At 70.1% G+C, this 114325-nt stretch carries 106 protein-coding genes (2 of these 106 cut by a window edge); 51 read left to right on the forward strand and 55 right to left on the reverse strand.

Annotation, left to right across the window (positions count from 1 at the left end; all coding sequences use genetic code 11):
* On the forward strand, window positions 1–271 hold the final stretch of the coding sequence (locus tag DMC64_RS31070) for a maleylpyruvate isomerase family mycothiol-dependent enzyme (protein WP_125736403.1). 359 nt of this gene lie to the left of the window's left edge; 271 of the gene's 630 nt are visible here — the last part of the coding sequence; its start codon lies off the left edge, out of view; the stop codon is at window positions 269–271.
* Between the two features lie 3 nt (window positions 272–274).
* On the opposite strand, the gene DMC64_RS31075 is transcribed toward DMC64_RS31070, so the two are convergent.
* Window positions 275–1474, reverse strand: a complete 1200-nt coding sequence (locus tag DMC64_RS31075) for an endonuclease/exonuclease/phosphatase family protein (RefSeq protein WP_125736404.1) — start codon at window positions 1472–1474, stop codon at window positions 275–277.
* Window positions 1475–1614: 140 nt separating this feature from the next.
* Here DMC64_RS31075 and DMC64_RS31080 point away from each other — a divergent pair, with 140 nt between their 5' ends.
* The gene (locus DMC64_RS31080) at window positions 1615–2037 is read left to right on the forward strand and encodes a hypothetical protein (protein WP_038515630.1); all 423 of its coding nucleotides are present in this window, start codon (window positions 1615–1617) and stop codon (window positions 2035–2037) included.
* 17 nt (window positions 2038–2054) lie between these two features.
* Entirely contained in the window at window positions 2055–2723 is a 669-nt protein-coding gene (locus DMC64_RS31085; protein WP_037344521.1) for a TetR/AcrR family transcriptional regulator, read from the forward strand.
* Window positions 2724–2788: 65 nt separating this feature from the next.
* Here the strand turns inward: DMC64_RS31085 and DMC64_RS31090 are convergent, their stop codons facing one another.
* The 9 genes from DMC64_RS31090 to DMC64_RS31130 form a co-directional block, all read right to left on the reverse strand.
* Entirely contained in the window at window positions 2789–4042 is a 1254-nt protein-coding gene (locus tag DMC64_RS31090; protein ID WP_125736405.1) for a GrpB family protein, read from the reverse strand.
* A 455-nt stretch (window positions 4043–4497) separates the two neighbouring features.
* Window positions 4498–5328 carry a shikimate dehydrogenase gene (locus DMC64_RS31095; RefSeq protein ID WP_233629890.1) on the reverse strand — a complete coding sequence of 277 codons (831 nt, stop codon included), beginning with the start codon at window positions 5326–5328 and terminating at the stop codon, window positions 4498–4500.
* Between the two features lie 13 nt (window positions 5329–5341).
* Window positions 5342–6787 (reverse strand): endolytic transglycosylase MltG, encoded by a 1446-nt coding sequence (gene mltG / locus DMC64_RS31100; protein ID WP_125736407.1) that lies wholly within the window; start codon window positions 6785–6787, stop codon window positions 5342–5344.
* Between the two features lie 347 nt (window positions 6788–7134).
* A complete protein-coding gene (ruvX, locus tag DMC64_RS31105; protein ID WP_043848020.1) occupies window positions 7135–7638 on the reverse strand; it encodes a Holliday junction resolvase RuvX in 504 nt (167 codons plus the stop codon).
* On the reverse strand, window positions 7631–10294 hold the full coding sequence (gene alaS / locus DMC64_RS31110; RefSeq protein ID WP_125736408.1) for an alanine--tRNA ligase: 2664 nt from the start codon (window positions 10292–10294) through the stop codon (window positions 7631–7633). Before alaS ends, ruvX begins: the two co-directional genes overlap by 8 nt.
* Window positions 10295–10394: 100 nt before the next feature.
* Window positions 10395–10703 carry a hypothetical protein gene (locus DMC64_RS31115; RefSeq protein ID WP_037343894.1) on the reverse strand — a complete coding sequence of 103 codons (309 nt, stop codon included), beginning with the start codon at window positions 10701–10703 and terminating at the stop codon, window positions 10395–10397.
* Entirely contained in the window at window positions 10700–11098 is a 399-nt protein-coding gene (locus DMC64_RS31120; protein WP_037343892.1) for a DUF948 domain-containing protein, read from the reverse strand. Before DMC64_RS31120 ends, DMC64_RS31115 begins: the two co-directional genes overlap by 4 nt.
* A gap of 84 nt (window positions 11099–11182) precedes the next feature.
* Window positions 11183–13282: a bifunctional polysaccharide deacetylase/glycosyltransferase family 2 protein gene (locus DMC64_RS31125; RefSeq protein ID WP_233629882.1), complete on the reverse strand. Its 2100-nt coding sequence runs from the start codon at window positions 13280–13282 to the stop codon at window positions 11183–11185.
* 34 nt (window positions 13283–13316) lie between these two features.
* Window positions 13317–13805: a hypothetical protein gene (locus DMC64_RS31130; RefSeq protein ID WP_125736410.1), complete on the reverse strand. Its 489-nt coding sequence runs from the start codon at window positions 13803–13805 to the stop codon at window positions 13317–13319.
* Window positions 13806–13959: 154 nt separating this feature from the next.
* Between DMC64_RS31130 and DMC64_RS31135 the strand changes: the two genes are divergently transcribed.
* From DMC64_RS31135 to DMC64_RS31145, 3 genes are all read left to right on the forward strand, one after another.
* The gene (locus tag DMC64_RS31135) at window positions 13960–16038 is read left to right on the forward strand and encodes a phosphocholine-specific phospholipase C (protein ID WP_037344518.1); all 2079 of its coding nucleotides are present in this window, start codon (window positions 13960–13962) and stop codon (window positions 16036–16038) included.
* A gap of 102 nt (window positions 16039–16140) precedes the next feature.
* On the forward strand, window positions 16141–16812 hold the full coding sequence (locus DMC64_RS31140) for a VOC family protein (protein WP_125736411.1): 672 nt from the start codon (window positions 16141–16143) through the stop codon (window positions 16810–16812).
* 178 nt (window positions 16813–16990) lie between these two features.
* The gene (locus DMC64_RS31145) at window positions 16991–19375 is read left to right on the forward strand and encodes a glycosyl hydrolase family 18 protein (protein WP_125736412.1); all 2385 of its coding nucleotides are present in this window, start codon (window positions 16991–16993) and stop codon (window positions 19373–19375) included.
* A 97-nt stretch (window positions 19376–19472) separates the two neighbouring features.
* Here DMC64_RS31145 and DMC64_RS31150 read toward each other — a convergent pair whose 3' ends face one another.
* The 11 genes from DMC64_RS31150 to DMC64_RS31200 form a co-directional block, all read right to left on the reverse strand.
* Window positions 19473–20051 (reverse strand): acireductone dioxygenase, encoded by a 579-nt coding sequence (locus tag DMC64_RS31150; RefSeq protein ID WP_125736413.1) that lies wholly within the window; start codon window positions 20049–20051, stop codon window positions 19473–19475.
* On the reverse strand, window positions 20048–20680 hold the full coding sequence (gene mtnB / locus DMC64_RS31155) for a methylthioribulose 1-phosphate dehydratase (RefSeq protein ID WP_125736414.1): 633 nt from the start codon (window positions 20678–20680) through the stop codon (window positions 20048–20050). The genes DMC64_RS31150 and mtnB overlap by 4 nt, the downstream gene beginning before the upstream one ends.
* Window positions 20677–21393, reverse strand: coding sequence for an acireductone synthase (gene mtnC / locus DMC64_RS31160; RefSeq protein WP_125736415.1), 717 nt, complete (start codon window positions 21391–21393; stop codon window positions 20677–20679). Before mtnC ends, mtnB begins: the two co-directional genes overlap by 4 nt.
* Window positions 21390–22400 carry a methylthioribose-1-phosphate isomerase gene (locus DMC64_RS31165; protein ID WP_125736602.1) on the reverse strand — a complete coding sequence of 337 codons (1011 nt, stop codon included), beginning with the start codon at window positions 22398–22400 and terminating at the stop codon, window positions 21390–21392. Before DMC64_RS31165 ends, mtnC begins: the two co-directional genes overlap by 4 nt.
* The gene (locus DMC64_RS31170; RefSeq protein ID WP_125736416.1) at window positions 22400–23530 is read right to left on the reverse strand and encodes an acyl-CoA dehydrogenase family protein; all 1131 of its coding nucleotides are present in this window, start codon (window positions 23528–23530) and stop codon (window positions 22400–22402) included. Before DMC64_RS31170 ends, DMC64_RS31165 begins: the two co-directional genes overlap by 1 nt.
* Entirely contained in the window at window positions 23527–24255 is a 729-nt protein-coding gene (locus DMC64_RS31175; protein ID WP_125736417.1) for a nucleoside phosphorylase, read from the reverse strand. Before DMC64_RS31175 ends, DMC64_RS31170 begins: the two co-directional genes overlap by 4 nt.
* Complete coding sequence (locus DMC64_RS31180) at window positions 24252–25109, reverse strand: ABC transporter permease (protein WP_125736418.1); 858 nt, start codon at window positions 25107–25109, stop codon at window positions 24252–24254. The genes DMC64_RS31175 and DMC64_RS31180 overlap by 4 nt, the downstream gene beginning before the upstream one ends.
* Window positions 25106–26110: an ABC transporter permease gene (locus DMC64_RS31185; RefSeq protein WP_125736419.1), complete on the reverse strand. Its 1005-nt coding sequence runs from the start codon at window positions 26108–26110 to the stop codon at window positions 25106–25108. The genes DMC64_RS31180 and DMC64_RS31185 overlap by 4 nt, the downstream gene beginning before the upstream one ends.
* Window positions 26107–27624, reverse strand: a complete 1518-nt coding sequence (locus DMC64_RS31190; protein ID WP_233629883.1) for an ABC transporter ATP-binding protein — start codon at window positions 27622–27624, stop codon at window positions 26107–26109. The genes DMC64_RS31185 and DMC64_RS31190 overlap by 4 nt, the downstream gene beginning before the upstream one ends.
* Window positions 27605–28642, reverse strand: a complete 1038-nt coding sequence (locus DMC64_RS31195) for a BMP family ABC transporter substrate-binding protein (RefSeq protein WP_233629884.1) — start codon at window positions 28640–28642, stop codon at window positions 27605–27607. The genes DMC64_RS31190 and DMC64_RS31195 overlap by 20 nt, the downstream gene beginning before the upstream one ends.
* Window positions 28643–28710: 68 nt before the next feature.
* The gene (locus DMC64_RS31200; RefSeq protein ID WP_125736420.1) at window positions 28711–30279 is read right to left on the reverse strand and encodes a metallophosphoesterase family protein; all 1569 of its coding nucleotides are present in this window, start codon (window positions 30277–30279) and stop codon (window positions 28711–28713) included.
* A gap of 284 nt (window positions 30280–30563) precedes the next feature.
* Here DMC64_RS31200 and DMC64_RS31205 point away from each other — a divergent pair, with 284 nt between their 5' ends.
* Window positions 30564–31817, forward strand: a complete 1254-nt coding sequence (locus DMC64_RS31205; protein WP_125736421.1) for an HNH endonuclease signature motif containing protein — start codon at window positions 30564–30566, stop codon at window positions 31815–31817.
* A gap of 297 nt (window positions 31818–32114) precedes the next feature.
* Here the strand turns inward: DMC64_RS31205 and DMC64_RS31210 are convergent, their stop codons facing one another.
* The 10 genes from DMC64_RS31210 to DMC64_RS43560 form a co-directional block, all read right to left on the reverse strand.
* Entirely contained in the window at window positions 32115–33524 is a 1410-nt protein-coding gene (locus DMC64_RS31210) for a replication-associated recombination protein A (RefSeq protein WP_125736422.1), read from the reverse strand.
* Between the two features lie 43 nt (window positions 33525–33567).
* Window positions 33568–34416, reverse strand: coding sequence for an SGNH/GDSL hydrolase family protein (locus DMC64_RS31215; protein WP_125736423.1), 849 nt, complete (start codon window positions 34414–34416; stop codon window positions 33568–33570).
* A 75-nt stretch (window positions 34417–34491) separates the two neighbouring features.
* Entirely contained in the window at window positions 34492–35679 is a 1188-nt protein-coding gene (locus DMC64_RS31220) for a phosphotransferase (RefSeq protein ID WP_037343865.1), read from the reverse strand.
* Between the two features lie 79 nt (window positions 35680–35758).
* Window positions 35759–36700, reverse strand: a complete 942-nt coding sequence (locus DMC64_RS31225; RefSeq protein WP_125736424.1) for a DUF389 domain-containing protein — start codon at window positions 36698–36700, stop codon at window positions 35759–35761.
* On the reverse strand, window positions 36700–38472 hold the full coding sequence (gene aspS / locus DMC64_RS31230) for an aspartate--tRNA ligase (protein ID WP_037343862.1): 1773 nt from the start codon (window positions 38470–38472) through the stop codon (window positions 36700–36702). The genes DMC64_RS31225 and aspS overlap by 1 nt, the downstream gene beginning before the upstream one ends.
* A 115-nt stretch (window positions 38473–38587) precedes the next feature.
* Entirely contained in the window at window positions 38588–39163 is a 576-nt protein-coding gene (merB, locus tag DMC64_RS31235; protein ID WP_125736425.1) for an organomercurial lyase, read from the reverse strand.
* A gap of 124 nt (window positions 39164–39287) precedes the next feature.
* Complete coding sequence (locus DMC64_RS31240; protein WP_199755158.1) at window positions 39288–41195, reverse strand: intein-containing Rv2578c family radical SAM protein; 1908 nt, start codon at window positions 41193–41195, stop codon at window positions 39288–39290.
* Between the two features lie 131 nt (window positions 41196–41326).
* Window positions 41327–42274, reverse strand: coding sequence for a sucrase ferredoxin (locus DMC64_RS31245; protein WP_125736426.1), 948 nt, complete (start codon window positions 42272–42274; stop codon window positions 41327–41329).
* Window positions 42275–42359: 85 nt separating this feature from the next.
* Window positions 42360–43541, reverse strand: a complete 1182-nt coding sequence (locus DMC64_RS31250) for a cupin domain-containing protein (protein WP_125736427.1) — start codon at window positions 43539–43541, stop codon at window positions 42360–42362.
* A complete protein-coding gene (locus tag DMC64_RS43560; protein WP_005157133.1) occupies window positions 43542–43673 on the reverse strand; it encodes a hypothetical protein in 132 nt (43 codons plus the stop codon).
* Between the two features lie 172 nt (window positions 43674–43845).
* On the opposite strand from DMC64_RS43560, the gene crcB (DMC64_RS31255) reads away from it, so the two are divergent.
* Together crcB (DMC64_RS31255) and crcB (DMC64_RS31260) are read left to right on the forward strand one after the other, a co-directional pair.
* On the forward strand, window positions 43846–44256 hold the full coding sequence (gene crcB / locus DMC64_RS31255; protein ID WP_073846938.1) for a fluoride efflux transporter CrcB: 411 nt from the start codon (window positions 43846–43848) through the stop codon (window positions 44254–44256).
* Complete coding sequence (gene crcB / locus DMC64_RS31260; protein ID WP_125736428.1) at window positions 44253–44627, forward strand: fluoride efflux transporter CrcB; 375 nt, start codon at window positions 44253–44255, stop codon at window positions 44625–44627. The genes crcB (DMC64_RS31255) and crcB (DMC64_RS31260) overlap by 4 nt, the downstream gene beginning before the upstream one ends.
* Window position 44628: 1 nt before the next feature.
* Here crcB (DMC64_RS31260) and DMC64_RS31265 read toward each other — a convergent pair whose 3' ends face one another.
* A complete protein-coding gene (locus tag DMC64_RS31265) occupies window positions 44629–45054 on the reverse strand; it encodes a MarR family winged helix-turn-helix transcriptional regulator (RefSeq protein ID WP_037343853.1) in 426 nt (141 codons plus the stop codon).
* Between the two features lie 86 nt (window positions 45055–45140).
* On the opposite strand from DMC64_RS31265, the gene DMC64_RS31270 reads away from it, so the two are divergent.
* The gene (locus DMC64_RS31270; RefSeq protein ID WP_125736429.1) at window positions 45141–46217 is read left to right on the forward strand and encodes an NAD(P)/FAD-dependent oxidoreductase; all 1077 of its coding nucleotides are present in this window, start codon (window positions 45141–45143) and stop codon (window positions 46215–46217) included.
* Between the two features lie 71 nt (window positions 46218–46288).
* On the opposite strand, the gene DMC64_RS31275 is transcribed toward DMC64_RS31270, so the two are convergent.
* From DMC64_RS31275 to DMC64_RS31285, 3 genes are read right to left on the reverse strand one after another with little or no spacing between them, the layout of a single operon-like run.
* The gene (locus tag DMC64_RS31275) at window positions 46289–47239 is read right to left on the reverse strand and encodes an LLM class F420-dependent oxidoreductase (protein WP_125736430.1); all 951 of its coding nucleotides are present in this window, start codon (window positions 47237–47239) and stop codon (window positions 46289–46291) included.
* On the reverse strand, window positions 47236–49350 hold the full coding sequence (locus tag DMC64_RS31280) for a prolyl oligopeptidase family serine peptidase (protein ID WP_125736431.1): 2115 nt from the start codon (window positions 49348–49350) through the stop codon (window positions 47236–47238). The genes DMC64_RS31275 and DMC64_RS31280 overlap by 4 nt, the downstream gene beginning before the upstream one ends.
* 21 nt (window positions 49351–49371) lie before the next feature.
* Window positions 49372–50226, reverse strand: a complete 855-nt coding sequence (locus DMC64_RS31285) for a PPK2 family polyphosphate kinase (protein ID WP_125736432.1) — start codon at window positions 50224–50226, stop codon at window positions 49372–49374.
* Window positions 50227–50382: 156 nt separating this feature from the next.
* On the opposite strand from DMC64_RS31285, the gene rocD reads away from it, so the two are divergent.
* Window positions 50383–51585, forward strand: coding sequence for an ornithine--oxo-acid transaminase (gene rocD / locus DMC64_RS31290; protein ID WP_125736433.1), 1203 nt, complete (start codon window positions 50383–50385; stop codon window positions 51583–51585).
* A 31-nt stretch (window positions 51586–51616) separates the two neighbouring features.
* Window positions 51617–52978 carry a DUF2252 domain-containing protein gene (locus DMC64_RS31295; protein WP_125736434.1) on the forward strand — a complete coding sequence of 454 codons (1362 nt, stop codon included), beginning with the start codon at window positions 51617–51619 and terminating at the stop codon, window positions 52976–52978.
* Between the two features lie 359 nt (window positions 52979–53337).
* Here DMC64_RS31295 and DMC64_RS31300 read toward each other — a convergent pair whose 3' ends face one another.
* On the reverse strand, window positions 53338–54213 hold the full coding sequence (locus DMC64_RS31300; protein ID WP_125736435.1) for an FAD-dependent oxidoreductase: 876 nt from the start codon (window positions 54211–54213) through the stop codon (window positions 53338–53340).
* 70 nt (window positions 54214–54283) lie between these two features.
* On the opposite strand from DMC64_RS31300, the gene DMC64_RS31305 reads away from it, so the two are divergent.
* Entirely contained in the window at window positions 54284–54892 is a 609-nt protein-coding gene (locus DMC64_RS31305; protein WP_125736436.1) for a phosphatase PAP2 family protein, read from the forward strand.
* Here DMC64_RS31305 and zapE read toward each other — a convergent pair.
* Window positions 54846–55880, reverse strand: coding sequence for a cell division protein ZapE (zapE, locus tag DMC64_RS31310; protein WP_037343841.1), 1035 nt, complete (start codon window positions 55878–55880; stop codon window positions 54846–54848). The two genes, DMC64_RS31305 and zapE, sit on opposite strands and share 47 nt — an antisense overlap.
* A gap of 98 nt (window positions 55881–55978) precedes the next feature.
* On the opposite strand from zapE, the gene DMC64_RS31315 reads away from it, so the two are divergent.
* From DMC64_RS31315 to DMC64_RS31360, 10 genes are all read left to right on the forward strand, one after another.
* Window positions 55979–56725: a pyrimidine reductase family protein gene (locus DMC64_RS31315; protein ID WP_125736437.1), complete on the forward strand. Its 747-nt coding sequence runs from the start codon at window positions 55979–55981 to the stop codon at window positions 56723–56725.
* Entirely contained in the window at window positions 56722–57279 is a 558-nt protein-coding gene (locus tag DMC64_RS31320) for an RNA polymerase sigma factor (RefSeq protein WP_037343839.1), read from the forward strand. The genes DMC64_RS31315 and DMC64_RS31320 overlap by 4 nt, the downstream gene beginning before the upstream one ends.
* Complete coding sequence (locus DMC64_RS31325) at window positions 57279–57704, forward strand: hypothetical protein (RefSeq protein ID WP_125736438.1); 426 nt, start codon at window positions 57279–57281, stop codon at window positions 57702–57704. Before DMC64_RS31320 ends, DMC64_RS31325 begins: the two co-directional genes overlap by 1 nt.
* 132 nt (window positions 57705–57836) lie before the next feature.
* The gene (locus tag DMC64_RS31330) at window positions 57837–58286 is read left to right on the forward strand and encodes an Asp23/Gls24 family envelope stress response protein (RefSeq protein ID WP_037343835.1); all 450 of its coding nucleotides are present in this window, start codon (window positions 57837–57839) and stop codon (window positions 58284–58286) included.
* Complete coding sequence (locus tag DMC64_RS31335; protein ID WP_005157087.1) at window positions 58286–58462, forward strand: hypothetical protein; 177 nt, start codon at window positions 58286–58288, stop codon at window positions 58460–58462. Before DMC64_RS31330 ends, DMC64_RS31335 begins: the two co-directional genes overlap by 1 nt.
* The gene (locus DMC64_RS31340; protein WP_037343833.1) at window positions 58459–58815 is read left to right on the forward strand and encodes an Asp23/Gls24 family envelope stress response protein; all 357 of its coding nucleotides are present in this window, start codon (window positions 58459–58461) and stop codon (window positions 58813–58815) included. The genes DMC64_RS31335 and DMC64_RS31340 overlap by 4 nt, the downstream gene beginning before the upstream one ends.
* A 13-nt stretch (window positions 58816–58828) precedes the next feature.
* Complete coding sequence (locus DMC64_RS31345; RefSeq protein WP_125736439.1) at window positions 58829–59365, forward strand: DUF6286 domain-containing protein; 537 nt, start codon at window positions 58829–58831, stop codon at window positions 59363–59365.
* Complete coding sequence (locus DMC64_RS31350; RefSeq protein WP_037343828.1) at window positions 59362–59949, forward strand: hypothetical protein; 588 nt, start codon at window positions 59362–59364, stop codon at window positions 59947–59949. Before DMC64_RS31345 ends, DMC64_RS31350 begins: the two co-directional genes overlap by 4 nt.
* 28 nt (window positions 59950–59977) lie before the next feature.
* Window positions 59978–61057, forward strand: a complete 1080-nt coding sequence (locus DMC64_RS31355; RefSeq protein WP_037344505.1) for an ATP-dependent DNA ligase — start codon at window positions 59978–59980, stop codon at window positions 61055–61057.
* A gap of 72 nt (window positions 61058–61129) precedes the next feature.
* Entirely contained in the window at window positions 61130–62686 is a 1557-nt protein-coding gene (locus DMC64_RS31360) for an alpha/beta hydrolase (RefSeq protein WP_199755159.1), read from the forward strand.
* 91 nt (window positions 62687–62777) lie between these two features.
* Here the strand turns inward: DMC64_RS31360 and DMC64_RS31365 are convergent, their stop codons facing one another.
* Window positions 62778–63020: a DUF2630 family protein gene (locus tag DMC64_RS31365; protein WP_037343824.1), complete on the reverse strand. Its 243-nt coding sequence runs from the start codon at window positions 63018–63020 to the stop codon at window positions 62778–62780.
* A gap of 90 nt (window positions 63021–63110) precedes the next feature.
* Here DMC64_RS31365 and DMC64_RS31370 point away from each other — a divergent pair, with 90 nt between their 5' ends.
* Window positions 63111–63467 (forward strand): co-chaperone YbbN, encoded by a 357-nt coding sequence (locus tag DMC64_RS31370; protein WP_038515702.1) that lies wholly within the window; start codon window positions 63111–63113, stop codon window positions 63465–63467.
* Between the two features lie 87 nt (window positions 63468–63554).
* On the opposite strand, the gene DMC64_RS31375 is transcribed toward DMC64_RS31370, so the two are convergent.
* The gene (locus DMC64_RS31375) at window positions 63555–64484 is read right to left on the reverse strand and encodes a proline dehydrogenase family protein (protein WP_125736441.1); all 930 of its coding nucleotides are present in this window, start codon (window positions 64482–64484) and stop codon (window positions 63555–63557) included.
* 16 nt (window positions 64485–64500) lie between these two features.
* Window positions 64501–66129 carry an L-glutamate gamma-semialdehyde dehydrogenase gene (pruA, locus tag DMC64_RS31380; RefSeq protein WP_125736442.1) on the reverse strand — a complete coding sequence of 543 codons (1629 nt, stop codon included), beginning with the start codon at window positions 66127–66129 and terminating at the stop codon, window positions 64501–64503.
* A 206-nt stretch (window positions 66130–66335) separates the two neighbouring features.
* Here pruA and DMC64_RS31385 point away from each other — a divergent pair, with 206 nt between their 5' ends.
* Window positions 66336–67850: a CdaR family transcriptional regulator gene (locus DMC64_RS31385; RefSeq protein ID WP_125736443.1), complete on the forward strand. Its 1515-nt coding sequence runs from the start codon at window positions 66336–66338 to the stop codon at window positions 67848–67850.
* Between the two features lie 82 nt (window positions 67851–67932).
* On the opposite strand, the gene DMC64_RS31390 is transcribed toward DMC64_RS31385, so the two are convergent.
* The 3 genes from DMC64_RS31390 to DMC64_RS31400 all read right to left on the reverse strand — a co-directional run bounded on the left by DMC64_RS31390 (window position 67933) and on the right by DMC64_RS31400 (window position 69762).
* Complete coding sequence (locus DMC64_RS31390) at window positions 67933–68169, reverse strand: S1 RNA-binding domain-containing protein (protein ID WP_037343811.1); 237 nt, start codon at window positions 68167–68169, stop codon at window positions 67933–67935.
* Between the two features lie 152 nt (window positions 68170–68321).
* Window positions 68322–69362 (reverse strand): LLM class flavin-dependent oxidoreductase, encoded by a 1041-nt coding sequence (locus tag DMC64_RS31395; RefSeq protein WP_199755160.1) that lies wholly within the window; start codon window positions 69360–69362, stop codon window positions 68322–68324.
* Window positions 69363–69369: 7 nt separating this feature from the next.
* Window positions 69370–69762 (reverse strand): DUF6221 family protein, encoded by a 393-nt coding sequence (locus DMC64_RS31400; RefSeq protein WP_037343808.1) that lies wholly within the window; start codon window positions 69760–69762, stop codon window positions 69370–69372.
* Window positions 69763–70004: 242 nt separating this feature from the next.
* Between DMC64_RS31400 and DMC64_RS31405 the strand changes: the two genes are divergently transcribed.
* Window positions 70005–70427: a hypothetical protein gene (locus DMC64_RS31405; RefSeq protein ID WP_125736445.1), complete on the forward strand. Its 423-nt coding sequence runs from the start codon at window positions 70005–70007 to the stop codon at window positions 70425–70427.
* Here the strand turns inward: DMC64_RS31405 and DMC64_RS31410 are convergent.
* The gene (locus DMC64_RS31410; protein ID WP_125736446.1) at window positions 70424–71443 is read right to left on the reverse strand and encodes a DNA polymerase domain-containing protein; all 1020 of its coding nucleotides are present in this window, start codon (window positions 71441–71443) and stop codon (window positions 70424–70426) included. The genes DMC64_RS31405 and DMC64_RS31410 overlap by 4 nt on opposite strands.
* 19 nt (window positions 71444–71462) lie before the next feature.
* Window positions 71463–72020 (reverse strand): GNAT family N-acetyltransferase, encoded by a 558-nt coding sequence (locus DMC64_RS31415; RefSeq protein ID WP_125736447.1) that lies wholly within the window; start codon window positions 72018–72020, stop codon window positions 71463–71465.
* A 24-nt stretch (window positions 72021–72044) separates the two neighbouring features.
* Between DMC64_RS31415 and DMC64_RS31420 the strand changes: the two genes are divergently transcribed.
* The 8 genes from DMC64_RS31420 (at window position 72045) to DMC64_RS31455 (ending at window position 78460) form a co-directional block, all read left to right on the forward strand.
* Window positions 72045–72731 (forward strand): TVP38/TMEM64 family protein, encoded by a 687-nt coding sequence (locus tag DMC64_RS31420; RefSeq protein WP_037344502.1) that lies wholly within the window; start codon window positions 72045–72047, stop codon window positions 72729–72731.
* Window positions 72732–72897: 166 nt separating this feature from the next.
* Window positions 72898–74499, forward strand: a complete 1602-nt coding sequence (locus tag DMC64_RS31425; RefSeq protein ID WP_233629891.1) for a serine/threonine-protein kinase — start codon at window positions 72898–72900, stop codon at window positions 74497–74499.
* 73 nt (window positions 74500–74572) lie between these two features.
* Window positions 74573–74878, forward strand: a complete 306-nt coding sequence (locus DMC64_RS31430) for a hypothetical protein (protein ID WP_038515722.1) — start codon at window positions 74573–74575, stop codon at window positions 74876–74878.
* A 19-nt stretch (window positions 74879–74897) separates the two neighbouring features.
* Window positions 74898–75320 (forward strand): peptide-methionine (R)-S-oxide reductase MsrB, encoded by a 423-nt coding sequence (gene msrB, locus DMC64_RS31435; protein ID WP_034318341.1) that lies wholly within the window; start codon window positions 74898–74900, stop codon window positions 75318–75320.
* Window positions 75321–75395: 75 nt separating this feature from the next.
* A complete protein-coding gene (locus tag DMC64_RS31440) occupies window positions 75396–76262 on the forward strand; it encodes a TIGR04222 domain-containing membrane protein (protein WP_125736449.1) in 867 nt (288 codons plus the stop codon).
* Window positions 76263–76375: 113 nt separating this feature from the next.
* On the forward strand, window positions 76376–77314 hold the full coding sequence (locus DMC64_RS31445; protein ID WP_125736450.1) for a TIGR04222 domain-containing membrane protein: 939 nt from the start codon (window positions 76376–76378) through the stop codon (window positions 77312–77314).
* Window positions 77304–78119, forward strand: a complete 816-nt coding sequence (locus tag DMC64_RS31450; protein WP_038515728.1) for a DUF692 domain-containing protein — start codon at window positions 77304–77306, stop codon at window positions 78117–78119. Before DMC64_RS31445 ends, DMC64_RS31450 begins: the two co-directional genes overlap by 11 nt.
* Window positions 78116–78460 carry a hypothetical protein gene (locus DMC64_RS31455; protein WP_125736451.1) on the forward strand — a complete coding sequence of 115 codons (345 nt, stop codon included), beginning with the start codon at window positions 78116–78118 and terminating at the stop codon, window positions 78458–78460. The genes DMC64_RS31450 and DMC64_RS31455 overlap by 4 nt, the downstream gene beginning before the upstream one ends.
* A gap of 18 nt (window positions 78461–78478) precedes the next feature.
* Here the strand turns inward: DMC64_RS31455 and DMC64_RS31460 are convergent, their stop codons facing one another.
* From DMC64_RS31460 to hemE, 4 genes are read right to left on the reverse strand one after another with little or no spacing between them, the layout of a single operon-like run.
* The gene (locus DMC64_RS31460; RefSeq protein WP_125736452.1) at window positions 78479–79825 is read right to left on the reverse strand and encodes a CoA transferase; all 1347 of its coding nucleotides are present in this window, start codon (window positions 79823–79825) and stop codon (window positions 78479–78481) included.
* Between the two features lie 11 nt (window positions 79826–79836).
* Complete coding sequence (hemQ, locus tag DMC64_RS31465; RefSeq protein WP_063274479.1) at window positions 79837–80529, reverse strand: hydrogen peroxide-dependent heme synthase; 693 nt, start codon at window positions 80527–80529, stop codon at window positions 79837–79839.
* A 25-nt stretch (window positions 80530–80554) separates the two neighbouring features.
* Window positions 80555–81934 carry a protoporphyrinogen oxidase gene (gene hemG, locus DMC64_RS31470; RefSeq protein WP_125736453.1) on the reverse strand — a complete coding sequence of 460 codons (1380 nt, stop codon included), beginning with the start codon at window positions 81932–81934 and terminating at the stop codon, window positions 80555–80557.
* Window positions 81931–83004: a uroporphyrinogen decarboxylase gene (gene hemE, locus DMC64_RS31475; RefSeq protein ID WP_125736454.1), complete on the reverse strand. Its 1074-nt coding sequence runs from the start codon at window positions 83002–83004 to the stop codon at window positions 81931–81933. Before hemE ends, hemG begins: the two co-directional genes overlap by 4 nt.
* Before the next feature lie 88 nt (window positions 83005–83092).
* Between hemE and DMC64_RS31480 the strand changes: the two genes are divergently transcribed.
* From DMC64_RS31480 to DMC64_RS31490, 3 genes are all read left to right on the forward strand, one after another.
* A complete protein-coding gene (locus DMC64_RS31480; protein WP_037343785.1) occupies window positions 83093–83656 on the forward strand; it encodes a DUF3000 domain-containing protein in 564 nt (187 codons plus the stop codon).
* Window positions 83657–84559: 903 nt separating this feature from the next.
* Window positions 84560–85276: a response regulator transcription factor gene (locus DMC64_RS31485; RefSeq protein WP_034318331.1), complete on the forward strand. Its 717-nt coding sequence runs from the start codon at window positions 84560–84562 to the stop codon at window positions 85274–85276.
* Between the two features lie 68 nt (window positions 85277–85344).
* On the forward strand, window positions 85345–86610 hold the full coding sequence (locus tag DMC64_RS31490) for a ribonuclease D (protein WP_125736456.1): 1266 nt from the start codon (window positions 85345–85347) through the stop codon (window positions 86608–86610).
* 7 nt (window positions 86611–86617) lie between these two features.
* Here DMC64_RS31490 and DMC64_RS31495 read toward each other — a convergent pair whose 3' ends face one another.
* Entirely contained in the window at window positions 86618–87274 is a 657-nt protein-coding gene (locus DMC64_RS31495; RefSeq protein WP_125736457.1) for a TetR/AcrR family transcriptional regulator, read from the reverse strand.
* A 177-nt stretch (window positions 87275–87451) separates the two neighbouring features.
* On the opposite strand from DMC64_RS31495, the gene DMC64_RS31500 reads away from it, so the two are divergent.
* The 6 genes from DMC64_RS31500 to DMC64_RS31525 all read left to right on the forward strand — a co-directional run bounded on the left by DMC64_RS31500 (window position 87452) and on the right by DMC64_RS31525 (window position 96659).
* Entirely contained in the window at window positions 87452–88918 is a 1467-nt protein-coding gene (locus DMC64_RS31500; RefSeq protein WP_125736458.1) for an amino acid permease, read from the forward strand.
* A gap of 11 nt (window positions 88919–88929) precedes the next feature.
* The gene (locus DMC64_RS31505) at window positions 88930–89712 is read left to right on the forward strand and encodes a DUF1989 domain-containing protein (protein WP_125736459.1); all 783 of its coding nucleotides are present in this window, start codon (window positions 88930–88932) and stop codon (window positions 89710–89712) included.
* A complete protein-coding gene (locus DMC64_RS31510) occupies window positions 89709–90323 on the forward strand; it encodes an urea amidolyase associated protein UAAP2 (RefSeq protein ID WP_038515746.1) in 615 nt (204 codons plus the stop codon). Before DMC64_RS31505 ends, DMC64_RS31510 begins: the two co-directional genes overlap by 4 nt.
* Window positions 90320–93886: an urea carboxylase gene (gene uca, locus DMC64_RS31515; protein ID WP_125736460.1), complete on the forward strand. Its 3567-nt coding sequence runs from the start codon at window positions 90320–90322 to the stop codon at window positions 93884–93886. Before DMC64_RS31510 ends, uca begins: the two co-directional genes overlap by 4 nt.
* Window positions 93883–95496 carry an allophanate hydrolase gene (gene atzF / locus DMC64_RS31520; protein WP_125736461.1) on the forward strand — a complete coding sequence of 538 codons (1614 nt, stop codon included), beginning with the start codon at window positions 93883–93885 and terminating at the stop codon, window positions 95494–95496. The genes uca and atzF overlap by 4 nt, the downstream gene beginning before the upstream one ends.
* Before the next feature lie 575 nt (window positions 95497–96071).
* Complete coding sequence (locus DMC64_RS31525; RefSeq protein WP_125736462.1) at window positions 96072–96659, forward strand: D-alanyl-D-alanine carboxypeptidase family protein; 588 nt, start codon at window positions 96072–96074, stop codon at window positions 96657–96659.
* A gap of 100 nt (window positions 96660–96759) precedes the next feature.
* Here DMC64_RS31525 and bla read toward each other — a convergent pair whose 3' ends face one another.
* The gene (gene bla, locus DMC64_RS31530) at window positions 96760–97671 is read right to left on the reverse strand and encodes a class A beta-lactamase (RefSeq protein ID WP_125736463.1); all 912 of its coding nucleotides are present in this window, start codon (window positions 97669–97671) and stop codon (window positions 96760–96762) included.
* A 185-nt stretch (window positions 97672–97856) separates the two neighbouring features.
* Between bla and DMC64_RS31535 the strand changes: the two genes are divergently transcribed.
* From DMC64_RS31535 to DMC64_RS31545, 3 genes are all read left to right on the forward strand, one after another.
* Entirely contained in the window at window positions 97857–99089 is a 1233-nt protein-coding gene (locus tag DMC64_RS31535) for a thiolase family protein (protein WP_005156956.1), read from the forward strand.
* Between the two features lies 1 nt (window position 99090).
* On the forward strand, window positions 99091–101202 hold the full coding sequence (locus tag DMC64_RS31540) for a 3-hydroxyacyl-CoA dehydrogenase NAD-binding domain-containing protein (protein WP_037343771.1): 2112 nt from the start codon (window positions 99091–99093) through the stop codon (window positions 101200–101202).
* A 223-nt stretch (window positions 101203–101425) separates the two neighbouring features.
* The gene (locus DMC64_RS31545) at window positions 101426–103027 is read left to right on the forward strand and encodes a PHP domain-containing protein (protein WP_125736464.1); all 1602 of its coding nucleotides are present in this window, start codon (window positions 101426–101428) and stop codon (window positions 103025–103027) included.
* A gap of 78 nt (window positions 103028–103105) precedes the next feature.
* Here the strand turns inward: DMC64_RS31545 and DMC64_RS31550 are convergent, their stop codons facing one another.
* The 4 genes from DMC64_RS31550 to DMC64_RS31565 are packed head-to-tail and all read right to left on the reverse strand — an operon-like array spanning window position 103106 to window position 107276.
* The gene (locus DMC64_RS31550) at window positions 103106–103930 is read right to left on the reverse strand and encodes an aldo/keto reductase (RefSeq protein WP_125736465.1); all 825 of its coding nucleotides are present in this window, start codon (window positions 103928–103930) and stop codon (window positions 103106–103108) included.
* 26 nt (window positions 103931–103956) lie between these two features.
* On the reverse strand, window positions 103957–105084 hold the full coding sequence (locus DMC64_RS31555; protein ID WP_037343763.1) for a cell wall metabolism sensor histidine kinase WalK: 1128 nt from the start codon (window positions 105082–105084) through the stop codon (window positions 103957–103959).
* Window positions 105081–105758, reverse strand: a complete 678-nt coding sequence (locus DMC64_RS31560) for a response regulator transcription factor (RefSeq protein WP_007033550.1) — start codon at window positions 105756–105758, stop codon at window positions 105081–105083. The genes DMC64_RS31555 and DMC64_RS31560 overlap by 4 nt, the downstream gene beginning before the upstream one ends.
* 18 nt (window positions 105759–105776) lie before the next feature.
* Window positions 105777–107276, reverse strand: coding sequence for a PucR family transcriptional regulator (locus DMC64_RS31565; RefSeq protein WP_125736466.1), 1500 nt, complete (start codon window positions 107274–107276; stop codon window positions 105777–105779).
* 111 nt (window positions 107277–107387) lie between these two features.
* Here DMC64_RS31565 and DMC64_RS31570 point away from each other — a divergent pair, with 111 nt between their 5' ends.
* From DMC64_RS31570 to DMC64_RS31590, 5 genes are all read left to right on the forward strand, one after another.
* Complete coding sequence (locus tag DMC64_RS31570; protein ID WP_125736467.1) at window positions 107388–108839, forward strand: sodium:solute symporter; 1452 nt, start codon at window positions 107388–107390, stop codon at window positions 108837–108839.
* A gap of 19 nt (window positions 108840–108858) precedes the next feature.
* Complete coding sequence (speB, locus tag DMC64_RS31575) at window positions 108859–109812, forward strand: agmatinase (protein ID WP_038515765.1); 954 nt, start codon at window positions 108859–108861, stop codon at window positions 109810–109812.
* On the forward strand, window positions 109809–111458 hold the full coding sequence (locus DMC64_RS31580; protein ID WP_125736468.1) for a thiamine pyrophosphate-binding protein: 1650 nt from the start codon (window positions 109809–109811) through the stop codon (window positions 111456–111458). The genes speB and DMC64_RS31580 overlap by 4 nt, the downstream gene beginning before the upstream one ends.
* Complete coding sequence (locus DMC64_RS31585) at window positions 111455–112861, forward strand: aminobutyraldehyde dehydrogenase (RefSeq protein ID WP_125736469.1); 1407 nt, start codon at window positions 111455–111457, stop codon at window positions 112859–112861. Before DMC64_RS31580 ends, DMC64_RS31585 begins: the two co-directional genes overlap by 4 nt.
* 80 nt (window positions 112862–112941) lie before the next feature.
* A protein-coding gene (locus tag DMC64_RS31590) for a cytosine permease (RefSeq protein ID WP_125736470.1) crosses the window boundary here: on the forward strand, window positions 112942–114325 show its 5' portion. It continues 59 nt past the right edge of the window; only the first 1384 of its 1443 coding nucleotides appear in the window; it begins with the start codon at window positions 112942–112944; its stop codon lies beyond the right edge, outside the window.

A 114325-nucleotide genomic window follows, 5' to 3' on the forward strand; every position in this document is an offset into this window, starting at 1 on the left:
GGACGTCGCCCGCCCGCTCGGTATCGCGCGGCCGATGCCGGAGAAGCCCGCCATCGCGGCGCTGGAGCACCTGCTCGTCAGCCCGTTCTGGGGCGCGAAGAAACGCTGCAAGAGTCTCCGGCTGATCGCCACGGACGCCGACTGGACCGGCGGAACGGGCCCCGAGGAAGTCCGGGGCCCGCTCGTCGACCTGCTCCTGTCCGTGAGCGGCCGGAGCACCGGGCTGGCCACCTTGACCGGCCCGGGCGCGGCGCTGCTCGGCGCCCGCTGAGTCCTACCAGCGCGGGACGAACACGTCGACGCGCACCAGGTGGTGGTCCGAGGCGTCGTTGAGCCGGGCCAGCGGTGAATCGGGCAGCGGCCAGAAGACCTCGGCACGCCAGGGGAACAGGCCCTTCGACGGCAGGACGTAGTCGATCCGCAGGTTCCCCGGCGCCTTGTCGTTGAAGTCGCCGGTGTCGAAGTACGGGTCGCCCTTCTGGCCGATGTTGGCGCCCGCCTGGTCCTGAGCGGCCCGTACGCCGCCTTCGCTCCCCGGCCGGGTCTCGATGACGCGCGGCGCGTTCAGCAGGCGTGAGATGGCGCCTGGGACGCTGTCGCCGTCGAGCGGGTCGGAGTTGTGGTCGCCGGCGATGACGAACTTCTCGTGCGCGCCCAGCCCGCCGCGGCGGCCGCGGTCGTCGTGGATGTAGCGGCCCTTGCCCGGGGTCACGTAGTCCGCCCAGAAGCGGATTTCGTCGTTGTTGCGGGTGCCGTTGCGGTCTTCGGGACCGTCGAAGGTGGGCGGCGTCGGATGCGCGGCCAGGAAGTGCACGGTCGAACGGCCGACCCGGATCGGAACGTCCCAATGGGACTTCGACGACAGGCGCAGCACGTCGAGCGCCTGCGGCGAGTACCAGTCGTTCGGCGCGGGGGTGGCCGGGTCGTCGGGCAGCAGCGCGCCCGGCATGTCCTTCCAGAGGAACTTCTGGAACGTCCGCACACTCTTGGTGTCGATCGGGTACTTCGACAGCACGAGCATGCCGTACTGGCCCTCGAAGAGACCGAAGCCGTGCGCGTCGTTGCCGCCGCCGACCTTGCCGTCGCGGTCGAGGTCGAAACCGGTCGCGACGCCGGTGTTCGAGGGCGCGGTGAAGGCGTACGGGTAGTCGATCGGGGCGGCGCCGTTCTGGCCGCGCATCAGGTAGTTCTCGCGGAACAGGTCCGCGGCGCGGTTGCCGGGCACGTAGTCGAATTCGTTGATCAGCAGCACGTCGGGCCGGTTGCGCTGGATCACCTCGGCGACCTCGTTCGCCTGCGCGTTGCCCGGCTGCGACAGGTCGGTCACGAGCTGACCGGCGGCCCCGCGGTTGAGCGAAGCGTTGTACGTCGCGAAGCGGACGTTCTGCCCGGCGGCGGCTTCCGCCGGTGTGGCGGCCAGCAGCGTCCCGGCGAGCAAGGCGCCCGAGGTGAGCACGGCGGCGATGCGTTTCACGTTCCTTACCTCCCAGAGTTCGAGGCGACCTTACGCATCCGTCGTGACCGGTGGGGGGTGGTTCAGGTGAACAGCGTCTCTTGAACACGTTCAAAATCTGGGCTACGGTTCTTCTTGAACACGTTCAAAAGGAGGTCCCCATGCAACCCGTAGTCATGGCCTACGCGCTCTACCTGGTCATCACCGTGCCGTTGACCGTGCTGGTCGCGCGCACGCTGAGCAGGCACGGCAAGACGTTCCTGGAAGACGTCTTCCAGGACAAACAAGCGCTGGCGCATTCGGTGAACCAGCTGCTCGTCGTCGGGTTCTACCTGGTCAGTCTGGGTTTCGTGACCCTGTTCCTGACCAGCGACGACACCGTCCTCGACGCACGCGACGTCTTCGAGATGCTGTCGGTCAAGGTCGGCACCGTGGCGCTCGTGCTCGGCGTGATGCACGTCGGGAACGTGCTGGTGTTCAACGGGATCCGGCGCAAGCACCTCAGCCACGCGACCGAACGGCCCGCGCCGGTGCCGCCGCCCTACCCCGGCTACCCGGCGCCCGCTCCGCACCCCGCGCCCTGACCGGATAACGTGCAGTGGTGGCGAAGAGTGAGGAAACCAGGTCACTGATCGTGGCGACCGCGTTGCGGCTGTTCGCGGAGAACGGCTACGACCGCACGACCATGCGGGCCATCGCCGCCGAAGCGGGCGTGTCGGTCGGGAACGCCTACTACTACTTCGCCTCGAAAGACCAGCTGATCCAGGGTTTCTACGACGAGATCGCCAAGGCGCACCTCACGGCCGCGCGTCAGGCGATCGAAGGTGAGCGGGACTTCAGCGCCCGGCTCAAGACGGTCCTGCTCACCTGGCTCGACGTCGCCGAGCCGTACCACCGCTTCGGCACCCAGTTCTTCGTCAACGCCGCCGACCCGGACTCGCCGCTGAGCCCGTTCAGCGAGGAGTCTTCGCCGGCGCGGGACGCCTCCGTCGGCCTGATGCGCGACGTCATCGCCGACTCCGACGTCAAACTCGACCCGGATCTGCGCGACGACCTGCCCGATCTGCTGTGGCTGTACCAGATGGGGGTCGTGCTGTTCTGGGTCCACGACCGGTCCGCCGGGCAGAAACGCAGCCGGATCCTGGTGGAACGGACGGTGCCGCTGATCGCGCGGCTGGTGGGGCTTTCGCGGTTGCGGGTGCTGCGCCCGGTCAGCCGGGAGATCGTTTCGCTGATCCGGGACCTGTCGAAGCGGGACGACGTCGCCTGACACGCGTTTAGTCCTCTGAATGCGATAGGGGAAAACCGCATCCAGAGGACTAAACGCGGCGTGGGTCAGGACTCCCGGACGGTCCGGAAGTACAGGAACCGCGGTTCGGTCCGCAGTTTCGCGTACCACCGCGGATCCGATTCGGCGATCGCCTCGTCCGGCATCGGCTCGACCAGCCTGTCGACGGCGAACCCGGCGTCCCGCACCGCGCCGAACGTCCAGCTCAACGGCCGCCGGTAGAAACGGACCTGCTGCCCCGGCGGGAACTCGTCCTCCAGGAGTTCGAGCTGGAAGTAGTTCCGCTTTTCGAACCACCGCCAGTCCTCACCCGGATGATGCACCGAGAACACCAGGAGCCCGCCCGGTTTGAGCACCCGCCGGAACTCCGCCAGCGCCGGCGCCCACTCCTTCAGGTAGTGCAGCACCAGCGACGCCGTGATGACGTCGATCGAGGCGTCCTCCACGAAGGGCATCGGCCGCGACACGTCCGCCGTCTCGAATTTCGCGACGTGCCCGAACTTCTCCCTGGCGACGGCGACCATGCCCGAGCTGGCGTCGACACCGAGGACGTCCGCGCCCTTCTCCGCGAGCAGGGCGCTCAGGTGTCCCGCCGCGCTGCCGACGTCCAGCACCCGTTTGCCCGCCACGTCCCCGGCCAGCTCCACGATGGCGGGACGGTCGTAGTGGGCGTTGGTGCTGCTGGTCTCGGCGTGCGCCGCGTAGAGCCGCGCGAACCCGTCGTACTGGGCCGCGCGCGCCCGCTCGATGATCTCGTCGACCACGTCGTTCTTGGCGTCGGCGTAGTGCTGGATGTACTTCCAGGTGCGCGACGCCAGTTCGCGTTTCTTGGCCTCGTAGAGCTTCCGCTCGTCCTCGTGCGCGATGAGACGGTCGCGGAAGAGGCGGTAGCGCTCGGTCTGGCCGTTGTCCGGCGAATAGACGTGCAGGTTGATGTTCGTGTCCGGACCTTTGAAGCAGCGGTGTTTCTCCCAGTCCGGCTCGCGGATGACGAGTTTGTAGCCCTCGGCCTCCAGCTGCGGCACGTAGGTTTCCTCGTCGTCCGAATCCGCGACGATCAGCATGATGTCGATGATCGGTTTCGCGCACAGTCCCGGCACCGACGTGGAGCCGACATGCTCCAGGACCAGCGCGCGTTCCCCCAGGATCCCCCTGATGCGCTTGACTTCCCGGTCGAACAGCTCAGGCCACTCCGGGTCGTACTCGGCCAGGGTGACGGTGGAATTCATGACCGGAGCCTCATCGACCCAGGAGTTGTTGATGTCTTCTTCGGTGTAGTGGTCTCGATCGGGTTTAGGCATCGACCCCTTGTTCCTTCCTCAAGGCAGTCGGCCAGATTATCGAACCCAGGCGATCTTGTCAGGCGCTTTCACCGAAGAAGGTTCCGCCCACCGGTCCGTGAAGGCCTCCACCCTGAAGGTCAATGCAAGAAACTTGAGCGATGTCGCTTGGGTGTCCACAGAGGACGGTTGCTCGGTGGAATTGTCCGATTGGTGACCTTTTGACGCTGTTCTGGGGTACACGAAGGTCCCCTTCCTTGCGTCTAGCGCAAGGAAGGGGACCTTCATGTACCCCAGCCGCCCGACGGGCCGACACCTCACCCGCTACCTGCGCAAACGTGACCCGCTCGGGTGGAGCGTTGTCGATGAAGGATTGGGGACGTTCACTGTCCCAAATCCTTCATCAACGAATCCAAGTCCCTCAAGGAGGCCTTCACCACCCGCCGAGCCGTGCGACCTGGCCTCCCGTGGTCCGCTCAGCCGATCGGCAGGGACAGGATCCCGCCGGTCGCCTCACGCAGCGCGTCCCGCATCTCCGCCCGCGGCGCCGGCTGCCCGGTGAAGTACTCCGACTGCCCGAAAGCCTGATGCAGCAACATGTCCAGCCCGGTCGCGAGCCGCCCGCCCCGCTCGGCGACGGCTTCGGCGAGCGCGGTCGGCCAGGGGTGGTAGATGACGTCGAGGACGCATCCGATCCCGGACAGCTCCGCGAGATGCGGCCGCACGGCGTCCGGGGGCACGGTGTTCACCAGCACCGCCGAATCGGCCGCGAGCTTCCCGAAGTCGGCTTCGGCCCAGCGCAGGACCTCGACGTCGAGCCCGGCCCGCTGGGCCGCCTCGACCGTTTCCGCCGCCCGTGCCGGATCCCGCACGACGAGCCGGACCGTCCGCACGCCGAGCGAGGCCAGCCCGACGACGGCCGCGGCGGCCGTCCCGCCCGCACCGAGGACGACGGCGGCGTCGTCCGGGCCGGGCGAGTACTCCCCCGCGATCCGCAACGCCTCGGTGACGCCGTCGACGTCGGTGCAGTCCGCCAGCCAGCCGGATTCCCGGCGCACCAGCGTGTTCGCCGCGCCGACCGCCGCCGCGCGTGGCGTGACCTCGTCGGCGTAGTCCAGCGCGGCCCGTTTCCCGGGCATCGTCACCGAGAGCCCGGTCCACTCCGGACCGAGACCGTCGACGAACGCGGGCAGCCCCGGACCGTCCATCTCGACCCGCTCGTAGGTCCAGCCGTCCAGGCCCAGCGCGCGGAACGCGGCACCGTGCAGGACGGGCGAGAGCGAGTGTTCGACCGGTTTCCCGAGGATCGCGGCCTTGCGGTCAGATGACACCGCGCCTCACCGCGTCATCCCGGTTCTTCCGGTGATCCTCGAAGGTCACCGCGAAGCAGGAAAGCCCGTTCTTCTCGCATTTGACGAAGAACAGCCACTCCCCTGCCGTCGGCTTCAGCGCGGCCTGGATCGCCTCCGCGCTCGGGACCGCGATCGGTGTCGGAGTCAGGCCGACCGACTTGTAGGTGTTGTAGGCGCCCGCTTTTTCCCGTTCTTCGGGTTTGGTGAGCAGGGTCGGCCGGTCGAGGACGTAGTTGATCGTCGAGTCCATCTCGAGCCGCATCTTCTCGTCGATCCGGTTGTAGATGACCCGCGAGATCTTCCCGAAGTCGGCCTTCACCGCCTCGCGTTCGATGATCGACGCGATGACGAGCGTCTCGTACGGCGTTTTGCCCTCGCCCTTCGACTGCTCGCTCAGCCCGGCGTTGAGGATGCGCTCCGCCGACGTCTTCACGACGTAGGTGAGCAGTTCTTCGGCCGTCCAGCCGGGTTTGATGTTGTAGATACCCGGGGCGATCAGTCCTTCGAGGCGCCGGTCCTTGTGCTCGGCGTTCGTCGCGGGCTCGATGGCCCACGCCGGGACGCCCAGTTTCGCCAGATCCGCGGTCTCGATCGTCTTGCGCAGTTCCTCGACCGGCACACAGGTGCTCGTGCCGTTCAGGTCGGCGCAAGAAGCCTTGGACAGCAACGTGTACACCCCGGGCGTCACCTTGCCGTCGGGCTGGGTGATGTCGTGGAACTGGGTGTACGGCCGGATTTCGACCTGGCCGACCTTCGACGCGGGCGCGATCATCTTCTCGACCGCGCTGGCCCCGGACATCTTCGTCTTCATGACGTAGTAGCCCTGCTGGAGCCGCGAGACGGCGGTGTTGTCCTCGCCCGCCTTCACGAACGCCTTGCCGCTGGCGACCACCCCGGCCGCCTGCAGCCGGTTACCGATCGCCGACGTCGAGTCGCCCTTCTCCACCTGGACGAGGACGTCGCTCTCGCCGGTGCCCTCGTAGTCGTCGTAGCCGAAGATCTCGGTGAAACCGTAGTAGGCGCCGCCGGCGAGCAGGACGAGCACCGTCAGCGCGGCGATCCAGCCCAGCGCGCGCTTCTTCTTGCGCTTCTTGGGTGGCGGCCCCTGACGTTCCGGGCGCTCGTCCTCGATGCGTTCCGGTTCGGCACGGTCCTCGTCGTCGTAGTCCTCGTAATCCTCGTAGTCGTCGTACTCGTCATAGTCGTCGTACGCGTCGTCGCCGAAGATCTCGTTGTATTCCTCTTCGCTGCCCTGAGGCGGCGAAGAAGGAGCCGCGCCGGGGCGCCGGGCCAGCGGCGCCTCCTGGATCGCGGGGAGGATGTCGGTCGGCCGCTCGTCCGGGAGCGGGCCGTCGTCCTCGCGGCGCCTGCGGCGGCCGGGACGGGGGGTCTCGTCCTGGGCGTAGGCGGGCATGCCGATACCCCGGTCACCCGGCTGGAGGGACCGCCGCTGCGGCGCGGGGGGCGGCGGAGGGACCGCCTGTTCCGGGGCCCGCCTGGCCGGGGCCGGACGCGGTGCCCGGGGCGGCGGCTCGTCGGCGGCGCGCCGGGCCCGCGGTGGTGGCTCTTCCGGTGACCGGCGGGCCCTCGGCGGTTCTTCCGACGGACGCCGTACGGGCGGTTCCTCCCGGATGTGCCGTCGTCCCGTCGGCTGGGGCTCGGGCCGTCGACGTGGCGGGGCCGGTGGCTGGATGGCCTCTTCAGGCTCCCGCAACCGTCGTCTTCCGCCCTGACGGCGTTCGGGCCGGCCGTGGGGCTCGGTCATGTGTCGCCCTTCCGTGCGCGATGTGCCGCTACCGCGTCGATCCACGCCTGCAGGATCTCGACCGCGGCCGCCTGATCGACGACGGCACGTTGCTTACGTCCCTTCACCCCACGCTGCGACAGCATCCTGGATGCCGTCACCGTGGTCAACCGCTCGTCGGCCAGTCGCACCGGTACCGGCGCGATCCTGGCGGCGAGCTTCCCGGCGTAGTCGAGTGCCGCTTCGGCCGCGGGGCCGTGACGGTCCTTGAGCGTCCTCGGCAAGCCGACGACGACTTCGACCACGTCGTGTTCCGTGACGAGTTCGACGAGCTGGTCGACGTCCTTGTCGCCCGCCGCGTCGCGAGTGAGGGTAACGAGCGGGCTCGCGAGGATGGGGTCGGGATCGCTGAGCGCGATCCCGACCCGGACGGATCCGACATCCACCCCGAGCCGCCTGCCGCGCCCCGGATCGGACTCCCCAGGCCGATCCGGGCGCCGCTGAGGGGCGTCGTCAGCCAACTTGGGCGACCGCCGCGCGCAGGGAGGCGATGGCCTGGTCGGCCCCGGCCGGGTTGGTGCCCCCGCCTTGGGCCATGTCCGGCTTGCCGCCGCCACGGCCGCCGATCGCCTCGGCGAACGACGGGACGAGCTTGCCCGCCGCGACGCCCTTCTCCTGCGCCGCCTTCGTGGTGGCGACGACGAAGGCGACCTTCTCGCCCTGCGGGGCGAACAGCGCGACGACGCCGGGCCGGTTGCCGAGCCTGCCGCGGATGTCCGAAGCCAGCGCGCGCAGACCGTTCGAGTCGACGCCTTCGCCGAGCTTCTCCGCGACGACCGCGATCCCGCCGATGTCCTCGGCCTTGTCCGCGAGCGAGCCCGCCGAGCCGAGCACCTGCTGGGTGCGCAGCTGCTCGATCTCCTTCTCGGCGTTCTTGAGCCGGGTGAGCACGTCGTCGATGCGCGACGGCAGCTGCTCCGAAGGCACCTTGAAGGTGTTCGCGAGCTGCGAGACGAGCAGCTGCTCCTTGCGGACGTACTTGAGCGCGTCCGTGCCGACGAGCGCCTCGACACGGTGCACGCCGGAACCGATGGACGAGTCGCCCACGAGCTTCACCAGGCCGAGCTGGCCGATGCGGTCGACGTGGGTGCCACCGCAGAGTTCGCGGGAGTACTCGCCCATGTCGACGACGCGGACGTCGTTGCCGTACTTCTCGCCGAACAGCGCGACCGCGCCCAGTTCGAGGGCCTTGTCCTTCGTGGTGACGAAGGTGTTCACCTCGACGTTGGTCTGGAGATAGTCGTTGACCTCCTCCTCGACCTCGGTGAGCACGTCGGCCGACACCCCGCCGGAGGTGGTGAAGTCGAAGCGCATCCGGCCCGGCGAGTTCAGCGAACCGGCCTGCGCCGCGCGCTTGCCGTACGCGCCGCGGACGGCGGCGTGCACCAGGTGCGTCGCGGAGTGCGACCGCTCGATCGACAGGCGGCGGTGCTGGTCGACCGAACCGGTCAGCGCACTGCCGATGCCGATCTCGCCCTCGGTCACCTCGACCCGGTGCACGAACAGGCCCGGCACGATCTTCTGCACGTCGTGGACCTTGAGCTCGACGCCGTCGCCGAGCAGCACGCCGGTGTCGGCGACCTGGCCGCCGCTCTCGGCGTAGAACGGCGTGCGGTCCAGGACCAGCTCCGCCTTCTTGCCCGCGCCGACGCGGGAGACCGGCACGCCGTCTTCCAGCAGCGCGACGACCTTCGCCTCGGCCTGCAGGTCGGTGTAGCCGAGGAACTCGGTCTCGCCGTGCTGCTCCAGCACCTTGCGGTACTCGGACAGATCGCCGTGACCGGTCTTGCGCGACGCCGCGTCGGCCTTCGCGCGCTGCCGCTGCTCGTTCATGAGCGTGCGGAAGCCCTCTTCGTCGACGGTCAGGCCCTGCTCGGACGCCATCTCCAGGGTCAGGTCGATCGGGAAGCCGTAGGTGTCGTGCAGCTGGAACGCCTTGTCGCCGGCCAGCAGCGAGCCACCGGAGCGCTTGGTCTCCTCGGCCGCGAGGTCGAAGATGCGCGAACCGCTGGTGAGCGTGGAGAGGAAGGCCTCTTCCTCGACGCGCACGACGTCCTCGATGCGGTCGAACCCGGAGACCAGCTCGGGGTACGTCGGGCCCATCGTGTCGCGGACGACCGCGGCGAAGGCGGGCAGCACCGGCTCGTGCACGCCCAGCAGGCGCGCGGAGCGGATGATGCGGCGCAGCAGGCGGCGCAGCACGTAACCGCGGCCGTCGTTGCCCGGGGTGACGCCGTCGCCGATGAGCAGCACACCGGTGCGCGCGTGGTCGGCGATGACGCGGAAACGGACGTCGTCGGTGTGGTCGGAGCCGTAGCGGCGGCCGGAAAACTTCTCGGCGCGGCCGATCACCGGGCGGACGAGGTCGGTCTCGTAGACGTTCTCGACGCCCTGCAGGATCGTCGCCACGCGCTCGACGCCCATGCCGGTGTCGATGTTCTTCTTCGGCAGTTCACCGATCGGCTTGTGGCCGTGCTTCGGGCTCTTGTCGCCCCGCACGTCCTGCATGAAGACGAGGTTCCAGATCTCGATGTAGCGGTCCTCGTCGGCGACCGGGCCGCCCTCGCGGCCGTAGTCGGGGCCGCGGTCGTAGTAGATCTCCGAGCACGGGCCGCCGGGACCGGGCACGCCCATGTCCCAGTAGTTGTCCTTGCCGTCACGGGACTGGATGCGCTCGCCGGGCAGGCCGGTGAGCTTCTTCCACAGACCCGCCGCCTCGGCGTCGTCCTCGTAGACGGTCGCCCAGATGCGCGCCGGGTCGAGGCCGTAGCCGCCTTCGCTCTGGGGCTTGGTGATCAGCTCCCAGGCCGCCTCGATGGCGCCTTCCTTGAAGTAGTCGCCGAAGGAGAAGTTCCCGGCCATCTGGAAGAAGGTGTTGTGCCGGGTCGTCTTGCCGACCTCGTCGATGTCCGGCGTGCGGACGCATTTCTGGACGCTGGTCGCGCGCGGGTACGGCGGCGGGGCCTCGCCGAGGAAGTACGGCTTGAACTGGACCATGCCGGCGTTGACGAAGAGCAGGTTCGGGTCGTCGAGGATCAGCGGCGCGCTCGGGACGCGCGTATGTCCCTTGTTCTCGAAATGGCTCAGAAAACGCTTGGTGATTTCGTGTGTTTCCACGGGATCGTCCTTGTATACGGGCTCGCGCGAAGGCGCTGGGAATGCGGACAGGCGGGAACGGCGAAGGGCTGGGGATCTTCCGGTCGCGGACGCGACCCGATCAGCCCTCCGCCCGGCGAGCTCGCCGGACCGGGCGCCGCGACTGCGCCGCGTGCCTGCCCTCGGTCACGGGGGCCGTGCTCAAGCCGGTCCGTTCGGACACCATGTCGTGCAACTCCTGTTCCCGCTCGCTCATCCCGGCGCGGACCTCCGCGCCGAACGAACCGACGGCGCCCGCGAGTTCCCGCACGGCGTCGCCCAGGTTCGAGGCTAACCCCGCGGGCGTGGCCTGGCGAGCGGTTTCCGTCGCTTTGCGTGACAGGGCGACGCCGGCGACCACGCCGACGCCGAGCCAGAACAGGCGCTTCATTTGCGGCCCCGCTTCCTCGCCGGACGGGAGGCTTTCGCTTCCGCCTTCTTCCGGCGGGCCTTGATGGCCTTGCTGAGGCCGTAGGACAGCGCGGCCGTCTTCACCAGCGGACCGCCGAGCGTCGCGGTGAACACCGACGACAGCGCGGACACGTTGCCGGAGACGGCCTGCGCGTTGGCCGTGATGCCGTCGACCCGCTCCAGCTGCGTGTTGACGTGCGTGATCGTCTCGTTCGCGCCGATCAGCAGCGGGTCGGTGTTCTCGTGCGCCTTGCGGATGGCGATCGTGGCCTCGTCCAGGGTCCGGCCGAGCTTGAACAGCACGATCGCCAGCAGCACGACGAGTACGACGAATGCTCCTGCGGCGATCAGCGCGGCGATCTGCCCTGCCGACACGGGCCCTCCTCAAGGGTCTGCGGTCTTGGTGCTCGTGAGGTTACCGCGCAGGCGGCCTTCCGGCGGTGCCACCCCGCCGGACGGTCACTCAGCGTCCACAAGTGACCTCGGCGGAGCGCTCTGGCCGAGGCGATCGAGTTTGTGCCAGGGCAGCCGGGCGCCCGCCAGCGCCGTCATCACCGACTGGATCACCACGAGGTACATCAGCTGGCGGTAGACGAACTGTTGCAGCGGAAGGAAAAGCAGCGGGCGCAGCGATTCCCGGTCGAGCCGGAAGGCGATCACGCCCGGGACGAGCTGCAGCAGCAGGAACACCGACCAGTACAGCAAGGCCGTCTTCCAGTCCCCGGTCAGCACGCCGAAAAGGGCGGCCACGTCGACGAACGGCGCGAGCACGGGCAAGGCCACCTGGAACAGCAGCAGATACGGGATGCCACGGCGGCCGAGCCTGCCCGCCGCGCCCTTGGCGACGACCGCGCCCCGGTGCTTCCAGATCGCCTGCAGCGTGCCGTAGCACCAGCGGTAGCGCTGTTTCCACAGCTGCCCCAGCGTCGCGGGCGCCTCGGTCCAGGCGCGGGCCTCCTGTTCGTAGACCACGCGCCAGCCGTCGCGTTCCAGCGCCATCGTGAGGTCGGTGTCCTCGGCGAGGGTGTCCTCGGGGACACCGCCGAGCGCGAGCACCGCCGACCGGCGGAAGGCCCCGACCGCGCCGGGCACCGTCGGCATGCACTCGCCGACGTCGTACATCCGCCGGTCGAGGTTGAAACCGATGACGTATTCGATGTGCTGCCAGCGGCCCAGCAGACCGCCGCGGTTGGCGACCTTGGCGTTGCCGGAGACCGCCCCGACGGAGGGGTCCGCGAACGGCTGGATCACCGCGCCCACGGTGCCGGGTTCGAGCACGGTGTCGCCGTCGACCATGACCACCAGTTCGGTGCGGGCGGCGGCGAGACCGGTGTTGAGCGCGGCCGGTTTGCCCGCGTTTTGTTGCCGGATCAGCGTGACGCGGCGCAGGGCGAGCCGCTCGACGACGTCGGCGGTGCCGTCGGTGGACCCGTCGTCGACCACGATCACCCAGGTCGGATGGTGGTCGGAGGCGAGGATCGAGCGGATGGTCGCCTCGATCCCGGCCTCCTCGTTGTAGGCGGGGACGATCACGGTCACCGGCTCCCGCACTGGCGGGCGCGAGGGCGCGGCCCTGCCCCGTCTGACGTGGATCGCCGTGGTGACCAGCACCAGGACGGTGCGCAGGAGGGCGAGCGCACTCGCCGCGACGAGCAGCCAGCCCAGCACCGTCGAGAGGGCTTCGCCCGTCTGGACGGCGGCGATCAGGAGCCAGCCGCCGAAGCGGGTCAGCCCGTCCACTCCGGCCGTGGTCCCGGTGAGCCCGGCAGCCCCGCTGACGGTGTCGAACCGCCAGCCCTTGGCCTTGAGCTCGGGGATCACGCGGTCGAGCGCGGCGAGGGTCTCCGAACGGTCGCCGCCCGCGTCGTGCAGGAGGACGACGGCGCCGTCGTCCGTCCGAGGGGTGATCGCGGCGGCGACGGCGTCGACGCCGGGCCGCCGCCAGTCCTGGGAGTCGAGTTCGGACAGCACGACCAGCCTGCCCTCGCCGCCGAGGCGGGTCGCCGCGCGCCAGCCCGCGTCGTCCACCGCGTCGGCGGTCGAGGAATACGGCGGCCGGACCAGTGAGGTCCCCGTCCCGGCGGCACCGGCGATGGCGAGGTCGGTGGCCCGGAGTTCGATCTGCGCCCGGACGTCGCCCGCCGCGCCGAGGTCGGTGTGGGTGGCGGTGTGGTTCCCGAGTTCGTGACCGCGGTGGACGATGTCCGCCGTCAGCCCGGGATGACGCGTCACCTGCCCGCCCGTCACGAAGAACGTGGCGTGGATCCCGTGCCGCGCGAGGACGTCGAGGACCCGCGGCGTCCATTCCGGATCGGGACCGTCGTCGAAGGTGAGCGCCACGGTCTTGGGCTGTAGCCGGGATGTGACGGGCTCGGCCCCGCGCGGGTCGATGATCGGGCCGCCGTCGCGTACCGCGGCCGGGACCTGCGTCGCGGCCACGGTCCTGGGTGTCCCGTCGGCGGCGAATCCGCCGCCGACCAGGGCGGTCAATCCCAGCAGGACGGTGACGGCGAACAGCAGGGTCGCCAGCAGCGCCCAATGCGCTTTGGGCGGCGGCAATCGCCGATGGTGGGACAAGGGGGTTTCCTCGGGGTCAGTGCCCGTTGCCGGGAGGCGCGGTCTTCGTCTGTCCCGGCGGGACGTCGGGGGCGCGGCTGTTGCGGCGGTCGATCCCCGGCGAGGAGGTGCTCGTGAGCCCCGGCGGCGTCGCCCCGGTCGGGACCGGGTTCACCGGCGGGGTCCGGCCGGCGCTCGTGTCCACCGGCGCGCGCCCGGTGGCGGGCGAATCGGTCGATCCGGGCCGTGAAGACGTGGGCCTGGGGGCGGACGAAGTCGTCTCGGACGGCGCACCAGTGGTCGCCGACGGCGCGGGAGGCGGAGCGGGGATCAACGCGGAAGGCAGGGTCGGCGCCCCGAAAAGCGCCGCCGTGAGAAGGATCCCATAGCCGACGACGACCGCGCAGGCACCGATCGCGATCCGCCGGACGACGGTGCGGCGACGGCCGCTGGGGTCGAGGAACACCGGTCTGGCGGGGTCTCCCCCACTCTCGTTTTCGTTGTGATGATCAGGAAACACGGCCATCCAGGGGTTCGTACGGGCGGCATACTCTAAACACAGTGACGGCCAGGGACCAAGCCCGGAACGGCGGATCGACGCGGTGTCACCGCCCGGCTACGACGCCGAGTCGACCTGTTCGGTTCTTGTGACGTTCATGTTCCTGGGACAAGGTTCCGGCATGCCTGAACTGTCACGCCGTACGTTGCTGGGCGCCACCGGCGCCGCGGCCGCCACCACGCTTCTCCCGCCGTCCGTGCACGCCGCCATGGCCGAACCCATGCGGCGGGGCGGACTCGACGCCATCGAGCACGTGATCGTGCTCATGCAGGAGAACCGGTCGTTCGATCACTACTACGGCAGCCTGCGCGGTGTCCGTGGTTTCTCCGACCCGCGCCCGCTCGAACTGCCGTCGGGCAGATCGGTGTTCGAGCAGCCGAATCCCGCCGGTGGCACGGTGCTGCCGTTCTCGGTGCGCAAGGCGGCCGAGCTCGCTGGCCGGAACGCGGACGACATCCAGTACCTCGGCGACCTCGACCACAGCTGGAACGGCAGCGGCAAGGCGTGGGCGCGCGGCTGGAACAACGGCTGGATCGCGGCGAAGACGCCCGCCACGATGACCTACTACGAGCGCCGCGACATCGCGCTGCAGTACGAACTCGCGGACACGTTCACCATCTGCGACGCCTATCACTGCTCGATCTTCGGCTCCACGAACCCGAACCGGAACTTCCTGTGGACCGGGACGACGGGCTTCGAACCGGGCAGCACGACGAACCGCGCGGTGACGAACGCGGCGTACTCCTACGACCACAAGGGCTACGACTGGACGACGTACCCGGAGCGTCTCGAAGCCGCCGGGGTGCCGTGGCAGATCTACCAGGAATGGGACAACTTCACCGACAACGCGGTCGAGTACTTCGTGCCGTTCAAGAAGGTCGGCACGAAGATCCTGGCGTCGGTCGAGGAGAAGTTCCGCACCACCGAGGAGTTCTACGACGCGCTGCCCAAGAAGACCGCCGAGGAGCGCGCGAAACTGCTGGCGCAGTTCGACGCCGGGGTCGCCAAGCTGACGCCCGCCGAGCGGAATCTGTTCGAGAAGGCGATGTACCGCAGCGAGCCGGAGACACTGGTGACCCGGCTCAAGGCGGACATCCAGGCGCGGCGCCTGCCCGCGGTGAGCTGGCTGGTGCCGTCCGCGAAGGACTCCGAACACCCCGGCGCGTCCACTCCGGTCGGCAGCGCGAACCTGATCTACCGCGTGCTCGACGCGCTGGCGTCCGACCGCGAGACCTGGTCGAAAACAGTGCTGCTGATCAACTTCGACGAGAACGACGGGTATTTCGACCACGTCCCGCCGCCGATGCCGCCCGGGAACGCGGCGAACGACGCGGACCACTTCAACGGCCAGCCGCTCGGCTTCGGCCCGCGTGTGCCGATGACGGTCGTCTCGCCGTGGTCGATCGGCGGCCACGTCGATTCCACCGTGTACGACCACACCTCGGTGCTGCGGTTCCTCGAACGCTGGACCGGGATCGCCGAGCCGAACATCAGCAAGTGGCGGCGGACCGTCGCGGGCGACCTCACCGGCGCCTTCGACTTCTCGCGCGCCGGGCGTCAGCCGCGGGTGAACCGGCCCGGCCCGGTGCCCGCGCCGATCAGCCGCTGGCGGCCGTCCGCCCCGGCGGAGCAGAGCCTGCCCGTGGCCGAACCCGGCAACAGGCCGTCCCGTCCGCTGCCGTACCAGGTGTCGGTGTCCGGCGCGGTGGACAAGTCGGGGAATCTGGCGCTCTCGCTGGCGAACAGCGGCTCGTCATCGGCGCATTTCGCGCTGTACCCGTACAAGGGCGAGTTCGCCGAGCCCGCGCACCGCGACGTGCGCGGCGAGGCGCCGGAACTCGTGAAGCTGGCCGGTGACGAGTACCGCGTCGTCGTCCAGGGACCGAACCGGTCGTGGTGGGAACTGCGCGGGAGCCGGTCCGGGGCCGCCGCCGGCGTCGATGTCCGGACACGCTTCCTGACGTGGCGTTCGGGCGTCGAGTTCAAGCTGTCCAACTCGGGCACTTCGGCGCTGACGCTGCGGCTGTCGTCTTCGCGCTTCACGCGGGTCGTGCGGGTCGGGGCAGGGCGTTCGGTCACGGTGGACTGGCCGGTTTCCGGCGGCTGGTACGACGTTCGCGTGACGGCGGACGGGGATCCGTCGTTCCTGCGGACGCTGACCGCGCGGGTGGAGAACGGGCGGCCCGGCGTCTCCTGCTGACCGTTCCGTGAAGGCCTCCTTCCCTACCCTGAGAGTAGGGAAGGATGCCTTCACGGACCTAAATCGGTTGCGTGCCGGTCGTCGTCGCTCTTAGCGTCGCTTATGGCCGCCACCCTGCACGCGCTCCGGATCGCCGCGCACGATCCGCACGCCCTCGAACGGTTCTGGACCGGACTGCTCGGCCGGGCGATCGAGGACACCGGTTTCCGGCTGAGTTTCGTACGCAGCGACGAACCGAAGACCCGCCAGAACCAGATGCATTTCGACCTGACGAGCGAGTCGCTGGACGACCAGCGCAGGACGGTCGCGAGGGCGCTCGAACTCGGCGGACGGCATATCGACGTCGGCCAGCTTCCCGAAGAGGAGCACGTCGTGCTCGCCGACCCCGAGGGCAACGAGTTCTGCGTCATCGAGCCGGGCAACGACTTTCTCGCCGAATGCGGTTTCGTCGGCGCCATCGCGAGCGACGGTTCGCAGGAGGTCGGGTACTTCTGGAGCAAGGCACTCGGCTGGCCGCTGGTGTGGGACCAGGACCAGGAGACCGCGATCCGCTCGCCGCACGGTGGCCCGAAGATCACGTGGGGCGGTCCGCCGTTCACCCCGAAGACCGGACCGAACCGGCTGCGTTTCGTTTTGACCGGAACGCTTTCCGAAGTGGAGCGGCTGGTTTCGCTCGGCGCTGCCCGGCTCGGCTCCGGGGATGACGGGCAGGTGGAGATGGCGGATCCCGACGGGAACGAGTTTTCCTTCCTGATACGGGAAACGGCGGCATAACACGATCCTGATGCAGCCGGCAGTATGGCCCGTCTCGGCAAAGCCGGACCTGACGAACCACAGGTACGCTCCGCCGTACGGCACAGGATGGAAATTGGTCTACACCTATTGACGCGCGCCAGGTCGGCGGCTCAAGCTGCTGTGACCGAGGGCCATCTTCCACTGTCGGAGGTTCGGCGTGCCAAGGAGAACCAGGAAACTACTCCCCCTGCTGGCGTCGCTCATCACGCTGGCCGGACTCATGATCGTCGTCATCACCCCGTCCACGTCGAGCGCGGCAGGCCACGAGGACTGTCGTCCCGACGGGCTGTACCGGACACCCGGCGTCGACACCCCCTACTGCACCGTCTACGACACGAACGGCCGGGAATCCCTGGGAGAAGGGCATTCCCGCCGCGTGATCGGTTACTTCACCAGCTGGCGCACCGGGAAGAACGGCGCGCCCGCGTATCTGGCGAACAACATCCCGTGGACCAAGGTCACCCACCTCAACTACGCGTTCGCGCATGTCGACGCGCAGAACAAGGTATCGGTCGGCGCCCCGGGCCCGAACAACGAGTCCATCGGCATGGAATGGCCGGGCGTACCCGGCGCCGAGATGGATCCCTCGTTGCCCTACAAGGGACATTTCAATCTGCTGAACAAGTACAAGAAGCAGTACCCGAACGTGAAGACGCTCGTTTCGATCGGCGGCTGGGCCGAGACCGGCGGCTTCCTGAACCCGGACGGCACGCGTAACGCGTCGGGCGGGTTCTACAAGATGACGCAAAGCCAGGCGAGTATCGACACCTTCGCGGATTCCGTCGTGAAGTTCTTGCGCGACTACGGATTCAACGGCGCGGACATCGACTACGAGTACGCGACGTCGGCGAACTACGCCGGCAACCCGGACGACTACTGGATCGCGCAGTCCAACCGGGGCACCCTCTGGGCGGGCTACGAGAACCTGATGCGCACGTTGCGCCAGAAGATCGACCAGGCCGGCGCCGCCGACGGCAAGCACTACCTGCTGACCGCGGCCGTCCCCGCGTCCGGCTGGCTGCTGCGCGGCCAGGAGGTCTACGGCGTCACGCAGTACCTCGACTACGCCAACATGATGAGCTACGACCTGCACGGCGCGTGGAACCAGTTCGCCGGGCCGAACGCCGCGCTCTACGACAACGGCAAGGACGCGGAACTCGCGCACTGGCAGGTGTACACGACCCCGCAATACGACGGGCAGGGCTATCTCAACACCGACTGGGCGTATCACTACTTCCGCGGCGCCATGCAGGCCGGCCGGATCAACATCGGCGTCGGGTTCTACACCCGCGGCTGGCAAGGCGTTTCCGGCGGGACGAACGGTTTGTGGGGCACCGCTCCACTGCCGGACCAGAAGCAGTGCCCACCGGGAACCGGATCCCAGGTCGGCTCGACCGTGCCGTGCGGCAACGGCGCGATCGGCATCGACAACCTCTGGCACGACATGAGCCTGACGGGCGCCGAGGTACCGGCGGGCGCGAACCCCATGTGGCACGCGAAGAACCTCGAGAACGAGATCACCCCGGACTACCTGGAGAAGTACGGGCTGGACCCGAAGAACAACCCGAAGGACCGGCTCTCCGGCTCCTACAACAGGTTCTACGACAACACGATGGTGACGCCGTGGCTGTGGAACAACGACAAGAAGGTGTTCCTGTCCACTGAGGACGAAGAGTCGCTCGCCACGAAGGCCAAGTACGTGGCCGACAAGGGCATCGGCGGCATCATGATCTGGGAGCTGGCGGGCGACTACGCCTTCGACAGCGCCAAGGGTCAGTACTTCATGGGCGACACGCTGATCACCAAGATCAACGACGGCTTGCGCGGCGCCGCCCCGTACGGCAACGCCAAGTCGCCGCGTCCCGCGCCTTCGTCGGTGCTGAACGCGCACATCAACCTGACCGGTTTCGCCCTGGGCGACGCGAACTACCCGATCACCCCGCGGATGCGCATCACCAACAATTCGACCACCACCATCCCCGGTGGGACGAAGATCGAGTTCGACTACGGCACGAGCGCGCCCGGCAGCATGTCCGACCAGTCCGGCTTCGGCCTGACGGTCACCAGCAAGGGCCACAGCGGGCCCAACGTCGGCGGCATGAAGGGAGACTTCCAGCACGTCGCGGTGACCGTGCCCAGCTGGCAGACCATCGCCCCGGGCGCCACGATCGAGATCCGGCTGAACTACTACATGCCGATCGCGTCGCCGTCGAACTTCACCTTCACCTTCGGCGGGACGACGTACGCTATCGCGTCGGACAACCCGCGTGGTGGCGGCACCCCGCCGACGACCACGACCACACCGACGACGGGAACCACGACCACGACCACGACCACCAGTCCGACCACCACGACCCGGACGACCACCACCACGCCGACGACGACCACCTCGGTGCCGTCGGATGCCTGGAAGCCGGGTGTCGACTACGCCACCGGCGCCAGGGTGACCTACAACGGCACGGCGTACGTGTGCCGTCAGGGCCACCGGTCGCTGGCCGGCTGGGAGCCGCCGAACGTGCCCGCCCTCTGGGCACCTGCCTGATCGACCCCGGCAGCGCGTCCGGATATGTCATGAAAGGGTCGTTCAGGACAGGAAACGTCCTGAACGACCCTTTCATGACACCCGAGAGAAGCGATCCTCAGTAACGCCCGGCGGTCAACTCGTCGAACCCCGGGAAGTCCCCCGCCAGCGTCGCGCCGGTGAAGTCACCGACCCACCCGCCGTCGTCGTGGAAGAACCGGATGGACACGTAGTCGGGCCGCGTCCCCATGTCGAACCAGTGCGTGGTGTTCGCGGGCACGCTCAGCAGGTCCCCCGCCTCGCACAGCACCGCGTACACCTTGCCCCCGACGTGCAGATAGAACACGCCGGCCCCCCGCGCGAAGAAGCGGTCTTCGTCGTCGCCGTGGGTGTGTTCGGCGAGGAACTTCTGCCGGGCTTCGGCGGCCGTGGCCGCCCAGCCGGGTTCGTCGGACGGGGTCATGCGGACGGCGTCCACGAACGTGTAGCCCTCGGCCGCCGAGACCTTCGCGATCGGCTCCTCGTAGGCGGCCAGCACCTGCTCGGGCGTCACTTCGCGCGGCAGGTCCTCGACGAGGTCCCACCGTTCGAACCGGACGCCGAGCCGCCCCAGTTCCCCGGTGATCACGGCCGGATCCTCGGTCCTGAGCGCGATCTCGCCGGGCCGGTCGTCCGGCCATACGGTCAGCAGGGTCATCGCACTCCCCTTTCCTCTCCCACGAGTCTTGTCTCTACCCGGAACCGGAGCAACCACTCCAAACATTCCAGGCGATGACGCGCGTGGCGCAGGTCATCGCCCCAGACGTAGATCCCGTGCCGCGCGACGATCACCGCCGGCGTGTCCGCCCGGAACCCGGCCTCGAACGCGTCGCCGAGGACACGCATGTCCTGACCGTTGGCGATCACCGGGATGGTCACCAGATCGTCGTGCGCGGCGCGGCCGAAACCCTTGAGCATCTCCAGGTCGCGCAGTTCGACGCCGTCCGGCCAGTGCTCGGCGGCCACCACCGGCGCGAGCGCGTGCACGTGGATCACCGCGCCGGCGCCCGACACCGCCGCGATCCGGGCGTGCAGTCCCGCCTCGGCCGACGGCACCTTGTCCGGATGCGGCTGGTCCGCGACGGCCTGCCCGTCCTCGCCGACCACCACGACGTCGTCGCTGGTCAGCTCGCCTTTGTCCCGGCCGCTGACGGTGACCGCGACCCGCAGCGGGTCACGGCCGAGCACCACCGAGAGGTTGCCGGACGTGCCCCGCATCCAGCCCAGCCCGGCGAACCGGGCCGACTCCTCGGCGAGCGCGCGTCCCGCGAGTTCCAGCACACTCATCGAGGGACGACCTTGACCTCGTCGAACGTCCGGATCGTCCGGTGCGTCCCGAAATCCGCGTCGCCGAACGGTTCACCCTCGCGGGCGAGCCCGACGGTCTGCCAGCCGTCGGCGGCGGCCCCGTCGAGTTCGGCCGGGACGTCGGAGAAGAACACGATGTCACCCGGCTCGGCCTCCAGCGCGGAGGCGATCGCGCGGTACGACGGCGCCTCGCGTTTCGGCCCGGCGTTGACGGTGTCGAAATGCTGCTCGAATAGGCCGGTGACGTCGCCGTCGGTGGTCCGTGAGAACGACGCGATCTGCCCCGCGACCGAACCGGACGAGAACACCGCGAGCCGCAGCCCGGACTCGTGCCACGACCGCAGGGCCGGGGCGACGTCGCCGAAGAACTCCGTCGTGAGGTCGCCCTCGGCGTACCCGCGCTGCCAGATGAGGCCCTGCAACGTCTTCAGCGGCGCGATCTTCTGATCCGCGTCCATCCAGCCGTGCAACACCCGCACGACGTCCACAGTGGACGCGTCCGCCGGGAGCCCGCCGAGTTCCTTGATCTCGGCGACGGCGGCGGCGACCTCCGGATCCTCCGGGTGCTCGTCGATCCACGGGCCCAGCCGCGGCCGCGCGTAGTCGTAGAGGGTCACGTGCACGTAGCTGGTGGCGGTCAGCGTGCCCTCGATGTCGAGGACCACCCATCGGGCGGTCAGCGTTGCGGTCACTGGTTCGCTTCCCCTTCTGCGTAGTACTCGCGGAGCCGTCCGGGTTCGAAGGCTCCGCGGTCGGTCACCACCGTGGTCACGAAACGCGGTGGTGTCACGTCGAAAGCCGGATAATGCCCACGGGCGCGTTCACTGGCGACGCGGTGGCCGAGCGCGCTCAGCACCTCGTCGCCGTCGCGGTATTCGATCGGCACGTCGGCGCCGGTCGGCGCGGCCTGGTCGGGCGCCTGGACCATGGCGTGGAACGGCACGCCGAACGCCTCCGCCGCCACCGCGAGCCCCAGGGTGCCGATCTTGTTGACGACGTGACCGTCCATCGTGACGCGGTCGGCCGCGGTCACCAGCGCGCCGACCTCGCCCGAGGCCAGCACCGCGGCACCCATGCCGTCGGTGATCAGCCGGGTGTCGGCGCCCATCTCGGCGAGCGTCTCGGCGGTCAGCCGCGCGCCCTGCAGGTACGGCCGGGTTTCCGTGCAGAAGAAGGAGAACTCCTTGCCGTGGCGTCGCGCGGCGAGCACGAATTCGACGAGGTACAGGTCCGCCCAGCAATGGGTCAGCACGGTCGCCCCGTCCGGCACCAACGCAGCGGTGTGTTCGCCGAGCTCGCGGCTGCGCGACCGGTACAACTCGTCACCCGCTCGTGCGCCGGCCGTCGCGGCCTCGACGAGGTCGCCCGTCGCTTTGTCCACTTCGGACAGTACGGCGGCCACGGCCTTGCGCAGATGGTTGTTGGTCTTGCGGGTAGCGACGATCCGCTCCCCCGCCCGCCGCAGGTACGCCCGGGGGTCCGGGAGCCCGGACGCCTCGCGCGCGGCGAGCACCATCGCGCCCAGCGCGGCGAAATACGGCCCGGACGACTGCGTGACCATGTCTTCGATGGCGACCGCGACCTCTTCCGAGGTCCGGCAGAGCACCCATTCCCGCTCGAACGGGAAGACCCGGCGGTCGAGGATGTGCACGCCTTCGTCGTCGAGACGAACACTGTCGGCGAGGATCGGCAGCGTCATCAGCTGTACCCCGAGAGACACGGCGGGATCCCGTTGAGGAAGTGGTCGCCGACCTCGCGTGCCTTGTACGTCACGGGATCGTGCAGCGTCAGCGTGCGGGCGTTGCGCCAAAAGCGGTCGAAGCCGTACTTCGTCGCCGTGGCCCGCGCGCCGGTGAACTCGAAGACCTTGCTCGTGGTTTCGACGGCCACCCGGCTCGCCACGATCTTCGCCGACGAGATGGCGATCGCCGCTTCGGCACGCTCCGCCGGGGTCAGGTCGAAGCCGCGTTCGTCGGCATCGCCGAGCGCGGAAACCGCCGCGTCGACGGCGAATCCGGCCGCTCGCGCCGTCGCGACCAGCTCGCCGTAGCCCGCCAGCGTGTACGGATCCTGCGTCGCCTTGTCCACATCGGACAGTGTCCACGGCCGGGCACTCTCCCGTGTGTAGACGGCCGCGGCGTCGAGCGCGCCGAACGCGAGGCCGACGTACACCTGCGCCAGCATGAGCTGGAACCCGATCGCCGCCAGGGAGATCCGGGGCACCTTCGGATCGGACTGGTCCTCCGGCTGGGCACCGAGCACGTCGTCGTGCGCGACGCGGACGGCCTCGAACCGCACCGCGCCGCTCGCGGTGAGCCGCTGGCCGATGTTGTCCCAGTCGCCGGGGAAGGTGATCCCGTCGGTCCGCGCGTCGACGACGAAGGTCAGCTTCTCGCCGTTGTCGGTCCTGGTCGCGCTGACCACGAGGCGATCGGCGACGGCCGCGCCGGTCGCGAAGGTCTTGGTGCCCTCGACGGTGAACCCGCCGTCGGCCGGGGTCAGGAGCAGGGCGGCGTCGAGCGGATTGCTCACGCCCGCCCAGAACCAGCCGGGCTCGCTCGCCGCACGAGGCCCGAACAGGCCGGTGCGCCACAGTTGCAGGTAGTGGTAGCCGAGCAGATGGCCGACCGAGGCGTCCGCAGCGGACACGATACGGGTGGCCTCGTTCGCGGCCGCCCAGCCGGCGGTGTCGAGCAAGGACAGCAGTCCGGACTCGCGCAGCAGACCGACCTCGTGGACGGGGAGCTGTCCGGCCAGATCACGCTCGGCGGCGTCCGCCGCCAGCGTGCTCGCCAGCTCGTGAGCCGCCTTTCGCCACACTTCGGTCATTCCGCCCCTTCCACGTCGATGAGCGCGTCCAGCGCCACGCGCGTAGCCCTCGCCACCCCCTCGGCCACGACGTCGCGATGCGGGTCGTAGGCCGACGGGTCGGGGTGGTCGGGCCGCGCGTCGCCGTCGATCACGAGCACACCACCGGCCCGCAGGCCGCGCAATGCCGCGAACACCAGCAACGTGGAGAGTTCCATCTCAATGGCGATCACCCGCGCGGCCAGGTATTCGGCCATCGGGAGGGTGAGCACCAGCGGGCTGAACGCGGCTCGCGTCCACACCACGCCCCGGCGTGCCTCCGGTGCCACGCGGCTCAGCGCCACGACGAGCTCCGGAGTGGCGAACGCCGGGTACTCCGGATGGATGAGCTGCTGGGTGACGCCGTCGTCGCGGACCGCCGCCTCGGCGATGACGAGGTCGCCGTCGGTGACGCCGTCGGCCAATGAACCGGCGGTGCCGAGCCGCAGGAACGTACGGACACCCGCCTCGGCCAGCTCGCCGAACTGACACAACGCTCCGGGCCCGCCGACGCCGTGCGACGACACGACGACCGGAACGCCCTTCCACGTGCCGGTGTAGCTGCGGTACTCGCGGTTCTGCCCGACGAGGACGGCGTCGGTCAGCGACCCGGCCACCGCGGTCGCACGGTCGGGATCGCCCACGACGAGAGCGCGCGGCGGCAGTCCGTGCCGGGGGATCTTGGTGATGGGCAGGACATCGCTCACGCGGGCTGTCCCTTCTTACGCTTGAGATTGGACAAGAACAACGCCACGAGCGTGACGACATAGGGGGCGGCGTCGGTGGCCTGCTGCGGCAACCCGATGCCCTGGAGCCGGAAGCCGAACGCCTCGGCCAGGCCGAACAACAACGCAGCGAGCAGCACGCCGAGCGGATGCGCGCGGCCCAGCATCACGGCCACGACGGCGATCCAGCCGCGACCGGCGGTCATGTTCTCGGCGAAGAGCGTCACCGAGCCCAGCGCCAGTTGCGCGCCGCCCAGACCGCACAGCGCTCCCCCGGCGAGGATCACCCCGTAGCGGTATTTGGTCACGTTGACACCGAGGCTGGACGCGGCCTCCGGGCGCTCCCCGACCCCGCGCAGCCGCAGTCCCCATGGATGCCGGTAGAGCAGCACCGCGAGCGCGGGCACGGCCAGCCAGGACAGGTAGACCAGCAGCGACTGTCCCGGAATCGGGCCGAACTGGCCCAGCCCTCGCAGCGACGGGTCGCTGAACGAGCCTTCGGTACCGAAGACGGTGCGGATGAGGAAGCTCGTCAGGCCGACCGCGAGCAGGTTGCTCGCGACGCCCAGCACGATCGGGTCGCCGTCGAAGGTGATCGAGCCGATCGCGAGGATCAGCGAATACGCCGTCGCCGCGAGTACCGCCACGACGACGCCGAGCCACGCGCTGCCGGTGTACCAGCTGCCCGCGACCGCGCCGAAGCAGCCGACCAGCAGCGAGCCTTCGAGGGAGATGTTGAAGACCCCGGCCCGCTGGCACAACGCGCCCGCGAGCGCGGCGAACAGGATCGGCGTCAACGCGGTGAGCGCCGACGAGAACAGGCTCGCGTCGATCATGCGCGCTTCGCCTTCCGCTTGAAGACGCCCGACGTCGCCGCCAGGAAGATGATCAGCACCGCCTGCAGGACCGCGGTGAGTTCGCGCGGGACCTGGGTGGCGCGTTCCATCGCGAACCCGCCGCTGGTCAGCGCCGCGAAGAAGACCGCCGCGAGCAGCGTCCCGAGTGGGCTGGCCCCGGCGAGCAGCGCCGCGAGCAGGCCGATCCAGGTGTACTGCGGCGTGATCAGCGCGCCGTCGATGAACCGGTACGGGAAGCCGAGGACGGCGATCGCGCCGACCAATCCCGCCGTCCCGCCCGAGGCGGCCAGCAGTCGCAGCGTGAGTTTCGGCCGGTCGATCCCGGCGTAGGCGGCGAACCGCGGCGCCCAGCCGGTCACCTTGGTCTCGAAACCGGCGGGAGTACGGGCGTCGATCACCGCGTAGACCGCGATCACCGCCACCACCAGGAAGATCCCGGTCGTCACGCCGTCGATTTCGGGCAACCGCGCGCCTTCGGTCAGTTGCGGGCTCTGCGGCAGGCTGGAACCCGCGTCCTTCAACGGGAACCGCACCAGGTACCCGGCGAGCGACATCGCCGGATAGCTCAACAGCAGCGTGCTGATCAGCAACGGGACACCGAGCCGGTTCTCGCAGACCGCGGCCAGCGCGGCGTACGCGGCTCCGGCGACGATGCCCGCGAGCAGCGCGAGGATCACCTTCACCGGTCCGGGCCCGGGTACGTACAGGCCGACGGCGAGCGCGCTGATCGCGCCGAGCACCAGCTGGCCCTCACCGCCGAGGTTCACCATGCCCGCGCGCAGCGGGATCGCGAGCGCCGTGGCCATCCCCGCGACGGGGACGGCGTAGGCGAGGGTGTCGCCGATACCGTCGGGCCCGAAGGCGCCGGAGACGATCGCGCCGTAGGCCGCCAGCGGATCGGTTCCGGTGGCGAGCAACAGGATCGCGCCGAGGACGAGCGCCGCGGCGACCGGGACGGCGATGAGACGGACGCGGCTCATCCGGCGCCTCCCGCCATCGCGAGACCCACGGTGTGCTGATCGGCCTCGTCCTTGGTGAACTCCGCGACGATCCGGCCTTCGAACAGCACCAGCACCCGGTCCGACAACGCGAGGATCTCGCTGAGCTCAGCGGAGATCAGCAGGACGGCGTGCCCGGCGTCGCGATGGGCGACGAGCCTCGCGTGGATGTTCTCGATCGCGCCGACGTCGACGCCGCGGGTGGGCTGTTCGACCAGCAGGAACGGCGCGTCGTGGGTGAGTTCACGGCCGAAGATCGCCTTCTGCTGGTTGCCGCCGGACAAGGTGCCCATCGCGGCGGAAGGGCCGGACGCGCGGACGTCGTAGTCCTCGATGATCGCCGACGCGTGGTCGTCGATCGCCTTGCGGCGCAGGAATCCCCTGCGCACCAACGGTCGTTTGCGGTGGAAGCCGACGGCCAGGTTCTCCCGGAGCCCCGCCGTGGGCGCCGAGCCGACCTCGGCGCGGTCTTCCGGGACGTGGGCGAGTCCGATATCCCTTCGCGCACGTACTGACAGTCCATCGAGCTTCTGTCCATTGAGGACGATGGTGCCATCGGTCTTCAGGAGGCCGGTGATGGCGCCGGAGAGCTCGGCCTGCCCGTTGCCCGCGACCCCGGCGACGCCGACGATCTCCCCGGCGCGCACGGTCAGGGACACGTCGTCCAGCAACGGTTTTCCTTCCACGCCGGGAACGGTCAGGGAACGGGCTTCGAGGACGGTGTCGCCCGGCGTCCCGGGCGGGTGGACGCGATCGAGGTCGACCTCGCGTCCGGTCATCGCCGCGGCGAGCCCGGCGGCGGTCTGGTCCGCCGTACGCCCACGGGCGCTCACGCGGCCGTCGCGCAGCACCGTGACGTGGTCGCTGACGGCGAGAACCTCCTGGAGCTTGTGCGACACCAGCAGGATCGTGCGATCCTCGGCGGCGAGGGCGCGCAGCACGCCGAACAGCCGCTCGGTCTCGGGCGGGGTCAGCACGGCGGTGGGTTCGTCGAGGATCAGCACAACGGCGTCGCGGTACAGCAGCTTGAGGATCTCGACGCGCTGCCGGAGCCCGACCGGCAGGTCACGGACCCGGTCGCCGGGCCGCAGCCGCAGTTCGTGACGTTCGATCAGTTCGGTGACGCGGGCCGTCGCCGCCTTGCGGTCCAGCAGGCCCCGGCGGGTCGGTTCGCTGCCGAACACGACGTTCTCGGTGACGGTGAGTTCGCCGAACAACGCGAATCCCTGCTGCACCATGCCGACACCGGCGTCGATGGCCTGCGCGGGCGAACCGAAGGAGACCTCCTTGCCGTGCAAGGAGATCGTGCCCTCGTCGGGCCTGTGCAGCCCGTAGAGCACGGACATGAGCGTCGATTTGCCCGCGCCGTTCTCCCCCATCAGGGCGTGGATTTCGCCTCTGCCGACGTCGAGGTCCACGTGGTCGTTCGCGAGCACTCCGGGGAACCGCTTGACGATCCCCCGGAGTGAGACGGCGTCAGGATTTGGCGGGGTCATCGACGACGATCGCGCCCGAGATGATCTGGTCCCGCAGTTCGCCGACCTTGGCCAGCACGTCGGGGTGGGTCGCGACGACGCACTGCGAGGTCGCGGCGTCGGGCTCCAGCCCGGTCAGGGAGATGCCCTTCTCCTTGACACCGTAGGACTTCGTCTCGCCGGTCTTGCCGCCGAGGATCGCGTCGACACCGTCGCCGATGACGACGTTGGTGCGTTTGATGACGTTGTCCACGACCTGACCGGGGCTGGCCGGGCACTGGTTGGCGTCGACGCCGAACGCGAAGAAACCGCCCTGTTTGGCCGCCTCGAACACGCCGAGGTTGCCCGCCGCGGAGGCCGCGCCCATGACGTGGTCGACGCCCTGACCGGCGAGCGTGGTGGCCAGCGCCTTCGCGCGGGCCGGGTCGTTGAACGGGTTCGCGCCGCCGATGAACAGCGGGGCGAGCGTGGTGCCGGGCTTGGCCTTTTCGGCCCCCTGCCCGAACGGGATCGAGTACCGGCGGAACTGGGGCGCGTCGAGGACGACGACCGCGCCGACCTTGCCGCTCTTGCTCAGCAGCCCGGCTTCGGCGCCGGCGAGGTAGCTGCCCTCGTGCTCGCGGAACACCGCGCAGGTGACGTTCGGGAACGGTTTGGTCGTGCAGGAGTCCACGAACAGGAACTTCTGCTCGGGGTTGCGTTCGGCCTCGGCCGCGATCGCGTCGGCGAAGTTGAAGCCGACGGCGACGATCACGGCGGGCTTCTCCCGCACCGCGGCCGCGAGGTTCTGCTGGATCGAGGCCGGATCGGTGCTCTGGTAGACCTTCTGCGTCCCGTTGTGCTTCTTGGCCGAGTCCTCGATGCCCTGGACGGCGAGCTTGAGGAAGTCGTTGACGCCGACCGGGCTCGGCGTGATCAGGACCAGCGCGGGTCCGGCGGCGTTCTGCGCGGCCGGGTCCTTGGCCGAGGCGTTGCACGCGGCGAGGAGCGTGACGGCGGAAACGGCCATGACGGCCCGCAGGAGGGTTCTCGGCGACATGTCCCGGACTGTATGTCTCCGGTCCACGATATGGCACCGAGTCCCACCATGCGGAACCGTGTAGGACGTTATACATCTCCCGGATCAGCGCCGAGAACGGCGTGCCGCGACCGATGGAGACCGGCGGTGCGGCGCAAGGTGAACCGGTCGATCTCGGCGCCGTCGTTGCGGAGGGTCCGCACCGTCAGTGTCGTCCGGCGGCCGGGCCAGGCGGGCTCGACGTCGATCGCGAGGAACGAGTAACCGGTGTAGCGCACACGGGACCACGAGACGGTTTCGGTCACCTTCTCACGCCCCTTGACCCAGTGATACGACTGGAACTCGCCCGCGAACGTGTCGGGCACCGGGAAGCTGTAGAGACTTTTCCCGCCGCCGCCACAGGTCGCGTACACGGTGCCGTCGCGATCCGGCTCGACGGTGTCGCCGATCTTGACCTCGCGGGTCACCTTGCCGCCGCGCAGGGCGTCGGTGCGTTCGTAGATGTGGTTGTGCCCGTTGATGACGAGGTCGACCCGGTACTCGTCGAACAACGGGACCCACTGCTCGCGGACGCCGCCCTCCGACGCGTGCTGATTGGTCGTCGAATAGGCGCAATGGTGGAAGAAGACCACGATGAAGTCGACGTCCGGCTGCGACCGCAGGTAGCGGAGGCGACGCTTGAGCCACGCCGTCTGGGAGCCGTGCGAATAGCCGAGGTTCGCGGGGATCTCGTAGGAGACGTCGTTGGCGTCGAGCGAGATCACGCCGACGTTGCCGTAGATGAAGGAGTAGACGCTGGGGCAGTCGTGCGGGCCGGTGCCGGGGAAATCCCAGCGTTTGACCTGGCCGCCGTAGCCGTCGGGCGAGTAGAGGGCCTCCATGTCGTGATTGCCGGTGGTGACCATCCACGGCACCGAGGCCGCGACGCCCTCGATCTGGCGGTAATAGGCGTCCCAGACCTTGGGGTCGAAGAGATCGTGGTCCGCGTCGGGCTTCGACCCGGGCGGCTTGCCCGCGCCGCTCGGGTCGGCATACGCGATGTCGCCTGCCAGCAGGTGGAAACGCGGGTTCTGCCGCGCGACGGCACCGTCCTGCGCGAGCGCCGTCGTCGAGACGCCTTGGTCACCGAAAGCGGTGAAGGTGAACTTGCCCGCCGGGATCCCCCGCGCGGGCGCGGTGGTGAACGTCGAGATCGCCGCGGGCCCGCCGTCCCCCGAAGCCGGGTCGAAACCCTCGTGCCCGACGGCGTACCGGTAAGTGTGGCCAGGCCAGAGATGGTCGGCCTCGGCGTGGAGGTAATACTGGTCGTACGGCGCGATGACCCCCGCGACCTCGGAATGCAGCGCGCGGACCTCGGCCGGGATGCGGTGACTCCAGCCGCCGTGGCCGTCGGCGATACGCAGGAACGGCTTGCGCACCGGCGCCGGCACCTGCCACGCGACCCGCATCGACGTCCGCGGATTCCGGCCGAACGCGAGATGCCGCCCCGCCGGGACGACCTTGTCGCCGTCGGCGTACGCGGTGCCCTGCAGGAGAAGCGGACCGGCCGCGAGGACGGCGCCCTTCAGAATCGTGCGGCGGCTGAGGAATTCGTGCTGTTCGGCCATCGTGAGGCGCGAGGCCAGCGCGTCGGGAACACCGACCCTGGGGATTTCCATGCGCGGATACTCGCCGACGGACATGTTCGGCTCGCGACGTCGAGACCAACGGGAGTGGTCCAGCTGCCCAGGGTGGGATCAAGGGGTTTTCAAGCGGCCTTTACCTTTGCTCCGCATTTAGTCGACTAAATGCGTGGACCTCTTCGCATTTAGTCGACTAAATGCGAGTCGCTCAGGGTGATGCGGCGTTGGCAACTGTTTCACCCTTCCGTGTTGTCGGCGCGAGTTGGCTTGTTGCTTAAAATTACGAACACATGTTCGATTTCTTCGGGTATTATGGAGGTGTGTCCGAGACCTTCCTCCCCGAACTGCCGCAGGAACTGTGGCGCGCCGGCAAGCTGGAACTTGCCCATGGCGTGCAACAGTCGTTGCAGGTGATCCGGATAGCGACCGCCTGTCTAGGGCGGTTTCTGGCGGAGATCGAATCTCGGGGCGTCAAAGACTTGTATGGGCATGTCAGTACGGCCAACTGGTTCGCGGAGATTGCGGGGCTGTCTCGGGGTGAAGCGGGCGCGGTGGTGAAGCGGGCCATCGCGTTGAACCCGACCCGGGCTTTGGATGGCACGGAGGTTCCGCCGGTCGCACCGGCGACTGCCGTGGTAGCGGCTCAGGGGTTGGTCGGGGATGAGCGGATCGATCAGATCCTGGAGATCTTGAAACGGCTCCCTGCCGATACTTCCGCCGAGGATCGGGAGAGCGCGGAGAAGATCCTCGCAGAGCTTGCCCCGAACGCCGGTCCCCGCCAACTCGCCGGCGCCGAAGCGAAACTGCAGGACTGGCTCAACCCCGACGGCAACGAACCCAAAGACCCCGAACCCAAAGAACCACGCCGCGAAATCACCCTCGAACGCCGCAAAGACGGCTTCTGGAAACTCACCGGCCTCCTCGACGACGAGACCGGCGCCCGCACCGCCGCAGCGTTGGAGGCGCATGCGCAGCCGCGGCCGGTGGATGAGTTCGGGCAGGCGGATCTGCGGATGAAGTGCGAACGCCTGGGAGACGCCTGGGCTGAGCTTCTCGATCTGGCCATCGCGTGCCCTGATCAGCCGGGGACCAGCGGCTACCGGACCCTCGTTCACGTGACCATCGGACTCGAGGAACTCAAATCCGGTCTCGGGACCGCCTGCCTGGACTTTGTGGGGACGATGACCGCGCGGGAAGCCAGGCTCGCCGCCTGCGACTGCCTGATGCTGCCGGTCGTGATGAGCGCCTCAGGTGAACCCTTGGATATGGGACGCCTCCGAAGATTCGTCACCCCCGGGCAGCGGCGTGCGTTGAACATCCGAGACGGAGGCTGCGCCTTCCCAGGATGTCACCGGAAACCCAAGAATTGCCACGCTCATCATATTGAGCACTGGGCAGACGGCGGACCGACGGATCTCCGGAATCTCGTGTTGCTCTGCGGGTTCCATCATCGGCTGATTCACCACGGTGACTGGCAAGTCCGGATGGCCGCCGATGGGTTACCGGAGTTCATCCCACCCCAGTACCGAGATCCGCTCCGACAACCTAGGCGCAACACCCTGCATCACGTCTGACCACCGAGGAGCCCGTCGGCCACACCGGCGACGGGCCCCTCGGCATGCCCAGCGCCGATGACCGTGTGGATTTCGGGACATCTGACGTCCCAAAACACACACAGTCCATCGCGACCGAAGCGCTCCCTAGCGGACGACCATCGTGACCGGTCCGATCACGCACGACTGTGTGGATTTCGGGTCATCCAACGCCCCAAAATCCACACAGTCCGTCGTCACCGGACCGATCACAACCGCTCCCAGCGCATACCCTGGCCCACGGCACTCCTCACCGCCGACAACCCCGCCGAACGCGGGCTAACGCTCCCCCCGAATGGTCCTCCGCAGCTTCGGCACCCGCTCGTGCAACGTCCGCTCCGCCCCGCGCTGCGTCGGCTCGTAGTAATCCCGCCCCACCAGCTCGTCCGGCGGATACTGTTGCGCCAGAACACCTTCCGGCACATTGTGCGGATACCGGTAGCCCTTCGCGTTGCCGAGTTTCTCCGCGCCCGCGTAATGCCCGTCGCGCAGATGCGGCGGCACCGTCCCGATCCGCCCCGACCGGACGTCGCTCAGCGCTGCGTCGATCCCGGTGATGACGGCGTTCGACTTCGGCGCCGTCGCCAGGTGCACGGTCGCCTGCGCCAGCGCGAGACGGCCTTCCGGCATGCCGATGAACTGCACGGCGTGCGCCGCCGCGACGGCCGATTGCAGTGCCGTCGGGTCGGCCATGCCGATGTCCTCGCTCGCGTGCACGACCAGGCGCCGGGCCAGGAACCGCGGGTCCTCCCCCGCCTCGATCATCCGCGCCAGGTAGTGCAGCGCGGCGTCCACGTCCGAACCTCGGATCGATTTGATGAACGCGCTGATGACGTCGTAGTGCTGGTCGCCGTCGCGGTCGTAACGCACCGCCGCCTTGTCCACTGTGGACTCGACGATGGCGAGATCGATCGTCTTGGCCTCGGTCGCGCTCGCCGCGTCGGCGGCCGCTTCCAGCGCGGTGAGCGCGCGCCGCGCGTCGCCGGAGGCCAGCCGCACCAGATGGTCCCGCGCGTCCTCGGTCAGGGTGAGCTCACCGCCGAGACCGCGTTCGTCGGCCAGCGCGCGCTCGATCAGCGCGACGATGTCGGCGTCGGTCAGCGGCCGCAGCTGCAGCACCAGCGACCGCGACAGCAGCGGCGAGACCACCGAGAACGACGGGTTCTCCGTGGTGGCGGCCACCAGCAGCACCGTCCGGTCCTCCACCGCGCCGAGCAGGGCGTCCTGCTGGGTCTTGGAGAACCGGTGGACCTCGTCGATGAACAGCACCGTGTTCTCGGCGTTGTAGTTCCGGCGGCGGCGCGCTTCCTCGATGACCCCGCGCACCTCCTTCACCCCGGCCGACAGCGCCGACATCGCCACGAACCGGCGGCCGGTCGCCGCGGAGACGAGGTTCGCCAGTGTGGTCTTGCCGGTGCCCGGCGGGCCGTAGAGCAGCACGGAAGCGGGGGCCGCGCCTTCGACGAGCCGCCGCAGCGGCGCTCCCTCACGCAACAGGTGCTGCTGGCCGACGACCTCGTCGAGCGACCGCGGCCGCATCCGCACCGCCAGCGGCGAGCCCGCCGGTACGGCGGTGTTCTTCCCGCCCCCCTCTCCGAGGGACCCACCCCCCTTGTTCTCCCTCGGCTCGGCCGGCTCCGGCGGCGGACCGAGGTCGGGGTTCACGGTGAAGAGTTCGTCCTGTGCCACGGTGTCGACGGTAGCCGTACCCACCGACGGTTCCGGCCACAGGTCAGCGCAGCCGCTCCCGGAACGCCTGCCACATGATCACGGCCGCGTACGGCACGAACTCACGCCCCCGCCGCCACACCCACGGGATGCCCTTGAGCACCAGCCAGCCGACGTGCCCGGCGGTACTCGGCTCCACGCCTCCCGAGCAGGTCAGGCTCACCGGCCGCGGCACCGCGAACCCGGCCTCGGCGAGCCGTTCGGTGAACCCGGTCGCCAGCATCCGGTGCCCGAGTTCCGACGGGTGCAGCCGGTCGACGCTCCACGCGGTGAGGTCGTAGGCGCCGGGCAGCAGTTCGAGGTCCAGACACGGCACGCCCTCGCGTTCGACGACCCCGTCGATCGCGGCGTTCAGCTCGGCCACCCGCTCGCTCAGCGCGCGCCGCAGCGACTGCGGGAGGCGAAACACCTTCCCGTGGTCGTGATAGCGCACCGGGATCACGACGGTGCCGACGGCGGCCAGCGAACGGATCACCTCGGTGAGGTCCGCGGCGATCTTCTCGGCGCTGAAATCGGGGCGCAGCGTGTCGTTCATACCCGCCACCACCAGCGCGACGTCCGGCCGATGCGCCACGGCCTCCGGCAGCTGCTTGGTCCGCACGCAGCCCATGCGTGCCCCGGTGAACGACGGGTTCAGGTAGCCGTCCGGCTCGACACCGAGCGCGTCGGCGACGAGCGGGCCGACCCCGCGCCAGCCACCTCGGCCCGGCAGCGGGTCGCCCAGGCCCACGGCCGTCGAATCGCCGAGCACGACCAGTCTGCGAGCGGACCGCGGGACCGCCGGTGCGGGAGGAAGAAGGGGTTCGGGACTCGGAGTGACTTCGACACTGATCACGGTCACGGTAGCCACCATCGGCCACGCAGACTCACCCGTGGTGATGCCTGGGTAACGCGGCGAGGACGGTCGAGCGAAAAGTCCGTGCGGCGGTCACCGGAACGCGGGATAGAACGCGAGATCGGCGTGCGGCCCGAGCCGGGCGCCGAGGGCCGCGGCGACCCTGGTGGCGTGCTCGGAGATATGCGTCAGCCGCGCGCGCAGCGAGTGTTTGGCCAGCTCCCGCCACCAGGTGACGAGCGCGGCCTCCCGGCTGATCGGCGTCGCGTGCCGGTCCAGGTCCAGCTCCGGGAGGATCTCCCAGGTGAGGACCCACAGCAGGAGCAGCTGACCGTCCATCAGATGCTCGGCCAGCGCGTCCTCGTCCGCGAGCCCGGGCCAGACCGAGACGACCTCGGACCGCCAGGCCGCGATCATCGCCTCGCTCATGCCCGGCGGCAGGGCCAGCGCGTCCGCGCTCGACGCGAACGGGAGCCGCAGGTACGCCACGTCCATCAGGGTGCTGCGCACCCGCCCGCGTTCGAAATCGAGGAACCGCACTCCGCCGCTGGTCACGAGGTTGTTGTCCGGGCTGAGATCGACGGGGCTGAACGCGCGGTACGACGGCGCGCCCGCTCGTTCGGCGACCTCCATGACCCGCTGTTGCACCGGCTCCGGCGTCTCGACGTCGAGCAGTTCCTCCAGCAGGCCCGGCAGTTGCGCGCAGACCGCGGGCAGCGGCGCGTCCTCGTTCTTGACCGGACCGCCCAGACGGCGCAGCAGCGCGTTGAAATCGGGCTCACGGCTCGCCGTGGTCGCGTGCAGCCTGCCCAGCGACCGCGCCCAGGACAGCAAGGCGCGTTCGGCACCGCGGGCGTCACGGGCGTGGAGCTTGTCGTGCAACGTCGGGACGCCGCCGAGGTCTTCGATCACCAGGACCCGGTCCCGGCCGTCGTGCGCCAGCAGTTCCGGGCACATCCGGTCCTCCGGCGCGAGCGCGGTGAACAGCTGGTAGCTGACCGCCTCCTGCGCGAACGGATCGGGCCGTCCCGGTTCGGGTGGATCGGGGTAGTGCTTGATGACCAGCGTGCGCGGCAGCGCGAACGGCGACGACGCCACCCGCGCCCGCACGACCGTCGCCGGGCCACTGCCGGCGAGGTCTTCGGGGGCGACGAGGGTGATCGCGCTGCCGAATCGGCGCGTGAGGACCGACTCGCCGGCGGCGACCGCGGCCGCCACGGCGAGGGTTTCGGCTCCAGCTCCGACGGTCGAATCGTCGGCAGAGGAGGTATCGACTGTCATTGCCACCGACCCTACTCGTGACTGAGCAACCATGACCACTGAGATCCGGGCAACCGCGCGCACTGGCGCGATCGAGGACTCATCCGCGTGAAAGCGGACGTTCCGTCACCCTCGATCGTTGCCCACGACGGCGCAATGTCAGCACAATGGCCGCAGCTGCAACGATTCCGATGAGATTGACCAGCAGCTGGCCCGCCGAATAGAGGCACCGTTCCCACTGACCGGCAACGGCCGCGACCACCGCGTAACCGGCGGCGGGCACGGTCGTCACCGAGATGAAGACGCCCACGAGTGCGGCGGATTTGGCCGACGTCATGGAAAGCATGCCCGCGGCGCCGGCGAGGAGCGCGACGATCAGCGACGCGATTCCCACCTGGTAAACGAAATCGACCTCGTGGTTGTCCGCGAGCTTGCTGACCTCGAGCACCCCGGTGGCGTTGCCGGCCAGCACCACGCCGAGGGTGATCACCATGGCGATCGGGAAACCGCCGAGCAGCGCGACACCGCCCTGCTTCACGAGATCTCCCCGGCGGAGCACCAGCCCGACGGCGATGGCCGCCAGCGGCCCGAATTCCGGCCCCACGACCATGGCGCCGACGATGGTGACGGCCGAGTTCGTGACGACGCCGACCGACGCCAGCAGGCACGCGATGGTCAGGAATGCCTGAAATGTCCAGGTGAGCCGGGACTCCTCGCCGGAGCGGCCGACGAGTTCCTGCCACACCACCGCGTCGGCGCCTTCGCCCGGCGCGGCCTCCTCGGCCTTGTCGGCGGCGTCGGACACCGCGGTGTCCAGCGCTTCCAACGTGATGCCGCCGGTGTGGTCGAGGTCGAGCCCGCACAGCGACTCGATGATCTCGTCGGCCGCCTCACGGGCGATGTCCGCTTCGATCAGGTCGCCCTCGGGCGCGACCGCCACCCCGCGATGCACGACGAGGTGCGCGGTCCCGGTGTGTGCCCGCAGGATCCGGATCGCTTCGCCGGTCCGGTCCGGCGGGCACACGGCCCTGAGATGGAGCATCAGTTCTTGACGGGCGGCGCGGGCTTGGCGTCGATGCCCGCCTCCTTGCGCTGCTCCGCGGTGATCGGCGCGGGAGCGGCGGTCAGCGGGTCGAACCCGCCACCGGTCTTCGGGAACGCGATCACGTCACGCAGCGACTCGGCCTTGGCCAGCAGCATGACGATCCGGTCCCAGCCGAACGCGATCCCGCCGTGCGGCGGCGGGCCGAAGGCGAAGGCGTCGAGCAGGAAGCCGAACTTCTCCTGCGCCTCCTCCTCGGACAGGCCCATCAGCTCGAAGACCTGCTTCTGCAGCTCCTGCTGGTGGATACGGATCGAGCCGCCGCCGATCTCGTTGCCGTTGCAGACGATGTCGTAGGCGTAGGCCAGCGCGTTGCCGGGGTCGTCGGCGAGTTTGCCGATCCACTCCGGGGTCGGCGAGGTGAAGGCGTGGTGCAGAGCCTTCCACTTGCCGCCGCCGACGGCGACGTCGTCGGACTCCTCGGCCGAGATGAACATCGGGAAGTCCACGACCCAGACGAACGACCAGGCGTTCTCGTCGATCAGGCCGAGACGGCTGCCGATCTCCAGCCGGGTGGCGCCCAGCAGCGCACGCGCGTCGGCGGGCTTGCCGGCGGCGAAGAAGACGCAGTCGCCGGGCTTGGCGCCGACGGCCTCGGCGACCGTCTCGCGCTCCTTCTCCGACAGGTTCTTCGCGACCGGCCCGCCGAGCGTGCCGTCCTCGTTGACCAGGATGTAGGCGAGCCCGCGGTGGCCGCGCTGCTTGGCGAAGTCCTGCCAGGCGTCGAGGGTGCGGCGCGGCTGGTCGGCCCCGCCCGCCATCACGACGGCGCCGACGTACGGCGCCTGGAACACGCGGAACGGGGTGTCGGCGAAGAACGCCGTCATGTCGGTGAGTTCGAGGTCGAAGCGCAGGTCCGGCTTGTCCGAACCGTACTTCTCCATCGCCTCGGCGTAGGTGATGCGGCGGAAGGGCTTCGGGATCTCGGCGCCGATCAGCTTCCACAGCGCCGTCACGATGTCCTCGCCGAGCGCGATGACGTCGTCCTGCTCGACGAAGCTCATCTCGATGTCGAGCTGGGTGAACTCCGGCTGCCGGTCGGCGCGGAAGTCCTCGTCCCGGTAGCAGCGCGCGATCTGGTAGTACCGCTCGAGGCCGCCGACCATGAGCAGCTGCTTGAACAGCTGCGGCGACTGCGGGAGCGCGTACCAGGAGCCGGGCTTGAGGCGGGCCGGGACGACGAAGTCGCGGGCGCCCTCGGGGGTGGAGCGGGTCATGGTCGGGGTCTCGACCTCGACGAACTCCTGGGCGTGCAGCACCTCGCGGGCGGCGCGGTTGACCTCGCTGCGCAGGCGCATCGCGGCCGCGGGGCCGCTGCGGCGCAGGTCGAGGTAGCGGTGCTTGAGGCGCACCTCTTCGCCGACGTCGACGCGGTCGTCGATCGGGAACGGCAGCACGGCGGCCTCGGACAGCACCTCGAGCTCGGTGACCAGCACCTCGATCTCGCCGGTGGGGATCTCGGCGTTGGCGTTGCCCTCCGGGCGCTTCGAGACCTCGCCGACGATGCGGACGCAGTACTCGGAGCGCAGCTGGTGGGCGCGCTCGGCCATCTCGCCCTCGCGGAAGACGACCTGGCTCACGCCGCTGGCGTCGCGCAGATCGATGAAGATGACGCCGCCGTGATCGCGCCGCCGGGCCACCCATCCGGTGAGGGTGACCGTCTGACCGGCGTGCTCGGCACGCAAGGTGCCGGCTTTGTGGGTGCGAAGCACTGCGGGTGCTCTCCTTCGGCATCACGATTCTGCGATTCGACGGCGCTGCGGTTCGATTTCCGCGCCGACGTCAAAGGCTAACGAATCGCCCGTGATGCCTCGCGACCAGGTGTTCTCAGATCGTCGGCCAGGCCTCCAGCGCGGCGACCATCCGGCGCGTGTGCGCCAGATAGTCCGGCACGGACAGGACCCGGCCGTCGATGTTCTCCAGCAGCCAGCCCGAGGCCGCTTCCTTCGACGCGAAGAACTCCGTGCAGACCAGCGCCTCGACGTAGTCCTGGCCGAGGGCGAGGTCGATCCCGGACAGCCGTGACGCGGCGACCACGGCGTGCGGCGGGTCGACGCTCAAGACCCTCTCGCGGGTGAAGTGGACACGGACACGCGCACCGGTCGCCGGGCAGACCGCGTCCGCGTGCACGGGTTCACCGGTGGCGACGGCCAGGAGGAACAGGTCGACCCGGTACCGGTCGGAGCCCGCCCGTCCGGCCGGGCGCGAACCTCGGTCCATCACGACCAGCCCGTCACGGATGACGAAGCCCATCAGGTCCATCAAACGGTGGGCTTCGGCCGGGTCCATGCCGACGGTGGCGGCGAGTCTTCCGATGGCGATGGGGTGTCTGCCCGCTCTGGTCAGCTTGGTCGCGGCCCAGGCGATGCGGACAGCGGCGGTGCGATCCGTACGGGTGGTCAACAGGCACCTCCTCGCCTTCGTCCCCTTGAGATTAGGCACGAAAAGGTTTTCCGCCAAGCCACTGCGCCGAACGGCCGAACCCGTTGTGCGGTAAGACTTTCGGACACTCGAGGCGAAAGTGCGCCTACAGCAGTTTCAGTTGCTCCGCCGCCGGTACCACCGCCTCCCCGGAACGCTGCACGGGCATCGTCACCTGCATCCGTTCCCCGTCGTCCGCACGGGAACCGAAACCGTGGCGGCGCAACAACGGACCGACCCTGGCGCCGAGCCGCTCCCGATAGGACTTCGGGAGATACGCGCCGCGCGAGTACAGCTCGCGGTATTTCGGCACCAGCTCCGGATGTTCCCGGCCGAGCCAGCGCGCGAACCATTCCCGCGCGCCCGGCCGCAGATGCAACGGAAGGACGGTGACCCGGGTGGCGCCCGCCTCGGCCAGCCGCGAGAACAGGGCGTCGAGCGCGGCCACCGAGTCGGTCAGGTACGGGAGCACGGGGGCGACCAGCACCGAACACGGCAGCCCGGCGTCGCGTGCCTTGCGGATCAGGTCGAGCCTCGCCCGCGGGCTCGGCGTCCCCGGCTCCAGACGGTGCTGGAGCTCCTCGTCCAGCAGCGCGAGCGAGATCGCCAGCCCGGCGGGCACGTCCTTCGACACCGATTCCAGCAACGGGAGATCCCTCGCCAGCACGGTCCCCTTGGTCAGGATCGACAGCGGCGTTCCCGAATCGGCCAGCGCGGTGATGATGCGCGGCATCAGCTTGTACCGGCCTTCGGCGCGTTGGTAGGGATCGGTGTTCGTGCCCATCGCGACGTGCTCGCGTGTCCAGCTCGGCCGCCGCAGCTGCGCGGCCAGCACCTCGGGCGCGTTGACCTTCACGATCACCTGCGTGTCGAAATCGCGTCCGGCGTCGAAGTCGAGGTACGTGTGGGTGTTCCTGGCGAAACAGTTGTGCGTGACCATGCCGTCGGCGATGAAGTCGCCGGTGCCGGTGGTGATGTCGAACAACGGCAGCTCGATGCCCAGCGGCTCGATGGACGTCACCTTCCGTCTCGTCCGGCCGATGGGCAGGCCGTCGAGCGATCGTTTCCAGCCGACGGCGGGGTCGGCGAGATGGAAGAACCGCACCTCCTCCGAGGGCCCGCCGAGGATCTGCACCGTCCACAGCGGACGGAACTTGGCGTTTTCGCTTCTGACGTAACGGAAGCCGAAGTTCCCCAGTGCGGAACAGAAGGTCGAGACGATGTCCTGTTCGTCATGGGTGACGCGCAACGCGCCGTGCCGGTAGCTCCCGGCGAGATCGAACAACCCGGCCAGGAATCCGCGCAGCCAATGGGAATCCGGCGATGGCGGCACCTGCACGAAACCGACCGACGCCCCGAAATCCGGCAGGTAGCGAAGCGCGCGGTCCGCGGCGTCCTTCTCGGCGGAGAACCCGCCGGAGCGCAACATCCCGCACAGGTATCCGGCGCGATAGCCGAGGGTGTCGTCCGGGGTGCGCGCGAGCCGCCCGACGCCGACGAGTTCGGTGCCGCCGACCAGATGCGGCCGCTGGGCCGCGCCGAACCGGGTGCCGGTGACGTGTTTCCAGCCGCGACCGGTCAGGAACCGGTGATCACCACTGGCCACGATGGACGTTCCGTCGTCGAGGGACAGGCGGTACGCCGGTTTCAGCGTCGACCAGTGCGCGAGGACCTTCGTCGGCACCAGACGGCGCCCCGCGCCCCGCCCGCGCGTCCCATAGATCGCGTCACCGGGCGCCAGTTCCGCGAGCGGCTTCGTGCGGCCGTCGGCCATCAGGACCGGCGTGCCGCCCTCGAGGCAGTACGTACACGCGTGAGAACAACCGCGGTACGGGTTCACCGTCCATCCGAACGGGACACCCGAGTCCTCGGGCACCTTGTTCAGCACGGATTTGGCGTGCACCTCGTGAAAGGTGACGCCGTCGAACTCGGGCGTGCGCACCGAACGCAGCAGCCCGTCCAATCCGGGCAGTACCGGCTCGCCGCCGTCCGCCCGCTGTCGATCCCATCGCACCCGGCCAGTCGAACACATGTTCTAGACAGGTGTCAAACGTATGTTCGAACGAGGGTGATCTTCGCAGCATTTAGTCCTCTGGATGCGGTAGTTGCGCGCGCAAGGACCGCATCCAGAGGACTAAACGCGAGCTAGAGCTTCGTGATCTCGTCCGCCACGTACCCGGCGGGCTGGATCAGCCCCGCGCACCGGCTCTCCCCGCGCGGCGCCGCCGAACGCCGCCGCACCGTCACCGAGTAGAAGTCCTCGCCGCCGCGCACGGTGACGACCCGCGCGTCGGATTCGAGCAGCGGCTCCTCCTGGACGGCGAGCACGTCGTCCAGCCCGGGGAGGTCCAGCCGCCGCCGGAGCGCGATCTCCGCGAATTGCGCCCACGCCGTCCGGGCGGACGTCCGGCCGCGAAGCTGCTCCGGCTCGACCTGGCCGCGCAACGCGGCCTTGGCGACCAGCCCCGCTTCGGCCGGGTTCAGCTGGCCGTGCAGGAAACCGTCGGGGACCACCAGCAGGTTGCCCGCCCAGCGATCGCCGCCGACGTGGCTGACCTCCCAGGACCGGCCGGGATGGTTCGTGTTGAGCGCCGAGGCCAGCGGACGGCCGAGCACCGCGCAGCACATGTCCTTGGTGCCGTGGGTGCAGACCAGGAACAGCGGCCCGTCCACGCGGGTGCCGAGCCCGCCGTCGCCTTCCGCGACGGCTTCGAGGTCCAGCGTGGCCAGTTCACCCAGGTCGTGGATTTCGAGGCGTTCCAGCCAGCGGTTGCCCGGCTCGCCTCCGCCCACGTACACGGAACGAGGGCGATCCGGGTCGCGCTGGTGTTTGCCGGGACGGCGGATGAGCAGCGGGCGCAGCCCGTGCGACCGTCTCAAGTTTTCGAGCAGCTCACGGCGCTCGGCGGGAAAGGCCTCGTCGAGGACGTTTTCCAGCGCGTCCGCGGGCCAGGGGCCCGGCTGCTCGATGAGCAGCCAGCACCGCATGTCCGCCGCGGTGCCGGCGGGGCTCGCCCCGAGCATGCGCGCGACGGTGGCGCAGCCCGGCAACGCGGCGGGCGGCGCTTGCGTGTCCGAGAGCTGAGCGGTCATCGGCCGACCACTCCGGACCTCACCTTAGGCATGCCTTAGCTTACCCCGTCCGGGCTCCCTCCACACTTCTCGCCTCCTGTGACTTTCAACCGATCGAGAGCAGTCCCTGCGTGGTGAGCTCACCGAGGAAGGCCCGCACCGTCCCTCGATCGAGTTCGGACAGCTCGGCGAGTCGCTTGACCGCCTGCGGCGAGCCGTCGAGCAGCGCCTTCAGCAGCGGGGTCGCGGCACTCGCGAAGACGAACCGTTTCCCGTCCGCGAGCAGGGTCACCCGGCCGTCCCCTTCTTCGAGCACCGCCCTCGGGACGAGGAACCGGACCTCGGTCTCGTCGCCGTCCGGCAGCAGGCCGGGGGTCGCCGCCCAGGGCAGGCCGACGCGCGGATGCGCCGGGGCCGCCGAGTCGCGTTCGGCGAGGAACCTGTCGACGACGTCGGTGGTCAGCGTGGCTTCCAGCTCCGCGCGCAGGGCCGCGGCGCGGGCCGCGCGTTCCTCGGCCGTCCCGAACCGCGGGAGGTCCTGCCGGAACGCGGTGCTCGCCCGCAGTTTGTCCGCGAGCCAGGAGACGAGGTCGATCCCCGTCGCCGGGCTGAAGCCGAGCGTGAGGTGCAGCGACATCTCCCCCACGGCGGTGACGTCGTGCCAGTGCCCGCGCGGGACGTAGAGGACGTCGCCGTCTTCGAGGACGAAGTCGTCGATCGGCTCCCCGGGCCGCTCGGGCTGCTCGACGTCGCGATGCAGCGGGGCGGGCCTGGTCGGGCCGTGCATCCGCCAGCGTTTGCGGCCGGCGACCTGGATGATGAACGCGTCGTGGTCGTCCCAGTGCACGTCGAAACCGTGGGTCACGCCCCAGCCCGCGTACAGGTTGACCTGGACGCTCTCGCGGAGGTCGTGTTCGAGACTCCTGGCGAGATCGCCGATCGGGTCGCTGAGTTCCTGGATGGCGTCGAGCACCATCGTCGCGCCGCCGCGGAGATGCTCCGTGAAGGGAGCGGCCTGCAGGCGGGGGACGGTGCCACTGCGGCGGGTGGGGACGAGATCGGTGTAGCTCTCCATGGGCACCGGGGTGCCATCGAGCGCGAGGCGCAGCCGCGGGAACTCCAGGCGGTGCTGCCGGAGGATCGCGTTCAGCGCCGGCCACGGCAGCAGGTCGGCGAACCGGCCCGCGCGGCCTTCGAAACGGCGGTAGGTCTCGCCCTGGACGTCTTGGAAGAACTGGCTGACCCCGAGCGGAGCCACGAGGTCAGCCAGCGTCGGCGTTTCGGGCACTCAGCCGTCGTTGCCGTCGTTGTCGGCGGCCGCGCCGTTGGCCTTCCCGCGGTCGACCGCGGTCGGGATCTTCTCGACCTCCAGCAGCAAACCGCTGTCGGGAGCCTGCGTACCTGACTGTTCCTGTGCCATCCTGCCACCTTTTTCTCGGACGAGCGGACGGACCGAAAATCGGCCTGGAGCGCCGCCAAGCCTACGACACGTTTCGAGAAAATTCACTGCCCAGCAGGGAAAAACGGCCTTGTGAGCGATCTTCGACACCGTGGCGCCGGTTCACCCGGACAGCGGTTCTAAGCTGCCATCCATGGCTGAACCGGCATCCGTCCCCCGCCCGCGATGGGACGCGTTCGCGGCCATCGGAGCGGGTGGCGCGCTGGGCAGTCTCGCCCGCTACGGCCTCTCCGTCGCGATCCCCCACTCCCCCGGCCGGTTCCCGCTTTCCACCTTTGCCACCAACGTTTCCGGCTGTCTGCTGATCGGTGTCCTGATGGCGCTGCTGACCGCGGCGAAGAAACCGCACAGACTGCTGCGGCCGTTCCTCGGGGTCGGGATCCTGGGCGGCTACACCACGTTTTCGACCTATGCGACGGACACACTCGATCTTGTGACGGCGGGACGTCCGTTCACCGGGTTGGCGTACGCGTTCGCCACGGTGGCCGCCGCACTGGTAGCCGTCTACGCCGGGCACGAGATCACCCGCGCGGTGCGGAAATGACCGTTCTGTTCGTCGCGCTCGGCGGCGGCCTCGGCGCGATCCTGCGATTCCTGACCGACCGGCGCGTCCAGGCCTGGCGGAAATCCGGGTTCCCGTGGGGCACGCTCACGGTGAACGTCGTCGGCTCGGCGATCCTCGGCGTGCTGACCGGCTGGGCCCTGCACGGTGGGCCGCCGGACACCGTCCGAGCACTGCTGGCCGTCGGTTTCTGCGGCGGGCTCACGACGTTCTCGACGTTCGGGTACGAAACCCTGCTGCTGTTCACCGGAAAGCGGCGAGCACGCGCAGCGCTGTACGTCGGCGTCACGATGGCCGCCGGGATCGGCGCCGCGGCGATCGGGCTCCTGATCGCGTCCGCGATCTGGCGCTGACTCAGTCTTCGGGGGCCATCCGCCACGCGGCCGCGGCGATCGCCTCGCGCTGCTCGGCCGGAAGGCCTGCCGCCATCTCCTCCAGCTTCTCGACGACACCTTCGTGGGCGGCGTTCGCGAGCCGGAGCCCTTCTTCGGTCAGCGTGATCTTCAGCGCGCGGCGGTCACAGGAATCCGCGACCCGCTCGACGAGCGCGCGCCGCTGCACGCGGTCCACCAGGCCGGTGACGCTGGACTTCTCGAGGTTCAGCATCTTGCCGAGGTCGGTCATCCCGACCCCCGTCTCCCCCTGTGCCAGTACGCAGAGCAGCTGCGCCTGCTGCGGCGTGAGGTCGTACGACCGGCCGACGTCGATGAAAGCCCGCTGCACGAGATGCGAAAGCCGCACCAGCGCGGTCGCGAATCCGAGGTCTTCGGCCGTGGTCATGACCGAAGTCTACTTGACGATCGTTCGGAGTACGAACTACTGTAGTTCGTAGTACCAACATTACGCACTACGAACTAGGGGATCTCATGACCACGACCGTGGCCGTCATCGGCGGGGGATACGGCGGCACGACCGTCGCCAAGGAGCTGGACTCGTTCGCCGACGTCGTGCTCGTCGAGCCGCGCGAGGACTTCGTCCACCACGTCGCCGCGTTGCGCGGACTCGTCGATCCCGAGTGGACGGATCGGCTCTTCTACCCGTACTCCGGGCTTCTCGAACGGGGACGGGTGCTGCGCGACCGCGCGGTGAGCGTGGACCAGGGCGGCGTCACGCTCGCGTCGGGTGAGCGGCTCGCGCCGGACTACGTCGTGCTGGCGACCGGTTCGGCGTACCCGTTCCCGGCGAAGATCGATTTCCATGACAGCGCTTCGGCGAAGGCGAAGATCCGCGCCACCCGGGAGGAACTCGCGGGAGCGGAGAAGGTGCTGCTGCTCGGCGCGGGCCCGGTGGGCCTCGAACTGGCGGGTGAGATCAAGGCGGTGTGGCCGGAGAAGACCGTGACGATCGTCGACCCGGCGAAGGAGATCCTGGCCGGTTTCCCGGACGAGTTCCGCGCCGAGATCCGCCGTCAGCTCGACGACCTGGGCGTCGAACTCCTGCTCGGCACTTCACTGGCCGAGGCGCCCGTCTCGGAACCGGGGCAGGCCAAGACGTTCACCTCGGGGCTCACCGGTGGCGGCGAGGTGACCGCCGACCTGTGGTTCCAGTGCTACGGCGGCGCGCCGCACACCGCGTACCTCGACGGCGAACTGGCCGCCGCGCGGCAGGCGAACGGGCAGGTCGAGGTGACGCCCGAACTGCGTCTGCCGGGGCAGCCGCGCGTGTTCGCGCTCGGCGACATCACGGCGCTGCCGGAGGGGAAGCTGGCGAAGGTGGCCGGTGACCACGCGGAGGTCGTCGTGGCCAACATCCGGGCGCTGATCGAAGGCGGCGAGCTGCGCACGCACACCCCGGGCGGGCCGATGATCTCGTTGCCGCTCGGGCCTTCCGGGGGCGCGACCTACGCCGAGGAGGTCGGGGTCCTGGACGCGGCGACGACGTCGGAGATCAAGGGGTCGCACATGATGGCTTCGCGGTACGACGAGCTGTTCAACGTCGCCTGAGCCGCCCCCGGATGTCATGAAAGGGCCGTTCAGGACAAAAGATGTCCTGAACGGCCCTTTCATGACACGCGTCAGCGGGGAGCGAGGCCCCGCACGTGCGCGAAGGGGTCCTCCCCCGTCGGCAGCAACGCGATGATCGGCGTCGTCAGCCCGTTGTCCACATAGGACTGCACCTGCTCGCGGCAGGATTCGAGGCTGCCGTGCACGATCAGGTCGTCGACGACCTCGTCCGGGATGACCTGGTTCGCCTTCTGCCGGTCGCCCGCCGCCCACGCCTCGTGCATCGGCGCGAGCGCCTCACCGCGGCCGAGCCATTCGTGGAACGCCGCGTACACCGGCACGGTCAGGTAGCTCGAAATGAGCATCCGGCCGAGTCCCCGCGCGGCGTTCTTGTCCTCGGTGGGGCACACGAAGATCCGCGCCGCCAGTTCGACGTCCGGTCCGATCTCCGCCCGCACCTTCGGCACGTCGGAGGCGGCGAGCCAGTTGGTGATGGCGCCGTCGGCCTCCTTCGCCGCCAGCCGCAGCATGCCCGGCCGCAGCGCGGCGAGCATGATCGACGGCGGCGGGTCGGTGGGCCGCTCCAGCCGGAACTTGCTGACCGAGAACGACTCGTAGTCCTCGGTGACCTTCTCCCCCGCCAGCGCGGAGCGCAGGAACCGCAGGGTGTCCCGCGAGCGCGCGAACGGCGCCTCGAACTCGGCGGCGTTCCAGTTCTTCACGATCACCGGCGACGACGCGCCGATGCCGAGCACGAACCGGCCGGGCGCCAGTTCCGCGACGGTCGCCGCACTCATCGCCAGCAGCCCGGGCCCGCGCGTGTACACCGGCACGATCGCGGTGCCCAGCCGCAACTGCGGCGCCCACTGCGAAGCCAGCACCAGCGGCGTGAAGGCGTCGTGGCCCGCCGTCTCGGCCGACCACGCGTCGGTGTAGCCGAGATCCGGCAGTCCCCGCACCATCTCCTCGTGCGCCGCGAGCGGCACCCCGGTCAGCGGAATGGTGATGCCCCACCGTTTCATGCGTTCTCCTCGCTCTTGACCGCGGCACCGGACAGCTCACGCACGATCCAGTCCACCTGCGTGCGCATCAGGTTCTCCGCGACCTCTTCGGCCTGCGGCGTCATATGCGTCGCGCCGGCCAGCGGCAGGAACACGTGCGCGCGTCCCTTGGCCAGCAAGGCCGACGACAGGCGCAACGAGTGGGCGACGAAAACGTTGTCGTCGGCCAGTCCGTGCACGATCAGCAGCGCCCGCGAGAGGTCACCGGCGCCGGCGATCAGCGAGTTGTGCTCGTATGAAGCCGGTTCTTCCTGCGGCAGCCCGAGATAACGCTCGGTGTAGTGCGTGTCGTACAGCGACCAGTCGGTCACCGGGGCACCCGCGACACCGGCGTGGAAGACGTCGGGACGCCGCAGCACGGCCAGCGCGGACAGGTAGCCGCCGTAGGACCAGCCGCGGATGGCGACCCGTTCCAGATCCAGTTCCGGATGGAGCGCGGCCGCCGCGTGCAGCGCGTCGACCTGGTCGGCGAGGGTGACGTCGGCGAGTTTTCCCGCGATCTCCTTCTCCCAGGCCGAACCCCGGCCGGGTGTCCCGCGCCCGTCGGCGACCAGCACCGCGAAACCCTGGTCCGCCAGCCACTGCGGCGTCAGGAAGGCGTTCCGGGTCTGCAGGACACGCTGGGCGTGCGGGCCGCCGTACGGGTCGAGCAGCACCGGGAGTTTGCCCTCGCTCTCCTCGTACCCGGTCGGCAGCACCAGCGCGGCACGCAGGCCCCGCTCCCCCAGCGTCAGCCAGGTCAGGTTCGGCACGACGTCGGGGTCGACGGTGAAGGAACCGATGCGCGCCACCGTCTCCTCGCCGGACACGACGGTCACGACCGGGCCGCTGCGCTCCAGGCTCCACGACGAGAGCACGGTCAGCGAAGCGTTGCCGGAGCCGACGTGCACACCGTCCTCAGTGGACAGACGACGGAGCTCGCCGCCCTCGGTGCGGAAGACGTGGATCTGCGTCGGGTCGGCCTCCGAGGCGCTGAACAGCACCTCGTCGCCGACGTGCAGGATCGAGCGCACCTGCAGTCCCGGCGGGGTGACGGCCACGCCGTCGACGACCAGCCGGTGGTCGCCGTCGGCGGCGCTCTCGCGCACCAGACGGCCGTCGGCGGTCCACGCCGGGACACCCGCGGCGAGCTCGACCCAGTGCTCGTCGGTCTCGGTGTGCAGCACCTCGACCGAACCGGTCGCCGGGTCGACCGCCTGGATCTCCAGCTTCCGCTGGTCACGCGACTGGACCGACAGCAGCGGCTTGCCCGCGGCGGACCAGTGCACCGCGGCCAGGTACTCCCAGCCGGTCTTCGTGACGTCGACGCGGGAGCCGTCGAGGCCGAGGATCGCCAGCGTCACGTCCGCGTTCGTGGTGCCCGCGGCGGGATACGCGACGACGTTGGCGGCCGACTGCGGGTTGGCCGGGTCGGCGATCGTCCAGCGCGGCACGGCCGCCCGGTCGGACCGCTCGACGAGCAGGCTCTTCCCGTCCGGCGACCACCAGTAGCCGCGGGTGCGGCCCATCTCCTCGGCCGCGATGAACTCCGCGAGCCCCCAGGCGATGTCGTCGCCCGCCTCGTCGACGAGCACGCGGTCCTCGCCGGTCGCCCGGTCGATCACCCGCAGGCGCCGGTCGCGGACGTAGGCGACGTGAGTGCCGTCCGGGCTGGGCCGCGGGTCGACGACCGAACCGTCGACCAGCACCGCGACCTCGCCGGTGGCCAGGTCGAGGGTGTGAAGCTTGCCCGAGAGCGAGAACGCGGCGACGGTGAAGGCGTCGTCGACCGCGTAGCCGACCACGCCGCCGCCGGTCTCCCGGCTGCGCTCGCGGCGGGCACGCTCCTCCGGCGGCAGGTCCTCTTCACCGGGCAGCAGCTCGGCCGCGTCGACCAGCTTCTTCTCCTCGCCCGACGCGACGTCGAACGACCACAGGCTGTGCCGCGGGTCCGTCCCGGACCCGGACCGCAAGAACAGGATGCGGGAGCCGTCCGGGGAGACCTTGAACTCTTTGGGCGCGCCGAGGGTGAAGCGCTGGGTGCGGGCCTGACGGCGGAGGAACGGGAGATCTTCGAGGCTGTTGTCGGTCACGTCCCGCACTCTTTCAGACGATCAACCGGGGACGCCAACGCCTTCCAGCTTCTTCAGCTCCGTCTCGGGGTCGAAGTCGGCGGGCGGGAACTTCGGGTCCATCTCCTCGATCGTCTCGATCAGCAGCCGCGCGACCAGCCAGTTGCGGTACCACTTGCGGTCGGCCGGTACGGCGTACCAGGGCGCGGCCGCCGTGGACGTCTTGGCGAAGATGTCGGAGTAGGCCTTCTGGTAGTCGTTCCACTGGGCACGCGCGTCGAGATCGGCCGGGTTGTACTTCCACCACTTCGCCGGGGTCTCCAGCCTCGCCTTGAGCCGCTTCAGCTGCTCCTCCGGCGAGATGTCGAGGAAGACCTTGACGATGGTCGTCCCGGCCTCGGTCAGCTCCTTCTCGAACGCGTTGATCTCGGCGTAGCGCTTGCGCCATTCCGCCGCGGGGACGAGCTTCTGGACGCGCGGCACCAGGATGTCCTCGTAGTGCGAACGGTCGAAGACGCCGACCTGTCCCGGCACGGGGAGCTGTTTGCGGATCCGCCACAGGTAGTGGTGGCGAGCCTCGGCCGTGGTCGGCTTCTTGAACCCGGCGTACCGCACGCCCATCGGGTTGACCAGGCCGAGGACGTGGCCGACGGTGCCGCCCTTGCCGGAGGTGTCCATCCCCTGCAGGACCAGCAGGAGGCTGCGGTGCCCGCCGCCGACGCCCTCCGCGTACAACGCCTCCTGCAGCTCGGCGAGCCTGTCCCCGGCCTCGGCGAGATCTTTGAGTCCCTTGGGCTTCTTGGTCGGCCCGATCGGGAACGAGCCCGGATGGTGCCGCTCGCCGCCCTTGCCGATCCTCAGCGTGTCCCGGACGGAGACGGTGTCCTTTTTCGCCATCCGGCGACGATAACCGCGGTCCGGGTCCCGCGCCTCCGGTGATCGAGTACGGCCCTGCACGATTTCGCCACTCGATGGAGTCGATACGCAACGAACAACGGGTCAAAGCAACGTTTCCCGGATGAAAGCAGCCGGATGGGCATCTAACCTGAACGCATGACGACCGCCGACTTCATCGCGCTCGACGAGCAGTGGAGCACGCACAACTACCACCCCCTGCCCGTGGTGATCGCCACCGCCGAAGGCGCCTCGGTCACCGACGTCGAGGGCAAGACCTACCTCGACTTCCTCTCCGGCTACTCGGCGCTGAACTTCGGGCACCGCCACCCCGGGCTCATCGCCGCCGCGGTCGAGCAGTTCGGCCGGGTGACGCTGACCTCGCGTGCCTTCCACCACGACCAGCTCGGGCTGTTCTGCCGGGAGCTCGCCGAGCTGACCGGTACCGAGATGACCCTGCCGATGAACTCCGGCGCCGAAGCCGTCGAATCCGCGGTGAAGATCGCCCGGAAATGGGCGTACCGGGTCAAGGGCGTCCCCGACGGGACCGCGGAGATCGTCGTCGCGGGCTCCAACTTCCACGGCCGCACGACGACCATCGTGTCCTTCTCCACCGACGAGACCGCGCGCACCGACTTCGGCCCGTTCACGCCGGGCTTCGTCACGGTGAAGTACGGCGACGCCGAAGCGCTCCGCGACGCCATCACCGAGCGCACCGCCGCGGTCCTGCTGGAGCCGGTGCAGGGCGAGGCTGGCGTGATCGTGCCGCCCGCCGGCTACTTCGCCGAGGCGCGGCGGCTGTGCGACGAGCACAATGTCCTGCTGATCGCCGATGAGATCCAGTCCGGTCTCGCCCGCACCGGCACCGTCCTCGCGCTCGACCACGAGGGCGTCCGTGCCGACGTCTACACGCTGGGCAAGGCGCTCGGCGGCGGCATCATGCCGGTCTCGGCCGTCGTCGGGAGCAAGGACGTGCTCGGCGTGCTGCGGCCGGGTGAACACGGCTCCACCTTCGGCGGGAACCCGGTCGCGTGCGCGATCGGCCGCGCCGTGGTCAGCCTGCTGAAGACCGGCGAGTTCCAGGAGCGGTCGCGGGAACTGGGCGCCCACCTGCACTCGCGGCTCGGCGAACTGGTCGGGAACGGGCTCGCCGAGGTCCGCGGGCGCGGGCTCTGGGCGGGCATCGACATCGCGCCCGGCGGGCCGACCGGCCGCGAGGCGTCGACGGCGCTCGCCGAACGCGGCGTGCTGTGCAAGGAGACGCACGATCACACGCTGCGGATCGCGCCGCCGCTGGTGATCTCCCGCGAGGAACTCGACCGCGGTATCGACGCGATCACGGAGGTCGTCAAGACGCGGTGAACCTTTCGGACGGGTTGTACGTTGCCTGTCCATGGGAGCAGAGCGGGAGTGGGTGGAGCGGCCGCTGGTCGGCACCGAGACGGTGTCGCCGGAGGACTGGTCCGCGAGGGGTAAGGCGCTGCGGGCCGAGGCGCCGACGTCCGCGCACGATCACGCGGCGGCGGGCGAAGGACGGCCGAGTGTGGCGGAGTTCTTCGCGCGGAGCAACGAAGGCCGCCTGCCGGAGCTGGTGGAACTGCGGCGTGAGCGCATGCTCGCGTCGCCGTTCACCTTCTACCGCGGGGCCGCCGGGCTGATGGCCGCCGATCTGGCGGGTTCGCCGGCGTCCGGGCTGACGGCGCAGCTCTGCGGCGACGCGCACGCCGCGAACTTCGGTCTCTACGGCACGCCCGAAGGCCAGATCGTCATGGACATCAACGACTTCGACGAATCGGTGCCGGGCCCGTGGGAGTGGGACCTCAAACGGCTCGCCGCGAGTCTCGTCCTGGCCGGTCGCGAGGGCGGCATCGGCGAATCGGGCTGTCGTGAAGCCGCCGAAGACGCGGTGAAGTCGTACCGGCGCACCATCCGGGGGCTGGCGGAGCTGCCGTTCCTGCGGTCGTGGAACGCGTTGCCGGACGCGTCGGTGCTGAGCAAGGTGCGCGCCCACGACTTGATCGACGACTTCGAGGAAGCGGCCGAGAAGGCGCGGAAGAACACCAGCGCCAAGGTCACCGCGAAATGGACTCGGCGGATCGACGACCACGAGACCGGCCTCGAACGGCACCGTTTCGTCGAAGACCCGCCGGTGCTCACGCACGTCGACGACGCGACCGCCGAAGCCGTCGTGACCGGCCTGGTGTCCTATGTGGACACGCTGCGCGAGTCGCGGCGGACGCTGATCTCGCGGTACCGGGTGTCCGATGTGGCCTTCCGGGTGGTCGGCACCGGCAGTGTCGGGTTGCGCAGCTACGTCGCGCTGTTGCACGGGAACTCCGGCGAAGACCTTGTGCTGCAGGTGAAACAGGCCAACCCGTCGGCGCTCGCGCCGTTCCTCGGCCTGCCCGCTCCTGAGCACGAAGGCCGCCGGATCGTCGAAGGCGCGCGGCTCGTGCAGGCCGAAACGGATATCCTGCTCGGCTGGACGACCATCGACGGCGTGCCGTACATCGTGCGGCAGTTCCGGAACCTCAAGGGCGACATCGATCCTGCGGAGCTGAAGAAGGACCACCTCGACGACTACGGCCGCCTTGCCGGCGCGTTGCTGGCACGGGCGCACGCGCGGTCCCTGCATCCGCGGATGCTGGCCGGGTACTTCGAGGACGACGAAGACCTCGATGAGGCCATCGGCGCCTACGCCATGCGGTACGCGGATCAGACCGAAGCGGACTTCGAGACCTTCCGCGCCCTCTGACCCCCTGCCCGCATTTAGTCCTCTAAATGCGGGCAGGGGCAACCCGATCCGGCACCTTCGCGCAGCTCCTCGCGGTGGTCGTGAGTGGCGTTTCGGGTTATTGAGGCCACCGAGGCCTGGCACGCTCACCCGACCGTCCAAAAAGGACACTTTTCGAGACCAAGTCGTCCAATTTGGGCACTTTGCGCAGTATCGCCCGGGGGTCGTGAGTGGCGATGGTCGTTCTAACCCTCTTTACCACTCACGACCCGCGCGGGAACCGGGCATCATGACATCAATCGGGCGCGCAGTCCACGCACGGTGTCCGTTGTGGACACGTCGCGCCGGGGTCCACCGCATTCAGAGGACTAAATGCGGTTTCAGACCAGGGCCAGGACGTCGTCGGCGCAGCCCCAGGCGACGGTGATCCCCGCACCGCCATGTCCGTAGCAGTGCACGACGCGGCCGTCCCGCTCCAGCCGCACCTCGGGCCGGAAGGGCCGCAAGCCGACCTTCGCGCCCAGCACGGGCGCGTCGGCCAGCGCGGGCACGAGTTCCCGGCACCGGCGCACGATGTCGGCGGTCACGCCGGGGTCCGGTTCGACCGAATCGCGGCCGGGCTCCTGCGTGCCGCCGCAGACGACGTGGCGGCCGTGCGGGATCACGTGCCGCAGCACCGGCGTCGAGCCGTCGACGATCCATTCGGTCAGCCCCGGATCGGCGAGGTGGACGACCTGGCCGCCGACCGGCACGACCGTGCCGTCCCCGGCCAGCCGTCCCCCGCCGAGCCCGGCGGCGTTCACCACGAGATCCGCGTCGAGGTCGGCCAACCGCGACACGGTGCGGTACTCGGTCCGCACGCCCAGCGCGGCGACCTCCCCGGCGAGCCAGTCGAGGTACACCGGGGTGTCGACGAGCGCGGTGGTGAAGGTGAGCCGTCCGGGTTCGTGATCGAGGCCGGGCATCGACAGCGCCCACGACGGCAGCGCCGCCTCACGCGGGACGACGTACGTCCCCCGGAGCATGCGGACGCCGGGGGCGCCGAGGGTGCGGTACTCCTCGACGCTCGTCGTGGTCCAGCGGTCGACCCGGTCGGAGTCCGCCGCCAGCGGCGGGAACAGCACGCCACCCGCGACCGCCGACGTCGTCTCCCCCGGACCGGCGTCGGTGACCACCGTGACGTCGTGCCCGGCCCCCGCCAGCCGGTGCGCGCAGCTCAGCCCGATCACCCCGCCGCCGACCACACTGATCCGCATCGAAAGCCCCCTTCGTCTTCGCGAGCCGTCCTTGCATGGTGACTGATCGCCCGTCACGTAATCTCGCCGGATGAGCGGAAGAGCGCCGTACGGGCTGGTCGCGGTGACGTGTGCCGTGATCATGGTCGTGCTCGGGGTGCTGGTCTCCGGCGGAGGTGTCGCCGGTCCGGACGAACTAGCCGTGCGCTGGGTGGAGCGCGCCTTCGGCCCCGACACCGACCTGCTGCGGCTACTCGTGCTGCCGACCGAGGCCTACGTGCTGATCCCGGTCGCGGTGCTCGCCGCCGTCCTGTGCCTGATCGGCGGGCGCAGGCTCGAAGCGGTGCTGACCATCGTGGGCCCGCTCGTCGCGATCCTCGCGAACACCTGGGTGCTCAAACCGCTCTTCGACCGCTGGAAGTACACCTATCTCGCCTACCCCAGCGGGCATACCGTCGCGCTGGTCGCGGTGCTGACCGTGCTCGTCCTGCTCGCCCGTCCCGGCGTCGCCAGGGCGGTCATCGCGACGGTGGGCGCGGTGGTGCTCTGCGGCGTGACGATCGGCATGATCGGCCTCGGCTACCACTACCTGACCGACGTCGTGGGCGGCACGCTGTTCGCCGTCGCGACCGTGTGCGCGACGTGGGTCCTGCTCACCTGGGCTGCACGGCGTCGCGCGCCAGTGCCGTCAGACGGCTGACGGCGCGCAGGTACTTCTTGCGGTAGCCGCCGTTCACCATCTCCTCGGTGAACAGCTCCGGCACCGGCTCGCCCGAGACCACCAGCGGGATCGCGCGGTCGTAGAGCCGGTCGGCGAAGGCGACCAGCCGCAGTCCGACGTTCTGGTCGGGCACCGGGTGGATGTCGCGCAGGTGCACCCGGGTCACGCCGTCGAGAAGCCTGCCGTAGCGCGAAGGGTGCAGCTTGCCGAGGTGGTCGCACAGCGCGTCGAAATCGTCCACTGTGGACTCGGGATGCGCGGCGGCGGAGGCTTCCAGCTCCTCGGCGCTCGCGGGCGGCGGCGCGTCCGGGAGCCCGCGGTGGCGGTAGTCGGGACCGTCCACGCGGCAGACGCCGAACCGCGCGGACAGCGACTGGATCTCGCGCAGGAAGTCCGCGGCGGCGAACCGGCCCTCGCCGAGTTTGTCCGGCAGTGTGTTGGAGGTCGCCGCGACGAACACCCCGGCCGAGATCAGTTCCTGCAGCAGCCGCGTGACGAGCATGGTGTCGCCGGGGTCGTCGAGTTCGAACTCGTCGATCGCCAGGAACCGGTGCTCCGACAGCCGCCGCACCGCCTCGGCGAACCCCAGCGCGCCGACGAGGTGGGTCAGCTCCACGAACGTCCCGTACGCCTTGGGCGACGGCGTCTCGTGCCACGTCGAGGCGAGCAGGTGCGTCTTGCCGACGCCGAACCCGCCGTCGAGGTAGAGCCCCATCGGCCCGGACGGCGCCTCGTCCCCGCCGCCGAACAACGCGCGCAGCTTCGATTTCGGCTTCCGGTTCGAGGCCTCCGCCACGCGCTTCGCGAACGCGCCGCAGTCGACGACGGCCTGTGCCTGGCTCGGCTCGTCCGGATTGGGCACGTAGGTGGAGAACCGGACCGCGTCGAACCTCGGCGGCGGGACGAGCGCGGTGATCAGCTCGTCGGCGGACAGCTCCGGACGGCGATCGATCAGGCGGGCGGGCATTCGCCGAGGGTAACGGCACCGTCGTCGCGGGTTCACTCTCCCTGACCGGGCGTATCCCCCGCTCAGCGGTGCCGTGGGGCGCGTGTTGGGATGGCGGTGTGCAGCTTTTGTGGCCAACGACACCGGCGGAACCCGTCTCCGACGGCGACCTCGAACGGCTCTACGGGTATCCGGAAGACCTGGCCCGTCCCTGGGTCCAGGTCAACTTCGTCAGCTCCGCGGACGGCGCGGTGGCGGTCGACGAGCTGTCCGAGGGGCTCTCCTCCCCCGCCGACAAGCGGATCTTCCTGATGGGACGGCTGCTTTCCGACGTGATCCTGGTCGGCGCCGGCACCGCGCGCGCCGAGGGCTACCGCGGCGCGCGGATCACTCCCGGACGCGCCGCCCGCCGAGTCGCCCTCGGGCTGTCCGAGGTGCCGCCGATCGCCGTGGTGACCCGTTCGGGTGAGCTCGACCCCGAAGGCCCGTTGTTCACCGACACGAAGGTCCCGCCGATCGTCATCACCACCGAGAAGGCGCCCCGGGCGGCGCTGGAACGCGCGGGCGCCGAGGTGCTCGTCGCGGGGACCGAAGACGTCGACCTGCATCGCGCGCTCGCGCTGCTGGACGACCGCGGGCTGCGCCGGATCGACTGCGAGGGCGGGCCGGCGCTGTTCGCCGACCTGATCGCGGCCGACCTCGTCGACCAGCTGTGCCTGACCGTCGCCCCGCTGCTGGCGGGCGCGGGCGAACGCCGGATCGCCGACGGCCGCCCGTCCCCGGAACCACGGCGGATGGACCTCGCGTCCGTGCTCTTCGAAGACGGTTTCACCATGTTGCGTTATCGCCGCCGGGAGAGCGGGTGAGCGAGGCCGCGCCGGTTCCGGACGAGGAACTGGCGGCCCGGGCCGCCGCCGGGGACCACGGTGCCTTCGACATCCTGGTCCGGCGGCACACGGCCAGGATGTACCGGGTGGCGCTGCGGATCACCGGCAGTTCGTCGGAGGCCGAGGACGTCGTCCAGGAGGCATGGCTCTCCGCCTGGCGCGCCTTGCCCGGTTTCCGGTTCGAATCCGCGGTGTCGACCTGGCTCTACCGGGTGACGACGAACGGCGCGCTCGGCGTGGTCCGGCGACGGAAACCGACGGTGCCGCTCGACGAGGGCGACGCGGGCGTCGTGCCTGGTCCGGAGGGGTACGTGGTGAGCGCCGAACAGGTCGGCAGGGTGCTGCGCGCGATCGCCGAACTCGACGTCGGCCAGCGGATCCCGCTGATTCTGCGAGAATTCGAAGGGTTGACCTACGACGAGGTGGCCGAGGTGCTGGAAGTCAGCGTGCCCGCTCTGCGCGCCCGCCTGCACCGCGCGCGGGTGGCGCTGCTGGCGAAACTCGGCGACAACTTCCGACCCGGGGAACGGTGATGAGCGAGGATCCGCGCGACGACCCCCGGTGGCAGCAGGTCCGCGCCGCCGCGAGCCGTCCGGTACCGACACCGCCGGGACTCGTCGAACGGGTGCTCCGCTCGGTCGGCGGCGTCCGCGGCGGGCACACCACCGCGCCGCTCGATCTGCCGTCGTCGGGCGGCAAGACCCAGGTTTCGGAACGAGCGCTGGTGCTGATGACCAGAAGCCTCGCCGCCGAGATCGGCCGCGAGCTCGGCGGGGTCCACGTCTCGGCCGTCGCGCTCGAAGAGGACGTGCTCCAGGTGCTGGTGACGATCCGGTTCGGCGTCGAGGCCGGCGTCGCGGAACTGTTGCGGCACCGGCTCGGCGCGGCGCTGTCCGGCCAGCTCGGTTCGGCCCCGCCCACGATCAACGTCCACGTCGTCGACGTCCACCCGGACTGAACCGCAACTGATTACCCCATCCGGGGGACATCGCGTGACGGCTCGGCGTGCGCGTGTGTCCAGGTCGGTGAGAGCGTAGGGATCGCCGCGCGCGCAGGTCGCGCGGCACCGGTGCGAGAAGGAGCGAACTTCATGGCGCAGCCGAGCGCGAGCAAGCCCGACACCCCGGTCGCGGGGTCGTCGCTCAACGAGGAAGGAGCCGCCGGCAAGACCACGATCTCGTCGGTGGTGGTGCAGAAGGTGGCCGGTCTCGCCACCCGCGAGGTGACCGGGATCCACGCCCTGGGCGGCGGCGTCTCGCGGGCCTTCGGCGCGATCCGCGAGCGCATCCCCGGCTCCGGCACCGTCACCACGTCCGGTGTCTCGGTCGAGGTCGGCGAGAAGCAGGCCGCGATCGACCTCGACGTGGTCGTCGAATACGGCGCCCGCATCGTCGACGTCGCGCGCGCGGTGCGCCGCAACGTGATCGGCCAGGTCGAGCAGATCACCGGCCTCGAGGTGATCGAGGTCAACATCGCGGTCAACGACATCCACCTGCCCGACGAGAACGGCGGCGAGACCGAGACCTCGCGGGTGGAGTGATGAACGGGACCCAGACCGGCCTGCTCGCCGGCCTCATCCTCGGCCTCGCCGCGACCCAGGGCTTCACCGCGTTCCTGGTGACGCTGGCCGTCGGCGTCATCGGCCTCGTCCTCGGCCGCGTGCTCGACGGCGAACTCGACCTCGGCGACCTGTTCGGCCGGGGCCGCGACAAATGACCCTCCCGGCCGAACCGGAGGACCGCGGCACCCTCACCATCGCGCCGTCCGTGGTCCGCAAGATCGCGCAGCACGCCGCGGACCAGGTCGACGGGACCACGCGCGCCGAGCGGCGGATCGCCGGGCTCGGGCTGGGGACACACGGCGCGAGCGCGAAGGTCGGCGGCGAGGGCAACGACGTCGATCTCGTGCTCGACGTCGCGCTGAACTACCCGGCGCCGGTGCGGCGGATCGTCGGCGACCTGCGCTCCAGGGTCACCGAGGAGGTCGAACGGATCACCTCGTACCAGGTCCGCGACATCTCGGTGACGGTCTCCGCGCTCCTGCCCGACATCGCGCCCCGCGTCCGCTAGAAGGAGCACCCGCATGCGTTTGTTCGTCCGCCTGCTGTCGGCCCTGCTCGGGCTGGCGCTGGCCGCCGCCGGGGTCCTGCTGGCGCTGGAGGTCGGCTGGGGCTGGTGGCGGCCGGGACGCGGCCCGCTGTTCGTCCCCTGGGACGACTGGCGCGACAGGCTCGCGGAGCTGTCCTGGAACACCGCCGAAGTCCGGTATTTGGCGATCGCCGTCGCGGTCGTCGGGCTGCTGCTGATCCTGGCGGCCGCCTCGGCCGGGCGGCGCGCCATCCGGCTGACCGATCCGGCGAACGAGGTCAGCGTGACCACGTCGCCGCGTTCGCTGGCGAGGCTGGTCGGGGTGACGGTGCGCGCGCAGGACAACGTCGTGGGCGCGAAGGTCACGGCCACCGCCAAGAAGATCCGCGTCCGCGCGACGAGCAGGCTGGAAACCGAAGGCGCGCTGCGGCCGCGGCTGCTGGAGACGGTCTCCGGTCTGCTCGACGACGTCCCGTTGGTGCGACGGCCGAAGGTGTCGGTCGTCGTCGACTCCCCGAAGGACCGCCGATGACCCGTTCGGTCTCCGCCAAGGCACTCGGCCGGTCCACCGGCACGGAACGGACGCTGACCGTCCTCATCGGACTCCTCGCGCTGCTCGGCGGGGCCGCGGCGCTGGTGGTCGGGGCGGGCTGGCTCGGCACGTACCGCGCCGACCGGCCACTCGTGGACCCGATCGCCCTCGATTGGTTGTCGGGGCACGCGCTCGCCGGCCGCGTCGGCGCGATCGTGCTCGGCGTCCTCCTGTTGTGGCTGGGCCTGTGGTGGTTCTTCCGGTCGCTGCGCCCTGAAGGCCGCCCGGACCTAGAACTCGACGACGACCTCGTGGTCACTTCCTCGGCCATCTCCGAGGCCGTCCGCCTCGACGCCGAGACGGTCGACGGGGTCGGGCGCGCCCGGGTCCGCGCGGTCGGCGACAAGGAGAACCCGGCGCTGCGCATCACGCTCTGGCTCGTCGAGGGCACCGACCTGAAACGGGTCTGGGAGCAGCTCGACCACACCGTGCTGGCCCGCGCGCGGGAATCGCTCGGGGTGGACGTCCTGCCGACCGCCGTCCGGATCGAACTCGACACGACGGCACCGCAACGGGTGCGCTGACCGCGCCGGTGCGGCAAGAATGGCCGTCATGTCGCTTCCCTTGACGCCGCCGGTCAAACCGATGCTCGCCAAACCGGCGAAGGCGATCCCCGATTCCGGCGGGCTGCTGTTCGAGCCCAAATGGGACGGATACCGCTGCCTGGTGTTCCGCGACGGCGACGAGCTGACCCTGCAGTCGCGGTCGGAGAAGCCGCTGAACCGGTACTTCCCCGAGGTCGTCGAGCGGTTGAAGGCGGCGCTGCCCGAACGCATCGTGCTGGACGGCGAACTGGTGGTCGCCCGGGGCGGGAAACTGGACTTTGACGCGCTCACCGACCGCGTCCACCCCGCCGAAAGCCGCATCAAGCTGCTGGCGGAGCAGACCCCGGCCGAGTTCGTCGCGTTCGACCTGCTGGCGCTCGGCGACGAGTCCTTTCTGGACGAACCGACGTCGAAACGGCGGGAACGGCTGGAGAAGCTGGCCTCCGACGGCATCCATCTCACCCCGGCCACCGCGGATCCCGCGGTGGCGCGGCACTGGTTCGAGCTGTTCGAGGGCGCCGGGCTCGACGGCGTCATCGGCAAACCGCTCGACGAGCCGTACACGCCCGGTAAACGCGTGCTCCTGAAGTACAAGCACTCGCGCACCGCCGACTGCGTGCTCGCGGGGCTGCGCTGGCACGTCGACGGAGAACCGGGCGAGCTGGTCGGTTCGTTCCTACTCGGGCTCTACGACGAGAACGGCGTGCTGCACCATCCCGGTGTCGTCGGCTCGTTCCCGGTCACCCGGCGGCGTGAACTGGCCGAGGAGCTGGCGCCCCTGATCACCGACGGGGCGGATCACCCTTGGCTGGGCGACAACGTGCGGGAGCACCAGCGGATCCCCGGCGGGATCACCCGATGGAAGGCCAAAGAAGCCCCGTGGGTGCCGCTGAAGCTGGAGAAGGTGGTCGAGGTCGGCTACGAACACACGGAAGGCGGATATCCGTCGCGGTTCCGCCACACCGCGCAGTTCAAACGCTGGCGCCCCGACCGCGAACCGGACTCCTGCACCTACGCCCAGCTCGACGAGGTCGCCCGCTACGACCTGGACGCCGTGTTCCGCGGCGAGGTGAAACGCACCCGCTAACCGTGTCCTGACATCCGACCTGCGAAGCTCTGTTCCGAGCTTTTGTCATGCCCTGGAAGTGAGGACCAGCCCGTGAGCACCGCCCGCCGCACGCCACGGCTGATCCTGACGACCACCGTGGTGACGGCCGTGCTCGCGGGCTGCACCGCCGGGCCGTCGGTCCGGCCCGCGGTGATCGACAACGACGGCAAGCCGGCTCCCGGCGGCCAGACGACGGCGCAGCAGGTGCCGCTGCCGCCGCTCGCGGAACCCCGGTCGCCGTCGATCAAATGGGAGGACTGCGACGAGGCGACCCGGCAGCGGCTGGGTCAGCCGTCCGTGCCGGACACGCTGAAGTTCTCCTGCGCCAGGGTGCCCACCACGCTCGACGCGCCGGATCTGCCCGGTCGCGGGCTCTCGCGGCTGTCGGTGGTCAAGACCGGCGGCGGGCCCATCCCGCTCGTCGTGGTCAACGACGTCGACGGCGAGCCGGGGTCGCTGTACGCCGCGCGGCTGGCCGCGACGCTGCCGCCCGAGTTCCTGCAGAAGTTCTCCCTGATCGGGGTCGACCGGCGCGGGACCGGGGCGTCCGCGCCGGTGCAGTGCATCCCGGCGGAGATCCGCACCGATCTCCTGGGCGGCGATCCGGCGGCCGCCGACCTCGAAGGCGTCGTCGACGCGGCGCGCAAGGCGGGTCAGCAGTGCGCCATCGAACTGGACGACTCGCAGGTCGCGATGGACAGCTGGCGGGCCGCGGGCGACCTCGAAGAACTCCGTGAGCAACTGGGCATGGACAAGCTGCACGCGCTCGGACGCGGCGACGGTTCGAAGGTCCTCGCCGAATACGCCGTGCGGTTCCCGGCGCAGGTCGGCCGGGTGATGCTCGACGGACTGCCCGACCCCGCCCCCGACGCGGCGGCCGTGCAGGAGTCGGTCGCCGCGAGCGCGCAGGCGACCCTCGACGCTTTCGGCGCCGACTGCATCGCGAGGGGCTGCCCGCTCGGCGACGCCCGCTCGGCCGTGTCCGCCGTCGCGGACCGGCTCCGCTCCGCTTCCGCGACGACCACCGACGGTGCGGAGATCACGCCGGGGATCGCGCTGTACGCCATCTACTCCGGGCTCGCGCAGCGCTCGCGCTGGGTGGAACTCGCCGAGGCGCTCAAGACCGCGCAGACCGGCGACGTCACCCCGCTGGCCGCGTTCGCCGAACCGGTGCTGAAGGACTCCCGGGCGCGGCCTTCGCGGCTGGACGGCACGCTGGCGACCAAGTGCAACGACAGCGCGACCCGGCTCTCGGCCGAGGAACTCACGCGCGTGACCACGACACTGCGCGACAAGTACCCGCAGTTCGGCGTCTTCGCCGCGCAGCAACTGGCCTGGTGCAGCCCGTGGCCCGTGCGCCGCGAACCGCTCCCGCCCGCGGGCGCGCCGGGTGCTCCGCCGATGCTCGTCGCGGGCACCGCGACCGACCCGGTCACCCCGGAACAGGGCACCGGCCGGGCCGCCGACCAGATGCCGAGCGCGGTCACGATCACCTGGCAGGGTGCCGGGCACGGCGCGCTGAGCCTCTCGCCGTGCGTGGCGGACGCGACGCGGGGGTTCCTGATCGACGGGAAGGTGCCCGTCGACGGGACCCTCTGCCCGGCCTGACTCCCCACCCGCGTCGCCTCGTGAAATGTCATGAAAGGGCCGTTCAGGACGTTTTTCGTCCTGAACGGCCCTTTCATGACATCGGCCTGAGCTACTGCCGGTACGACTCCACCTCGGAAACCGGCCGCGCCGAAGCCTGATCCGGGTCCTCGTCGAACTCGACCCGCGCCCGCCGCTGCCGCAGCAGGTCCCAGCACTGGTCCAGCTGCTGCTCCACGCTCGCCAGGCGGGACCGGTCGTCCGAGCTGAGCCCGGTGCCGATCGCCCGCGAACGGAGTTCGTGCTCCTCGCTGACCAGTTCGTCGATCCGGCTGAGGATGTCCCCGTCGGCCATACGCACCTCCCGCGAAACGTGGGTTGCTCCATCCGAGACGCTACGCGCAATCCCGGGAATGCGCGTCCCGCCCGATTCGTTACGCCGGGCATGAGCACTGTGGAGCTGACCGCCGCCAACTTCGACCAGGTCGTGTCCGACAACGACTTCGTCATCATCGACTTCTGGGCGGGCTGGTGCATGCCGTGCCGTCAGTTCGCGCCGACCTACGAGAAGGTGTCGGAGAACCACGACGACATCGTGTTCGCGAGCGTCGACACCGAGGCCGAGCAGCAGCTGGCCGCCGCCTTCGACGTGCGCTCGATCCCCACCCTCGCGGTCATCCGCGACAAGACGGTGATCTACGCCCAGCCGGGCGCGCTGCCGGAGAAGACGCTCGAAGACCTCATCCAGCAGGCGCGCGACATCGACATGGACAAGCTCAAGGAAGAGGCCCAGGAGGCCTGACGAGCACGAAGAAGGGGCCTTGCCCGGCGGATTTCGCCGGGCAAGGCCCCTTTGTACTTCAGCGGAACAGTGCCACCCGGGACCGGGTCAGCCCTTGGTGGCGAGTCCGCGCAGGAAGAACGCCAGGTTCGCCGGGCGTTCCGCCAGCCTGCGCATGAAATAGCCGTACCATTCGTCGCCGTAGGGGACGTAGACGCGCATCGTCTTGCCGTCGCCCGCGATCCGGCGCTGCTCTTCGGGACGGATCCCGTACAGCATCTGGAATTCGTGGTCGTCCGCCTTGCGGCCCGCGTCCGCCGCGAGCTTCTCGGCGATCGCGATCATCCTCGGGTCGTGCGAGGCGACCATCGGATAACCCTTGCCCTGCATGAGGATCTTCAGGCAGCGCACGTAGGACTTGTCCACTTCGGACTTGTCCTGGAACGCGACCTCCTCGGGTTCGGCGTACGCGCCCTTGCACAGCCGGACACGGGATCCTTCGACAGCCAGGTCCCGGCAGTCCTGCTCGGTGCGCCGCAGGTATGCCTGCAGCACCGCGCCCACCCACGGGTACTCGGTGCGCAGTTCCTTGAGGATGCCCAGCGTCGAGTCGGTGGTGGTGTGGTCCTCCATGTCGAGGGTCACCGTGGCACCGACCGCTTCGGCCGCCGCGCAGATCTTGCGGGCGTTCTCCAGCGCGACCTTCTCGCCGTCGGCGGGCAGGAACTGGCCGACCGCAGACAGCTTCACCGAGACATCCGCACCGAACGCGAGGCCGTCGGCCGCCAGCGCGGTCAGCAGTTCCTCGTAGGCGCAGACGGTCGTCGCGGCCTGCTCGGCGTCGGTGGTGTCCTCGCCGAGGTGGTCGAGGGTGACCCGGAGGCCGTCGTCGGCCAGTTCGCGGACCACCCGGGCGGCGTCGGGCGTCTTCGCGCCGGCGACGAACCGGCTCACCACCGATCGGGTGGCGGGGACGACCTCGACCAGCTTGCGCATCCGCTGGGATCGAGCGGCGGCGAGCAACGGGGCACGCAACATCACGAACTCCTGGTTCTCAGCCCTGGTGGGGGTAACGGACGCTGGTGGGCGGGACGAAGGTCTCCTTGACCGAGCGCGGGCTCGTCCAGCGGAGCAGGTTGAACACCGAACCGGCCTTGTCGTTCGTGCCGGACGCGCGGCCGCCGCCGAAGGGCTGCTGGCCGACGACCGCACCGGTCGGCTTGTCGTTCACGTAGAAGTTGCCGGCGGCGAAGCGCAGCGCCTCGGACGCCTTCGCGACGGCGGTGCGGTCGTTCGCGATGACCGCGCCGGTCAGCGCGTAGTCGGCGGTCTCGTCGACCAGCTTGAGCACCTTGTCGAAGTCCTCGTCCTCGTACACGTGGAGCGCGAGGATCGGGCCGAAGTACTCGGTGCGGAAGATCTCGTGCTCCGGGTTGTCCGACACCAGGATCGTCGGGCGCACGAAGTAGCCGACGCTGTCGTCGGCGGTGCCACCGGCGATGACCTCGATCTCGGGGTCCTCGGCCGCGCTGGCCAGCACGGCGGCGTGCTTGTCGAAGGCGCGGCGGTCGATCACGGCGCCACCGAAGTTGCTCAGGTCGTTGACGTCGCCGTAGGTGATGGCCTCGGTCTCGGAGACCAGCTCGTCCTTCAGGCTCGCCCAGAGCGACCGCGGGACGTAGGCGCGGGACGCGGCCGAGCACTTCTGGCCCTGGTACTCGAAGGCGCCGCGGATCAGCGCGGTGCGCAGGATGTCGACGTCGGCGGAGGCGTGCGCGAGCACGAAGTCCTTGCCGCCGGTCTCGCCGACCAGGCGCGGGTACGTGCGGTAGCCGGAGATGTTGGCGCCGACGGTGGCCCACAGGTGCTGGAAGGTCGCGGTCGAACCGGTGAAGTGGATCCCGGCCAGGTCGCGGTGGGTCAGGGCGACCTCGGAGACGGCCTTGCCGTCACCCGGCAGCAGGTTGATCACGCCCGGCGGCATGCCAGCCTCTTCGAGTAGCCGCATCAGCATGTGCGCGGCGTAGCTCTGCGTCGGCGACGGCTTCCACAGCACGACGTTGCCCATCAGCGCGGGCGCGGTCGGCAGGTTGCCGGAGATCGCGGTGAAGTTGAACGGGGTGATGGCGTACACGAAGCCCTCGAGCGGGCGGTGCTCCATCCGGTTCCAGATGCCGGGCGAGCTGACCGGCTGCTCGGCGAGGATCTGACGGCCGAACGCGACGTTGAAGCGCCAGAAGTCGATGAGCTCGCAGGCGGAGTCGATCTCGGCCTGGAAGGCGGTCTTCGACTGGCCGAGCATGGTGGCGGCGTTCAGCTTGGCGCGCCACGGGCCGGCGAGCAGGTCGGCGGCGCGCAGGATGATGGCGGCGCGGTCGTCGAAGGACAGCGCGCGCCAGCCGGGAGCGGCGGCCTTGGCGGCGGCGATCGCGTCATGGGTGTCCTGCGCGGTCGCGCTGTGGATGACGCCCAGCACCGCCTTGTGGTTGTGCGGCTGGACGACCTCGATCTTCTCGCCGCCGCCCTTGCGCTGCTCACCACCGATCGTCGCGGTGATGTCGATGGGGTCGGCGTTGCCCAGCAACTTGAGCGCGCCCTCGAGTTCAGCGCGCTCAGCGCTGCCCGGCGCGTAGTTCAGCACCGGCTCGTTCTTCGGGGCGGGGGTCTGGGTCACGGCGTCCACTGACTGCTCCTGACTTCACTTCGCCGGATAGAGGTCTCACCCCGAACGGTAGACCGGACGGCGTCGCCACGGCTTGTTCGACTGGCTAGAATCGGGGTGACCATCTTGTCCGATCGGCTTAATTCGGTGATGACCTGACCACGGATACGACCACAGGCGCCTCGCTCCGGCATGTCCTCGCCACGCTCGGGGAACCGCTGGTCAGGGTGCTCGCGGCCCCTGGCGGGCTCGGCGTCGGAGTGGAGGACGTCGTCATCCACGATCCGGAGGATCCGCCCGACGCCCATCCGGGTGACCTCGTTCTGGTGATCGGCGCACGCGGACGCTCCGCCGCGGGCGCGATCCGGGCGGCGGGGCGGTCCGGCGCGGCCGCCGTCGCGGTCAAGACCGGCTCGGCCGTCGTCGACGTCGCGGCCGACGCGGGGATCGCGCTGATCGAGGTCGGCCACGAGGCGCGCTGGGAGCAGGTCGAAGCACTGGCCAGGGGCGTGGTCGACGCGGCGCGCGCCGGTGGCGAGGCGGACAGCGGCGAGGTGCTGGGCGATCTGTTCTCGCTCGCGCAGACCATCGCGACGCTCACCGGTGGCCTGGTCAGCATCGAGGACACCGCGAGCCGTGTGCTGGCCTATTCGCGGGCCGGTGACGAGGTGGACGAACTGCGCCGGCTTTCGATCCTCGGTCGCGAAGGCCCGGAACGGTATCTCGCGATGTTGCGTGAATGGGGCGTTTACCAGCGGCTTCGCGCCGGTGAAGGCATCGTCCGCATCGACGAGCGGCCCGATCTCGGCATCCGGCGGCGGATCGCGGCCGGGATCCACGCCGGATCGCAGCCGCTGGGCACGATCTGGGTCCAGGAGGGCGCGCATCCGCTCACCGAAAGCGCGGAGGTCGCGTTGCTCGGCGCGAGCCGGGCGCTGGCGCCGCAGCTGATCCGCCACCGGACGCTGCCCAGCCCCGAACTCCGGCTGCGCGAGGATCTGCTGGCGGGCCTGCTCGACGGCCGCGTCGACGCCGAGTCCGTCGCCGACGACATCGGCGCGGATCCCGGGAAACCCGCCATGGTGCTGGCGTTCTCGCTCCCCCGCGACCGGGCCGCCACCGATCGGCAGCTGCGGCGCGCCGAGCTGGTGCACCTGATCACCGTGCACACCGCCGCGTACCGGCGGAGCGCGCTGGTGAGCGTGATCGGCGGCCGGGTCTACGCGCTCCTTCCCGACCTCCCCGAGCATGCGGAAGCGCGGATCCTGGCGCTGGCCAAGGAAATCGTCGGTACCGCGCAACGGCATCTCGACGTCCGGGTGCGCGCGGCGCTCGGCGGTGCCGTGCCCCGGCTCTCGGACGCGGCGGCCTCACGCGGCGACGCGGACCGCGTGCTGGCGACGATGGCGCGCGGGCACGAGACCGCGGACGTCGCCTCGCTGGCCGACGTCCGCGCCGAAGTCCTGCTCTCGGAGGTGCTCGCCTTCCTCGGCGAGCAGCCGAGGATCCGCGACCCCCGGCTGACCGAACTGGTCGCGCACGACGCGGAGCACGGCGGGATCCTGGTGCCCGCCGTGCTCGCGTACCTCGACGCGTTCGGGGACGTCCGGCGCGCGGCGCGCGAGCTGAACATCCATCCGAACACGGTCCGGTACCGGGTGCGCCGCGCCGGCGAAGTGTCCGGGATCGACCTGGACGACCCCGCTCAGCGCATGCTCACCCAACTCCTCTTACGCCTCTAGGGTTTTCCCTGCCCGCAATTAGTCCTCTGGATGCGGTCCTTGCGTGTGCAAGTACCGCATCCAGAGGACGAAACGCGTGGGGTCAGGCCAGGGTCAAGCTGAACCGGCGGTTCTGGACGTCCAGTTTGTCCAGCCGCACCGCGACGGCCGCCCCGGCGGCGAACGGGCCGGTTCCGCCGACGGTCGGCAGCAGCCCCTCCATCCCGGGGGCCACTTCGACGAACGCGCCGAACGGGAGCACCCGGGTAACGACTCCGTCCAGAACGCCGCCCTCGGCGTGCGCGACGACGAACTCGCGCCAATTCTCGGTGGGAGACATGCGATTCACCTCCTTTCCGCGCATGGTCCACAGGAGGACACCTACGCGGAGGCGGGCTGCGGGCCCGCGCGGAGATCAAGCGGCGGCCGGGGAACCCGTCCGCTCACGGCACGAGGCCGACCCGGCAGTCATGGCCGTGACCCTAGCAAAGGTCACGACACGGCCGCCAGGCTGCGAAGTTCGGCGACCTCGGCCAGCGCGCGATAGGACTCCAGCCGCTCCGCCTGGTCGAAAGTGCTGGTGGTCACCAGGATCTCGTCGGCGCCGGTCTTGGCGACGAGATCCGCCAGCCGGTCGCCCACCTCGTCCGGGGTGCCGGCGAGCTGACCGTCGAGCGCCCGGTCCAGCCGCTCCCGGTCGCGGTCCGACAGCGGCCCGGCGAGGATCTCCTCCACCGGCGACAGCGGCGGGAAGACACCGTGCGTGCGCGAATAGACGGTCGACCACGCTTCGGGGATCAGCAGCCGCCGGGCCCGTTCGGCCGTCTCGGCGACCGCGATGGCCGTGGACACCACGACGTACGGCCGCGAAGCCTGCGAGGAAGGCCGGAACCCGGACCGATACCCCTCGATCGCTTCGAGCAGCGGACCCTCGCCCCGGACGGGCGCGATCACCAGCGGCAGCCCCAGTTCCGCGGCCAGCCGCGCCCCGGCGCCGGTGGCCAGCAGGAACGCGGGCACGCGCAGACCTTCCGCCGGAATGGCGTGCACGCCCGGATACGTCGTCTGATCGCCCGCGAGGAAGCCCAGCAGTTCGCGGACCTGCTCGCCGAAGCGATCTGCGTCGTCCTTCTCGTGCCCGAGCGCCTGCCGCACCCCGCCGGTGAACCCGACCGAACGCCCCAGCCCCATGTCGATCCGGCCGGGGAAGAGCGATTCGAGCACGCCGAACTGTTCCGCGACGACGAGCGGCCGGTGGTTGGGCAGCATCACGCCGCCGGTGCCGACGCGGATCCGCTCGGTCGCCGAGGCGACCGCCGCGGCCAGGACGGTGGGCGCCGAACCGGCGACACCGGGCACGCTGTGGTGTTCCGACACCCAGAACCGGTGATACCCCAAGGCTTCGATGTCCCGCGCGAAGGCGACCGTGTCCCGCAAGGCGCGGGGCGCGTCGCCGCCGCGGCGGGTCGGGGACCGGTCCAGTACCGAAAGCGTGATCACCCTCGGGTCAACGCGTCCGGGCCCGGTGGGCATTCCCCGCTCAGGGGCGCCAGCGCTCGCTGTAGTCCGGGTGGTCGGCGTGCGGCAGGGCCAGCAACCGCAGGGTCAGGCACCAGTTCGTGCCGGCCTCGTCGGCGGGCACATGGCACGTCTCGCACCAGTACTCGTTGCCGTACAAGGGGAATCCCGGGACCTTCTCCGAAACCGTGGTGCGATGCGCCTGCAGGAGCCGCCGGGTCGCCTCGATCTCGTTGATCATCTGATTGATCGCGTCGAGTTCGATGTCGTTGAGCGAGCGGATCTTCTTTTCGATGACGACCTTGGTCTCACCACGATTGAGCGATTCGTTGATCTCGGTTTTCTTGACCGCCTGCATGATCAACGCCTGGCGTTGCCCCACACGCGCGGCGAGGAAGGCGATCAGGTCGTCCACGGGTACTCCTTCGTCTCCCCCAGCCTAGTGTTCGGAGGGAAATGTCGCTGGCAGGAAGCCCTGCGTTACGGCTGAGTCCCACGCGTCACACAGTCTCGTATCGGTCACGGGTGGAGCGGTAACAGGTTTCTAGATCGACACGAAAGCGCAATCACTCCGCGAGCAAAACGAAGAAGAGACCGATGCCGGGCGCGAATTCGTCACCGATACCGCACACCTCGTCACGAAATGCGTTCCCCGTCGTGGCGGGTCTCGCCGTCGCGCTCACTTTGGGCGCCGGCGCCGGTGTGGTGGCGGCCACCCGGCCGGGTGAGCCCGTCGCCGCACCGCTCACTCCGGCGACGGTGACCGTCACGGCGGAGGCCGCGCCCGCGCCGACCGTGACCGTCCCGGCACCACCGGTCACCTCGGGACGCACGGCGGTCGCGTCCTCAGTGGACCGCTTCGCCGACGGGACCTATCTGGTCGGCACGGACATCCGAGCGGGCTCGTACCGCTCCCCCGGACCGGCGCCGGGCGGAAACGGGCACTGCTACTGGGCGCGGCTCCGGCCCGAAGGCGCGTCGAAGATCGTGGCCGACCAGCTGACCACGGGCGCCGCGCGGTTCACCGCCCGCAAAGGCGAGTTCGTCCAGGTCGCCGGGTGTGAGTTCACCTTGTCTTAGGTGTCGTCGCGCGCTTTGCTCGGCTGGACGCGTTTCGGCTCACCGGGCATCTTCGGATAGTCCGGCGGGTACGGCATCTCGCCGAGGCCGTGGTCGCGTTCGTCGCGCGCGTACCAGTCCAGCAGCGTCTCGATGCCGAACGCCTGCTCGTCCATCGGCGCGTGGAGGTCGCCGCGCTCGGCATAGAAGGCGCCCGCGGTGAGGACGTCGAAGTCGTCCGGGTCGACCTCGGTCAGCAGATCCCAGGTCAGCGGCGTCGACACCGTCGCCCGCGGGGTGCCGCGGACCGACCAGGACGACGCCACCGTGCGATCGCGGGCCGCCTGGTTGTAGTCGATGAAGACCCGGCCGCCGCGTTCTTCCTTCCACCACGCGATGGTGGCCTTTTCCGGGATCCGGCGCTCGACCTCGCGGCCCAGCGCGATCACCGCGTGCCGGACGTCGATGAAATCCCAGTCCGGCCGGATCCGCACCAGCACGTGCACCCCGCGCCCGCCCGAGGTCTTCGGGTAGCCGGTCAGGCCCGCCGAATCGAGGACGTCGCGGACCACGCCCGCGACCTCGACCGCGTCGGCGAAACCGGCCTCGTCCGGCGGATCCACATCGATGCGGAGTTCGTCGGGATGGTCGACGTCGGGCCGACGCACCGGCCACGGGTGGAAGTCGAAGGTGCCCAGGTTCGCCGCCCACGCGAACACGGCGGGCTCGGTCGGGCAGACCTCCTCGGCCGTCCGGCCCGAGGGGAAGGTGATCTTCGCGGTCTCCACCCAGTCCGGGGCGCCCTTCGGCACGCGCTTGGCGTAGAACCACTCGCCCTCGACGCCGTCGACGTAGCGCTTCAGCGTGGTCGGCCGCTCCCCGATCGCGCGCAGCAACGGCACGCCGACCGCGACGTAGTGCTCCACGACCTGGCGCTTCGTGATCCCCCGGGCCGGGAAGTACACCTTGTCCGGGCTGGACACCCGGACCTTGCGCTCGCCTGCCTCGACCTCGATCGGCTCACCGTTCTTGGGCATGCGCCCACCGTATCGCCGATCAGGGCCGGGGATCGGTCTCCAGGACCGCCATGCTGATCGCGTCGTGCCATTCGCCGTCCCACCACAGCGCGTCGCGCTGGAGACCCTCGCGGACGAACCCGGCTTTCTCGTAGACCCGCTGCGCGCGAGGGTTGAAGTCGAAGACCTCGAGCGAGACGCGATGGAGGCCGACGACGTCGAACGCGAAGTCCAGGATGAGCTTCGTCGCCTCGGTGCCGTACCCCTTGCCGAACACGTCGGGCCCGGTCAGGGCGATCCGGAACGAGGCCGAGCGGTTGTCCGCGTCGACCTCGTTGAGCACGACGTCGCCCAGATAGACGCGGTCGTCCTTGCGCAGGATCGCGTAGTCCGCCCGGTCGTCGAGGCCCGGCCGGGACGAGAGCCAGGTGCGGATCTGCTCCTCGGTGAACGTCGCGTGCGTCCCGGTGAACCGGGTGCCCTCCGGTTCGTGCAGCGCCTGCCACGCGGGTTCGAAGTAGGTCTCGTCGAGCTGCGTGAGCACGACGTTCTCGCCGGTGAGTTCGGGCTGTGCCCCCAGCGCCTCGGTGTCGATCACGGCGGACACGGTACGGTGGACGCGGTGTCCGGGCGTACCAAATTAATCCTCGCGCTCGCCGTACTCGCCCTGTTCGTGGCGGCGGCGGTGCTGCTGCCGATCCCGAGTCCGGCCGGGCTGCGGGCCTGGGCCGCCGAGACCGGTCCGGCCACCCCGCTGGTGTTTTTCCTGGTCTATTCGGTGCTGACGGTGGCGCCGATCCCGCGCACCGTGTTCAACCTGGCGGGCGGCCTGCTGCTCGGTGCCACGACGGGGATCGTCGTCGGCATCCTGGCGACCACGGTCGCCTCGGGGCTCTCGTTCGCTCTTTCGCGGGCACTCGGCCGCGATCTGGTCACCCGGCACCTGCACCGGGCGAAGGTCCGCGCGGTCAACGACCGGCTTTCGGACGGCGGGGTACTGGCGATCACCTCCTTACGGCTGATCCCGATGGTGCCGTTCGCTCCGTTCAGTTACCTGTGCGGAGTGTCATCGGTCCGTTTCGCCCCGTATCTGATCGGGACCGCGCTCGGCAGCCTGCCGGGTACGGTCGCCGTCGTCGTCCTCGGCGACGCGCTGACCGGGGAAACACCTCCCGCCCTGCTGATCTGTTACGCCGTCTTCGCCGCCGCGGGGGCCATCGGGCTGGTCAAGGTCTTCCGGCGCAAGGCCCCTCCGACGCCCGAACCGAGCGGCGAGGAAGAATTGCCCGCCTCCGCACCGGCGAGCTGACGGGGAGCCGAAACCGCCGCCCGCTACACTCGATCGGGTGCGCGGGACCTGTCAGGCCGCGTAACGCCACCATCACCCGGAGAATGTGTCAGGAGCAGTCGCCATCGACACCGGTCAGCTGATCGCTGGGCACTATCGCCTGGTCGAGCAAATTGGTAGCGGTGCCATGGGGGTGGTCTGGCGTGCCATCGATGTCCGCCTCGAGCGCTCGGTGGCGGTCAAGCAGATCCTCCCGCAGCCAGGTGTCTCCGAAGCCGAACGCGACAACATGCGCCAGCGCGCCATGCGCGAGGCGAAGAACGCGGCCCGGTTCCAGCATCCGAACGCGATCGTGGTGTTCGACATCGCCGAGCACGGCGGCGACCCCTGCCTGGTGATGGAGTACCTGAACGGCCCGAGCCTCTCGGCGATCATCGCCGACGAAGGCACGCTGCCGCTGGGGCGCGTCGCGAAGATCGGCGAGCAGGTCGCGTCGGCGCTGGTCGCCGCGCACCGCGCCGGGATCGTGCACCGCGACGTCAAACCGGGCAACATCCTGATCGACGAGTCCGGCACCGCGAAGATCACCGACTTCGGCATCTCCCGCGCGGCCGGCGACATGACGCTCACCCAGACCGGGCTGATCGGCGGCACCCCGGCGTATCTCGCGCCCGAGCTGGCGCGCGGCTCGGATCCGGTGCCCAGCTCCGACGTCTTCGCGCTCGGCGCGACGCTCTACCAGGCGATCGAGGGCCAGACCCCGTACGGGAACAGCTCCAACCAGCTCGCGCTGCTGTACGCGGCCGCGAACGGCCAGATCAACCCGCCGCAGCAGGCGGGTGCCGCGACGGCGCTGCTGATGAGCCTGCTGCGCACCGAGCCGACCGAGCGCCCGACCATGGCCGAGGCCAGGGAGCGCCTCGCCGCGCTGGCGGCGAACGAATCCGGCGCGGGCACGGCCGCCTCGCCGCGGCTTTTCGGAGCGGGCGGCGGTAGACAGCCCGCCGTGCCCGAGACCCCCGGGCACGGCATCCCCGGCGGAGACCGCCCGCCGTGGCAGCGGACCGACAAGCCGGCCGCCTCCACCGCGGCTCCTCCGCAACCCACCAAGACGCACACGCCGACGGCCGCGTTCATCCCGATGCGCTCGCCGTCCGCGCCGCCGAACACCCCGCCGCGTCCGGTCGCCGCGATGAGCCCGCCGCCGTCCGCGGCCGCCCCGATGCGCCCGTCGCCCGCCAAGCCGACCGACGCGAAGCGCAAGGCCGTCCTGTTCGCGGGCGCCGGTGCCGCGGTCGTGGTGATCGCCGTGATCGTGTTCCTGATCCTGAACTCGAGCAACGGGGGCAACACCCCGGGCGGGAACAACGCCGGGGCGAACCCGCAGCCGGGCACCTCGGCGCCCAAATCGAGCGCCCCGTCTTCGTCGAGTCCCGCGCCCGCGGGCCTGGGAAAGACGCCCAGCGAAAAGATCACGAGCTACTCCAGCGTGGGCGGTTTCCTCCTGGACTTCTTCGACACCGGCAAGATCGGCACGTCCGCGAGCTGGAACAAGCTCACTGACGCAGCGAAGGCGGTGTACGGCTCCGAGCAGGCTTTCGCCGAATACTGGGCCGCGCACAAGGTCACCGGCTCCGAAAAGGCACGAGCCGACAGCGGCGGCGGAAACCCCGACGGGTCGATCGACATGAACATCACGATCAACGGCGGCCCGCGGCCGGCGCTGCGCGTGGTCCAGGTCGGCGGGCAGTACCTCATCGACGCCGACACGCGAGTACTCGGCAACTGACGCAGCGTGGCGGGGGTGAGACCCGCCTCGCTGGTGGTAGGCCAATCGCCGATCGTGGCTTACTGTTGCCGGTATGGCCGATAGCGGACCTTTCGGACCTCGCCAGAATCCTCGCTTCCAGGAAGACCTGGTAGGCCTCGACCCGCACGACCCCGAGGCCCGGGCCTTCGCCGAGCATCTGGACCGCATCGAGCGCTGCGGCCCGAACTTCACCGTGGAGGCCTGCCTCGACGGTGTCTCCGATTTCGCCGACTCCAGCAACCGGCTCGGCGGGTTGCGCTGGTGGGTTTCGGCACTGGTCGTGGTCCTCATCGTGCTCGGCGTGATGGTCACCGCATGGGACATCATCGGCCGGGCCATCGCGTGGCTCGCGGGGTAACGTGGAACCGGTGAAAGGCATGAAACCCGTTGTCGGAGCCACGCCACGCGTGGTCAAGTCCGAGCAGGAATGGCGGGAGCAGCTCAGCCCCGACGAGTACGCCGTCCTTCGCCAGGCGGGCACCGAGCGCCCCTTCACCGGTGAGTACACCGATGAGAAGACCACCGGTGTCTACCAGTGCCGAGCCTGTGGCGCCGAGCTGTTCCGCAGCGACACGAAATTCGAGAGCCACTGCGGCTGGCCGTCGTTCTACGACCCGGCCGACACCGACGCCGTCCTCCTCCGCGAGGACACCACCATGGGGATGCGCCGGATCGAGGTGCTGTGCAAGTCGTGCCACAGCCACCTCGGGCACGTCTTCGAAGGCGAGGGTTACGCCACGCCGACGGATCAGCGGTACTGCATCAACTCGATCTCGCTGAAGCTCGTTCCCGAGTCGTAACCGAACGAAGCGAACCACCGCCCTTCCCGGCGCGTTCCCGGAGGACAGGAACAGCGTCGGGGAGGGCGGTGTCGTATGAACGAACCCTGGGGGATCTCCGGACCGGCTTTCGCGTGGCTGTACGGAGTCTGTGCCGTACTGCCGGTCGCGCTCGCCGTGGCGAACGAGTGGTGGCTGCGCCGTGACACCGGAGCCAGGACGGTACCCGGCCTCTACCACCTGGCCGCGCTGGCGGACGGCGCGGACCGGGTCACCGACACCGCCGTCGCGGGCCTGATCGCGAGACACTCCCTGCGGCCGGACGGACGCGGCCTCCTGCACCCGGTCAACACGGCCCCCGCCGATCCCTTCGAGCGCGCGGTCGTCTCGCTCGTGCACGGCAACGGGATCGGCCTGCGCGAGCTGCGTTCGAAGATGGCCCGGCACGAGGTCGTCCGGGCCCTGCGCGCGGATCTCGAACAGCGTGGCCTGCTGGTCTCCGAGAAACACCGCCGGATGGGCTGGCGGTACGCGATCGCGTTGTCCGTGGCCGTCTTGACGTTGGGGATCGTGCGGCTGGCGAACGCCGTACCGCTGCACCGGCCGGTCGGCGCCCTCGTGGTCCTGATCGTCGGGGTGATCGGCGCGATCGGCCTGGCCGCGTGGCGGCAATGGCCGGACGGCTCCGGCCGGGCGACCGCCGCGGGCACGCTGGCGCTCCGGTACGGCGACTGGGACCGCGGACTGGCCCACAGCGCGGCCGGGCAGGTGGCGCTCAACGGCTGGCAGGCCTTCCCGGACCAGGTCGTCGCGGTGACGCTGATCAGGACCGGCGGCACGAAGGCCCGGCTCTTCGCCGGTACGGCGAGCACGTGCGGCGGAGGCGGCATGTACGTCGCCGGTTCCTCGTGCGGTGGCGGAGGTTCTTCCTGCGGCGGCGGTGGAGGCGGCTGCGGCGGCTGACGGCCCAACTGCCGTCGCCGGACTCCGCGTCGGATGCTCGAATCACGGAACCACGATCGGACCGCGCGGCGTCCGACTACGGTAAGTGCACCTGCTCGTGAAAGGCCCGTGCGATGGAATACACCTGGGGCATCCCCGGACCCACGTTCCTGGCGATCTACGCCATCCTGCTGGTGTTCCCGCTGATCGCCGGTCTCGTGTGGACGATCGCGGCCAAACTGGGCACCAGAGCCCCGAGCGCCGAAGTGAGCGGCCCGCAGCCGACGGTGTACGAGTTCGCCTATCTCGCCGGCGGCTCGGACCGGGTGGTCGACACGGCCATCGCGGCGCTGGTCGACCGCGGGACCTTGCGGGTCAGCAGTTCGAAGCAGCTCCAGCTCACCGGTCCCGAGCCGGCCGACCCGATCGAGAAGGCCGTCGCCAAGAGCGCGCGGCCGGGGCACAACGCCACGACCCGCGGCATCCGTGACCGGCTGCGGCTGTCGGGGCCGATGCAGGCGCTCGCCAAGGATCTGGAGGCACGCGGGCTGGTCGTCGTCGATCAGGGGCCACGGATCCGCCGGGTCGTGTACTTCCTGTACCTCGCCGTACTGGTCTTCGGTGTGGTGCGCCTGATCGCCGGGCTCGCCGGCGACCGCCCGGTCGGCTTCCTGATCCCGATGCTGCTCGCGGCCGGGGCCGCGACCCTGATCGCCCGTGCGCTCAAGAACAGGCAGCCTGGCCCTCGTCCGACCGCCGAAGGCAACCGGGTCCTCCACAAGGCCAGGTCCGCGCACGGACGGGAGCGCAAACGCGGCATCCCGAACGGACCGGGCTACGTCGGCGGCGCCGTGCTGGGTGGCGCCGCGGCGGCGGTCGCGTTCGGCGGCCTCGCCTCCTACCCCGACGAGGAGCTGAGCGCGGCCCTGATCCCGCCGCCGGTCTCCAGCGGTTTCGGCGGCGGTTCGTCCGGCGGCTCTTCGTGCAGCGGCGGCTCTTCGTGCAGCAGTGGCGGAAGCTCGTGCAGCAGCGGCGGCAGCTCCTGCGGTGGAGGCGGCGGCTGTGGCGGCTGACGGACCCGGCAGGCTCGGGATCGGCATCGGCTGGCGGCACGAGCTCGACCTTTCGATCGCGCGGCTGCCGGGCGTCGACTGGGTCGAGGTCGTCGCCGAGAATCTGCACGCCGGGCATCTGCCGGAGACGCTGGTCGCCTTGCGCGACAAGGGGATGCCGGTCCTTCCGCACGCGGTCTCGCTGTCGCTCGGCGGGGCCGAACCGCTGGACACCGCGCGCGTCGAGCATCTCGCGGAGGTCACCCGCGAGCTCGGCGCGCCGCTGGCCAGCGACCACGTGTGCTTCGTGCGCGCGGGCGGCCTCGACTCGGGCCATCTGATGCCGCTCCCCCGCACCCGCGAAGCCCTCGACGTCCTGGTGGACAACGTCAAACTGACGCAGTCCATCGTGGAGGTCCCGTTCGCGCTGGAGAACATCGCGGCGGTGCTGGAATGGCCGGACGCGGAGTTCACCGAATCGGAGTTCCTGCGGGAGCTCACCGACCGGACCGGCTGCCTGCTGATCGTCGACGTGGCCAACCTGTACGCCAACGCCCGCAACCTCGGCACCGATCCCGAGCGGTTCCTCGACGAGATCCCGTGGGAGCGCCTGGCGTACACCCATATGGCGGGCGGTGTCGAACGCGACGGCGTCTATCACGACACGCACGCCCATCCGGTGGTGCCGGAAGTCCTGGATCTGCTGCGCGAACTGCGGCGCCGTACCGAACCGCCCGGCGTCCTGCTGGAACGCGACGACGACTACCCGTCCGACACCGAACTGGCGGCGGAGCTGGCCGCGCTGCGGGAAGCGGTCTCGCCGTGACGTCGCCCAGGGAGCGGCTCGCCGGGCAGCAGGCGGAGCTGCTCAAGGCGCTTCTCGCCGGAGGCGACGCCCCGGCGGGCTTCGACGCGGACAGGCTCCGCATCGAGGCGGACGTCCTGCGGAACAAGCAAAGCAGGCTGGCCGCCTACCTCCGCCCGGACCTCGCCGAAGCCCTCGGTGACCGGTTCGCCGCGCTCTTCCGCGAGTACGCGACGAGCCACCCGAAGACCGACGCGATCCGCGCGCGGGCCTATGCCGACGCTTTCGGCACGTGGCTCGTGGAGCGCGGTGAGGTCCCGAAGCCCCGAGGCCGGTTCACACGCTGGCTCCGCCGCATTTAGTCCTCTGAATGCGTGCGGTCACCAGACCGGGCGGTCGCTCCCCGGTACGTGCGTCGCTTCCGTCCACTGTGGATTCGAGCCCGGCAGGGTGCCCGCCATCTTGACCCGGGTGACGCGGCCGAGCTGGCCGTCGACGTCTTCGAGCCACTCGCCGCCGTCGAATCCGGTGGGCCCGGCTTCCTTGCGCCCCAAGGAGTTCAGCCACTCCCCCGTCCCGGCGAGCGAGGTGCGGACGTGCTGGCTGCCGCCCTCGGTGGCCGCCCGGCGGACGGCGGTCATGATCGCCGCCGCGGTGAGCCAGCCGGTCGCGTGGTCGAGTGCCTGTACCGGAAGCGGGCCCGGACCGTCGAGCCCGGCCGCCTTGCCGCCCTCGTCGGCGATCCCCGACGCCATCTGCACCAGGCTGTCGAACCCGCGCCTGCGTGCCCACGGCCCTTCCCAGCCGTAGGCGGACAGGTCCGCGACCACGATGCCCGGGCGCAGTTCGGCGATCGCTTCCGGGGAGAAACCCTTGGCGGTCAACGAACCCGGCCGGAAACCCTGCAGCACGACGTCGGCGCGGGCGATCAGCTTGCGCAGCCGCGAGCGCCCGGCTTCGGTCTCCAGGTCGACGTACGCCGAGAGCTTCCCCATCCCGGTGTCGACGGCCAGCGGCGGCACGGTCGGCAGCTGCGCCGAACCGATGTGCATGACGGTCGCCCCGTGCGCGGCGAGCACGCGGCCCGCGACCGGCCCGGCGATGACGTGGGTCAGGTCCAGGATCCGCACCCCGCCCAGCGGCCGGTCGGATTCGAAGAGCCGCACGGGTTCCGACGTCCCGAGCGGCCGGATGTCGGCGACCGGCAACGCGCTCGACGCCTGTCCCTGCTTGTGCGCCAGCCACTCTTCACGGGTGCGCAGCGCGGCCGCGGCACCGCCCGCGCCGACCACGGCCGATTCGACCTCGTACTTCGACTTGGCCGCCACGACCTTCTCGAACGCCGCCCGCGTCGCGGGAACGCCGAGCCCCCAGCACACGGCGGACACGTGGCGCGGATAGTTGCAGTGCAGCCGCACCCAGCCGTCGTTCGCGCGGTAGTCGCCGGACAGCGGTGCGCTGAACGGCACCGGCTCGCCGTCGACGCGGACGTACTGCTCGCTGTGGAACGACGCGGCGGCGTGCCGGGTGTCGACCGAGACCTTGCCCGGCTCGATTCCCCGCAGCCGCAACAGCTCCCCGGCCGCGAGCGTCGCCGCGGCGATACTCGTCGTGGCCGCCTCCTCGACCCGGAAGGTCCCGGGCAGCACCGACTCGGGGCCGGTGATCTCGACGGCGTCTTCGGCGAGGGTGTCGCCGGTGAGCGTGGTCCAGACGCGGGTGTCCACGGAGGCCTTCACTAGGGCAGGAGCCCGATCAGCTCGGCGGGCGCCACCTTCGTCCCGGTGTAGAACGGGATCTCCTCACGCACGTGCAGGCGGGCCTCGGTGCCGCGCAGGTGACGCATCAGGTCGACGATGCGGTGCAGTTCGTCGGCCTCGAAGGCCAGGATCCACTCGTAGTCGCCCAGCGCGAACGACGCGACCGTGTTGGCGCGGACGTCCGGGTAGTCGCGGGCCTCCTTGCCGTGGTCGGCGAGCATCTTGCGGCGCTCGTCGTCCGGCAGCAGGTACCACTCGTAGGAGCGCACGAACGGGTAGACGCAGATGAACTTGCGGGCCTCTTCACCGGCGAGGAACGCCGGGATGTGGCTCTTGTTGAACTCCGCCGGGCGGTGCAGCGCGACCTGGCTCCACACCGGCGCCGACGCGCGGCCGAGCGGGGTGTGCCGGAAACCGCTGTACGCCGCCTGGACCTGCTCGATCTCCTCGGCGTGCCACCAGATCATGTAGTCGGCGTCGGCGCGCAGCCCGGAGAGGTCGTAGACACCGCGGACGACGACGCCCTTGGCCTCCAGCGCGTCGAGGTACTCGGTGGTCTCCGCGGTCGCCTTCGCCCGGTCTTCGCCGAGCTTGCCCTGCTCGGCCCGGAAGACCGACCAGGCGGTGTAGCGGATGGTGTCATTGAGCTCGTTGTAGTTCAGCCGCGCCATACCGCCATCTTGGCACTGCCGGTGCTCAGGAGCCTTCGTGGGGCGGTGTGATCCCGGCGATGCGCCGGGCGGCGGCGTCGGCGGTGGCGATGCAGGCCGGAAGCCCGACGCCGTGCAGTGTCGCGCCCGCCACGGCGAGCCCCGGGACACCGGCGACGGCACGTTCGATCCGCTCGACGAGTTCGAGGTGCCCGGTGCCGTACTGCGGCAGCCCGCCACCCCATCGGGTCACCAGGGTGTCGATCGGCTCGGCGGTGACGCCGCTCAGCCGGGCGAGGTCTTCGCGGACCACGCGCACGAGTTCGTCGTCGTCGGCGTGCAGCGCGCCCGGTTCGCCGAAACGGCCGACCGAGCCGCGCACCAGCACCGGACCTTCGCCGTACTGCGCCCATTTGCGGGACGAGAAGGTGAACGCCTTGGCGGCGAACGGTTTCCCGGCGGCGTCCCGCTCGCCGGCACCGATCAGCACGCCGGACGACTCCGGCAGCGCGGTGCCCGGCGGGAGCGCGAGCGCGACGACGGCCATCGACGCGAGTTCGACCTCGGCGAACGCCGACGACGCCACGCCCGCGACGCCGTCGAGCAGCCGCCGTGCCGAAGGCGCAGGGACCGCAAGGAGAACGGAGTCGGCGTCGAGGTCGTCGACCTTCCAGCCGTCGGCGGTGCGCTCGAGCGCCGTCACCGTGGTCCCGGTGCGGATCTCGGCGCGGGACAGCTCCGCGAGCCGGGCGATCAGCGTCCCGAGGCCGCCCAGCAGGGTGCCGAAGACCGGCGCCGTACTCGGCGACGCGGGCATGAGCGACGCCGCGCCTTCGGTGAGCGAACGCGCGCCGCGGTCGACCGCGGAGGCGAGCCCGGGCATGGTCGCGCGCAGGCCGAGCCCGTCCGCTCCCCCGGCGTACACCCCGCCGAGCAGCGGATCGACGAGCCGGTCGACCAGTTCGTCACCGAACCGCTCGCGCAGCAGCGGGCCGAGCGGCACATCGCCGGCGGGCAGTTCCAGCGGAGACAACGACGCCTCGGCCTCGACCAGGGCGCGGCCCTTCTCCGACAGCACCCCGGCGACCGCGTCGGCCGAGGCGGGAACGCCCATGACCGTGCCCGGCGGCAGACCGAGCACGGAACCACCCGCGTGGATCTTGGCGCGGGCCTTGGTGGGATGGACGAGGCTTTCGCCCAGCCCGATCTCGCGGACCAGGGCGAGCGCTTCGGGACGGCGGGCGAGGAAGGCCTCGGCGCCGACGTCGTAGCGTTCACCGGCGAGTTCGACCGTGCGGAGTTTCCCGCCGAGCGACCCGGTCGCCTCGAAGACGACGATCCTGGCGTCCTCGCCGAGGAGGGTCCGCAGCCGGTACGCCGCGGTCAGTCCCGAGATACCGCCACCGACGACGGCGACGGTGGTCACGGCTGAAGCTCGTGCACCAGCCCGACCACGCGCGTCAGAACGTCCGGGTCGACACCGGGCAGCACGCCGTGGCCGAGGTTGAAGATGTGGCCGTCGGCCGCGCGGCCCTCGGCGAGGATGCGCCGCACCTCGGCCTCGATGACCGGCCAGGACGCGTGCAGCAGCGCCGGGTCGAGGTTGCCCTGGACCACGCCGCCGCCGAGCCGCCGCACGGCTTCGTCGAGCGGGATGCGCCAGTCGACGCCGACCACGTCGGCGCCCGCGTCGCGCATGGCCACCAGCAGCTCGCCGGTTCCGACGCCGAAGTGGATCCGGGGCACGCCGTAGCCCGCGACCGCGGACAGCACCTTCGCCGAATGCGGCAGCACGAACTCGCGGTAGTCCCGCTCCGAGAGCGCGCCCGCCCACGAGTCGAACAGCTGGATCGCGTCGGCCCCGGCGTCGAGCTGCGCGGAGAGGAACGTGACCGCCATGTCGGCCAGGCGCCCCGCCAGCTCGTGCCACAGCCCGGGCTCGGAGTGCATGAGCGCCTTGGTGTGCTCGTGGTTGCGGCTCGGCCCGCCCTCGATGAGGTACGAGGCCAGGGTGAACGGCGCGCCGGCGAACCCGATCAGCGGCGTCTCGCCCAGCGAGCCGACCAGCAGCCGGACACCCTCGGCGACCCGCTCCACCTGCTCGGGCTCCAGCACCGGCAGCGCGCGCACGCCCGCGGCGTCGCGGATCGGCTCGGCGACGACCGGCCCGGTACCCGCGACGATGTCGATGTCGAGACCCGCCGCCTTGAGCGGGACGACGATGTCACTGAAGAGGATGGCCGCGTCGACGCCGTGACGGCGGATCGGCTGGAGCGTGATCTCGGCGAGCATCTCGGGGTCGAAGCACGCCTCGAACATCGAGGTGCCCTCGCGCAGGGCCCGGTACTCGGGCAACGACCGGCCCGCCTGGCGCATGAACCACACGGGGGTGTGAGCCGGGCGTTCGCCGCGCGCGGCGGCCAGGAACGGCGCCCCGGGCAGGGCGCGTCGGGCCGCCGGGACGGTCTGCGCGGGAGAAGCAACTGAAGGAGACATCACGGTTCATGGTGCCATGTGCGCTCCGAGGCCTTACTCTCGGCGCGTCTGCGCCCCGAACCGGACGATCGCGTCTTACAGTCGGTTGGTGACCGCGATGACGTCAGTACCCGATCTCTTCCGTGAAGCCGTCGCGGCGTTGCAATCGGTCCGGCCCCGTCCCGAAGTGCGGCTGGAGAAGATGCGCCCGCCGCAGCGGCTGGCGCCGTGGTCCTACGCGGTGAGCTGTGAGGTGGAAGGGCCGGCGGACGTCCTGGCGTCGGGGCGGCTGGTGCTGCTGCACGATCCCGACGGCCAGGAAGGCTGGGACGGGGTCCTGCGGCTGGTCATGTACGTCCGCGCGGAACTCGACCGGGAACTGGCGACCGATCCCTTCCTGCCCGCCGTGGGCTGGTCGTGGCTGACCGACGCGCTGGAGACCTCCGGCGCGGAGTGGACGGCGCTGGGCGGCACGGTCACCGAAACCTCGTCGGCCCGCTTCGGCGACATCTCCGGGCCCGCGCGCACCGACGATCTGGAACTTCGGGCGTCTTGGACGCCGACGGACGCGGCGTTGCGGTCGCACGGGCAGGCGTTCTGCCAGGTGATGGCGAGCGTCGTGGGGCTGCCGCCGGTCGGCGTGACGCTGTTCGAGCAGCGCCAGTCCTCCTGAGCCGCTTCTTCTCAAGTCCGTGAAGGCATCCTTGAGGGACTCTGGGTCCCTCAAGGATGCCTTCACGGACTAGGGCAGCCACCCTCCCCACGGTCCCGACACGCCGGATTCCCATCAATCGAGACATGGCATTTGGGTTATATTGCGAACACCGGCCATCTAGCGCCGCTAGGAAAACTAGCGCGGTAGCAAAGGTCCCTTGCTCCCCTCCGCGGCTCCGTGAAGGCCTCCTTCACTACCCTCAAGGTAGGCAAGGAGGCCTTCACGGACAGCCGCGAGCCGCGAAGGGCCCCGAAGCGCCTCGCCTACCCCATTCGCGAGCCCCTCAGGCCGTCTGCACGACGCCGAAAGTCGCCTCAGGGCCATCTGGACTAGACCAGCCCCTACCTGCGCGAAGCCGGTCGCTCAGAGGTCTGGACCACCCCGTTCGTGCTAACCCGGCTGTCACCGTCCGCAACAAGATCGAATCCGCCCCCGAACACGCCACGACGCTTCCGGAGCGTTACCATCGCGGTCACCGAGCGGAGCGATCATGACTCTCCGCGAAGTTGATCAAGCCGCATGCCGAAGGCACATTCCGACGGCCCCGCGAAGGTCCCGGGCAGAGGCACCGGCAGGTGCACGGCTCATCTGCACAGTCGGTTGGACCCTGGTAACCCCAGTGCATCGTGTTCTTTCGGCGATGTGTTAGCCACCGGCTGTGTACTAGCCCGATCGTGTTACTACGAACTCCCTGAGTGACCACTGGTTTGAGATAGATACCCATTCGATCCCCCCGCGAAGGCCTCAGGGCGGCTACAGTGCCATCGACGACACCACTTTCGGTCTAAAGCTGGCGCGGCTAAACGGCCGAAAGTCCCGGTGCCGGTCGGGGGGCACGACCGACTCCAGGGAGGTAGTGACGTGGCTACCGTCGGCATTTCTCAGGCCGTCCGATCCACGCCAGCCGGTTCATTGCCGGCGAGCATGGTTCCGCACCCGCGGGAAGAGCTTTTTTCCGTGTTGGTGGTCGATGACCACCCGCTGTTGAGGGAGGCAATCTCAGCAAGACTCGCACAGATGGGTGCGGGCACCGTCCACGAGGCCGCCACGGTGGCCGAGGCGAGGGCGCGAGCACAGGCCACCGGGCCTTGTGACCTGGCGATCCTCGATCTCGGACTGCCCGATGGCAGCGGCATCGAGCTGGTTACGGAACTCCGTAGCCACGGCTGGCCTCGGGTAGTGGTGCTCGCTTCATCAGACGACCCGTACGCGGTCAGGTCGGCGTTCCAGGCCGGCGCCCAGGCATACCTGCTCAAGTCGGCTTCGCCGGTCGTGGTGACCGACGGGGTCCGCAGGGTGCTCGAGGGCGGCGTCTACGCGGACCCGAGCGTCGCACCGGTCTTGGCCACCGGCACCCGGGTCGCCGGCACCGACAACACCCCGCGCGAGCTTTCCGCGCGCGAGGTCGAGGTGCTGCAGCTCGTGGCCGACGGCCAGAGCAACAAGGAGATCGGCGAGGAACTCAGCCTCTCCGCTCTCACGGTGAAGTCTCACCTCTCCCGCATCGGGCGCAAGCTCGGCACGGGTGACCGGGCTCAGATGGTGGCGCTGGCCATGCGTGCCGGCGTGATCCGCTGACAAAGGCGAACAGCCCTGCGGGGCGGGCGGACCAGGCGCGGCCCGCTCGTCCCGTAGGGTCTTCACCTATGGAAGGCGACCGACCCGGAGCACCGCAGACGGACCCGAAGACCGGCACCGACGACACCGGTGGACCGGTCCTGCTGCGTGAGCCCGCCGAGGGCACTCCACCGGTGATCGCCGACGCGACCGCCCTCGCCGAAGCCTGCGCGAAGATCGCGGGCGGCAGCGGGGCCATCGCCGTGGACACCGAACGCGCGTCCGGCTACCGATACTGGCCCAAGGCCTATCTCGTGCAGCTGCGCCGCGAAGGTGCCGGCTCCTTCCTCATCGACCCCATTCCGCTCGAAGGGCAGCTCGAACCCCTCGCGGAAGTGCTCAACAACGCCGAATGGGTGTTGCACGCGGCCTCTCAGGACCTGCCGTGCCTCGCCGAACTCGACCTGCACCCGAAGAGCCTGTTCGACACCGAACTCGCCGGACGGCTCGCCGGGTACGAGCGGGTCGCCCTCGGCACCCTCGTCGAACTCCTCCTCGGCTACCAGCTGGAGAAGGGGCACAGTGCCGCCGACTGGTCGAAGCGCCCGCTTCCCGTCGACTGGCTGAACTACGCCGCCCTCGACGTCGAGCTGCTCATCGAGCTGCGCGAGAAGCTCGAAGCCGACTTGGCCGCCCAGGGCAAGCTCGAATGGGCCCAGCAGGAATTCGAGGCCGTCCGCACGGCGCCGCCGCCCGCCCCGAGGGCCGAGCCGTGGCGCCGGACGTCCGGGGTGCACAAGATCCGCAGCGCCCGCGGCCTCGCCGCCGTCCGCGAACTGTGGCAGGCGCGCGACGAGCTCGCCCGCAAACGCGACCGCGCGCCGAGCCGGATCCTGCCCGACAGCGCGATCATCAACGCCGTCACCGCCGATCCGAAGACCGTCGAGCAGCTGCAGGCGCTGCCGGTGTTCAGCGGCCGGGTGCAGCGCAAGTACACCGCGAGCTGGCTGCGGCATCTGCAGGCCGCCCGCGCGCTCCCCGCCGACGAACTGCCCACACCCGCGCAGCAGACCGACGGACCGCCGCCGGTGAACCGGTGGTCGGACAAGGATCCCGACGCCGCCGCCCGGCTTTCGGCCGCCCGCGCGGCGCTGTCCGCCATCGCGGAGGACCGGCGGCTGCCGGTGGAGAACCTGCTGCTGCCGGAACTGGTGCGCCGCACCTGCTGGCGTCCGCCGTCGGACCTGAGCGAGGATTCGGTCGCCCAGGTCCTGCGCGACGGCGGCGCGCGGCCGTGGCAGGTCGAGCTGACGGTCGCGGTGCTGAGCAAGGCGCTCCACTCGACCGCCGCCTGACCCGCGTTCAGCCCTCCAGCAGCGCTCGCGCGGAGCCGCGCAGACCCGCGTCCGGCTCCCCGAGCCCGACGAGCCTCAGCACGCTGTCGGCCCCTTCGACGGCGTGCGCCTCGACGTCCAGATCCGGCTGGTCGCGCCGGACGATCGCGATGCTCTCGACGAGCCCGAACACGAGGTCGGTCCGGATCCCCTGGAGGGCGGGGGTGACCCCCGCCGCCGCGACGAGCGAGCCGTAGACGCGTTTGAGCTCCGCCCGTTCGGCCCGGAACCGCGCCAGCCGCGGCGACGAGATCTCCGGCAGCAGGTACAGGGCGCCGAGGTTCTGCCGCGCGCTGCCGAGCAGGTGGATGTCCGCGTAGGCCAGCGCCCACAGCCGCGTGCCGACCGGCGCGAGCTTGGCCGACAGCCCGCCCGCGACGTCCAGTGACGGCCGGACGGTGTCCTCCAGCAGCGCCGCGAGAATGTCCTCTTTGGACGGAAAGTGGTAGTAGAGCGACGCCTGGCGCAGTCCGGCGCGCTCGGCGATGGCCCTCGTGGTCGTCGCCGCGTAGCCGGCGCCGGTGAACAGCTCCCCCGCAGCGTCCAAAACGGCGAGCCGCGCCTCGCGCCTGCTCGCCGCGGCGCCGCTGGCTCTCGGTCTGCCCACCCCGGTCGTTTTCGTCATCTATCCGATCCTGCCATTTCTCCGCGAAGATCTTTGTTACGTCCGGCGGTCGGCCCAGGTTACCGAATCCGGTATCTGTTAACACCGCGCTTACCCGGCGGAGATCGGAAGGATCCCGCACGCGCTTAATTTCGGTCAGCCGATCGAAATCCGGCCCTTGAGACAGGAGCCTCCGCAATGCCTTCCGAAGACCTTTCCGCCTTCGGGTACCGCCAAGAACTTCGCCGGACACTGGGCGGTTTCTCCGCCTTCGCCGCCGGTTTCTCGTTCGTTTCCATCCTCACGACGGTGTTCCAGCTGTTCGCCTTCGGCTATTCCTTCGGCGACACGCTCTTCTTCTGGACATGGCCGCTGGTGATCACCGGGCAATTGCTCGTCGCGCTCAACTTCGCCGAACTCGCGGCCCGATTCCCGCTGGCGGGATCGGTTTACCAGTGGGCGAAACACCTCTCCCCCGGATTCGCGGGGTGGCTCGCCGGCTGGATGATGCTGGTGGGCTGCGTCGTGGCCCTCGCCGGTGCCGCGATCGCGCTGCAGGTCGTCCTCCCGTCGGTCTGGAGCGGGTTCCAGCTCGTCGGCGGGGATCCGGCGATCACCTCCCCGACCGGTGCCAGCAACGCGGTCCTGCTCGGCACCCTGCTGATCGTCCTGACGACCGTGATCAACGCGGGCGGCGTGCGGCTGATGGCGCGGATCAACGACGTCGGGGTCGCGGCCGAACTCGTCGGCGTCCTCGTGCTGATCGCCGGGCTCGCGCTGTTCGCCGTCCGCGGTCCTCAGGTCGTGCTCCAGCCGGCGGGTGAGAGCCCGGGAGCGGGCGGTGTCCTCGCCTCGGCCTTGATGGCCGCGTATGTGCTGTACGGCTTCGACACCGCCGCCTCCGTCGCCGAGGAGACGAAGGACGCGCGCCGCACCGCACCACGTGCCGTGCTCCGTGCCCTCCTGATCTCCGGGATCGGCGGGCTCGCCGTCGTCCTCACCGCACTGATGGCGGCGCCGAGCCTGACCGACGGGCAACTCGCCGGGAAGGGCCTGCCGTATGTGATCACGGCCGTCTTCGGCGACACCCTCGGCCGGGTCTTCCTCGCCGACGTCGCGATCGCGGTCGTCGTCTGCACCCTGACCATCCAGACCGGCACGGTCCGGTTGATCTACTCGATGGCCCGCGACGGCGCGCTCCCCGGCGCCAAACGCCTTTCCGCGGTGAACGCCCGCACCGGCACGCCGATCGCGCCCGCGGTGCTGTCCGGGGCGCTCGCCATCGGGCTGCTCCTGCTGAATCTGGGGAATCCGACGATCTTCAGCACCATCACCGGCACCTCGGTGGTCGTGGTCTATCTGGCCTATCTGCTGGTGACCGGACCGCTGCTGCTCCGGCGCCGTCAAGGCCGTTTCACCGCCGAACCCGGCCATTTCTCCCTGGGGCGATGGGCTATTCCGGTCAACATCGCGGCAGTAGGGTACGGCGCGATGATGATCGTCAACATCGCCTGGCCACGAGCCGAGATCTACGACCTGGCGGGCACCGGTTCCGTCTGGGTCCTGTTGTTCCCGATCGAGTTCGTCGGCGCCGCGCTGCTCACCGGCTATCTCTGCTGGCGCCGCCGCTCCGCGCTCACCACGGTTCCCGTCCCCGCGACCTGAAGGAAGGTTCCATGAGCACGACATCGACCACGTACGGCGCTCGCGACCACGCGCGCGCCCAAGCGGGCACGGTCACCGAAGCGATGCCCGCCATCCCGGCGTCCACCTGGCCGGACCCGCCGCCCGGGATCGACCCGGCGAAGCTGACCTGGGCCGAGACCGTCGCCGGTGGCGGCTACACCCACAAGGTCCTCGCGAGGGGCACCGAACTCCGGCTCACCGACGTCGAAGGCGACGCCTGCGCGCATGTGCTGCTGTACAACGCCGACCAGCCCTGGGAACGGCTGAACGTCGCGGACACGGTGAAGGTCCAGTGGAACGCCTACCTCGGCGAGGCGATCGCGCTGCTTTCGGACCAGGCGCGGGTGCTCGCGACCGTCGTCACCGACGAGAGCGGGAAACACGACGCCCTCTGCGGGACGTCCACTGTGGACGGACTCGGGCTGTTCACCCTCGCTGCCGCCAAACACGGCCTCACGCCACGGGATCTCCCGCCGAGCCTGTCCTTCTTCCAGGGCGTCCACGTGGAGACCGACGGCGGGCTGACGTTCACCGGTTCCGCGGGCCCCGGCAAATCCGTGGTCCTGCGCACCGAACTCCCGGTGATCGTCCTGATCGCCAACGTCGCGCACCCGCTGGACCCGCGTCCGGACCACACGGTCACCCCGCTGCGCGTCCTCGCCCAGCGGAGCGCGCCGTCCACACCGGACAGTCCTGAATGGACAGCGTCACCCGAAGCGCAGCGCGCCTTCGAGAACACCGCCGACTACCTCACCGCTAGGGGCCTGGCATGACCACGATCATCTCCGACACCGAAGTCGCCGCGCGGGCGCCGTACTCCACCGTGCTGCGCGAGGGCGAGACGCTCGCGATCATCGACCTCGGTGGCAACCAGGCCGTCGACTTCCTCTGCTACGACGCCGCCGACACGGCGAAGAGGTACAGCGCGGCCGCCACGATCGCCGCGCAGCGCAACATCTTCCTCACCACCGGCAGCGTGCTGCGCACCGGCGAGGGCGCGCCGCTGCTGACCGTCGTCGAGGACACCTGCGGGCGGCACGACACGATCGGCGGCGCCTGCAGCAAGGAATCGAACAGCCTCCGCTACGGCCAGCACACGCGGTACCAGCACGCCTGCGTCGAGAACTTCCTGACCGAGGGCGCGAAATGGGGCCTCGGCAAACGGGATCTGGTCAGCAACGTCAACTGGTACATGAACGTGCCGGTGGAACAGGACGGCACGCTCGGCATCGTCGACGGCATCTCCGCGCCCGGTCTCGAAGTCAAGCTGCGCGCCGAGACCGACGTGCTCGTGCTGGTGTCGAACTGCCCGCAGATCAACAATCCGTGCAACGGCTTCGACCCGACGCCGGTCCGGATGATCGTCACCGGTGGTGGCGCGTGAAGCTGCTCGTCGCCAACCGGGGGGAAATCGCGGTCCGGATCATCCGGACGGCAAGGGAGATGGGCATTCCGACGGTCGCCGTCTATTCGGACGCCGACCGTACGGCCGCGCACGTACGGCTTTCCGACGAAGCCGTCCGGCTCGGCCCGGCGCCGGCGAGGGAGAGCTATCTCCTCGTCGACGCCATCATCGAAGCCGCGCTGAAGACCGGCGCGGACACGATCCACCCCGGCTACGGTTTCCTGTCCGAGGACGCCGCCTTCGCCAGGGCGGTGGAGGCGGCCGGGCTCCGGTTCGCCGGTCCCACGGCGGACCACCTCGAAGTCTTCGGCAGCAAGCACACCGCGCGGGAGAAGGCCGTCGAAGCCGGTGTCCCGCTGCTGCCGGGCACCGGACTGCTGGACACCCTGGCCGACGCCGAAGCGGCGGCGGACGGGATCGGCTACCCCGTGATGCTCAAGGCCACCGGCGGTGGCGGCGGGATCGGCATGCGGGCCTGCGCGTCCGCCGCGGAACTCCGCGACGCCTGGGAGGCGGTGCAGAGCATCGCGGCCAAGAGCTTCTCGACTTCTGGCGTGTTCCTCGAACGGCTCGTGACGCACGCGCGGCACGTCGAGGTCCAGGTGTTCGGCGACGGTACGGGTGAGGTGCTGGCGCTGGGCACGCGGGACTGCACCCTGCAGCGACGCAATCAGAAGGTGCTCGAAGAGTGCCCCGCGCCGGGACTTTCCGAAGCGGCGCGGGAGAAACTGGTCTCGGCGGCCGTCGACCTCTGCGCTTCGGTGCGCTACCGGTCGGCCGGGACGGTCGAGTTCATCTACGACCCGGTCCGCGAAGAGGCGGCCTTCCTCGAAGTCAACACGAGGCTGCAGGTCGAACATCCGGTCACCGAGGCGGTGTACGGCGTCGACCTGGTCTCGTGGATGCTCCGGCTCGCCGACGGCGACACCGGGATGTTCGCCACCACGCCGTCCCCACGCGGGCACGCGATCGAAGCCCGCGTCTACGCGGAGGATCCGGCCGCCGGGCACCGGCCGAGCGCGGGCCTGCTGACCCGCGCCGACTTCCCCGCCGGTGTCCGGGTCGACACCTGGGTCGAGGCCGGGGCGAACGTGACGACACATTACGACCCGCTGCTCGCCAAGGTGATCACCGTCGGCGCGGACCGGGACGAGGCGCTGGCCGCCTTGGGCGAGGCGCTCGGCGAAAGCCGGGTGGACGGGGTCCGGACGAACCTCGGCCAGCTGCGCGCGGTCGCCGGGGATCGACGGCTGCACGAGGTCACGCACGACACCGCGACGCTCGACACGATCACCGACCCCGAACCGCGGATCGAGGTGCTGCGGGGCGGCACGATGACCACCGTCCAGGACTGGCCGGGGCGGCTGGGGTTCTGGCACGTGGGGGTCCCGCCGAACGGGCCGATGGACGATCTGTCCCTGCGGCTGGGCAACCGCACCCTCGGCAATCCCGAAGGCGCGGCGGGCCTGGAGTGCACTGTGGACGGTGTCTCGCTCCGGTTCACCGAAGACGCAATCGTTTGCGTCACGGGATCGCCGTCACCGGTGACCGTCGACGGCTCCCCGGTTCCACAATGGACACCGGTCGAGATCCCCGCGGGCGGGGTGCTCGACGTCGGCACCGGGACCGCCGGGCTCCGCGCGTACGTCCTCGTGCGCGGCGGGATCGACGTGCAGGACTTCCTCGGCAGCGCGGCCACGTTCACGCTCGGCGGTTTCGGCGGGCACGGCGGGCGCGCGCTGGCGACCGGCGACGTCCTCTCCCCCGGGCCGCTGCCGGAGAACCCCGTCGGCGGGCCCGTTCCCGAGGCCGAACGGCCGGTTTTCGCCACGCACTGGGAGATCGGCGCGACCGAGGGGCCGCACGCGGCACCGGAGTTCTTCACCCCGGACGACGTCGAGACGTTCTACGCCACCGACTGGGAGGTGCACTTCAACTCCGCGCGGACGGGTGTCCGGCTCGTCGGGCCCCGGCCGCGCTGGGCACGGGAGGACGGCGGCGAGGCGGGCCTGCACCCGTCGAACATCCACGACACCCCGTACGCGATCGGCGCCGTCGACTACACCGGCGACCTGCCGATCCTGCTGGGCCCGGACGGGCCGAGCCTCGGCGGGTTCGTCTGCCCGGCGACCGTGGTGACCGGGCAGCGCTGGAAACTCGGCCAGCTGCGGCCGGGCGACACCGTGCGGTTCGTGCCGATCACCACCGAGCACGCGGGCTCTTTGCGTGTCTCACCGAGAAAGGCGGTCAAGGCGAGCCGGAAGCCGATCGACGACGGTGGCGTCCTCGGCCGTCTGTCCACATCGGACGAGAACCCGGAGGTCACCTACCGGCGCAGTGGTGACGACAACCTGCTGATCGAGTACGGGCCGATGAAACTCGACCTGGCCCTGCGGATGCGGGTCCACGCGCTGGCCGACCGGCTGGCCACGGAAGGGCTCGACGGCGTCGTCGACCTGACCCCGGGCATCCGCTCGCTGCAGGTGCACGTCGATCCGGACGTGCTGCCGGTGCCGAAATTGCTCGGCCTCGTGCAGGAGGTGGAGCACGATCTGCCGCGTACCGGCGACCTCGTGGTGCCGAGCCGGACCGTGCGGATGCCGTTGTCCTGGGACGATCCGGCGACGCGCGAGGCGATCGAGCGGTACATGGCCGGCGTGCGCGACGACGCGCCGTGGTGCCCGTGGAACATCGAGTTCATCCGCCGGGTGAACGGTCTGTCCAGTGTGGACGACGTCTACCGCACGGTGTTCGACGCGGAGTACCTGGTGCTCGGCCTCGGCGACGTCTACCTCGGCGCGCCGGTGGCCACTCCGCTGGACCCGCGGCACCGGCTGGTGACCACGAAGTACAACCCGGCCCGTACCTGGACCGCGGAGAACTCGGTCGGCATCGGCGGCTCGTACCTGTGCATCTACGGGATGGAGGGCCCCGGCGGCTACCAGTTCGTCGGGCGGACGGTGCAGGTGTGGAGCGGTTGGCGGCAACGCGGATCGTTCGAACCGGGTTCGCCGTGGCTGCTGCGGTTCTTCGACCGGATCTCCTGGTACCCGGTGAGCGCCGAGGAATTGCTCGACCTGCGGGCACAGAGCTCGGCCGGGGAACTGGAACTCGACATCACCGACGGCGAGTTCGCGCTGGCCGACCACGAACGCTTCCTGGCCGACAACGCGGCCGACATCGCCTCGTTCCGGGCGAAGCAGAGCGCGGCGTTCGAGGCGGAGCGGCAGGCGTGGGCGGCGGCGGGCGAGTTCGACCCGCGGCCGGAGCCGGTCGGCGCGAAGGTCCCGACCACGAAGGTCGAGGCCCCGCCCGGCGGGCACGTCGTCGAGGCGCCGTTCGCGGCGACCGTGTGGCGGGTGGACGTCGAACCCGGCAAGCAGGTCGACGCGGCCGAGACGCTGGTGATCCTCGAAGCGATGAAGACCGAGGCGCGGATCCCCGCGCCCGCCGCCGGGGAGGTCGTCGAGGTGCTCGTCTCGCCCGGTGATCAAGTCGCCCCCGGCACCCCGCTGGTGGTTCTGGGAAGGAGCGCGGGATGAGCGTGCGGGAGCGGGTGCGCGCCGCGTACCACCGGATCGCCCGGGTCGACCGGCCCGAGATCTGGATCGACCTGCGTCCCGAGGAGGACGTGCTCGCCGACGCGGAGAAGCTGGAAGCCCGTCGCGTGGCGGGGGAATCCTTGCCGCTGTACGGGAAACTCGCCGCGGTCAAGGGCAACATCGACGTCGCCGGGCTGCCGACGACGGCGGCGTGCCCCGAGTACGCCTACTCACCCGCCGAGGACGCGCCGGTGGTGGCGCGGCTGCGCGCGGCCGGGGCGCTGATCCTGGGTACGACCAATCTGGACCAGTTCGCGACCGGACTGGTCGGGACGCGCAGCCCGCACGGGGCGGTGCGGAACGCGATCGATCCGGCGTACGTCTCGGGCGGGTCGAGTTCGGGATCGGCGGTCGCGGTGGCGCTCGGGATCGTGGATCTCGCGCTCGGTACGGACACCGCCGGATCCGGCCGGGTTCCGGCGGCGTTCAACGGGATCGTCGGGCTGAAGCCGACGCGGGGGCTGCTGCCGACGACGGGGGTCGTGCCCGCGTGCGCGAGCATCGACTGCGTCACGGTGTTCGCGCGGACGGTCGACGAGGCGACGTCCGCGTTCGCCTGCCTGAGCGAGCCCCGGGATCTTCCGGTGCTGAACCGTCCTTTCCGGATCGGCGTGCCTTCCGAGCTGGGACCGCTCCAGGACGGGTGGGCCGAAGCGTTCGCCGCGGCGGCCCGCTCGTATCGGGACGCGGGCGCGGAACTGGTCCCTGTCGACATATCGCCGTTCCTCGCCGCGGCACGTCTGCTGTACGAAGGCGCCTTCGTGGCCGAGCGGTACTCGGCGGTCGGCGAGTTCATCGACGCGCATCCGGACGCCGTCGATCCGGCCGTGCGGCGGATCATCGGTGCGGCGAAGGACATCCCGGCGCATCGGTTGTTCGGCGACCTCGCGAGGCTCGACGGTCTTTCCGCCGAGGCGTCCGCGGCCTTGTCCACTGTGGACTGCCTGCTGCTGCCCACGACGACGGAACACCCGACGATCGCCGAAGTCGAGGCCGACCCGCTGGGCGTGAACGCGCGGCTGGGCCGGTTCACGAACTCGACGAACCTGCTGGGCCTGTCGTCGCTCGCCGTGCCCGCCGGGACCGTCGGCGGGCTGCCGTTCGGGGTGATGCTGGTCGGCCCCGCGTACGCCGACCGGATCCTCGCCGACGTCGCCCGCTCGGTGCCGCGGCGGACGCGGATCACGGTCGTCGGCGCGCATCTGCGCGGGCAGCCGCTGAATCACGAACTGACCTCGCGGGGCGGCCGGTTCGTCTCCGCGGGGCGGACGGCGGCCGAGTACCGGTTCTACGCGCTGGACACCGTGCCGCCGAAACCCGGTCTCGTCCGGGTCGCTTCGGGCGGCGAGCCGATCGAGGCGGAGGTCTGGGACCTGCCGCTGAGCGGTTTCGGCGAGTTCGTGGCGGGCATTCCCGCGCCGCTGGCCATCGGGAAGGTGCGGCTGGCCGACGGGAGTGAGGTGTCGGGGTTCGTGTGCGAGCCCGGTGCGGTGGAGGGGGCCCAGGACATCACTGAGTACGGCGGGTGGCTCGGGTACCTGAGTCGTTGAGTCGCGCCTCGTGAGTGGCGATTCGAGTTCCTGAGGGGTAAGTCAAAGGTGACGTGATGAAGTCGGCAGTGAGAGTGCGCTTTGGGCACTTTGCGCAGTATTGCCCGGGGGTCGTGAGTGGCAATGGTCGTTCTAACCCTCTTTACCACTCACGACTCCCCGCGAAACGGGACTTACAGGCACAAAGCAGGCGTATGCTGCCCGAAAAGTGACCACTGTGGACACCAAAGACCTCGGGCAGCACAACGCGCCACATTTGACTTACTCCTCAATAGAACCCGAATCGCCACTCACGACCACCCGGACCGAACCAGCGGTTTCGCGTGGTTGACCGGACGGCGCGTGTGATCCGACGGACGACACGCGTGATCAGCTGGACGACACGCCCGTGGTGAAGTCTCCGCCGCGAGCCGTCCGTTCAGACACGTGTGTCGTCCGTCGGAGCACGTGTGTCGTCCAGCCCGTCACTCACGACCACCCGGACCAGGCGTTTTCCGATTTGGTTGGCTTCACGGAGCGTTCTGGGAAGAAGCTCACAAACCGTGGCGGCCCGCCGCAGGCTGGGTAGCTTCGGAGTGGTGCCCACCACATCCACCTCCAGCCGCAGGACCGTGATCAGCGTGTTCGCGGCGCTGGGCCTCGTCGTGGCCGCGATGGTGACGCTCGGCGCCACCGGCCTGGCCGTCAAACCGGTGAACGGACAGGCGCTCGCGGTCCTGGAAGAGGTCCCCGGGCCCGAGAGCGGGCCGACTTGCGCCGTCGACAAGCGTTATGTCGACGAAGACACCTTCGGTATGCGCCCGGACGTGATCGAAGCGTGGAACGCCATGCGCGCCAAGGCCAAAGCCCAGAACGTCACCCTCTGCGTGAACGACGGCAAACGCAGCCGGGGTCAGCAACAGCGCGAATTCGACAAGGCCGTCGAGCGGTTCGGCTCCGTGGAGCAGGCCAAGAAATGGGCACTGCAGCCCGAGACGTCCATGCACGTCAAGGGAATCGCCGTCGACATCCAGCCGCTGAACTCGGCCGCGTGGGTGGACAAGAACGGCGGCCCGCTCGGCTGGTGCCGCCGCTACGACAACGAGAAGTGGCATTTCGAGTACGACCCGGCCTACAAGACCGCCGGCTGCCCCGCCCTGCTCCCCAGCGCCACCGGCAACTAGCGCGTAACTCGCGTGATCGGACGCGCAACTCGCGTGATTGGAGGCGGAACTCCTCCGATCACGCGAGTTACGCCTTCAATCACGCGAGTTACGAGTTCCCTCACGTGAGCTCTTCGACGACGTACTTCGCGGCCTCCGCGAGTAGCGCTTCGTCGTAGGGAGCGTCCTTCGCCGACTTGCTGGACATGACCGCCAGGACGATCGGCGCCTTGCCCGGCGGCCACAGGACGGCGATGTCGTTCAGCGTGCCGTACTCGCCTGTTCCGGTCTTGCCGGCGATGGTCCAGCCGGGCGGCAGGCCCGCGCGGATCCGTCCGGCGCCGGTGACGGTGCGCTGGAGCAGGTCGCGCAGGAAGTCGCGTTTCTCGGCCGTCAGCGTGTCCCCCAGCACGATCTCCCGGTAGTCGGCCGCGAACGCCCGCGGCGTGGTGGTGTCGCGAAGGTCGCCCGGGGTGGCCTCGGTGATGGCCGGCTCGACGCGGTCCATCCGCGTGACCGTGTCGCCGAGACCGCGGGTGAACGCCGTCAGTGCGGCCGGGCCGCCGAGATCCCGCAGCAGCAGATTGCCCGCGGTGCCGTCGCTGAACCGGACCGCGGCGTCGCACAGCTGGCGGATCGTCATGCCCGTGGCCACGTGCCGCTCGGTGACCGGCGCGTGTTTCATCAGGTCGTCCCGCGAGTAGCTGACCCGGGTTTCCAGATGCGACAACGGGTTGCGCTGCAGGACCGCGGCCGCCGCGACCCCCTTGAACGTCGAGCAGAACGCGAACCGCTCGTCCGCGCGGTGTTCGACGGTGCCGCCGCCTTCGGTGTCGAGCGCGTAGACGCCGAGTCTGGCGTCGAACTTGTTCTCCAGCTCCATCAACCGGTCGTGGAACTGGCGGGTGGTGGACGGCGGGGGTGGCGGAGGCGACGGCACGGGCGGGTTCGCCCGCGTGCAGGCGGCCAGTGACGCGAGGACCGCCATCCCCAGCAGCGCACGACGGGTGACGGCCGGCCCCGGCGAGTTCATCGTGATCCCTCCCCCTGATCACTTCGAACATAGCAATTTCCCCACCGCTCCCGGATCGGTCAAGCGGCCGAGGCGGGTGACCCCGGGAGTGTGCCTTCCCCCACTCGACCGGGCCACCATCCTGGTTACCGACCGGTAACCGGGGCTAGGGTGCGGTCAGGACAACCTCTACTTCAGGAGCATTCGTGGCCGCAGGAGCAACACCGCTCGCGCCGAACGCGCGGTCGGTACGCAATGTCGCCTTCGTCGAAGGGGTGCGGACGCCCTTCGGCAAGGCAGGCGAAAAGGGTATGTACGCCGGCACCCGTGCCGACGACCTCGTCGTCAACGCCATCCGTGAACTGCTGCGGCGGCACCCCGAGCTGCCGCCCGAACGCGTCGACGAGGTGGCGATCGCCGCCACCACCCAGATCGGCGACCAGGGCCTGACCATCGGCCGCACCGCCGCGCTGCTGGCGGGCCTGCCGAAGTCGGTGCCCGGTTTCGCGCTGGACCGCATGTGCGCGGGCGCGATGACCGCCGTCACCACCACCGCGAGCGGGATCGGCTTCGGCGCCTACGACATCGCCATCGCCGGCGGCGTCGAGCACATGGGCCGCCACCCGATGGGCGAAGGCGTGGACCCGAACCCGCGCATCATCGCCGACAAACTCGTCGACCCGACGGCGCTCGTGATGGGTCAGACCGCGGAGAACCTGCACGACCGGTTCCCGGCGATCACCAAGCAGCGCACCGACGCCTTCGCCGCGCGCAGCCAGGAGAAGTACGCCGAAGCCGTGAAGACCGGCAAGATCGGCCCCGAGCTGGTCCCGGTCGCCACGCGCTCGAAGGAACTCGGCTGGGGTCTCGCGACCGAGGACGAGCCGCCGCGCCCCGGCACCACCGTCGAGCAGCTCGCCGGGCTGAAGACGCCGTTCCGCCCGCACGGCCGGATCACCGCGGGCAACGCGGCCGGGCTCAACGACGGCGCCACCGCGGCGCTGCTCGCCGACGAGGACACCGCCCGCGAACTCGGCCTGCCGATCGGCATGCGCCTGGTGGGCTACTCGTTCGCCGGTGTCGAGCCGGAGGTCATGGGCATCGGCCCGGTGCCCGCCACCGAGAAGCTGTTCGCGCGCACCGGCCTGTCGATCGACGACATCGGCCTGTTCGAGATCAACGAGGCGTTCGCGGTGCAGGTGCTCGCGTTCCTCGACCACTTCGGCATCGCCGACGACGACCCCCGCGTCAACCAGTGGGGTGGCGCGATCGCCTGCGGTCACCCGCTCGCGTCCTCCGGGGTGCGGCTGATGACGCAGCTTTCGCGTCAGTTCGCCGAGCGCCCCGACGTGCGCTACGGCCTGACCACCATGTGCATCGGCATCGGCATGGGCGGCACGGTCATCTGGGAGAACCCGGCTTTCGAGGGGGCCAAGTAACATGACTTTCACCGCTGAGCAGGCGAAAGCCGCCTTCCCCGACGAGGTTGTCACGAACGCGGTCACCCGCCTGGTGAAGGTGCCCGGGCTCGACAAGCCCGTCGCGCTGATCACCCTCGACAACGGCCACGACCACACCCGGCCGAACACCTTCGGCCCTCAGGGCCTGGTGAGCCTCAACGCCGCGATCGACGCCGCCTTCGCGGCCGAGCCCGCCGCGATCGCGGTCACCGGCAAGCCGTTCATCTTCGCCGTCGGCGCCGACCTTTCCGGCGTCGAAGCGGTCGCGGATCCGGCGCTGGCGCGGGAGATCGCGCAGACCGGGCACGACGTGTTCCGTCGCCTCACCGAAACCGAGATCCCGACCTTCGGGTTCATCAACGGCGCGGTGATGGGCGGCGGGCTCGAACTCGCGCTCTCCTGCCACTACCGCACGCTTTCGGAGAACACCGCCGCGATCGCGTTCCCCGAGGTCTTCCTCGGCCTGTTCCCGGGCTGGGGCGGCACGCAGCTGCTGCCGAACCTCATCGGCCCGGACGCCGCGGTCACCGTGATCATCGAGAACGCGCTGGCCCAGAACAAGATGCTGAAGGTCGCGCAGGCGGCCGAACTCGGCATCGTCGACGAGGTCTTCGGCTCGGCCGACTACCTCGAGCAGTCCCTGCTGTGGCTGGCGAAGGTCGTCAACGGCGAGATCACCCCCGCCCGCCGCGAGATCGACCGCGGCGCGGGCTGGGACGCCGCGATCGCCCGTGCCAAGGCCATTGTGGACGGTCGCACGAAGGGCGCATCCCCCGGCGCGACCAAGGCCGTCGAGCTGCTGGAGCTGGCCCGCGAGAACGACCTCGACCGCGGCTACGCGGCCGAGACCGACGGGCTCGCCGAACTGCTCATGGACGACACCCTGCGCGCGGGGCTGTACTCGTTCAACCTGGTCAACAAGCGGGCCAAGCGGCCGGCCGGTGCCCCGGACAAGTCGCTGGCGCGCAAGGTGAACAAGGTCGGCATCGTCGGCGCGGGCCTGATGGCCAGCCAGATGGCGCTGCTGTTCGTCCGCCGCCTCAAGGTGCCGGTGGTGCTCACCGACGTCGACCAGGAACGCGTCGACAAGGGCGTGTCCTATGTGCACGGTGAGATCGACAAGCTGCTGGCGAAGAAGCGGGTCTCGCCGGACGGCGCGAACCGGCTGAAGGCGCTCGTCACCGGCTCGCTCGACAAGTCGGCGTTCGCCGACGCCGACTTCGTGATCGAGGCGGTGTTCGAGGAGCTGGGCGTCAAGCAGAAGGTCTTCGCCGACCTGGAGCAGTACGTCTCGCCCGAGGCGATCCTGGCGACGAACACCTCGTCGCTGTCGATCACCGCGATGGCGTCGCAGCTGAAGCACCCCGAGCGCGTGGTCGGGTTCCACTTCTTCAACCCGGTCGCGGTGATGCCGCTGCTGGAGATCGTCCGCGCGGAGAAGACCGACGACGCCGCGCTGGCGACGGCGTTCGCGCTCGGCAAGCAGCTCAAGAAGTCGAGCGTGCTGGTCAAGGACGCGTCCGCGTTCGTGGTCAACCGGCTGCTGCTGCGGTTCCTCGGCGAAGTGCTGGTGACCGTCGACGAGGGAACGCCGTTCGACGTCGCCGACAAGGCGCTCGAGCCGCTGGGCCTGCCGATGACGCCGCTGACGCTGATGCAGCTGGTCGGCCCGGCGATCGCCCTGCACGTCGGGGAGACCCTGCACGGGGCGTTCCCGGATCGGTTCACCGTCAGCGAGAACCTCGACCGCTTCGTGAAGGCGGGCAAGAAGGGTGTCTGGCAGTGGGACGACAAGGGCAACGCCACCGTCGACCCCGAGGTGGCCGAACTCTGGCAGCAGGGCGACTCGCCGTCGACGTCCGAGCAGGTGCGTGACCGCGCGCTGGCGGCGATCGCCGAGGAGATCCGGATCATGCTCGACGAGGGCGTGGTCGCGGAGGCGCAGGACATCGACCTGTGCCTGATCCTCGGCGCGGGCTGGCCGTTCTGGCTGGGCGGCATCACGCCGTACCTCGACCGGGCCGGCGTGTCCGAGAAGGTCAACGGCAAGCCGTTCCTGGCCCCGGGTGTGGCGAGCGTGCCGCTCTCCTGAGCCTCGGCGAAAGGCCACCGTCGGCGATCCCCTGATCGCGGACGGTGGCCTTTCGCGTTTTTCGTGGATTCGATGGCGAACGGCTACGTTTTCGTGAAAGCCTGGGGTTCGTACGGGAACGTTCGTCTCCCCGGCCATCCCCCGGGGAGACGGGCATCACAGAACGCCGTGCGTTGGCCGTCCGGACATCGTCCGTTCAACGACGCTCTTTAGCGTCCGGCCGGTGAACAGCGAAAAACCCGGCGTCGACCGCCGCGGATTCCTCAAACGCGCGGGCCTCGTGTCCGCGGCGGCCGCCGTCGCGCCACTCGCCGCCGCGGCACCGGCGGACGCCCTCGATCTGGATCTGGACCTCGATCTCGGCCTGCTCTTCGGCCGGGACCGCTATCGGTGGCTGGCGGGCGATCACCACATCCACACGCAGTACTCCTACGACGCGATGTACACAGTGGACGGAATCGCCACCGACGCGCGCCGTCACGGCGCGGACTGGGCGGTGATCACCGATCACGGCCACGCCGCGCACGAGAAGTCCTCGGTGGAGCGCACGAACGCCGCGATCCGGGCGGCGCAGCGCGAACATCCCGATCTCCTGCTGTGGCAGGGCATGGAGTGGAACGTGCCGGGTGCCGAGCACGCGACGCTGTTCTTCCAGGCGGGCGCGGCCCAGGCCGCGAAACTGCGCGAGTTCGAGCGCGCCTTCGACTGGCGGCTGACCGGGACCGAACCAGGCACGCCGGACAACGAGGCGCTCGCCGTCGAGGCGATCCGCTGGCTCGCGGCCGAAGAGCGGGCGCGCCGGATCCACGCGCCGGTGGTGGTGATCAACCATCCGCTGCGCAACGGCCGGATCGCCCCGCACGAGATCCGCGCGCTGCGCGACGCCGCGCCCGGCATCGTCATCGGCATGGAAGGCGCGCCGGGAGCGCAGGCCGACGGTTTCCCCAAACCGCTCGGGAGCGGCGGAGGCGCGCGTGGCGGGTACGGCAACTCGCCCGGCTCGAACTCGTGGCCGGGCTTCCCGGCGTCGGCCTACCGCACCTACGGCGGCTTCGACTGGAGCACCGCGACCGTCGGCGGGCTCTGGGATTCGCTGCTGGCCGAAGGAAAGCCGTGGTGGATCACCAGCAACTCCGACTCGCACTACAACCGCGGCGACACCCACGTGCGGCCCAGCGTCCCCGACGGCTACTACGACGAGCACGGCGGCTACCCGGACCCGATCGACACCGGCGTCCCGCAGAACCTGCCGCCGTACGCGGACTTCGCCCCCGCCGAGTTCAGCCGGACGATGGTCGGCGTGACCCGCCGAAGCCACGAAGGTGTGCTGGAAGGTCTGCGCGCGGGCCGTGTCTGGGTGGTGCACGGCGGACTCGCACAGGAACTCGAGTTCGGCGCGTACAGCGGCTGGAGCTCGGCGACGATGGGCGGCAGGCTGCGGGTCCGGCGCGGATCCGACGTCACGGTGGTCGTCTCGGCGAAGCTGGCGGCCCGGCCGAACGGCGGCGGCGCGATCCCGAGGCTCGCGCGGCTCGACCTCGTTTCGGGGCCGGTGACCGGCCCGGCCGCCGACCGCGACACGCAGACCGCCCCGGGGACCCGGGTGGTGCGGTCGTTCGAGCCGCGGTGGGCGCCCGGGCGGCGGGTCACCTTCCGGCACACGTTCCGCGACGTGCGTGAGCCGTTCTTCGTGCGGACACGCGGAACGGACGGCAAGAAGCACGTGCCCGGCGGGATCGAGCCGAGCGCCGACGTGATCGGGCAGTCGAACCCGTTCGAAGACCTGTGGTTGTACGGGAACCCGATCTTCGTGGACGTGCGGTAGGTCTCCCGCGGATGTCATGAAAGGGCCGTTCAGGACGAAAAATGTCCTGAACGGCCCTTTCATGACACTTCCGAAACGCTAGGCGCCCAGTGTGTCCGGGTCCGGCCCCAGCCGCTTCCCCTGCTCCAGCGTCGCGATCGCGGCGGTGTCGTGCGCGTCGAGCGCGAAGTCGAAGACGTCGATGTTCGCCTTGATCCGTTCCGGCGTGACGGATTTCGGGATCACCAGATGGTCCATCTCGACATGCCAGCGCAGCACGACCTGGGCCGGCGTCTTGCCGTGTTTCTCCGCGATCGTGGTGATCTTCTCGTCGGCGAGCAGGTCTCCGCCGCGCGCCAGCGGGCCCCACGCCTCGGTGACGATCTCGTGCTTCTCGTGGAAGTCCCGCAGCAACGGCTGCTGCAGCCACGGGTGGCATTCGATCTGGTTCACCGCGGGAACGGTCCCGGTCTCCTCGATCAGCCGTTCCAGATGCGGGATCTGGAAGTTCGAGACGCCGATCGCCTTCGCCCGGCCGTCGGAGGCGATCTTTTCCAGCGCCCGCCACGTTTCCACGTACTTGTCCTGCGACGGCAGCGGCCAGTGGATCAGATACAGGTCGACGTAGTCGAGCCCCAGCTCGCGCAGGCTCGTGTCGAAGGCGCGCAACGCCGAGTCGTAGCCGTGTTCGGTGTTCCACAGTTTCGTGGTGACGAACAGTTCCTCGCGTGGCAGCCCGCTGGTGCGGACGGCCTCGCCGACGCCGCGTTCGTTGGCGTACAGGGTCGCCGTGTCGATGGCGCGGTACCCCGCCTCGATGGCGGTGCGGATCGCGCCGGTGACCTCGTCGTCGCCGATCTTGTACACCCCGAACCCGAGTTGCGGGAGGGATGTTCCGTTGTTCAGCCGAATACTGGGAACCATGCTCGAACCGTAACCCCCGCCGGGGGTCAGGGCAGAGCGGGCAGGTGGACGGTCACCGAAAGGCCGCCGCCCACAACGGGTTCCGCGGACACCGTGCCGCCGTGTGCCTGCACCGCGGCCCGCACGATCGAGAGCCCCAGCCCGGCGCCGGTCCGGGCCGTCCTGGCGACGCCGGCGCGGCGGAACGGCTCGAACAGTTCGGGGACCGCGGCCGGATCCAGCAGCCCGCCCGAAGACCGCACCCGCAGCACCGACCACTGTGGACCGGCCTGCGTGACGACGTCCAGCCAGCCGCCGTCGACGTTGTGCCGCACGGCGTTCTCCAGCAGGTTGCCCGCGATCCGTTCCAGCAGCGCGGGATCGCCGAACGTCACCGCGCCCTGGGTCGCGAATTCGGTGCGGATGCCGCGCTTTTCGGCTTCGGCACGCACCGCGCGCCAGGCACTCGCGACGATCACCGCGAGATCGACCGGCTCCCTGGCCACCAACCCCGCGCCGTCCGTACGGGCGAGCAGCAGCAGCGAACCGACCAGCCGCTCGGCCCGCTCCGTCGCGTCACGGACGACACCCGCCATCCGGCGTAGTTCGGCTTCGTCCGCGTGCTCGTCGGCCAAGGTGACGTCGAGTTCGGTGCGGATGACGGCGAGCGGCGTCCGCAGTTCGTGGCTGGCGTTCGCGACGAAATGCCGCTGCGCGTCGAACGCGGCCTGCAACCGGTCCAGCATGTCGTCGAACGTCTCGGCCAGTTCCGCGAGTTCGTCCTTCGTGCGGACCTCGCCGATCCGCTCCCCCATCGACTCGATCGAGAGACGGCGCGCGGTACCGCTGATCTCGCGCAGCGGCCGCAGGACCCGCGCGGTGAACGTCCACGCGAGGATCCCCGCCGCCAGCACGACGAAACAGAACGCGACCGCGCCGAACAGCAGCACCCGGTTCCTGGCGTAGACCCGCAGATGCTCGGTGACGGCGGACGCGTCGACCTCGACGCCGTCGACGCGCACAGTGGTGCCCGGCGGCAGCTGCGGCACGGCGGAAACCGCGTCGCCGACCAGATTCCAGGTCAGCCAGAGCAACAGGACGCTGACCAGTGCCACCAGCCCGGTCGCGAGCAGCGTGACCCGCCCGCGCAGGCTGCGGGCACCGGACAGGTTCACCCGCGTGCGGTCCCCTGCTCCGGCACCCGGTAGCCGGAGCCGACGACGGTTTCGATGATGCCCGGCTCGCCGAGCTTCTTCCGCAGGGTCATCACGGTGACCCGGACGGTGGTGGTGAACGGGTCGGCGTTCTCGTCCCACACGCGTTCGAGCAGTTCTTCGCTGCTGACCACCGAACCGGCGGCCGACAGCAGCACCTCCAGCACGCCGAACTCCTTGCGGGTCAGCTCGACCGGACCGCTCGCGCGGCGGACGGTCCGCCTCGCCGGGTCCAGTTCGACGTCGCCCGACGTCAGCAGCGGCGGCGCGGCCGGGGTCGCGCGGCGGCCCAGCGCCCGCACGCGTGCGACGAGTTCGGGGAAGGCGAACGGTTTGGCGAGATAATCGTCGGCGCCGAGGGAAAGGCCGTCGACGCGGTCCGAAACGGAACTGCTCGCGGTGAGCATCAGCACGCGGGTCAGCTCGCCGGACGCGACGATCTCGCGGCACAGGTCGTCACCGGACATGCCGGGCAGGTCGCGGTCGAGCAGCACGACGTCGTACCGGGTGACGGCGGCCTTCTCGTGCCCGTCGTCACCGGTGAGCGCGATGTCCACCGCCATACCCTCGCGCCGCAGGCCGCGTGCGATCGCGTCGGCGAGGGGTTCTTCGTCTTCGACTACCAGAATTCGCACGACCCTACGTTGCCACATTTACCTGAGAGTGACCTGATTGGACCAGCGCAGGGCGAACCACAGCCTCATCCGGGTCTCCGGATCCGCCAGATCCACCTCCAGCGCCCGTTCGATCTGCCCGATCCGGTGCCGGACGCTGTTGCGGTGCACGCCGAGTTCGGCGGCCGTGCGGTCCCAGCCGCCGTGGTGCGCGAGCCACGTCCGCAGCGTGCCGACCAGTTCGCGATCACCCTGCCGGTCGAGTTCGCGCAACGGCGCCAGCACCTGGACCGCGAACCCGGCCGCGGCATCCGGATCGATCAGCGCGTCCAGCCCCGACGTGCCTTCCGCGACCACCGGCCGTCCCAGCGCGGCGGCCCGCGTCAGCAGCAGCTCGATCTCACCCGCCGCTTCGGGAAGCCGTCCGGGCGGGACGGGTGAGCCCACCACCGCGAGCCAGCCGTCGGCGCGGAGCCGGTCGAGATCACCGGCCTCCGGCGCTTCGCGGACGATCGCGTCGAAGCGCGGCCCCGGCCGCAGCCGCACGAGCGGGGTGTCGAGCCGGGCGCGCAGCCAGTCGTAGCGGACGGCCACCTCGTTCGGCCCTTTCCGGTAAGCGATCCCGGCGACCAGACGGCGTTCGTCCCCGCCGATCACCTCGGTCTCTCCCAGCAGCAGCCCCGTGGCGGTGGCGCCCAGTCCGGCCGCGTCGGAACCCGCGCGGCCCGCCAGCCCGAGCAGCGCCGCCCCGACCGACAGGATCGAGCGGTCCGCGCCGTCGAACCGCGCGACCCGGCCGACCACGACCAGATGAGACGCCGTCGCCTGCGGGTACACCGGTTGCGCGACGACGTGCGTGCCGTCGGCCAGTTCCGTGGTCGCGCTGCGGATCCCCCGGCCCGCCCGCAGCGTGGCGACCAGTTCCCGGACCTCGCCGGGCAGCGGCGACGGCGCCCCATGGTCCGCGGCCAGGACATCGCCAGCGCCGACCAGCGCCACCCAGGCCCCCAGCCGTCCGGCCAGCGCGCTCGCCAATTCGCCGAGCCCGTCGCCCGCCGCCCTGGTCAGCGCCTCGCGCGCGACCGCGATCCGCCGCTGTTCCCGCTGCCCCGCCTCGGCGAGCGCGACCGACACCGCCCGGCTGATCGCGAGGAACGGCGTCCGCGGCTGGACGACCAGCAGCGGGAGACCGTGCCGGGCACACGCCGTCAGCAGGGGCGGCGGCAACGTCTCGTAGGCGCCCGGGGTGAGCCCGAATCCGAGCGCGGAGATGCCGCTGCCGGCCAGCCGCCGGACGTAGCGATCGATCTCGGCCGGTTCCACCGGCAGGTTCACCCCGGCGGTGAGCAGCAGCTCCGCCCCGAGCAGGTACGGCACGGGGTCGAGTAGCTCGCTGACGTGGGCCCAGCGCACCGGCGCGTCGAGCGCGCCCGGGCGCAAGGTCTCCACGACCGGGTCGAGTGCGAGTTCCGGGTTGCCGACCACGGCGCGTAACGGGACATTCACATCCGAGTCGAACGGATCGCGACTTTGGGCCATTTCATCCTCGATCTCCGATGAGTTCGGATGGATCATCCCATGTCGTTCAAGGTGCGAACGAACCTACGGTGACCCGAACGAAGCGAACAGCCCCAAGTCAAGGAGGACACCGTGGCCGGTGACTACGCGGTGATCGCGCTCTACATAGCGGGCATGATCGGGGTCGGCTGGTTCGGGCTGCGGCTCGCCAAGACCAAATCCGACTACCTCGTCGCGGGCCGCCGGCTCGGCTGGTTCATGTACTCGGGCACGATGTCCGCGGTCGTCCTCGGCGGCGCTTCGACGGTCGGCGGGGTGAAGCTCGGCTACACCTACGGCATCTCGGGCGCCTGGCTCGTGATCGCCATCGGCGTCGGCATCCTCGTCCTGCACACGCTGTTCGCGCGGCGGCTGGTGAAACTGCGCGTCTACACCGTCGGCGAGATGCTCGACCTGCGCTACGGCGGCTCCACCAGCACCATCTCCGGCGTGGTCATGTGGGGCTACACGCTGATGCTGACCGTCACCTCGACGCTGGCGTTCGCCACCATCTTCAAGGTCCTGTTCAACGTGCCGAGCTGGGCGGGTATCGCCATCGGCGGCTCGATCGTGGTGCTCTACTCGGTGCTCGGCGGCATGTGGTCGATCACGCTGACCGACATCGTCCAGTTCGTCATCAAGACCATCGGCATCCTGCTGATCCTGCTGCCGGTCTCGATCGTCTCCGCGGGCGGTTTCGACGGGATGGCCGCGCGGCTGGACGAGAGCTACTTCGAACTGACCGCCATCGGCGGCGACACGATCTTCACCTACTTCCTCATCTACAGCTTCGGCCTGCTGATCGGCCAGGACATCTGGCAGCGCGTGTTCACCGCGCGGACGCCGGGTATCGCGACCGGCGGCGGCGTCATCTCCGGCGTCTACTGCCTCGTCTACGGTCTCGCCGGCGCGCTGATCGGCACCGCGGCCAAGACGCTGTACCCGAACCTCGCCAGCGCGCAGGACGCGTTCGCGACCATCGTCGAGGAGCAGCTGCCCGCCGGGATCCGCGGGCTGGTTCTCGCGGCGGCGCTCTCGGCGATGATGTCGACCGCGAGCGGCGCGCTCATCGCCTGCTCCACGGTCAGCACCTCGGATCTGCTTTCCAAGCTGGGCCTCAAAAAGGCCGTCGACGAGGTGACGAGGAACCGGGTCACCACGCTGGTTCTCGGCATCGTCGCGATCGGCATCGCGATGATCGTGGACGACGTCGTCAACGCGCTGACCATCGCCTACGACATCCTCGTCGGCGGTCTGCTGGTCGCGATCATCGGCGGACTGGCCTGGAAACGCGGGACCCGTCAGGGCGCGCTCGCGTCGATGGTGGTCGGCACCGTCGTGGTCATCACGTTCATGTTCGTCGACGGCGTCGAGGCCAACAGCCCGATCTACTGGGGCCTCGGCTCGAGCCTCGCGGTGTATCTGCTGGTCAGCTTCCTGACCCCGCGCACCTCCGACGAAATCCTCACCGTGTGGACCCGCCGCCTGAACGGCAGCGCGGCCGCCGATGACGAAGAGGCGAAACTCGCCGCTTCGCAGTCCTGAAACACCAGAAGGAGACACAGTGCCTGAGCAGAACCCGATCGGACCCGTCGACTCTTCGAGGGTGCCCCGGTTCGCCGGTTTCGCGACCTTCGCGAGGCTTCCGCGGATCGATCAGGTCGAGCGCGCCGACGTCGCCGTCGTCGGGGTGCCGTTCGACGCCGGGGTGTCCTACCGCCCCGGCGCGCGCTTCGGCCCCTCCGCGCTCCGTGAGGCCAGCCGGCTCCTTCGTCCGTACCACCCCGAACTCGACGTTTCCCCGTTCGCCGAAACACAGGTGGTCGACGCCGGCGACATCGCGCTCAACCCGTTCAACATCGGCGAGGCGATCGAAACGCTGCAGAGCGAGGCCGAGGCGCTCACCGCGGACGGGACGCGGCTGGTGACCGTCGGCGGCGACCACACGATCGCGCTGCCGCTGCTGCGGGCGGCGGCGAAGAAGCACGGACCGGTGGCGCTGCTGCACTTCGACGCGCACCTCGACACCTGGGACACCTACTTCGGCGAGCCGTACACCCACGGCACCCCGTTCCGGCGGGCGTCCGAGGAAGGCATCCTCGACACCGAAGCGCTGTCCCACGTCGGCACGCGCGGCCCGCTGTACGGCAAGCGGGATCTGGAGGAGGACCGCCGCCTCGGATTCGGCATCGTCACCTCCGGCGACGTCATGCGCCGCGGGGTCGCCGAGACCGTCGACGCGCTGCGCCAGCGCATCGGCGGCCGCCCGCTCTACATCTCGGTCGACATCGACGTGCTCGACCCGGCGCACGCGCCCGGCACCGGCACTCCCGAAGCGGGCGGCATGACCAGCCGCGAACTGCTGGAGATCCTGCGCGGACTGCGGGACTGCAACCTCGTCGGAGCCGATGTGGTGGAGCTGGCCCCGGCCTACGATCATGCCGAGATCACCGCCATCGCGGCTTCCCACGTCGCCTACGACCTGGTGAGCCTGCTCAGTTTGGGGAAGAGCGCATGACACAACGCATCGGCGGCGACATCGTCGTCGAAACCCTCCACGCGCTCGGCGCGGACACCGTGTTCGGCCTGCCGGGCCAGCACGCGCTCGGTCTGTTCGAAGCGTTGCGGCGCACGGACGACCTGCGCGTCATCAGTTCACGGGTGGAGAACAATCTGGCGTTCGCGGCCGACGGGCACGCCCGCGCCCGGCTCGCGGCGGATCCCGAAGGCCCGGTCCCGGTGACGCCGATGATCGTGTCGACCGGCCCCGGCGCGCTGCTGACTTTGGCCTCACTGCAGGAATCGCGGGCGGCGTCGGTCCCGGTGCTCGGGATCTCCAGCCAGATCCCGGTCGCCGGGCTCGGCGGCGGACGGCACGGCTATCTGCACGAACTGCCCGATCAGCAGGCCAGTTTCCGTGACGTGGTGAAGTCGGTGCACGTGGTGCGCACCGTCGGCCAGATCCCGACGGCGTTGCGCGAGGCGTGGGAATCGGCGGCGACCGCGCCGTACGGCCCAGTGTGGGTCGAGATCCCGCAGGACATCCTGCTGGCACCGACGGACCTGCCGCGGATCACGTCCGTGACCGCGCGGCCCGCTCCGCTCGCGCCGTTGCCGGAACTCGTCACCGAAGCGGCGAAACTCCTTGGCGCGGCCGAGAATCCGGTGATCCTCGCCGGGGGCGGCGCGCTACGCTCGGGCGCGCACGCGGAGCTGAAGGCGCTCGCGGAGGCACTGCGAGCGCCGGTGCTGTCGACGTTCGGCGGCAAGGGCGTCTTCGGCTGGGATCACGAGCTGTCCGGGCAGTCGTGGCTGGAGGACTGGCACAGTACCGAGTTCCTGTCGGCCGCGGATGTGCTGCTGGTGCTGGGTTCCGGGCTCGGCGAACTGTCCAGCAACTACCGCGAGTTCGCCCCGCGCGGCCGGGTGATCCAGGTCGAGGCCGATCTCGGGAAGCTGGAGTCGAACTACCCGGCCTTGGGCATCCATGCCGACGTCCGCCTTGCCCTGCAAGGACTTCTGGAGCAGGTGCCGTTCCGGCAAGCAGACGGCGCCGCCGAAAAGGCGGTGACGGAACTGCTGGCCAAGGTGCGCGAACGCCTCGACGGCCAGCCCCTCGAAGCCGAGCGCAAGCTCATCGACGACATCCGCGCGGCGATCCCCGAAGGCACCCAGACGTTCTGGGACATGACGATCGCGGCCTACTGGGCCTGGTCGGCGTGGAATCCCGAGGGCGCGCCGATCCACACCGCGCAGGGTGCGGGCGGGCTCGGCTACGGCCTGCCCGGCGCGCTCGGCGGTGCCGCGGCGACCGGCGGCCCGGCGCTCGCGGTCTCCGGCGACGGCGGCGCGATGTACGGCATCGCGGAACTGGCGACGGCGGTCCAGCACGGGCTGGACGTCACCTGGCTCATTGTCGACGACGGCGGTTACGGCATCCTGCGCGAGTACCTGACCGGCGCGTTCGGCCAGTCCACCGCCACCGAACTCGCCCGCCCCGATTTCGCCGCGCTGGCGAAGTCCTTCGGCGTCGGCGCGACCGTGTCCTCTTTGGACACCGTCGGGAAGGACCTGGCCGACGCGTTGGCCACACCCGGCCCGTCCGTGGTCGTCCTGCCCGCCCTGCTCAAGATGTTCGAGCCGACCCACCTGGAGAAGAAATGACTCAGGTCCTCAATTTCGTCGATGGCGCCGAGGTACCGGCGTCGGGCTCGCGGACGCTCGACCTGGTGAATCCCGCAACCGGCGAGGTCTTCGGCACCAGCGTCCTGTCGGAACAGTCCGATGTGGACGTCGCGCTGGCCGCCGCCGAACGGGCGTTCAAGGTGTGGCGCAAGAGCACGCCCGCCCAGCGTCAGCTCGCGCTGCTGAAGATCGCCGACGCGCTGGAATCCCGCGCGGAGGAGTTCGCCGAGCTCGAAATCCGGGAGACCGGCAAGATCCGCGCCGTCGTGCTGGACGAGGAGATCCCGGAGTGCGTCAGCGCGCTGCGGTTCTTCGCCGGTGCGGCGCGGCAGCTCGAAGGCACCGCGTCCGGGGAGTACCTGCCCGGGCACACGTCGGCGATCCGCCGGGAACCGGTCGGCGTCTGCGCGCAGATCGCGCCGTGGAACTACCCGCTGATGATGGGTGTCTGGAAGATCGCCCCGGCCTTGGCCGCGGGCAACACCGTCGTGCTGAAACCCGCGGAGACCACGCCGTCGACGGCCGTCCTGCTGGCGAAGGTCGCGGCGGAGTTCCTGCCGCAGGGCGCGTTCAACGTGCTGTGCGGCGACCGCGACACCGGCCGCGCGCTGGTGAAGCACCCGATCACCGAGCTGGTGTCGATCACCGGGTCGACCCGGGCCGGGATCGACGTCGCCACCGTCGCGGCGGCCGACCTCAAGCGCACGCACCTCGAACTCGGCGGCAACGCGCCCCTGCTGGTCTTCGGCGACGTGAACCTCGCCGAAGCGGCCGAGGGCATCGTCGGCGCGGCGTTCTACAACGCCGGGCAGGACTGCACCGCGGGCAGCCGGGTGCTGGTGGACGCGGCGATCCACGACGAGTTCGTCGCGGAGCTGACCAAGGCCGCCGCCGCGCAGACCCCGGGCGAGGACTACGGCCCGCTCAACAGCGAGGCGCAGTTCGGGCGGGTCCGCGGGCTCGTCGAGCGGCTGCCCTCGCACGCTCGCGTGGAGACCGGCGGCACCCCCGCCGGCGACCGCGGTTTCTTCTTCTCCCCCACCGTGGTCTCGGGTCTGAAGCAGGACGACGAGATCGTGCAGGAGGAGATCTTCGGCCCGGTGATCACCGTCCAGTCCTTTGTGGACGAGGACGAGGCGGTGCGCCTGGCCAACGGCGTCCCCTACGGGCTGGCGTCGTCGATCTGGACCAACGACCTGTCACGCGCGACCCGCGTTTCGGGCGAACTCGACTTCGGCTGCGTCTGGGTCAACACCCACGGGCCGCTGGTCTCGGAAATGCCCCATGGCGGCTTCGGGCACTCGGGCCACGGGAAGGATCTCTCGTCCTACTCCTTCGCCGAGTACACCCGCGTGAAGCACGTCATGACCCGCTTCGCCTGACCGCGTTTCGTCCTCTGAACGCGGTACTTGCGTGTGCAAGGACCGCATTCAGAGGACGAAACGCATAGCTGGAGGTCCCCATGGGTGACAAGGTCACCGAAGTCGAGCAGCACGGTATCGCGCCGATCCCGCCGGAAGAACAGACCTCGCGTCCGCGCGACCTGTTCCGGATGGCGTTCGGCGGCGCGAACACCTTCGCCACCATCATCCTCGGGACCCTCCCGATCGCCTTCGGGCTGAGTTTCCGGGCGGCGGTGGCGGCCACCGTCGCGGGCGTGGTCGTCGGCGCCCTGGTGCTCTCGCCGATGTCGCTGTTCGGCCCGCTCACCCGGACCAACAACGCGGTCTCCTCCGGCGCGCACTTCGGCGTCGTCGGCCGCTGTGTCGGCTCCTTCCTCTCCCTGCTGACGGCGATCACGTTCTTCGCCATCTCGGTCTGGGTGAGCGGCGACGCCGTCGCCGGTGCGGCACAACGGCTTTTCGGCTTCGACGGCGGCGAGGTGCTCCGCGGGGTCGCGTACGGCGTCATCGCGATCGCGACGCTGGTGGTGTGCATCTACGGCTACCGGTTCATGCTGCTGGTGAACCGGGTCGCCGTGGTGCTGGGCACGGCGATCATGCTGCTCGGGATCGTCGCCTACGGCGGCACGTTCGACCCTGGGTTCGCCGGCACCGGCACCTACGCGCTCGGTGACTTCTGGCCGACGTGGATCCTGGCCGCGCTCACCACGATGGCGAACCCGATCTCGTTCGGCGCCTTCCTCGGCGACTGGACGCGCTACATCCCGGCGCGGCACAGCCGCCGTTCCCTCCTGGCCGCGCCGTTCCTGGCGCAGGTGGCGACGTTGCTGCCGTTCGGGTTCGGCATCGCCACCGCGACCCTGGTCGCGGATCCGGCCGACTACATCACCGGCCTGACCGCGATCTCCCCGCTCTGGTACGCGATCCCGCTGATCGTCGTCGCGCTGATCGGCGGCCTGTCCACCGGGACGACGTCGCTCTACGGCACCGGGCTGGACTTCAGTTCGATCTTCGTGAAGCTGAGCCGGGTGCAGGCGACGCTGCTGATCGGCTCGCTCAGTGTCGTGTTCATCTTCGTCGGCAATTTCGTGCTGGACATGGTGTCCAGCATCAACGCCTTCGCCACGCTGATCGTGCTGTGCACCTCGCCGTGGATGGTGATCATGATGATCGGCTTCGTGCTGCGGCGCGGGTTCTACGACCCGGACGACCTCCAGGTGTTCAACCAGGGCAGCAAGGGCGGGCGCTACTGGTTCACCCGAGGGGTGAACTGGCGCGCGATGGCCGCGTGGATCCCGGCGACGACGCTGGGCCTGCTGACGGCCAACACCCCGATGATCGCCGGGCCGTTCAAGGACATCGCGGGCGGCGTCGACATCAGCATGGTGGTGACGCTGTGCACGGCGGCGATCGCGTATCCGGTGCTGGTGAAGCTCTTCCCCG

This window comes from Amycolatopsis sp. WAC 04197 (assembly GCF_003947475.1).
GTDB lineage: Bacteria > Actinomycetota > Actinomycetes > Mycobacteriales > Pseudonocardiaceae > Amycolatopsis > Amycolatopsis japonica.

What these genes read in the sequence shown, in the direction of transcription:
- DMC64_RS31265 (WP_037343853.1), bottom strand. Translation starts at nt 45,054, where the DNA reads ATGACCACGGCCGAAGACCTCGGATTCGCGACCGCGCTGGTGCGGCTT.
- DMC64_RS31140 (WP_125736411.1), top strand. Translation starts at nt 16,141, where the DNA reads ATGGCCGCCACCCTGCACGCGCTCCGGATCGCCGCGCACGATCCGCAC.
- atzF (WP_125736461.1), top strand. Translation starts at nt 93,883, where the DNA reads ATGAGCGTGCGGGAGCGGGTGCGCGCCGCGTACCACCGGATCGCCCGG.
- DMC64_RS31215 (WP_125736423.1), bottom strand. Translation starts at nt 34,416, where the DNA reads ATGGTGGCTACCGTGACCGTGATCAGTGTCGAAGTCACTCCGAGTCCC.
- DMC64_RS31490 (WP_125736456.1), top strand. Translation starts at nt 85,345, where the DNA reads ATGGAAGGCGACCGACCCGGAGCACCGCAGACGGACCCGAAGACCGGC.
- DMC64_RS31355 (WP_037344505.1), top strand. Translation starts at nt 59,978, where the DNA reads ATGTCGCTTCCCTTGACGCCGCCGGTCAAACCGATGCTCGCCAAACCG.
- DMC64_RS31335 (WP_005157087.1), top strand. Translation starts at nt 58,286, where the DNA reads ATGAACGGGACCCAGACCGGCCTGCTCGCCGGCCTCATCCTCGGCCTC.
- DMC64_RS31190 (WP_233629883.1), bottom strand. Translation starts at nt 27,624, where the DNA reads ATGACCCCGCCAAATCCTGACGCCGTCTCACTCCGGGGGATCGTCAAG.
- bla (WP_125736463.1), bottom strand. Translation starts at nt 97,671, where the DNA reads ATGAACTCGCCGGGGCCGGCCGTCACCCGTCGTGCGCTGCTGGGGATG.
- msrB (WP_034318341.1), top strand. Translation starts at nt 74,898, where the DNA reads ATGAAACCCGTTGTCGGAGCCACGCCACGCGTGGTCAAGTCCGAGCAG.
- DMC64_RS31425 (WP_233629891.1), top strand. Translation starts at nt 72,898, where the DNA reads ATGGGGGTGGTCTGGCGTGCCATCGATGTCCGCCTCGAGCGCTCGGTG.
- DMC64_RS31445 (WP_125736450.1), top strand. Translation starts at nt 76,376, where the DNA reads ATGGAATACACCTGGGGCATCCCCGGACCCACGTTCCTGGCGATCTAC.
- DMC64_RS31395 (WP_199755160.1), bottom strand. Translation starts at nt 69,362, where the DNA reads ATGCCCACCGGGCCCGGACGCGTTGACCCGAGGGTGATCACGCTTTCG.
- DMC64_RS31370 (WP_038515702.1), top strand. Translation starts at nt 63,111, where the DNA reads ATGAGCACTGTGGAGCTGACCGCCGCCAACTTCGACCAGGTCGTGTCC.
- DMC64_RS31220 (WP_037343865.1), bottom strand. Translation starts at nt 35,679, where the DNA reads ATGACAGTCGATACCTCCTCTGCCGACGATTCGACCGTCGGAGCTGGA.
- DMC64_RS31550 (WP_125736465.1), bottom strand. Translation starts at nt 103,930, where the DNA reads ATGGTTCCCAGTATTCGGCTGAACAACGGAACATCCCTCCCGCAACTC.
- DMC64_RS31270 (WP_125736429.1), top strand. Translation starts at nt 45,141, where the DNA reads ATGACCACGACCGTGGCCGTCATCGGCGGGGGATACGGCGGCACGACC.
- DMC64_RS31225 (WP_125736424.1), bottom strand. Translation starts at nt 36,700, where the DNA reads ATGCTCCATCTCAGGGCCGTGTGCCCGCCGGACCGGACCGGCGAAGCG.
- DMC64_RS31565 (WP_125736466.1), bottom strand. Translation starts at nt 107,276, where the DNA reads ATGGCCCAAAGTCGCGATCCGTTCGACTCGGATGTGAATGTCCCGTTA.
- DMC64_RS31170 (WP_125736416.1), bottom strand. Translation starts at nt 23,530, where the DNA reads ATGACCGAAGTGTGGCGAAAGGCGGCTCACGAGCTGGCGAGCACGCTG.
- DMC64_RS31585 (WP_125736469.1), top strand. Translation starts at nt 111,455, where the DNA reads ATGACTCAGGTCCTCAATTTCGTCGATGGCGCCGAGGTACCGGCGTCG.
- DMC64_RS31090 (WP_125736405.1), bottom strand. Translation starts at nt 4,042, where the DNA reads ATGCCTAAACCCGATCGAGACCACTACACCGAAGAAGACATCAACAAC.
- DMC64_RS31325 (WP_125736438.1), top strand. Translation starts at nt 57,279, where the DNA reads ATGAGCGAGGATCCGCGCGACGACCCCCGGTGGCAGCAGGTCCGCGCC.
- DMC64_RS31195 (WP_233629884.1), bottom strand. Translation starts at nt 28,642, where the DNA reads ATGTCGCCGAGAACCCTCCTGCGGGCCGTCATGGCCGTTTCCGCCGTC.
- DMC64_RS31150 (WP_125736413.1), bottom strand. Translation starts at nt 20,051, where the DNA reads ATGACCCTGCTGACCGTATGGCCGGACGACCGGCCCGGCGAGATCGCG.
- DMC64_RS31285 (WP_125736432.1), bottom strand. Translation starts at nt 50,226, where the DNA reads ATGGCGAAAAAGGACACCGTCTCCGTCCGGGACACGCTGAGGATCGGC.
- DMC64_RS31330 (WP_037343835.1), top strand. Translation starts at nt 57,837, where the DNA reads ATGGCGCAGCCGAGCGCGAGCAAGCCCGACACCCCGGTCGCGGGGTCG.
- DMC64_RS31115 (WP_037343894.1), bottom strand. Translation starts at nt 10,703, where the DNA reads ATGAAGCGCCTGTTCTGGCTCGGCGTCGGCGTGGTCGCCGGCGTCGCC.
- DMC64_RS31430 (WP_038515722.1), top strand. Translation starts at nt 74,573, where the DNA reads ATGGCCGATAGCGGACCTTTCGGACCTCGCCAGAATCCTCGCTTCCAG.
- mltG (WP_125736407.1), bottom strand. Translation starts at nt 6,787, where the DNA reads ATGCCCGCCTACGCCCAGGACGAGACCCCCCGTCCCGGCCGCCGCAGG.
- DMC64_RS31300 (WP_125736435.1), bottom strand. Translation starts at nt 54,213, where the DNA reads ATGCGGATCAGTGTGGTCGGCGGCGGGGTGATCGGGCTGAGCTGCGCG.
- DMC64_RS31350 (WP_037343828.1), top strand. Translation starts at nt 59,362, where the DNA reads ATGACCCGTTCGGTCTCCGCCAAGGCACTCGGCCGGTCCACCGGCACG.
- mtnB (WP_125736414.1), bottom strand. Translation starts at nt 20,680, where the DNA reads ATGAGTGTGCTGGAACTCGCGGGACGCGCGCTCGCCGAGGAGTCGGCC.
- DMC64_RS31345 (WP_125736439.1), top strand. Translation starts at nt 58,829, where the DNA reads ATGCGTTTGTTCGTCCGCCTGCTGTCGGCCCTGCTCGGGCTGGCGCTG.
- DMC64_RS31505 (WP_125736459.1), top strand. Translation starts at nt 88,930, where the DNA reads ATGAGCACGACATCGACCACGTACGGCGCTCGCGACCACGCGCGCGCC.
- DMC64_RS31165 (WP_125736602.1), bottom strand. Translation starts at nt 22,400, where the DNA reads ATGACGCTGCCGATCCTCGCCGACAGTGTTCGTCTCGACGACGAAGGC.
- DMC64_RS31340 (WP_037343833.1), top strand. Translation starts at nt 58,459, where the DNA reads ATGACCCTCCCGGCCGAACCGGAGGACCGCGGCACCCTCACCATCGCG.
- DMC64_RS31365 (WP_037343824.1), bottom strand. Translation starts at nt 63,020, where the DNA reads ATGGCCGACGGGGACATCCTCAGCCGGATCGACGAACTGGTCAGCGAG.
- DMC64_RS31580 (WP_125736468.1), top strand. Translation starts at nt 109,809, where the DNA reads ATGACACAACGCATCGGCGGCGACATCGTCGTCGAAACCCTCCACGCG.
- DMC64_RS31135 (WP_037344518.1), top strand. Translation starts at nt 13,960, where the DNA reads ATGCCTGAACTGTCACGCCGTACGTTGCTGGGCGCCACCGGCGCCGCG.
- rocD (WP_125736433.1), top strand. Translation starts at nt 50,383, where the DNA reads ATGACGACCGCCGACTTCATCGCGCTCGACGAGCAGTGGAGCACGCAC.
- DMC64_RS31180 (WP_125736418.1), bottom strand. Translation starts at nt 25,109, where the DNA reads ATGATCGACGCGAGCCTGTTCTCGTCGGCGCTCACCGCGTTGACGCCG.
- DMC64_RS31440 (WP_125736449.1), top strand. Translation starts at nt 75,396, where the DNA reads ATGAACGAACCCTGGGGGATCTCCGGACCGGCTTTCGCGTGGCTGTAC.
- DMC64_RS31510 (WP_038515746.1), top strand. Translation starts at nt 89,709, where the DNA reads ATGACCACGATCATCTCCGACACCGAAGTCGCCGCGCGGGCGCCGTAC.
- DMC64_RS31495 (WP_125736457.1), bottom strand. Translation starts at nt 87,274, where the DNA reads ATGACGAAAACGACCGGGGTGGGCAGACCGAGAGCCAGCGGCGCCGCG.
- hemQ (WP_063274479.1), bottom strand. Translation starts at nt 80,529, where the DNA reads ATGGCGCGGCTGAACTACAACGAGCTCAATGACACCATCCGCTACACC.
- DMC64_RS31390 (WP_037343811.1), bottom strand. Translation starts at nt 68,169, where the DNA reads ATGTCTCCCACCGAGAATTGGCGCGAGTTCGTCGTCGCGCACGCCGAG.
- DMC64_RS31305 (WP_125736436.1), top strand. Translation starts at nt 54,284, where the DNA reads ATGAGCGGAAGAGCGCCGTACGGGCTGGTCGCGGTGACGTGTGCCGTG.
- DMC64_RS31130 (WP_125736410.1), bottom strand. Translation starts at nt 13,805, where the DNA reads ATGGCCGTGTTTCCTGATCATCACAACGAAAACGAGAGTGGGGGAGAC.
- DMC64_RS43560 (WP_005157133.1), bottom strand. Translation starts at nt 43,673, where the DNA reads ATGGCACAGGAACAGTCAGGTACGCAGGCTCCCGACAGCGGTTTGCTG.
- DMC64_RS31540 (WP_037343771.1), top strand. Translation starts at nt 99,091, where the DNA reads ATGACTTTCACCGCTGAGCAGGCGAAAGCCGCCTTCCCCGACGAGGTT.
- DMC64_RS31080 (WP_038515630.1), top strand. Translation starts at nt 1,615, where the DNA reads ATGCAACCCGTAGTCATGGCCTACGCGCTCTACCTGGTCATCACCGTG.
- DMC64_RS31410 (WP_125736446.1), bottom strand. Translation starts at nt 71,443, where the DNA reads ATGCCCAAGAACGGTGAGCCGATCGAGGTCGAGGCAGGCGAGCGCAAG.
- DMC64_RS31500 (WP_125736458.1), top strand. Translation starts at nt 87,452, where the DNA reads ATGCCTTCCGAAGACCTTTCCGCCTTCGGGTACCGCCAAGAACTTCGC.
- hemE (WP_125736454.1), bottom strand. Translation starts at nt 83,004, where the DNA reads ATGTCTCCTTCAGTTGCTTCTCCCGCGCAGACCGTCCCGGCGGCCCGA.
- zapE (WP_037343841.1), bottom strand. Translation starts at nt 55,880, where the DNA reads ATGCCCGCCCGCCTGATCGATCGCCGTCCGGAGCTGTCCGCCGACGAG.
- DMC64_RS31200 (WP_125736420.1), bottom strand. Translation starts at nt 30,279, where the DNA reads ATGGAAATCCCCAGGGTCGGTGTTCCCGACGCGCTGGCCTCGCGCCTC.
- crcB (WP_125736428.1), top strand. Translation starts at nt 44,253, where the DNA reads ATGACCGTTCTGTTCGTCGCGCTCGGCGGCGGCCTCGGCGCGATCCTG.
- DMC64_RS31245 (WP_125736426.1), bottom strand. Translation starts at nt 42,274, where the DNA reads ATGACCGCTCAGCTCTCGGACACGCAAGCGCCGCCCGCCGCGTTGCCG.
- crcB (WP_073846938.1), top strand. Translation starts at nt 43,846, where the DNA reads ATGGCTGAACCGGCATCCGTCCCCCGCCCGCGATGGGACGCGTTCGCG.
- DMC64_RS31185 (WP_125736419.1), bottom strand. Translation starts at nt 26,110, where the DNA reads ATGAGCCGCGTCCGTCTCATCGCCGTCCCGGTCGCCGCGGCGCTCGTC.
- DMC64_RS31295 (WP_125736434.1), top strand. Translation starts at nt 51,617, where the DNA reads ATGGGAGCAGAGCGGGAGTGGGTGGAGCGGCCGCTGGTCGGCACCGAG.
- DMC64_RS31375 (WP_125736441.1), bottom strand. Translation starts at nt 64,484, where the DNA reads ATGTTGCGTGCCCCGTTGCTCGCCGCCGCTCGATCCCAGCGGATGCGC.
- DMC64_RS31275 (WP_125736430.1), bottom strand. Translation starts at nt 47,239, where the DNA reads ATGAAACGGTGGGGCATCACCATTCCGCTGACCGGGGTGCCGCTCGCG.